This is a genomic window from Erythrobacter sp. A6_0, from assembly GCF_017744235.1.
Classification (GTDB): domain Bacteria; phylum Pseudomonadota; class Alphaproteobacteria; order Sphingomonadales; family Sphingomonadaceae; genus Qipengyuania.
The window spans coordinates 114,504-229,846 of sequence record NZ_JAGHQR010000003.1; the positions used below are offsets into that span (position 1 = coordinate 114,504).

General features: G+C 65.1%; 99 protein-coding genes and 1 tRNA gene (2 of these 100 cut by a window edge). 55 read left to right on the forward strand and 45 right to left on the reverse strand.

The features are described 5' to 3' along the window. Positions 1-341, reverse strand: the start of a protein-coding gene (locus tag J7347_RS09435; RefSeq protein WP_209161825.1) for an isovaleryl-CoA dehydrogenase. It extends 829 nt beyond the left edge of the window; only the first 341 of its 1,170 coding nucleotides appear in the window; its start codon is at positions 339-341; its stop codon lies off the left edge, out of view. A 129-nt stretch (positions 342-470) separates the two neighbouring features. On the opposite strand from J7347_RS09435, the gene J7347_RS09440 reads away from it, so the two are divergent. From J7347_RS09440 to J7347_RS09455, 4 genes are read left to right on the forward strand one after another with little or no spacing between them, the layout of a single operon-like run. Continuing rightward, positions 471-2,009, forward strand: coding sequence for an HWE histidine kinase domain-containing protein (locus tag J7347_RS09440; protein ID WP_209161826.1), 1,539 nt, complete (start codon positions 471-473; stop codon positions 2,007-2,009). Beyond that, the gene (locus J7347_RS09445; protein ID WP_209161827.1) at positions 2,006-2,569 is read left to right on the forward strand and encodes a hypothetical protein; all 564 of its coding nucleotides are present in this window, start codon (positions 2,006-2,008) and stop codon (positions 2,567-2,569) included. Before J7347_RS09440 ends, J7347_RS09445 begins: the two co-directional genes overlap by 4 nt. Continuing rightward, positions 2,566-3,342 (forward strand): ATP-binding cassette domain-containing protein, encoded by a 777-nt coding sequence (locus J7347_RS09450; RefSeq protein ID WP_209161828.1) that lies wholly within the window; start codon positions 2,566-2,568, stop codon positions 3,340-3,342. Before J7347_RS09445 ends, J7347_RS09450 begins: the two co-directional genes overlap by 4 nt. Next, entirely contained in the window at positions 3,339-4,883 is a 1,545-nt protein-coding gene (locus J7347_RS09455) for an ABC transporter permease/substrate-binding protein (protein ID WP_209161829.1), read from the forward strand. The genes J7347_RS09450 and J7347_RS09455 overlap by 4 nt, the downstream gene beginning before the upstream one ends. Positions 4,884-4,886: 3 nt before the next feature. On the opposite strand, the gene J7347_RS09460 is transcribed toward J7347_RS09455, so the two are convergent. The 3 genes from J7347_RS09460 to lgt form a co-directional block, all read right to left on the reverse strand. Beyond that, the gene (locus tag J7347_RS09460; protein WP_067683734.1) at positions 4,887-5,306 is read right to left on the reverse strand and encodes a DUF2147 domain-containing protein; all 420 of its coding nucleotides are present in this window, start codon (positions 5,304-5,306) and stop codon (positions 4,887-4,889) included. A 45-nt stretch (positions 5,307-5,351) separates the two neighbouring features. Beyond that, a complete protein-coding gene (locus tag J7347_RS09465) occupies positions 5,352-6,386 on the reverse strand; it encodes an SAM-dependent methyltransferase (protein WP_245174018.1) in 1,035 nt (344 codons plus the stop codon). A gap of 88 nt (positions 6,387-6,474) precedes the next feature. Beyond that, positions 6,475-7,335 (reverse strand): prolipoprotein diacylglyceryl transferase, encoded by an 861-nt coding sequence (lgt, locus tag J7347_RS09470; protein WP_348521601.1) that lies wholly within the window; start codon positions 7,333-7,335, stop codon positions 6,475-6,477. A gap of 142 nt (positions 7,336-7,477) precedes the next feature. Here lgt and J7347_RS09475 point away from each other — a divergent pair, with 142 nt between their 5' ends. From J7347_RS09475 to J7347_RS09485, 3 genes are all read left to right on the forward strand, one after another. Next, positions 7,478-9,166, forward strand: coding sequence for a class I adenylate-forming enzyme family protein (locus tag J7347_RS09475; protein ID WP_209161831.1), 1,689 nt, complete (start codon positions 7,478-7,480; stop codon positions 9,164-9,166). Then, positions 9,163-11,922 carry a [protein-PII] uridylyltransferase gene (locus J7347_RS09480; RefSeq protein WP_209161832.1) on the forward strand — a complete coding sequence of 920 codons (2,760 nt, stop codon included), beginning with the start codon at positions 9,163-9,165 and terminating at the stop codon, positions 11,920-11,922. The genes J7347_RS09475 and J7347_RS09480 overlap by 4 nt, the downstream gene beginning before the upstream one ends. A gap of 141 nt (positions 11,923-12,063) precedes the next feature. Continuing rightward, on the forward strand, positions 12,064-14,733 hold the full coding sequence (locus tag J7347_RS09485) for a TonB-dependent receptor (RefSeq protein WP_245174020.1): 2,670 nt from the start codon (positions 12,064-12,066) through the stop codon (positions 14,731-14,733). 87 nt (positions 14,734-14,820) lie between these two features. Here the strand turns inward: J7347_RS09485 and J7347_RS09490 are convergent, their stop codons facing one another. Then, positions 14,821-15,492, reverse strand: a complete 672-nt coding sequence (locus J7347_RS09490; protein WP_209161834.1) for a YggS family pyridoxal phosphate-dependent enzyme — start codon at positions 15,490-15,492, stop codon at positions 14,821-14,823. Between the two features lie 21 nt (positions 15,493-15,513). On the opposite strand from J7347_RS09490, the gene J7347_RS09495 reads away from it, so the two are divergent. The 4 genes from J7347_RS09495 (at position 15,514) to J7347_RS09510 (ending at position 21,149) form a co-directional block, all read left to right on the forward strand. Further along, a complete protein-coding gene (locus tag J7347_RS09495; protein ID WP_209161835.1) occupies positions 15,514-16,077 on the forward strand; it encodes a thiamine phosphate synthase in 564 nt (187 codons plus the stop codon). Positions 16,078-16,159: 82 nt separating this feature from the next. Next, a complete protein-coding gene (locus J7347_RS09500; RefSeq protein ID WP_209161836.1) occupies positions 16,160-18,508 on the forward strand; it encodes a DNA translocase FtsK 4TM domain-containing protein in 2,349 nt (782 codons plus the stop codon). 44 nt (positions 18,509-18,552) lie between these two features. After that, a complete protein-coding gene (locus J7347_RS09505; RefSeq protein ID WP_209161837.1) occupies positions 18,553-18,984 on the forward strand; it encodes a hypothetical protein in 432 nt (143 codons plus the stop codon). Positions 18,985-19,160: 176 nt separating this feature from the next. Further along, positions 19,161-21,149: a S9 family peptidase gene (locus J7347_RS09510; RefSeq protein ID WP_209161838.1), complete on the forward strand. Its 1,989-nt coding sequence runs from the start codon at positions 19,161-19,163 to the stop codon at positions 21,147-21,149. Here J7347_RS09510 and J7347_RS09515 read toward each other — a convergent pair. Then, positions 21,146-21,982: a gamma-glutamyl-gamma-aminobutyrate hydrolase family protein gene (locus J7347_RS09515; protein WP_245173989.1), complete on the reverse strand. Its 837-nt coding sequence runs from the start codon at positions 21,980-21,982 to the stop codon at positions 21,146-21,148. The genes J7347_RS09510 and J7347_RS09515 overlap by 4 nt on opposite strands. 161 nt (positions 21,983-22,143) lie before the next feature. Here J7347_RS09515 and ald point away from each other — a divergent pair, with 161 nt between their 5' ends. Further along, positions 22,144-23,265 (forward strand): alanine dehydrogenase, encoded by a 1,122-nt coding sequence (gene ald, locus J7347_RS09520; protein WP_209161839.1) that lies wholly within the window; start codon positions 22,144-22,146, stop codon positions 23,263-23,265. On the opposite strand, the gene J7347_RS09525 is transcribed toward ald, so the two are convergent. Both J7347_RS09525 and J7347_RS09530 read right to left on the reverse strand, forming a co-directional pair. Then, complete coding sequence (locus J7347_RS09525) at positions 23,262-23,660, reverse strand: acyl-CoA thioesterase (protein ID WP_197465444.1); 399 nt, start codon at positions 23,658-23,660, stop codon at positions 23,262-23,264. The two genes, ald and J7347_RS09525, sit on opposite strands and share 4 nt — an antisense overlap. Continuing rightward, the gene (locus J7347_RS09530; RefSeq protein WP_209161840.1) at positions 23,657-25,840 is read right to left on the reverse strand and encodes a S9 family peptidase; all 2,184 of its coding nucleotides are present in this window, start codon (positions 25,838-25,840) and stop codon (positions 23,657-23,659) included. The genes J7347_RS09525 and J7347_RS09530 overlap by 4 nt, the downstream gene beginning before the upstream one ends. Positions 25,841-25,986: 146 nt before the next feature. On the opposite strand from J7347_RS09530, the gene J7347_RS09535 reads away from it, so the two are divergent. From J7347_RS09535 to J7347_RS09545, 3 genes are all read left to right on the forward strand, one after another. Beyond that, entirely contained in the window at positions 25,987-27,819 is a 1,833-nt protein-coding gene (locus J7347_RS09535; protein WP_209162085.1) for an aminopeptidase P family protein, read from the forward strand. 74 nt (positions 27,820-27,893) lie between these two features. Beyond that, on the forward strand, positions 27,894-28,286 hold the full coding sequence (locus J7347_RS09540) for a VOC family protein (RefSeq protein ID WP_209161841.1): 393 nt from the start codon (positions 27,894-27,896) through the stop codon (positions 28,284-28,286). A gap of 95 nt (positions 28,287-28,381) precedes the next feature. Beyond that, positions 28,382-28,999 carry a hypothetical protein gene (locus tag J7347_RS09545; protein WP_209161842.1) on the forward strand — a complete coding sequence of 206 codons (618 nt, stop codon included), beginning with the start codon at positions 28,382-28,384 and terminating at the stop codon, positions 28,997-28,999. 51 nt (positions 29,000-29,050) lie between these two features. On the opposite strand, the gene J7347_RS09550 is transcribed toward J7347_RS09545, so the two are convergent. After that, positions 29,051-30,577, reverse strand: a complete 1,527-nt coding sequence (locus tag J7347_RS09550; RefSeq protein WP_209161843.1) for a helicase HerA-like domain-containing protein — start codon at positions 30,575-30,577, stop codon at positions 29,051-29,053. Between the two features lie 78 nt (positions 30,578-30,655). On the opposite strand from J7347_RS09550, the gene pabB reads away from it, so the two are divergent. From pabB to J7347_RS09575, 5 genes are all read left to right on the forward strand, one after another. Continuing rightward, positions 30,656-32,497, forward strand: a complete 1,842-nt coding sequence (gene pabB / locus J7347_RS09555; RefSeq protein ID WP_209161844.1) for an aminodeoxychorismate synthase component I — start codon at positions 30,656-30,658, stop codon at positions 32,495-32,497. Then, a complete protein-coding gene (locus tag J7347_RS09560; RefSeq protein WP_209161845.1) occupies positions 32,494-33,165 on the forward strand; it encodes an RNA pseudouridine synthase in 672 nt (223 codons plus the stop codon). The genes pabB and J7347_RS09560 overlap by 4 nt, the downstream gene beginning before the upstream one ends. Further along, entirely contained in the window at positions 33,165-33,569 is a 405-nt protein-coding gene (gene arfB, locus J7347_RS09565; RefSeq protein WP_209161846.1) for an alternative ribosome rescue aminoacyl-tRNA hydrolase ArfB, read from the forward strand. Before J7347_RS09560 ends, arfB begins: the two co-directional genes overlap by 1 nt. A gap of 148 nt (positions 33,570-33,717) precedes the next feature. Beyond that, the gene (gene rpmG / locus J7347_RS09570) at positions 33,718-33,885 is read left to right on the forward strand and encodes a 50S ribosomal protein L33 (protein WP_067682697.1); all 168 of its coding nucleotides are present in this window, start codon (positions 33,718-33,720) and stop codon (positions 33,883-33,885) included. 74 nt (positions 33,886-33,959) lie between these two features. Further along, positions 33,960-34,619, forward strand: coding sequence for an outer membrane lipoprotein carrier protein LolA (locus J7347_RS09575; RefSeq protein ID WP_067682855.1), 660 nt, complete (start codon positions 33,960-33,962; stop codon positions 34,617-34,619). Positions 34,620-34,837: 218 nt separating this feature from the next. On the opposite strand, the gene J7347_RS09580 is transcribed toward J7347_RS09575, so the two are convergent. Beyond that, positions 34,838-36,271, reverse strand: a complete 1,434-nt coding sequence (locus J7347_RS09580; protein ID WP_067682700.1) for an alkaline phosphatase — start codon at positions 36,269-36,271, stop codon at positions 34,838-34,840. A 103-nt stretch (positions 36,272-36,374) separates the two neighbouring features. Between J7347_RS09580 and xth the strand changes: the two genes are divergently transcribed. Then, entirely contained in the window at positions 36,375-37,184 is an 810-nt protein-coding gene (gene xth, locus J7347_RS09585) for an exodeoxyribonuclease III (RefSeq protein ID WP_209161847.1), read from the forward strand. Next, positions 37,181-38,251 (forward strand): GTP cyclohydrolase II, encoded by a 1,071-nt coding sequence (gene ribA, locus J7347_RS09590; RefSeq protein WP_245174023.1) that lies wholly within the window; start codon positions 37,181-37,183, stop codon positions 38,249-38,251. The genes xth and ribA overlap by 4 nt, the downstream gene beginning before the upstream one ends. Positions 38,252-38,263: 12 nt before the next feature. Here the strand turns inward: ribA and J7347_RS09595 are convergent, their stop codons facing one another. Together J7347_RS09595 and recQ are read right to left on the reverse strand one after the other, a co-directional pair. After that, positions 38,264-39,199 (reverse strand): right-handed parallel beta-helix repeat-containing protein, encoded by a 936-nt coding sequence (locus tag J7347_RS09595; protein WP_209161849.1) that lies wholly within the window; start codon positions 39,197-39,199, stop codon positions 38,264-38,266. A 64-nt stretch (positions 39,200-39,263) separates the two neighbouring features. Then, the gene (gene recQ, locus J7347_RS09600) at positions 39,264-41,087 is read right to left on the reverse strand and encodes a DNA helicase RecQ (RefSeq protein ID WP_209161850.1); all 1,824 of its coding nucleotides are present in this window, start codon (positions 41,085-41,087) and stop codon (positions 39,264-39,266) included. A 155-nt stretch (positions 41,088-41,242) separates the two neighbouring features. On the opposite strand from recQ, the gene J7347_RS09605 reads away from it, so the two are divergent. The 5 genes from J7347_RS09605 to phhA are packed head-to-tail and all read left to right on the forward strand — an operon-like array spanning position 41,243 to position 44,927. Further along, positions 41,243-41,584, forward strand: a complete 342-nt coding sequence (locus J7347_RS09605) for a hypothetical protein (protein WP_209161851.1) — start codon at positions 41,243-41,245, stop codon at positions 41,582-41,584. Between the two features lie 4 nt (positions 41,585-41,588). Next, complete coding sequence (locus J7347_RS09610) at positions 41,589-41,867, forward strand: hypothetical protein (RefSeq protein ID WP_209161852.1); 279 nt, start codon at positions 41,589-41,591, stop codon at positions 41,865-41,867. Positions 41,868-41,869: 2 nt separating this feature from the next. Further along, positions 41,870-43,072, forward strand: a complete 1,203-nt coding sequence (locus tag J7347_RS09615; RefSeq protein WP_067682712.1) for an acyl-CoA dehydrogenase family protein — start codon at positions 41,870-41,872, stop codon at positions 43,070-43,072. Positions 43,073-43,086: 14 nt separating this feature from the next. Then, entirely contained in the window at positions 43,087-43,941 is an 855-nt protein-coding gene (locus J7347_RS09620; RefSeq protein ID WP_209161853.1) for a MaoC family dehydratase N-terminal domain-containing protein, read from the forward strand. 44 nt (positions 43,942-43,985) lie between these two features. Then, entirely contained in the window at positions 43,986-44,927 is a 942-nt protein-coding gene (gene phhA / locus J7347_RS09625; protein WP_245173990.1) for a phenylalanine 4-monooxygenase, read from the forward strand. A gap of 404 nt (positions 44,928-45,331) precedes the next feature. Here phhA and J7347_RS09630 read toward each other — a convergent pair whose 3' ends face one another. The 5 genes from J7347_RS09630 to J7347_RS09650 all read right to left on the reverse strand — a co-directional run bounded on the left by J7347_RS09630 (position 45,332) and on the right by J7347_RS09650 (position 51,125). After that, positions 45,332-45,574, reverse strand: a complete 243-nt coding sequence (locus J7347_RS09630; protein ID WP_067682720.1) for a hypothetical protein — start codon at positions 45,572-45,574, stop codon at positions 45,332-45,334. A gap of 75 nt (positions 45,575-45,649) precedes the next feature. Beyond that, the gene (locus J7347_RS09635) at positions 45,650-45,904 is read right to left on the reverse strand and encodes a GlsB/YeaQ/YmgE family stress response membrane protein (protein ID WP_067682722.1); all 255 of its coding nucleotides are present in this window, start codon (positions 45,902-45,904) and stop codon (positions 45,650-45,652) included. Between the two features lie 148 nt (positions 45,905-46,052). Then, positions 46,053-46,862 (reverse strand): undecaprenyl-diphosphate phosphatase, encoded by an 810-nt coding sequence (locus tag J7347_RS09640; RefSeq protein ID WP_067682724.1) that lies wholly within the window; start codon positions 46,860-46,862, stop codon positions 46,053-46,055. A gap of 76 nt (positions 46,863-46,938) precedes the next feature. Continuing rightward, positions 46,939-49,119 carry a M13 family metallopeptidase gene (locus J7347_RS09645; protein ID WP_209161854.1) on the reverse strand — a complete coding sequence of 727 codons (2,181 nt, stop codon included), beginning with the start codon at positions 49,117-49,119 and terminating at the stop codon, positions 46,939-46,941. A 158-nt stretch (positions 49,120-49,277) separates the two neighbouring features. Continuing rightward, entirely contained in the window at positions 49,278-51,125 is a 1,848-nt protein-coding gene (locus tag J7347_RS09650) for an ABC transporter transmembrane domain-containing protein (protein WP_245173991.1), read from the reverse strand. 165 nt (positions 51,126-51,290) lie between these two features. Between J7347_RS09650 and phaZ the strand changes: the two genes are divergently transcribed. Then, positions 51,291-52,511, forward strand: a complete 1,221-nt coding sequence (gene phaZ / locus J7347_RS09655) for a polyhydroxyalkanoate depolymerase (protein WP_209161855.1) — start codon at positions 51,291-51,293, stop codon at positions 52,509-52,511. 558 nt (positions 52,512-53,069) lie between these two features. Here phaZ and J7347_RS09660 read toward each other — a convergent pair. The 4 genes from J7347_RS09660 to J7347_RS09675 form a co-directional block, all read right to left on the reverse strand. Beyond that, entirely contained in the window at positions 53,070-54,248 is a 1,179-nt protein-coding gene (locus J7347_RS09660; protein ID WP_067682738.1) for an acetyl-CoA C-acyltransferase, read from the reverse strand. A gap of 118 nt (positions 54,249-54,366) precedes the next feature. Further along, the gene (locus J7347_RS09665; RefSeq protein ID WP_209161856.1) at positions 54,367-54,816 is read right to left on the reverse strand and encodes a MaoC family dehydratase; all 450 of its coding nucleotides are present in this window, start codon (positions 54,814-54,816) and stop codon (positions 54,367-54,369) included. Positions 54,817-54,913: 97 nt separating this feature from the next. Further along, complete coding sequence (locus J7347_RS09670) at positions 54,914-56,320, reverse strand: putative O-glycosylation ligase, exosortase A system-associated (protein WP_209161857.1); 1,407 nt, start codon at positions 56,318-56,320, stop codon at positions 54,914-54,916. Continuing rightward, positions 56,317-56,496, reverse strand: coding sequence for a hypothetical protein (locus tag J7347_RS09675; RefSeq protein ID WP_067682747.1), 180 nt, complete (start codon positions 56,494-56,496; stop codon positions 56,317-56,319). The genes J7347_RS09670 and J7347_RS09675 overlap by 4 nt, the downstream gene beginning before the upstream one ends. Positions 56,497-56,584: 88 nt before the next feature. On the opposite strand from J7347_RS09675, the gene J7347_RS09680 reads away from it, so the two are divergent. The 5 genes from J7347_RS09680 (at position 56,585) to J7347_RS09700 (ending at position 65,763) form a co-directional block, all read left to right on the forward strand. Next, the gene (locus J7347_RS09680; protein ID WP_209161858.1) at positions 56,585-57,814 is read left to right on the forward strand and encodes a TIGR04063 family PEP-CTERM/XrtA system glycosyltransferase; all 1,230 of its coding nucleotides are present in this window, start codon (positions 56,585-56,587) and stop codon (positions 57,812-57,814) included. Positions 57,815-57,833: 19 nt separating this feature from the next. After that, positions 57,834-58,958, forward strand: coding sequence for a hypothetical protein (locus tag J7347_RS09685; protein ID WP_209161859.1), 1,125 nt, complete (start codon positions 57,834-57,836; stop codon positions 58,956-58,958). A 230-nt stretch (positions 58,959-59,188) separates the two neighbouring features. Then, positions 59,189-63,835: a glutamate synthase large subunit gene (gltB, locus tag J7347_RS09690; RefSeq protein ID WP_209162088.1), complete on the forward strand. Its 4,647-nt coding sequence runs from the start codon at positions 59,189-59,191 to the stop codon at positions 63,833-63,835. Then, the gene (locus J7347_RS09695) at positions 63,835-65,271 is read left to right on the forward strand and encodes a glutamate synthase subunit beta (RefSeq protein ID WP_209161860.1); all 1,437 of its coding nucleotides are present in this window, start codon (positions 63,835-63,837) and stop codon (positions 65,269-65,271) included. Before gltB ends, J7347_RS09695 begins: the two co-directional genes overlap by 1 nt. A gap of 108 nt (positions 65,272-65,379) precedes the next feature. Continuing rightward, complete coding sequence (locus J7347_RS09700; RefSeq protein ID WP_209161861.1) at positions 65,380-65,763, forward strand: hypothetical protein; 384 nt, start codon at positions 65,380-65,382, stop codon at positions 65,761-65,763. Here the strand turns inward: J7347_RS09700 and J7347_RS09705 are convergent, their stop codons facing one another. Next, positions 65,764-66,444 (reverse strand): uracil-DNA glycosylase, encoded by a 681-nt coding sequence (locus tag J7347_RS09705; protein ID WP_209161862.1) that lies wholly within the window; start codon positions 66,442-66,444, stop codon positions 65,764-65,766. Positions 66,445-66,523: 79 nt separating this feature from the next. On the opposite strand from J7347_RS09705, the gene J7347_RS09710 reads away from it, so the two are divergent. From J7347_RS09710 to J7347_RS09720, 3 genes are read left to right on the forward strand one after another with little or no spacing between them, the layout of a single operon-like run. Next, positions 66,524-67,147, forward strand: a complete 624-nt coding sequence (locus J7347_RS09710; RefSeq protein ID WP_209161863.1) for a ribonuclease D — start codon at positions 66,524-66,526, stop codon at positions 67,145-67,147. Positions 67,148-67,154: 7 nt separating this feature from the next. Then, a complete protein-coding gene (locus tag J7347_RS09715) occupies positions 67,155-67,835 on the forward strand; it encodes an LPS export ABC transporter periplasmic protein LptC (RefSeq protein WP_209161864.1) in 681 nt (226 codons plus the stop codon). A 2-nt stretch (positions 67,836-67,837) separates the two neighbouring features. Further along, a complete protein-coding gene (locus tag J7347_RS09720) occupies positions 67,838-68,413 on the forward strand; it encodes an LptA/OstA family protein (RefSeq protein ID WP_209161865.1) in 576 nt (191 codons plus the stop codon). A gap of 4 nt (positions 68,414-68,417) precedes the next feature. Here J7347_RS09720 and J7347_RS09725 read toward each other — a convergent pair whose 3' ends face one another. Genes J7347_RS09725 through J7347_RS09740 form a run of 4 tightly spaced genes read right to left on the reverse strand, consistent with a single transcriptional unit; the run spans position 68,418 to position 72,976 of the window. Beyond that, positions 68,418-69,455 carry a DNA polymerase III subunit delta gene (locus tag J7347_RS09725; protein ID WP_209161866.1) on the reverse strand — a complete coding sequence of 346 codons (1,038 nt, stop codon included), beginning with the start codon at positions 69,453-69,455 and terminating at the stop codon, positions 68,418-68,420. Further along, positions 69,452-69,955, reverse strand: a complete 504-nt coding sequence (gene lptE / locus J7347_RS09730) for an LPS assembly lipoprotein LptE (RefSeq protein ID WP_209161867.1) — start codon at positions 69,953-69,955, stop codon at positions 69,452-69,454. The genes J7347_RS09725 and lptE overlap by 4 nt, the downstream gene beginning before the upstream one ends. Further along, a complete protein-coding gene (leuS, locus tag J7347_RS09735; protein ID WP_209161868.1) occupies positions 69,955-72,495 on the reverse strand; it encodes a leucine--tRNA ligase in 2,541 nt (846 codons plus the stop codon). Before leuS ends, lptE begins: the two co-directional genes overlap by 1 nt. Positions 72,496-72,523: 28 nt before the next feature. Continuing rightward, entirely contained in the window at positions 72,524-72,976 is a 453-nt protein-coding gene (locus tag J7347_RS09740; protein ID WP_209161869.1) for a DUF3576 domain-containing protein, read from the reverse strand. 435 nt (positions 72,977-73,411) lie between these two features. Between J7347_RS09740 and J7347_RS09745 the strand changes: the two genes are divergently transcribed. Beyond that, positions 73,412-74,194 carry a hypothetical protein gene (locus J7347_RS09745; protein ID WP_082851441.1) on the forward strand — a complete coding sequence of 261 codons (783 nt, stop codon included), beginning with the start codon at positions 73,412-73,414 and terminating at the stop codon, positions 74,192-74,194. Positions 74,195-74,367: 173 nt separating this feature from the next. Further along, complete coding sequence (gene phbB / locus J7347_RS09750) at positions 74,368-75,090, forward strand: acetoacetyl-CoA reductase (protein ID WP_209161870.1); 723 nt, start codon at positions 74,368-74,370, stop codon at positions 75,088-75,090. Between the two features lie 131 nt (positions 75,091-75,221). Here phbB and J7347_RS09755 read toward each other — a convergent pair whose 3' ends face one another. Further along, a complete protein-coding gene (locus tag J7347_RS09755) occupies positions 75,222-76,202 on the reverse strand; it encodes an endonuclease/exonuclease/phosphatase family protein (RefSeq protein WP_209161871.1) in 981 nt (326 codons plus the stop codon). Positions 76,203-76,381: 179 nt separating this feature from the next. On the opposite strand from J7347_RS09755, the gene fumC reads away from it, so the two are divergent. Then, entirely contained in the window at positions 76,382-77,779 is a 1,398-nt protein-coding gene (gene fumC / locus J7347_RS09760) for a class II fumarate hydratase (protein WP_209161872.1), read from the forward strand. Here the strand turns inward: fumC and J7347_RS09765 are convergent, their stop codons facing one another. Then, positions 77,780-78,529 (reverse strand): DUF4019 domain-containing protein, encoded by a 750-nt coding sequence (locus tag J7347_RS09765; RefSeq protein WP_209161873.1) that lies wholly within the window; start codon positions 78,527-78,529, stop codon positions 77,780-77,782. Between the two features lie 86 nt (positions 78,530-78,615). On the opposite strand from J7347_RS09765, the gene J7347_RS09770 reads away from it, so the two are divergent. Beyond that, on the forward strand, positions 78,616-78,900 hold the full coding sequence (locus J7347_RS09770) for a ribbon-helix-helix domain-containing protein (RefSeq protein ID WP_209161874.1): 285 nt from the start codon (positions 78,616-78,618) through the stop codon (positions 78,898-78,900). Further along, positions 78,897-79,679, forward strand: a complete 783-nt coding sequence (locus tag J7347_RS09775; protein WP_209161875.1) for an alpha/beta fold hydrolase — start codon at positions 78,897-78,899, stop codon at positions 79,677-79,679. Before J7347_RS09770 ends, J7347_RS09775 begins: the two co-directional genes overlap by 4 nt. Positions 79,680-79,737: 58 nt before the next feature. Here the strand turns inward: J7347_RS09775 and J7347_RS09780 are convergent, their stop codons facing one another. The 9 genes from J7347_RS09780 to J7347_RS09820 form a co-directional block, all read right to left on the reverse strand. Beyond that, complete coding sequence (locus J7347_RS09780; RefSeq protein ID WP_067682793.1) at positions 79,738-79,965, reverse strand: hypothetical protein; 228 nt, start codon at positions 79,963-79,965, stop codon at positions 79,738-79,740. Positions 79,966-80,034: 69 nt separating this feature from the next. Further along, positions 80,035-81,318: a UDP-N-acetylglucosamine 1-carboxyvinyltransferase gene (murA, locus tag J7347_RS09785; protein WP_209161876.1), complete on the reverse strand. Its 1,284-nt coding sequence runs from the start codon at positions 81,316-81,318 to the stop codon at positions 80,035-80,037. Positions 81,319-81,435: 117 nt separating this feature from the next. Further along, on the reverse strand, positions 81,436-83,223 hold the full coding sequence (locus J7347_RS09790) for a flotillin domain-containing protein (protein WP_209161877.1): 1,788 nt from the start codon (positions 83,221-83,223) through the stop codon (positions 81,436-81,438). A gap of 19 nt (positions 83,224-83,242) precedes the next feature. Continuing rightward, positions 83,243-83,887 carry a YqiJ family protein gene (locus tag J7347_RS09795; RefSeq protein WP_209161878.1) on the reverse strand — a complete coding sequence of 215 codons (645 nt, stop codon included), beginning with the start codon at positions 83,885-83,887 and terminating at the stop codon, positions 83,243-83,245. Between the two features lie 171 nt (positions 83,888-84,058). Beyond that, positions 84,059-85,597 (reverse strand): acyl-CoA synthetase, encoded by a 1,539-nt coding sequence (locus J7347_RS09800; RefSeq protein ID WP_209161879.1) that lies wholly within the window; start codon positions 85,595-85,597, stop codon positions 84,059-84,061. A gap of 213 nt (positions 85,598-85,810) precedes the next feature. After that, the gene (locus J7347_RS09805; RefSeq protein ID WP_209161880.1) at positions 85,811-86,500 is read right to left on the reverse strand and encodes a M23 family metallopeptidase; all 690 of its coding nucleotides are present in this window, start codon (positions 86,498-86,500) and stop codon (positions 85,811-85,813) included. A gap of 135 nt (positions 86,501-86,635) precedes the next feature. Next, positions 86,636-87,448, reverse strand: a complete 813-nt coding sequence (locus J7347_RS09810) for a ferritin-like domain-containing protein (RefSeq protein ID WP_209161881.1) — start codon at positions 87,446-87,448, stop codon at positions 86,636-86,638. Further along, entirely contained in the window at positions 87,445-87,921 is a 477-nt protein-coding gene (locus J7347_RS09815; RefSeq protein ID WP_209161882.1) for a peroxiredoxin, read from the reverse strand. Before J7347_RS09815 ends, J7347_RS09810 begins: the two co-directional genes overlap by 4 nt. Then, complete coding sequence (locus J7347_RS09820) at positions 87,918-90,677, reverse strand: bifunctional [glutamine synthetase] adenylyltransferase/[glutamine synthetase]-adenylyl-L-tyrosine phosphorylase (RefSeq protein WP_280635708.1); 2,760 nt, start codon at positions 90,675-90,677, stop codon at positions 87,918-87,920. Before J7347_RS09820 ends, J7347_RS09815 begins: the two co-directional genes overlap by 4 nt. Before the next feature lie 47 nt (positions 90,678-90,724). Here J7347_RS09820 and J7347_RS09825 point away from each other — a divergent pair, with 47 nt between their 5' ends. Further along, positions 90,725-91,723 (forward strand): agmatine deiminase family protein, encoded by a 999-nt coding sequence (locus tag J7347_RS09825; RefSeq protein WP_245173992.1) that lies wholly within the window; start codon positions 90,725-90,727, stop codon positions 91,721-91,723. A gap of 33 nt (positions 91,724-91,756) precedes the next feature. Further along, on the forward strand, positions 91,757-91,885 hold the full coding sequence (locus J7347_RS13445) for a hypothetical protein (protein WP_280635702.1): 129 nt from the start codon (positions 91,757-91,759) through the stop codon (positions 91,883-91,885). A 15-nt stretch (positions 91,886-91,900) separates the two neighbouring features. Here J7347_RS13445 and J7347_RS09830 read toward each other — a convergent pair whose 3' ends face one another. From J7347_RS09830 to J7347_RS09840, 3 genes are all read right to left on the reverse strand, one after another. Then, entirely contained in the window at positions 91,901-92,641 is a 741-nt protein-coding gene (locus J7347_RS09830) for a sulfite exporter TauE/SafE family protein (protein WP_209161884.1), read from the reverse strand. A gap of 24 nt (positions 92,642-92,665) precedes the next feature. Further along, positions 92,666-94,675: a threonine--tRNA ligase gene (gene thrS / locus J7347_RS09835; protein WP_209161885.1), complete on the reverse strand. Its 2,010-nt coding sequence runs from the start codon at positions 94,673-94,675 to the stop codon at positions 92,666-92,668. 259 nt (positions 94,676-94,934) lie between these two features. Further along, positions 94,935-96,590, reverse strand: a complete 1,656-nt coding sequence (locus J7347_RS09840) for an alkaline phosphatase D family protein (protein WP_209161886.1) — start codon at positions 96,588-96,590, stop codon at positions 94,935-94,937. Between the two features lie 150 nt (positions 96,591-96,740). Between J7347_RS09840 and J7347_RS09845 the strand changes: the two genes are divergently transcribed. The 7 genes from J7347_RS09845 (at position 96,741) to J7347_RS09875 (ending at position 107,752) form a co-directional block, all read left to right on the forward strand. Then, a complete protein-coding gene (locus J7347_RS09845) occupies positions 96,741-97,862 on the forward strand; it encodes a YjgN family protein (protein WP_209161887.1) in 1,122 nt (373 codons plus the stop codon). A 15-nt stretch (positions 97,863-97,877) separates the two neighbouring features. Next, positions 97,878-98,951 (forward strand): M48 family metallopeptidase, encoded by a 1,074-nt coding sequence (locus J7347_RS09850; protein WP_209161888.1) that lies wholly within the window; start codon positions 97,878-97,880, stop codon positions 98,949-98,951. A gap of 40 nt (positions 98,952-98,991) precedes the next feature. Then, positions 98,992-99,759, forward strand: coding sequence for an alpha/beta hydrolase (locus tag J7347_RS09855; protein ID WP_209161889.1), 768 nt, complete (start codon positions 98,992-98,994; stop codon positions 99,757-99,759). Beyond that, complete coding sequence (locus J7347_RS09860; protein ID WP_209161890.1) at positions 99,756-100,622, forward strand: tetratricopeptide repeat protein; 867 nt, start codon at positions 99,756-99,758, stop codon at positions 100,620-100,622. The genes J7347_RS09855 and J7347_RS09860 overlap by 4 nt, the downstream gene beginning before the upstream one ends. Further along, entirely contained in the window at positions 100,619-101,635 is a 1,017-nt protein-coding gene (locus J7347_RS09865; RefSeq protein ID WP_209161891.1) for an LLM class flavin-dependent oxidoreductase, read from the forward strand. Before J7347_RS09860 ends, J7347_RS09865 begins: the two co-directional genes overlap by 4 nt. Positions 101,636-101,727: 92 nt before the next feature. Beyond that, positions 101,728-106,482, forward strand: a complete 4,755-nt coding sequence (locus J7347_RS09870; protein WP_209161892.1) for an NAD-glutamate dehydrogenase domain-containing protein — start codon at positions 101,728-101,730, stop codon at positions 106,480-106,482. A gap of 43 nt (positions 106,483-106,525) precedes the next feature. After that, positions 106,526-107,752 carry an FAD-dependent oxidoreductase gene (locus tag J7347_RS09875; protein ID WP_209161893.1) on the forward strand — a complete coding sequence of 409 codons (1,227 nt, stop codon included), beginning with the start codon at positions 106,526-106,528 and terminating at the stop codon, positions 107,750-107,752. Here the strand turns inward: J7347_RS09875 and queG are convergent. Continuing rightward, a complete protein-coding gene (gene queG, locus J7347_RS09880; RefSeq protein WP_348521602.1) occupies positions 107,736-108,809 on the reverse strand; it encodes a tRNA epoxyqueuosine(34) reductase QueG in 1,074 nt (357 codons plus the stop codon). The two genes, J7347_RS09875 and queG, sit on opposite strands and share 17 nt — an antisense overlap. 23 nt (positions 108,810-108,832) lie before the next feature. Here queG and J7347_RS09885 point away from each other — a divergent pair, with 23 nt between their 5' ends. The 4 genes from J7347_RS09885 (at position 108,833) to msrB (ending at position 113,016) form a co-directional block, all read left to right on the forward strand. Next, complete coding sequence (locus J7347_RS09885; protein ID WP_209161894.1) at positions 108,833-109,804, forward strand: ATP-binding cassette domain-containing protein; 972 nt, start codon at positions 108,833-108,835, stop codon at positions 109,802-109,804. Then, a complete protein-coding gene (locus tag J7347_RS09890; protein ID WP_209161895.1) occupies positions 109,801-110,997 on the forward strand; it encodes an ABC transporter permease in 1,197 nt (398 codons plus the stop codon). Before J7347_RS09885 ends, J7347_RS09890 begins: the two co-directional genes overlap by 4 nt. A 119-nt stretch (positions 110,998-111,116) precedes the next feature. Further along, positions 111,117-112,454, forward strand: coding sequence for a cytochrome P450 (locus tag J7347_RS09895; RefSeq protein ID WP_209161896.1), 1,338 nt, complete (start codon positions 111,117-111,119; stop codon positions 112,452-112,454). Between the two features lie 61 nt (positions 112,455-112,515). Beyond that, entirely contained in the window at positions 112,516-113,016 is a 501-nt protein-coding gene (gene msrB / locus J7347_RS09900) for a peptide-methionine (R)-S-oxide reductase MsrB (protein ID WP_209161897.1), read from the forward strand. Between the two features lie 11 nt (positions 113,017-113,027). Here msrB and J7347_RS09905 read toward each other — a convergent pair whose 3' ends face one another. The 4 genes from J7347_RS09905 to J7347_RS09920 all read right to left on the reverse strand — a co-directional run bounded on the left by J7347_RS09905 (position 113,028) and on the right by J7347_RS09920 (position 114,748). Beyond that, on the reverse strand, positions 113,028-113,654 hold the full coding sequence (locus tag J7347_RS09905; protein ID WP_209161898.1) for a PilZ domain-containing protein: 627 nt from the start codon (positions 113,652-113,654) through the stop codon (positions 113,028-113,030). 141 nt (positions 113,655-113,795) lie between these two features. Then, positions 113,796-113,880 (reverse strand) — tRNA-Leu (locus J7347_RS09910). Between the two features lie 59 nt (positions 113,881-113,939). Beyond that, positions 113,940-114,224 (reverse strand): integration host factor subunit beta, encoded by a 285-nt coding sequence (locus tag J7347_RS09915; protein ID WP_067683068.1) that lies wholly within the window; start codon positions 114,222-114,224, stop codon positions 113,940-113,942. Positions 114,225-114,406: 182 nt separating this feature from the next. After that, positions 114,407-114,748, reverse strand: a complete 342-nt coding sequence (locus J7347_RS09920) for a GntR family transcriptional regulator (RefSeq protein ID WP_209161899.1) — start codon at positions 114,746-114,748, stop codon at positions 114,407-114,409. A 265-nt stretch (positions 114,749-115,013) separates the two neighbouring features. Here J7347_RS09920 and J7347_RS09925 point away from each other — a divergent pair, with 265 nt between their 5' ends. Then, positions 115,014-115,343, forward strand: the 5' portion of a protein-coding gene (locus tag J7347_RS09925) for a peptide MFS transporter (protein ID WP_209161900.1). It continues 1,542 nt past the right edge of the window; only the first 330 of its 1,872 coding nucleotides appear in the window; the start codon lies at positions 115,014-115,016; its stop codon lies beyond the right edge, outside the window.

Sequence of the window (115,343 nt, forward strand, 5' to 3'; positions counted from 1 at the left end):
TTCTGCTCCTCATTACCCCAGCGTGCGATCTGGTTGATGCAGAGATTGGAATGGGCGCCGTAGCTCAATCCGACAGACGCGCTCGCCCGGCTGACTTCCTCCACCGCAATGACGTGTTCGAGATAGCCGAGGCCGAGGCCGCCATCTTCCTCGCTCACCGTGATCCCGTGCAGGCCCAACTCGCCCATCGCGGTCCACAGATCCTCACGCGGGAACCAGTCCTCGCGATCGACCTTTTCGGCCAGCGGCGCGATCTGCTCGTCCGCGAAGCGCGCGACGGTGTCGCGGATCATTTCGCCGCTCTCGCCGAGCTGGAAATCGAAATCTGGGGTGGCGCGCATCATCTGCTCCTGAGCGTGAGTTCGTCCGGCGGATCGCGTCCGCCGCCTTGGCCACAGCCCGTAGCCGAGCCGTGCATGGCGGGCAAACCCCTTGCGAAGTCACCGTCTTAGTCTAAGTCGGCAATCACCATGAAGCTCAGCCGTTTTCCCCTTTGGCCGGCCCATCAGGCAGCCGATCCCGCCTCCAACGATGAAGGGCTGCGCAATCGCGTCATCGCGGCCTATGGCGCCGATGCGGTTCAGGACGACCGTGAACTGGCGCAGATCGTCGAATTTGCGGCACGTTTGTGCGAAGTCCCGATCGCCATGGTCACGCTGGTGGAAAAGGATCGCCAGCGCTTTCTGGCACGCAAGGGCTTTCCGGGGCTTGAGACGCCTCGCTCCACCAGCCTGTGCGCGCATACGATGGAAGGCCAGGGGCCACTGGTTGTGCCCGATGCGAGCGAGGATGCGCGCTTCGCCGAGATGGAGCTGGTGAAGACCGACGATGGCGTTCGCTTCTATGCCGGGCAACCGCTTGTTTCCAGCGAGGGGGTGCCGCTGGGTGCGCTGTGCGTGATCGACCGGGAAGCGCGACCCGAAGGTTTGAATGCATTGCAGCGCGAAGGGCTTGAAGTCCTCGGCCGCGCGGTGATGCGCCGCCTGACAGCGGAGCGTGACGCCGCCTTTGCCAAAAACCGGATCGAAGTCAGCGAGTTGCGCACGCGCCAGCTCGCGGAAAACCTGCCTGTCTATGCCTGGGCCGCGAATGCCGAGGGCGAGATCGAATACGCCAATCCCGCGCTTTACGAATTTCTGGGCGTCGACGATCTCTCCGATTTCGATTCCGCCGCGCTGGTGCATCCCGACGACATCGAAGAGCTGAGAGCCGCTCGCACAGTCTCGCGCGCGAGCAAGAAACGCTGGGAGGCCAAGGCGCGCCTGAAGCGAAACGACGGTGTCTATCGCTGGATGATCCTGCGCGCCTGGCCCTTCGTCGTCGGTGACGAAGATCCCCAGACCTGGTTCGGTGCCGCCGTCGATATCGACGATCTGCAGAGCGTGTCCGATTCGCGCGACCTACTTGCGCGCGAGCTTTCGCACCGGATCAAGAACATCTTCGCCGTGATCAGCGGGCTGATATCGCTGCAGGGTCGCAAGCATCCGGGGGCCGAGGATTTCGTCAGGGAATTGTCGGACACGATCCGCACGCTGGGCAAGGCGCACGATTTCGTCCGCCCCCATGCCGGGCGGACCGAAAATACGCTGAACGGGCTGCTGGCCGAACTGCTGGCGCCCTATGGCCGGATCGACGGCAAGCGAATCGGGATCATCGGAAGCGGGTGTGCGATCGGCGAAAAATCGGCAACGCCGCTGGCTCTCATCTTCCATGAATTGGCGACCAATTCGGCCAAATACGGCGCGCTTTCGCATGCCGACGGCCATCTCGCGGTCGAGATCATCGACGAAGGTTCGCAAGTGGTCGTGGCTTGGCGCGAGACTGGCCTGCCGGAAAGCGACGAGGCGGGAGCGCAAGGCGCGCCCGACACGACCGAACGCGAAGGCTTCGGTTCGCGCCTGCTGCGCACCGCCGTGGAAGGGCAGCTGCAAGGCAAATTCACACGGCGAATCGTGGACGGCATGCTCGAAGTCGATCTGGAACTGCCATGCGACAAGCTGCAAGCGTGACTGCGCGCACCCTGATCGCAGTCCTTGCGGGGATGGCACTGCTTGCGGCGTGTTCGCCCGACACGCCGGAAAACGAAGTCGCGGCTGGAAACGCGCTCGAGGCCGCCGAGGGCGGGGCGGCGGAGCAGGAAAGCGCTACGGCCGGTTTGAACGGTGAGGACGTGCCTGCCGATTTCGCGCGTACAGCCTGGCGGGTCGAAGATGAAGATGGGGCGCGATACACCACGTTTCTGGACGATGGCGGCCGTTATCGCGATCTTCGCAATGGCGATCCGTGGCATTCGGGCAGCTGGGAAGTCGATGGGGATGACAGGCTCTGTCTCTCTCCCGACACGGATGACGAGGCGCGAAGCGATGGCGCTTCCGAAGCCGCGCAGGAAACGAACGACGGGCCGCGCACCTGCTGGAGCCCACGCGGCATGGACGGCGATGGCGGCATGATCGTCCAGGCCAGCAGCGGCAAGCGCGTGCGCCTGCAGCAGGTCGATTACCGTGCGCCCGAAGCCGAAAGCGGCGAGGCGGTCAGCGACACCGGTTCGGACGCCTCCGCACCGGCATGAGCGCGGGCGACAGTGCCCTCCAATTCGACTCGGTCGCCCGCCACTACGGCGATCTGCGCGCGGTGGACGAGGTCTCGATCGCCATTCCCCACGGCCAGTTCGTCGCGCTCGTCGGCGCATCGGGCTCGGGCAAATCGACGCTGCTCAAGACCGCCAATCGCCTGACCATCCCCAATACCGGACGTGTGCTGATCGACGGTGAGGACGCCGCGAGTCTGCCCGTCAGCGCCTTGCGGCGCCGGATCGGCTATGTGTTTCAGGGGATCGGCCTGTTCCCACATATGAATGTCGCTGAAAACATCGCCATCGGCCCGCGACTGGCGGGCGAGCGGTTGAGCGAGGCACGGATTGCCGAATTGCTCGGCCTCGTGGAACTCGATCCCACGATGGCCGCGCGCATGCCCGATGCCCTGTCCGGCGGCCAGCGCCAGCGCGTCGGCGTGGCGCGGGCTCTGGCGGACGAGCCGCGTCTGCTGCTGATGGACGAACCGTTCGGCGCGCTCGATCCGATTACGCGCGACGCACTCGGAGACAGAGTGCGCGCTTTGCACGACGATCTCGGTCTCACCACGGTCATGGTCACGCACGACATGGCCGAAGCGTTGTTACTGGCCGATCGCGTGCTGGTGATGGAGCAGGGACGGATCGTCGCCGACGAAACGCCGCTGGCTTTGCTCGAAGGCGCGGGCGGCGAGATCGCGCAAGGCCTGGTCGCGGTCCCGCGCGAACAGGCGCGGCGCCTGGCCGCATTGCCGGGGAGCGGAGAGGTGTGACCGGTTTCTGGGACACGCTGTTCGGATTGGGCGACAAGCTCGCCGCCCATATCCTTCTCGCGGCAAGCGCCATCGCGCTGGGGATCGCAATCGCGCTGCCGCTGGCCGTCTGGGCCAGCCGGTCGCGCGCCGTCGCACGCCTGGCGCTCGGCTTTGCGAGCCTGGTGCAGACGATTCCCGCCCTCGCTCTGTTGGCGCTGTTCTTCCCGATCCTGTTGAGCCTGCGCGCCGTGTTCGGCGACGATCTGCCGACGCTCGGCTTCCTGCCTGCCCTGCTCGCGCTCACGCTCTATGCCCTGCTGCCGATCCTGCGCAACGCAGTCACCGCGCAGACCAATCTCGACCCCGAAGTGCTGGAGGCGGCCGACGGCGTTGGGATGAGCGCATGGCAGAGGCTGCGCTTGGTCGAAGCGCCGCTGGCCGCCCCGTTCATCATGGCGGGCATCCGCACCGCCGCGGTCTGGACCATCGGCGCCGCAACGCTCAGCACCACGATCGGCCAACCCAGCCTTGGCGACCCGATTTTCGCCGGATTGCAGACGCAGAACTGGGTGCTGGTTCTTGCGGGCTGTTTCGCCAGCGCGGCCTTGGCATTGACCGCCGATCTCCTGCTCGGCCTGATCGAGCGCGGCTTCGCCTTGCGCAAACGCGCGCTGTGGCTGGGCGGGATGATCGCCGTCCTGCTCGGCGTGGGCGCTGCCGGTTTAGCCCAGTACGCGCCCTGGCGCGGCAATGCGGACGACAGGATAGTGATCGGCGCGAAGAGCTTTTCCGAACAATACATCCTCTCCCGCCTGATCGGCCAGAGGCTGGAAAATGCGGGATACCGCGTCGAATATCGCGATGGGCTCGGCTCGGCGGTGGTCCACCGCGCGGTGACGACGGGCGCGATCGACATCAGCGTGGATTACACCGGCACCCTGTGGGCGAACGAGCTGAAGCGCGAAGACAATCCGGGGCGCGAGGCGATGTATGAAGCGATCGTCGAGTGGAAAGAGCGCACGAGCGATGCCCGGATTTTCGGGCGGCTCGGATTCGAAAACGCCTATGCCTTCGCCATGCGGAGCGATCGCGCCCGCGCTCTGGGCGTCTCCTCGCTGACCGATCTTTCCGGCGTGGCGGGGCGTCTCACCGTGGGCGGCGATCCCGAATTCTTCGAGCGGCCCGAATGGATCGCCGTGCGCGATATCTACGGGATGCGCTTTGCGGAGACGCGCAATTTCTCGCCCACCTTCATGTACGATGCGCTGCAATCGGGCGAGGCGGACGTGATCAGCGCCTATACCTCGGATGGCCGCATCGCGGCGGATCGCCTGACCGTGCTGGAAGACCCCGAAGAAGCGCTGCCGAGTTACGACGCGCTGATCGTGTTGAGCCCGAAAGCGAGCCGGGACGAACGATTGCGCGCCGCGCTCGAGCCGTTGCTGGGCGCGATCGACGTGGCCGAAATGCGCGCGGCGAATTATGCGGTCGACCGTACCGAGGACAAGCGGACGCCCGAACAGGCGGCGGCGGAACTGGCCGACGCCATCGGGCTTTGAGGCTCAGTTCGCGCGGGTCCAGTTCTGAGTCTGGCAGAACGGGCCGAGGCACCCCTTAACCTCAAGCTTGGAGGCGGACGTGCGCCGGATCACCGAACGGTAATCCTTGCCGGACTTGGGATCATAAATACGTCCGCGCCACAGATCGCCATCCTCGCTGAACGAAGTCAGCACGGGCGTGCCGAGCAGCTTGCGGCTGCGCTTCGACTTGTCGGGATTGTTGACGTCGCGCTGATTCACGCCCTGGGGCGGGGCGACCAAAAATTTGCTGATCTTCCCACAAAGATTGGCTCCGCACGGCGCGATGGTGATCACGGCGTCGCGATCTTCGGTGATCCAGCGCCCGGTGATCGGATCGGCTGCCGAAGCGGGAGCGGCCAGAGCCATGGCGGCTCCGGCAAGAGCGAGTGCAGCGTGTTTCATCGAAATCTCCTTTGGTGGTCGAACCAACCAGATGGCGGATCGTTTCTAGACGGGCCCGAATCCTGCGCCTGCGGGCCATCCCCCGCCGCCAAGTGCCATCACCTTGAACAGTTCGCCCATTTCCTCGGCGTGAACGAGACGGTGAAGATCGCGGGCGACCGCCTCGCCGCCTCCCTTGTCTTGGAGGGCCTGCGCCCGCGCCTCGATCCCCAGCGCGCGCAGCCAGTTTCCCTGTGTCGTCGCCGACAGCCATTCGGCTCCGCCCGCCTGCGCGACCCCGGCAAGCGTGGCGAAATCGACCAGCGCGGTGAGATCGGCGATGCCGGGAAATTCCAGCGGATCAGCCTTGCGATGGCCCTTCACGGCCTGAAGCGTCGATCCGTAGCGCGGGGCCAGAAACCCGTAATCGATGAACAGCGCCGCGCCGCCCTGCCGCGCGGTTCGCCGTGCGACCTCGTCCATCACCGCCGCCGCGCCGGGATTGGTTTCGAGTATGGTGCCGATCTCCGCCTGTCGCCGGTCTTGCGGGACGGCATCGTCCATCGGGTTCGGCCCCGCCGAGAAGACGAACGCGTCATCCTCGTCCAGCGCCACCATTCGCTCACGCCAGCCGCTTTCGGTGCGGACCAGTTGGCGCACCGGCAGCGCGTCGAGAAATTCGTTGGCGACGAGCAGTATGGGCGCATCTTCGGGCACGCTTGCCAGATCGTCATGGAACTGAGCGCCGGGCACCGCCGCCGCCTGCTTGGCGCGCAGGACGGGCGAACCTTCCACGAGATGCACGCGCGGCGCGAGCCCGTGGCGTTGCATCACTCGCAGCGCGTCGCTCGCCAGCGTGCCGCGTCCGGGGCCAAGCTCGACATAGAGGACATCCTGCGGCCTTCCCGCACGCGTCCACAGATCGGCGCACCACAGGGCGATCATCTCGCCGAACATCTGGCTGATATCGGGCGCGGTGACGAAATCGCCCCCTCTAGCCGAACCGCCATCCGAATGTCCGCCCGGATCGGGCGCGCCGAGGGGATCGCGGCTCGCATAATAGCGCGCATTGCTCTCGCCCATGAAGCGCGCCACCGGCATCGGGCCATAGGCGCGGATCAGGCGCCGGAAGCGCGCAGCCAGATCGTCGCTCTCGGCTTCGCTCGCCTTCACTCCCTACGTCCGCCGCTTACGCCGCTTTCGCTTCGCCCGGCGCGGGGGATTTAGGCGTGCGTGTCAGGCTGTAGGCGATGACGGCAAGGCCGATCGCGATCATCGGAAGGGTCAGCCACTGCCCCCGGCTGAGACCGGTTTCCGCCACGACATAGGCCAGATGCGCATCGGGCTCGCGGAAGAATTCGTTGACGAAGCGCGCGATCGAAATGCCGACCGTGAACACGCCGACGAGGAAGCCGGGACGATAGCGGGCGCGGGTATACCAGAACAGCGGCAGCAGGATCGCGATCATCAACGCGCCTTCGAGCGCCGCCTGATAGAGCTGGCTCGGGTGCCGCGCGAGGCCGAGCGGATCGGACGGGAACACCATCGCCCAGCTCACATCGGCGGGGCGGCCATACAATTCGCCGTTCACGAAATTGGCGAGCCGGCCGAACATCATCCCGAACGGCACGTTAACCGCGATATAATCGCACACGCGCAGCCAGTTCAGCCCGCCGCGCCAGGCGACCCAGGCGATCGCGATCAGCACGCCGATCACACCGCCATGGAAGCTCATCCCCCCGGTCCACAATTTGAACAAAGCGAGGCTGCCGAACAGGTCCGGCTGGTAGAACGCGGCATAGCCCAGCCGCCCGCCCAGGATGATCCCCAGCGTGCAGTAGAAAAACAGATCGTCCACATGGCGCTGCGCCATCGGCGCGCCCGGGCTCTTCACCATCTTCGACAAATGCCAATATCCCAAAAGGATACCGGCGAGATACGCCAGGCTGTACCAGCGCAGCGTGAAGAATCCGAGATCGATCCCGGGCGTGAGGCCGAGCTCCGCCCACTGGATCGGGTCCGCGCCCGCATTCGCGAGTAGTGACAGCACAGGGTTATCCCTTATAGGTGGTCCGAAAGCCGCCGCTTGCGACCTCGTCGGGGGCGGCTTTTGGCACAGCCGGGCGATGCGCGAAAGCCCGCACACCGGCTGATACGCCTTTGGAGAATTCAAGAGAGGATAGCCGCACCTTATGCAGACCGATCTCGACCGCGACATCAACCGCGTCACCGATGCCGTGACCGCCGATGGACAGATGTTCGCCCTGAAGACCGTGACACGCCGCGGGGTCGACATGCCCGCCTTCGTCAACGCGCCGCCCAGCCTGGCGCATTATTTCGCCCATTTCTGCAATCAGAACAAGGAGGCGCTGTTCCTGGTGGACGGCGATCAGCGTCTGACCTTCGGCGAGGCTTACGCCGCCGCCGGCAAAGTGGCGGATGGTTTGGCGACGCGGCACGGCGTCAAGAAAGGCGATAGGGTCGGCATCGCGGCGCGCAATTCGGCCCAATGGGCGATCGCCTATATGGGCACGATCATGGCTGGCGGCTGCGCCACGCTGTTGAACGGTTGGTGGACGGGCGAGGAACTCGCCTACGGAATCGGCCTGTGCGAATGTTCGCTGGTCCTGGCCGATGCGCCGCGCGCAGCCCGGCTCGACGGGATCGAGCACGGCGCCACTATCGTGGTGTTCGACCATGACGAGGCGGGCCTTGCCCCGATCACGGGCGATGGCGACACCGCCATGCGTATGCTCGGCGAGCTGGGGCCGGACGATCTTGCCACCATCCTCTATACGTCGGGATCGACGGGCAATCCCAAGGGCGCCTATTCGGATCATCTCGGCGTCGTGTCCGGCACGATGAACTATATCTGCCAGACCGCGATGATCCTCCAGCTTCTGACCGAGCGGGGCGAGGCGCCGACCGTGCAGCCGAGCGCGCTGGTCAGCGTGCCGCTGTTCCATGTCACGGGTGAAATTCCGGTCTTCCTCCAGTCGATCGCGATCGGGCGCAAGCTGGTGCTGATGCCGAAATGGGATGCGGGCGAGGCGCTGCGTCTTCTGGACGAGGAAAAGGTCACCTACTTCGTCGGCGTTCCGCTGATGAGCTACGAGATGGCGACGCATCCCGATCGCGACCAGTTCGACCTGTCGCAATGCAAGAGCTTTGCGGCAGGCGGCGCGCCGCGCCCGGTCGAACACGTGAACAAGATCAAGGAATCGTTCCCCAACGGTTTCCCGCTGCTGGGATACGGGCTTACCGAAACGAATGCGATCGGCGCGGGCAATCTCAACGAGAATTACCTCGCCAAGCCCGGCTCCACCGGCATGGCCTCGCGCCCGCTGGTCGATATGGCGATTCTGGACGATGCGGGCAAAGCCCTGCCTCAGGGCGAAGTGGGCGAAATCTCGATCCGCTCGACCGCGAACTTCCTCGGCTATTGGAAGGACGAGGAAGCCACCAAGGCGGCCTATACCGACGATGCCTATTTCCGCACCGGCGATCTCGGTTATCTCGACCCGGAAGGCTATCTCTATATCGTCGACCGCAAGAAGGACATCATCATCCGCGGGGGCGAGAACATCGCCTGCATCGAAGTGGAAGACGCGATCTATGCGCATCCTTCCGTGGCGGAATGCTCCGTCTTCGGTCTGCCGGACGAGCGGATGGGCGAGGTGCCCGCGGCGGTCTATCTGACCCAGCCGGGCGAAAGCCTGTCGCCGGACGATCTCAAATCCTACCTCGCCGAGCATATCGCGCACTTCAAGATCCCCGAGAAATTGTGGCAGGCCGAAGAACAGCTGCCGCGCCTCGGCACGCAGAAGGTCGACAAGCGGGCGGTGAAGGCGCTGTACGCGAAGGATAGCGCCGCGGCGTGAATCGCTCCCCCGTTCCGAACCAGCGCGCGATCATCGACCGGCGGCAGCTCGCCGGACGGATCGCCGCGCTGGTGGCGGAGGAAGGCGAAAAGGCGCGCCCGGCCATCGTTGCGGCTCTGCGCGAGGCACTCGATCGCGGGCGGGCGGAGCTTGTGCGCAGGCTGGAGAAAAACCCGTCGGCGGGCCATGCCTGCACGCGCGGCTATGCTTTCCTGACCGATCAATTGGTGCGCGTGCTCTACGATCACGTGACCGCCGATCTCTATCCCGCTCCCAATCGCAGCAGCGCCGAACGGCTCGCGATCCTGGCGGTCGGCGGATACGGTCGCGCCGAAATGGCGCCGCATTCGGATGTCGACATCGCCTTCCTGACGCCCCAGCGCCACACCGCCTGGTGCGAGCAGGTGATCGAGGCGATGCTGTATCTGATGTGGGATCTCGGCCTCAAGGTCGGCCATTCCAGCCGCACGCTGGACGATGCGATCCGGCTGGCGCGCGAGGATCTGACGATCCGCACCAGCCTGCTCGAGGCCCGCTACGTCTGGGGAGACGAGGTGCTCTACGACGAGGCGGCGCGCCGGTTCTGGAGCGAGGTCGCGCGCGGGACCGAGCGGCAATTCGTGGTCGAGAAGCTTGCGGAAAGGAACGCCCGCCACAAGCGGATGGGCGACAGCCGCTATGTCGTCGAACCCAATATCAAGGACGGCAAGGGCGGCTTGCGCGATCTGCAGACGCTCTACTGGATCGGCAAATACACCCACCAGGTCAGGAGCGCGAAGGAACTGATCGATGTGGGGCTGCTGACAACGGCGGAATACAAAGGCTTCCGCCGCGCGGAGCGATTCCTGCTGGCGGTGCGCTGTCATCTGCACCAGATCACCGGGCGGGCAGAGGATCGGCTGACCTTCGACTTCCAGCGGCAGATCGCCGAGCGGATGAATTTCGCCGATCGGCCGGGCAAAAGCTCGGTCGAACGGTTCATGCAATTCTATTTCCTTCAGGCGAAGCGGGTCGGCAGCCTGACGGGCGTGTTCCTCGCCCAGCTGGACGAAGAATTCGCCCAAAAGAGCGCCAAGCGCGGCTTTTTCGCCGGGTTCCGCAGCCGTCCGCGCGAATTGAAGGGCTATGTCGTCCATGGCGGCAAGATCGCCGCGCCGTCCGACGAATGGTTCCGCAAGGATCCGGTGCGCCTGATCGAAGTGTTCCAGCTGGCCGAGGCGGAGGAGCTGGAAGTCCACCCGCGCACCATGCGACAGGCCGCGCGCGATGCGAAGCTGATCGATCACACTGTGCGCGAGGACGCACGCGCCAACGCGCTGTTCCTCGATTTGCTGGCGGGTCGCAACGATCCTGCAAGCGTGCTGCGATGGATGAACGAGGCTGGCGTGATGGGCCGCTTCGTGCCGGACTTCGGCCGCGTCAACGCGCAGATGCAATTCAACATGTATCACCACTACACGGTGGACGAACACACCATCCGCGCGATCGGATTGCTATCGCGGATCGAGAAGGGCGAATTGAAGGACGATCATCCGCGCGCCACGCGGCTGATCCACAAGGTCGCCAGCCGCCGGGCCGCTTATGTCGCGGTGCTGCTGCACGATATCGCCAAGGGTCGGAAGGGCGACCATTCGATCCTGGGCGCGGAAGTGGCGCGCGAATTGTGCCCGCGGTTCGGCCTCAACGAAAACGAGACCGAGCTGGTCGCCTGGCTGGTGCTCCATCACCTGTTGATGAGTCACACCGCGCAGAAGCGCGACCTGACCGATCCCAAGACGGTGGAGGATTTCGTCGCCACGGTGCAGGGGCTGGAACGGCTGCGCCATCTCGCCATCCTGACCGCCGTGGACATCCGCGCCGTGGGGCCGGGAACCTGGAACAGCTGGAAGGGCCAGCTGCTGGGCGAGTTGTTCGACCTATCGCAGGAGCGCTTGAGGCTCGGCCATGCGCGGCATGGGCGGCACGAGCGCGTTACGGCCAAGCGCGCCGAGGTTTCCGAACGGCTGGGCGCGCGCAGCGATCTCGTCGCCAGCGTCGGCGAGCGGTTGGACGATGCCTACTGGATCGCCGAACCGGCCGATATCGCCGCAATCAATCTGGTCCATTACCACGCCGCGCGCGAGGCCGATCACGCGCTCTCGATCCATTGCGAATTCTACGAGGAGCGCGGCGCCACGCTGGTGACAGTGATCGCCGCGGACCATCCCGGCCTGTTCTATCGCATCGCGGGCGGCATCCACCTGGCGGGCGGGAATATCATCGACGCGCGCATCCATACCTCGCGCGATGGCTGGGCGGTCGACAATTTCCTGGTTCAGGATCCTCACGGCCGCCCCTTCATGGAAGAGGGCCAGCTCGAACGGTTGAAGAAATCGATCGCCGATGCGCTCGCCAACCGGATCGACCTGGAACCGCGCCTGGCGCAACGCCCGCTGCCCCACAGCCGATCCAAGGCGTTCGACGTCGATCCGCGCATCGTGTTCGACAACACGGCCTCGAACCGGTTCACCGTGATCGAAGTCAATGCGCGGGATCGCTCGGCGCTTTTGAACCGCCTCAGCCGGGCGCTGTTCGAAGAAGGGCTGGTGGTGCAGTCGGCGCATATCACCGCCTATGGAGAGCGCGCGGCCGATACCTTCTACGTTACCGACGTAACCGGCTCGAAAATAACCGGCGAAGCCCGCCTCGCCCGGATCGAGGCCGCCCTGCTCGAAGCGGCAAGTGATGCATTACAGGCACGGTTGGAGGACGCGTGAACGGCGCCCGTCGATAGATTGTTGCAAGTTTGCCGTGCATAGCTATGCAATCGTGTCATAACCATAAAACTCAGGAGAGAGTGCATGAAATCCCAGTTCGCGTCGTTACGCGTGCTCGCCCTGCTTGGGGCCGGTGCGGCCATGATCCCGCAAGCCGCCTATGCTCAGGACCAGTCTCCCGACGGTCAACTCGAAAACGCCGATGTTGAAGACAACAACGTTATCATCGTGACGGCACAGGGCCGTGCGCAGGTTCTGGCCGACGTTCCCGTGGCCGTTTCCGCCGTTTCGGGTGAGACGCTGCAGAATTCTGGCACCAGCGACATTCGCGAACTGAACCAGGTCGCCCCCTCGCTGCTCGTTTCCTCCACGGGTAACGAAGCGAACGGATCGGCCCGTATCCGCGGCATCGGAACGGTCGGCGACAATCCCGGTCTCGAAAGCTCGGTCGCGGTGTTCGTCGATGGGGTCTATCGTTCGCGTTCGGGTAGCGCGCTGTCCGAACTCGGCCCGCTCGACCGGGTCGAAATCCTGCGCGGCCCGCAGGGCACGCTCGGCGGCCGCAACGCATCTGCCGGTCTTATCAGCATCTACACCGCGCCGCCGGAATTCGAATTCTCCGGCTACGGTGCCTTCACCTACGGAAATTACGACGCGATCAAGGTCGAAGGCGGGGTGAACGCACCGCTTAGCGAAACCATCGCGGCGCGGATCGACGGGGTCTATTTCGAGCGTGACGGCTTCTACAACGATGTCGTCAACAACGTGAAGATCAACGATCGCGACCGCTATCTGGTGCGCGGCCAGTTGCTGTTCGAACCGACCGAGAACCTGACCTTCCGCCTGGTCGGCGATTACTCCAAGAAGGAAGAGGCGTGCTGCGCCGCGACCTTCGTGCAGCCCGATTTCGCACCGCTGGCCCGCGTATCGCCGGGGCTCAATTCCTTCGCTCGCCCGGTCGGCGGGTCGCCCGCGCTGACCAGCACCGGCAACCCGATCGTCAACATCCTGCTCGGCCTCGGCCAGAATCCCAACGCGCTGACCCAGTCGACCTTCAACCGCGATATCTACATCACGCCCGGTCGCAGCTATGACGGCGAGACCGAGGATTACGGGGTTTCCGGCGAACTTAACTGGGATTTCGGCAATGTCACGCTGACCTCGATCACCGGCTATCGCGAATATTCGAACTTCCAGGGCTCGGACACCGACTACACGCAGGTCGACCTGCTCTATCGCGCGCCCAACGAATTCGGCGGCGCGCGCGCGTTCGAAACCTTTACCCAGGAACTGCGCCTGTCCGGTTCGGTCTTCAACGACCGGCTCGAATGGCTGGTCGGCGGCTATTACGCCAATGAAGACCTGACGGTTAAGGACAATCTGCGGTTCGGCACCCAATACGGCACCTTCGCCAACTGCCGCATCGCTCTGGCGATCAACCCGGCGCTCGCCAACCCCGGTGCCGCCAATTGCTTCGGCCCCAATATCGCGGCGCTGACGCTCGCGAATGGCGGTGCTGGCGCCTTCGGCCCGGCGACGCCGCTGATCGTGGGTGCGATCAACAATCTCGCCCAGGTCCGCGATCGCGGTTCGACCGGCGACCAGTACAATCAGAACAGCGAAAACTTCGCGCTGTTCACGCACAACATCTTCCACATCACCGACAATATCGATCTGACGCTTGGCCTTCGTTACACCAACGAAACCAAGACGCTGGACGCCACGTTCGGCAACGACAACGTGTTCTGCCCGGCCAACCGTGCCCTGCTGCGTCCGCTGCTTACCAATCCGGCGCTCGGCGGCCTGGCGGGTGGCCTGCTGGCGCTGTCCTGCCAGGGCAATTCGACGTCCGAATTGAACGGCGTTTCCATCTCGGACGAGCGGGACGAGGACGAATTCACCGGCACGGCGATCCTGAGCTGGAAGCCGACCCCCGACTTGATGACCTACGCGTCCTATTCGCGCGGGTACAAGGCGGGCGGCTTCAACCTCGACCGTTCGGCACTGTCGAACCCGGTGGCGTTCAACGCCGCCGCGATCAATCCGTCGGTGCTGCAGTTCGCGGAAGAGACCGTGAATGCCTACGAAGTCGGCGCGAAGTACTCGACCCGCGAATTCGGGCTGAGCCTCGCGGCGTTCCGCCAGGAATTCACGAATTTCCAGCTGAACACCTTCAACGGTTCGGTCTTCCTGGTGCAGAACGTCAATTCCTGTGACGACAATCTGGGCGGTGCCGATCAGGATGCCAGCGCCGCGACCGGCGCCTGCAATCCCGACGCGGTGGCCCCGGGCGTGATCGCGCAGGGCGTGGAAGTGGAAGCGACGGTCAATCCGATCCGCGATCTGGGCTTCACCTTCGGCTTCACCTATTCCGACACCAGCTATGAAGACAATCTGATCGGGAACGACAGCGGCGTGCCGCTCGATCCGGCGCTGCGTCTGCTGCCGGGCGACAATCTGTCGAACGCGCCGCAGATCGTGGCGACCTCGTCCGTCACCTGGACGCCGCCGCTCGGCGAGAGCGGGATGAAGGGCCTGGTCTTCTTCAACGTCCGCATGACCAGCGATTACAACACCGGTTCAGACCTGCTCTACGGCAAGGAACAGGACGGGTATGCGATCGTGAACGGCCGTATCGGCCTTACCAACATCGCCGATCGCTTCGCGGTGGAAGGCTGGGTGCAGAACCTGTTCGACGTCGATTACACGCAGGTCGCGTTCAACACGCCCTTCGTGGCACCGCAACAGACCTTCTCGGCCTATCTCGCCGAGCCCCGGACCTACGGGATCACGGTGCGCGGCAAGTTCTGACCGGTTTACCGATTGGAGAGGAGAGGGGCGTCCCGCGAGGGGCGCCCTTTTTCGTATCCGACCGATTGCCTTGGGAACGGTGGGACGTCAGTCCCGCGGGCCGAACAGCGCCGTGCCCACGCGCACATGCGTCGCGCCAAGCATGATCGCAGTCTCGTAATCCCCGCTCATCCCCATGCTGAGATCGGGGAGGCCATGATCCAACGCCAGCTTGCCGAGCAGGGCGAAGAAGGGCGCGGGTTCGATATTGGCGGGCGGCAGGCACATCAGGCCGCGCACCGGAATATCGGCGTCGCGCGCCTGGTCGAGCAGGCCGGACAGTTCAGCGACCGGGCAACCGCCCTTCTGCATCTCGTCGCCCACATCGACCTGGACGAAGCAGGGCACGCGCCGACCGGTCTTGTCGAACGCCTTGGCGAGCGCCTTGACCAGGCTCGGCCGGTCGAGCGCGTGGATGCAATCGAACAAAGCCACCGCATCCTCCGCCTTGTTCGACTGGAGCTGGCCGATCAGATGCAGTTCCGTGTCGGGAAACCGTTCGCGCAAGCCCGGCCATTTCGCCTGCGCTTCCTGCACCCGGTTTTCACCGAACGCGCGCTGCCCCTGTTCGAGCAGCGGTTCGATCTCCTCGGCAGCGCGGGTCTTGCTGACCGCGATCAAAGTCACCTCGTCGGGCTCGCGGCGGGCGATCTTGCAGCTATGGGCGATCGCTTCGCGAACATGGGCGAGTGGGGTTGAAACGGGGGCGCGTTCGGACATGGGGCGCGCTATAGCGGTTGCGTGACACAGTGCCAGCCTTCCGCCGATCTGCCTTGCCTCTGGCTCCTGTCCGATGCGCGCAACGATGCGCAGCTCGAAGACGCGCTCGACCGCCTGCCGCCGGGATCGGGCTTCGTGTACCGGCACTATAACCTCGCCCCCACAGAGCGCGCCGCGCGGTTCATAAATCTGGCGGAGCACGCGAGAGAGCGCGGTCATCGCATCGTCCTGTCGGGCACTTCGGCGCAGGCGGAAGAATACGGCGCGGACGGAATCTACGGCGCCACCGACCGGATCGGCCCGCCTCGCCCCGGCCTTCTGCGGCTCGCCACCGCGCATGATGCAGGCGAACTGGCCGCAGCTGAGCGCGCGCGGGCCGATGGCGTGTTCCTGTCGCCGGTCTTCCCCACGCGCTCGCATCCGGGCGGCGCATCGCTGGGGCGCGAGACATTTCTCGCCCTCGCCCGGTCCACCACTCTCCCCGTGATCGCTCTGGGCGGAATGACGGTTCATCGCGCCGCCGCGCTCGACTGGCCGCGCTGGGCCGCCATCGACGGTCTGACCCGTCTGCCGAACAGCGCTTGACCTCGGACTCCTGCCCCACTCATAACAGTACCGAGCCGCATAGGGGTCGCCCTAGTACGAGACAGGGCGGGAAGGATCTTTCATGGCAAGCCAGGCAATGACGGTAACCGACTGGAAGGCCGCCTTCCGGCGCTCGCTCCGGCGTGCAGGCCAGATCGCGGGTGCCGCCGTGCTGAGCCTCGGCACGCTGTTCCTGGCCCTGTCGCTCGCGAGCTATGCGCAGACCGATCCCAGCCAGTCCACCGCCGCCGCCGATAGCGATATCGCCAACTGGATGGGATCGAGCGGCGCCTGGGCGGCGGAACGCGCGCTGTATTATTTCGGCCTCACCGCCGTGCTGTTGCTGCCACTGCTCTATATTTCAGCCCGCCGGTTGTGGCGCGGGATCGAGACCGACAGTTCCGCCGATGAAGGCCGCTGGTGGCGGCCCTTCGCCATGCTGCTGGCCGCCATGGTCCTACTCGCCACCGTGCTCGCGCTGGTATTCGAAGGCAGCGCCAACGGGCTTCCGGCCGGGTTCGGCGGGCTCGCGGGCCTGCTGGGCGCGGGCGGGATCGAGGCCGTGGCAGGGCGCTTCCCCGAAGGCGCGTCGGGCTGGATCATCGCGCTCGCCGGAATCGTCGCATTGTTCGGCGGAGCGGCGCTGGTCACGCGCGTCTTCGCGATCGACTGGGTGCAATTCCTGACCCTGCCCGAATTCCTGCGCCGCGCCCCGCGCATCGCGGACAAGCTCGCCGACAGCGAGATCCTCCCCCTCCCCCGCCGCAAGGAACGCCGCGCGCGGGCCGAAGAAGCCGCCGAACCGCTTGCGGAAGAACCCGCGACGCCGCGCCGCGCGCCCGAGATCTCCGACCCCACCTCCGCGCCGCGCCGGGCGGAACCGACCGCCAAGCCCCGCCAGCGCGACATGTTTGCCGAATACGATCTGCCCAGCCTCGACCTGCTCGCCGATCCGGGTGAACAGAAGGTCGCGAAGCTCGACAAGATGGCGCTGGAGCGGAACGCCCGCCTGCTCGAAAACGTGCTCGACGATTTCAACGTCAAGGGCGAGATCGTGGCGGTGCGCGCCGGCCCGGTCGTGACCATGTACGAGCTGGAACCCGCGCCGGGCATCAAGGCCAGCCGCGTGGTGGGCCTCGCCGAAGATATCGCCCGCAACATGTCCGCGATCAGCGCGCGCGTTTCCCCGATCCCGGGCAAGACCGTGATCGGCATCGAACTGCCGAACGCGGACCGCCAGACTGTCGCATTCAAGGAACTGGCCGAATCGGAAGATTTCGCGGAGGCCAAGGGCAATCTCCCGATGATCCTGGGCAAGGATATCGCGGGCGAACCGATCATCGCCGATCTCGCCGCCATGCCCCATCTTCTCGTCGCGGGCACGACCGGGTCGGGCAAGTCGGTGGGGCTGAACTGTATCCTGCTGTCGCTGCTCTACCGCTTCACGCCGACCGAGTGCCGCCTGATCCTGATCGATCCCAAGGTGCTGGAGCTCAAGAGCTACGACGATATCCCGCACCTCCTCTCCCCCGTCGTGACCGAACCGCACAAATCGGTGCGTGCTTTGAAATGGGCGGTGGGCGAGATGGAGAAACGCTATCGCATGATGTCGAGCGTCAATTCGCGCAACATCCATTCGTTCAACGAAAAGGTGAAGGCCTCGATCGCCAAGGGCGCGCCGCTTGGCCGACGCGTCCAGACCGGCTTCGATCCCGAAACCGGCGAGGAGATCTACGAGGAAGAACAGCTCGATTACGAAGTCCTGCCCCAGATCGTGCTGATCGTGGACGAACTGGCCGATCTGATGGTGACCGTCGGCAAGGAGATCGAGGTTCTGATCCAGCGCCTCAGCCAGAAGAGCCGCGCGGCGGGCATCCACCTCATCATGGCGACGCAGCGCCCCTCGGTCGACGTCATCACCGGCGTCATCAAAGCGAACCTACCGACCCGGATCAGCTTCAAGGTCACCAGCCGGATCGATTCGCGCACCATCCTCGGCGAGCAGGGATCCGAGCAGCTGCTGGGCAAGGGCGATATGCTCTACAAGCCCAATACCGGTGCGATGGTGCGTGTGCATGGGCCCTTCGTGTCCGACGAGGAGGTCGAGGCGGTGGCCGATCACTGGCGCGGCCAGGGCACGCCCGACTATGTCGATGCCGTCACGGAAGAGCCGGAGGAAGGCGGCGGCTTCGGCTTCGACGACGAGCTGACGGCGAGCGACGATCCCGAAGAGCGCAAATATCGCCAGGCCTGCCAGATCGTATTCGAGAACCAGAAGGCGAGCGGATCGTGGCTCCAGCGCCAGATGGGCGTGGGCTACAACACGGCGGCGAAATGGATCGAGCGGATGGAAAGCGAAGGCCTCGTCAGCGCATCCGACCATGTCGGCCGCCGCGAAATCTTCCGCGATCGCGACGGTAATCCGATCTAGGCGCGCGGCGCGGATCGAAGCGCCCGAACGGGGAGAGGCCTGAAATGCAGGATGCCGCGCGGATGCCGATCCTGGCCGGAGCAATCCTGTTCCTGCTGGGCCTGATCGAGGGTGCGCTGGTCCAGTCCTTCCTCAATCCGCGCATGGCGCTGTCGGCGCATCTAACCGCCGTTCAGAGCGGCATGGCACTGATGATCTTCGGCCTGGTCTGGCGCTGGGTCGCGCTTCCCTCGCTCTGGTCCGCCATGGCGCGCTGGAGCGTGGCGGCGGGCATCTACTCCCTCTGGTTCGGCCTCACCCTGTCGGCTGCGACTGGTGCGGGCGACAGCCTGCCGATCGCGGGGGCCGGTTACGATGCCGGCCCGCTCGCGCAGACGATGGTCTCGGTTCTTGTGCTCGGCGGAAGTGCCGGAATGACGGTGGGATGGTCGCTCTTCGTGGTCGGACTGGTGCGAGGCTTCCGCACGGAGCGATGAAAGCGCCTTTCGATCGAAAGGCTTTCACCGCAGGTTCGGTTGTGTATTATCTGGGCAATACAGGTGTATCGTCCAGATAAGGGGAACCTCACATGACCATGCTTCGTAAAGCCAGCCTAACCGCTCTTGCCGCCGGGCTGTTGTCCGGTACGCCCGCTCTAAGCCAGGACCCTTCGATGACATCACCCGCCGCGACCGCCCCTGCCGGGCAGGATCTGTCCGCCTATCCGCTGATCGCGCGCGAGGCGCTGTTCGGCAATCCGACGCGCGCTTCCGCACAGATCAGCCCGGACGGTGCGTATCTGACATGGCTCGCGCCGAAGGACGGGGTGCTGAACATCTGGCTCGCGCCGGCCGACGATCCCGATCAAGCGCGCGCCATCACCGGCTCCACCGACCGGCCGATCCGCCAGTATTTCTGGGCGCCGGACGGCAAGAGCGTGCTATACGTTCAGGACAAGGGCGGGGACGAGAACTTCCTGCTCTACGGCGTGAACGTGGAAACGGGCGCGGAAACCACGCTGACTCCGTTCGAGGATACGCGCGTCCAGATCATCGGCGCATCGACCACGATCAAGGACGCCATTCTGGTCAGCCTCAACAATCGCGATCCGCGCTTTCATGACGTCTATCGTCTCGATCTCAGCTCGGGAGAGCTGACCAAGCTGATCGAGAACGAAGGCTATGCCGGCTTCATGGCCGACGACAATCTCGACGTGCGGGTGGCGCTGCGCCCCAACCAGACCGGCGGCATGGATGTCTTCAAGGTCGAAGACAATGTGATCGCGGCGGAGCCCTTCAGCTCCACCGACATGGAAGATTCGCTGACGACATCGCCCGCCGGTTTCACCACCGACGGCAAGACCATGTACTGGTACGACAGCCGCGGGCGGAACACCGCCGCGCTCGTCGCCATGGATGTCGCCACGGGTGAGACCCGCGTTATCGCAGAGGACGAGCGCGCCGATATCGGCGGTTCGATCCGCGATCAGGATACCGGCGAGATCGAGGCCTATTCGGTCAATTACCTCAAGACCGAATGGACCGCGACCGATCCCGACATCAAGGCCGCGCTCGATTTCCTCGATGCCAATCTGGAAGGGCAATACGGCATCCAGTCGCGCACCGACGACGATCGCAAATGGATCGTGGGCAACGACCCGGTCGTGGAGCCGAGCGCAGCCTATCTCTACGATCGCGACGCCGGGACACTGGCGCGGCTCTATGTCGGGCGTCCCGAACTGGAAGACGCCCCTTTGCAGCCGATGCACACGCTAGAACTGACGAGCCGCGACGGGCTGACGCTGCCGAGCTACCTCACTCTGCCGCCGGGCAGCGACAGCGATGCAGACGGTGTGCCCGACAGCCCGGTGCCGATGGTGCTGCTGGTCCATGGCGGACCCTGGGCGCGCGACGGCTATGGCTACAATGCCACCCACCAATGGCTCGCCAATCGCGGCTATGCGGTGATGAGCGTCAATTTCCGTGGCTCGACCGGATTCGGCAAGAATTTCATCAATGCCGGTAATCTCGAATGGTCGAAAAAGATGCATGACGATCTGATCGACGCGGTCGAATGGGCGGTGAACGAGGGCATCGCGCCGCGCGATCAAGTGGCGATCATGGGCGGGTCCTATGGCGGCTATGCCACGCTGGTGGGCCTCACCTTCACGCCCGAAACCTTTGCCTGCGGCGTGGACATCGTCGGGCCGTCGAATCTCGAAACGCTGCTGTCGACCATTCCGCCTTATTGGGCCCCGCTGATCTCGCAATTCCATGACCGGATGGGCAATCCCAACACGGAGGAAGGGCTGGCGCTGATCAAGGAAGCCTCCCCCCTCTACAAGGCGGACCGAATCACCAAACCGCTGCTGATCGGCCAGGGCGCGAACGATCCGCGCGTCAATCAGGCGGAAAGCGACCAGATCGTGGCGGCCATGGAAGAGCGCGGCATTCCGGTGACCTATGTCGTCTATCCCGACGAAGGGCATGGGTTTGCCAAGCCCGCCAACAACATCGCCTTCAACGCCGTGACCGAGAATTTCCTCGCCTCGTGCTTGGGCGGTAGGGCCGAGCCGATCGGCGATACGCTGGGCGCCTCGACCGCAGAGATCGTGACCGGGGCCGAGTTCGTCGACGGGCTGGAGGCCCAACCGGGCGGCTAGGCGCGCCGATCGAGCGAGGGGATGGCGGCGAGGAAATTCGCGATTTCCAGCCGCCGCCTCTCTTCGATCGCCAGCTCACCGTCCACGCCGAGCCGCCATTGCAGCGCGCGGCTTTCCGGCTCGCAATCAAGCGCATCGTAGAGATCGGCCTGCTCCTCGACCTCGCCCTCCCTCCGCGCGAGATCCGCTTTCACCAGCGCATCGCTTTCGCGGCGCAGAGCGGCAGCGATTTCGGCCAGGCTCAGTTCGGGATGATACTGCACGCCCCAGAAGATGCCCCGATCGTGGCGGATTTCGGCGGCCTGTACCCGCGTGATCGCATTGCCCGCCAGCACCAGCGCGTTGTCGGGCAGGCGCTCGACCTCGTCGGCATGGAGCGCGGACGCATCCCATACGGCGGGACGCCCGGCGAGCAGCGGATGATCGCGCCCCTGCGCGGTCCTGGTGATCCGACGCGAAATTCCCGCCTCGAACCGTTCGGGCATCCGACGCACCTTTCCGCCCGCCGCCGCGACCGCGACCTGCAATCCCGCGCAGGACCCGAAAGAAGGCGTCCCGCTGGCGAACACGGCCCGCATGAAGGCGAGCTGACGATCGACTACCGGACTGTCCTCGTAAACATGCAGCGGCGATCCCGTGATGAAGACCGCATCGTACGCCGCGATGTCCTTGGCCGAGAGCGGGAGCGCGCCATCGTCGGAGGGGCGCACCAGATCGACCGTGCAGCCGGGCCGCATCTGCTTCAGCGTCGCGCGATAGGTTTCGCCGGAACTCTTGCCGGTATCGGCGCGGCGTTCCTGCCGGTCGGCAGGCGTGCCGCTTTCGGCGATCAAAAATGTGAGTTGGGGGATGAAAGCATTCCTCGGATTTTCGCTGCGCTCCCTAACTGGGGACGCGTGAACGCGGTGCAACCGTAGCGGCAGTGGCGTTCGGGCGACTCCGCTTGCCGCCAAACGGTTGCAGTTGTAACGGACGGGCCGAGAAGGAGAATCCCATGCGCGTCGGTTGCCCCAAGGAAATCAAGAATCACGAATACCGTGTCGGCCTGACGCCCGAAAGCGCCTACGAGCTGACCAACCAGGGCAACGAAGTCTGGATCGAGAGCGGTGCGGGCCTCGGCATCGACGCGACGGACGAGCAGTATATGGCCGCCGGTGCCAAGATCGTCGACGGGCCGGACCCGATCTTCGACGAGTGCGAGATGGTGGTGAAGGTAAAAGAGCCGCAGGCCGAAGAGCGCAAGAAACTGCGCCAGGGCCAGATCCTCTACACCTATCTCCACCTCGCCCCCGATCCCGATCAGACGCGCGACCTGCTCGATAGCGGCGTGACCGCGATCGCCTACGAGACGGTCACCGGCCCGCGCGGGCAATTGCCGCTGCTAAAGCCGATGAGCCAGGTGGCCGGGCGCATGAGCGTGCAGGCGGGTGCCGCCGCGCTGGAAAAGGCGCATGGCGGGCGCGGCGTCCTCTTGGGCGGGGTTCCGGGCGTGATGCCGGGCAAGGTCGTGGTGATCGGCGGCGGCGTGGTCGGCTTCAATGCCGCGCAGATGGCGGTGGGCCTCGGCGCCAATGTCACCATTCTCGACCGCGATCCCGAAGTGCTCGAAAAGGTCGGCACGCATTTCGAAGCGCGGGCCAGCACGCGGTTTTCCAATGCGGCGAACCTGCTCGACGCGGTCAGCAGCGCTGACCTCGTCATCGGCGCGGTCCTCATCCCCGGCGCGGCCGCACCCAAGCTGGTGACGCGCAATATGCTCAAGCGCATGCAGAAGGGCTCGGTCCTAGTCGACGTGGCGATCGATCAGGGGGGCTGCTTCGAAACCAGCCGCGCGACGACGCATGCCGATCCGACCTATGTGGTGGAGGATGTGGTCCATTACTGCGTCGCCAACATGCCCGGCGCCGTGGCCCGCACCAGCACCTATGCGCTCAACAACGTCACTCTGCCCCATGCGCTCAGGATCGCCAAGCTGGGGTGGAAAGAAGCGCTGAAGGCCGATCCGCATCTGGCGGAAGGCCTCAACGTGCATGAAGGCAAGGTGACCTACGAAGCGGTCGCGACCGAACTCGGCCACGAATATCGCAGCGCGGCGGAAGTACTCGGAATAGCCTAATCCGTGCGAAAGGGTGCGAGCACTTCGGCGCGCACCCGCAGCGGGCGCAAGGTCTCGCGGTCGAGCATCGCCCAGGTCGTGGCGGCGGAGACGAGCACGCGCCCGTTCGCGCCCTTAAAGTCCACGCGTCGCAACGATTTCGCGCCTTTCGGTTCGCCTTCGATCCAGGTCTCGCCCGTCACGCTTTCGCCCGGACCGATATTGCCGCGATAGTCGATCTCGTGCCGCACCACGAGCCACACCACGGCTTCCCGGTCCTTGGCCCGCGCCACGGCGTCCCAGTGCTGGGTCGCCATGTCCTGCACCCACTGGACCCAGACCGCATTGTTGACGTGGCCCATCACGTCGATGTGGTCGGGTCCGGCAGTGAACGTGCGAGTGAAGCGCAAGACTATTCCGCCCCGCCATTCTGCCACAGGATGAAGGCGACTTCCTCGGCCATTTCGCGGATCGATTCGAACCGGCCCGACTTGCCGCCATGGCCCGCGCCCATATTGGTCTTGAGCAGCAGCGTGTTATCGTCGGTCTTGTATTCGCGCAATTTGGCGACCCATTTGGCCGGTTCCCAATAGGTCACGCGCGGATCGTTGAGGCCCGCGGTCACCAGCATGGGCGGATAGTCCTGCGCGGTGACCTGATCATAGGGACTGTAGCTCAGCATATAGGCAAAGGCCTGCTTGCTCTCGATGGGATTGCCCCATTCGGGCCATTCGCCCGGCGTCAGCGGCAGATCCTTGTCGAGCATGGTCGAAAGCACATCGACGAAGGGCACATGCGCCACCACGGCGCCCCACAGATCGGGATCGGTGTTGGCGACCACGCCCATCAGCTCGCCGCCTGCGGAGCCGCCCGAAATGCTGATCTTGCCCGGCGCGGTATAGCCTTCCGCCACCAACCCCTTCGCCACGTCGACGAAATCGGTAAAGGTGTTGGTCCGCTCGTTCAGCTTGCCGCCGAGATACCAGTTGCGGCCCAAATCGTCCCCGCCGCGAATATGCGCGATGGCATAGGCATAACCGCGATCGACGAGGCTGAGGCGCGTGGTCGAAAAGCCGGGCGGGATCGCATAGCCGTAAGCGCCATAGGCATAGAGATGCAGCGGGCCGGGCTCAGCGGGGCGATCCTTCCGGCGCACCACGCTGACCGGCACCATCGCCCCGTCGCGCGCACGGATCGTCAGCCGCTCGGTCACATAAAGATCGGGATCATAGCCGCTCGGGATTTCCTGCTGCTTCAAGAGTTCGAGCTCGGCAGTATCGACCACGTAATCGTAGACCGAATTGGGCGTCACCATGCTGGTATAGGAGAGGCGCAGCCGGTCGGTATCGTATTCGGGATTGTCCGAAAGCCCGGCGGAAAAGCTCGGCTCCATGAACGCGATCGGCTTGACCAGTGCGGGTTCGACGTAAGAGCGCAGCTGGATCTGGTCGAGGCCTTCCAGCCGCCCTTCGGTGACGAAGAAGTCCTTAAACAGGTCGAAACCGGTCAGATAGAATTCGTCCGATCCCGCGATCAGCGTGGTCCATTCGCCCGGATTGTCGAGCGGCGCGGTTGCGAGGCGGAAATTGACGTGTTCGTCATTGGTGTGGACCCACACCGTATCGCCGCGCACATCGACATCGTATTCGACGCCCTTCTTGCGCGGTTTGACGAGGATCTGCTCGCCGGTCGGATCGGCGGCGGAGACGAGGCGGACCTCGCTCGTCTCGTTATCGCCCGTCGCGATGACCAGCCAGTCTTCCTGCGCGGTCAGCCCGGTGCCGACGCGGAAGCCCTCATCTTCCTCGTGATAGATCTCGACATCGCTTTCGACCGGCTGGCCGATGACGTGGAGGCGCGCATTGTCCACGCGCCATTCCTTGGTCGCGAGCCCGTAGACGAGGCCGCGATCGCCCATCACCCAGGTGAGGCCGGACAGCGTGCCGGGGATCTCGTCGGGCAATGTTTCGCCCGTTTCGAGATCCTTGATCCGCGCGGTGAAACGCTCCGATCCGTCCGTGTCGGTCGAGTAGGCGAGATAGCGCCCGTTCTTCGAGACCGCGAAGCTGCCGAGGCGGAAATATTCGACCCCATCGGCCAGCGCGTTTTCATCGAGGATCAGCTGCGTATCCCCGCCCGCCACCGGCTTGCGGTAGTATTTGCGATACTCCGCACCTTCTTCGAATTCCGACCAGTAGAGCCAGTCGCCATCCTTTTGCGGCACGGTGGAATCGTCTTCCTTGATCCGCGCCTTCATCTCTTCGAACAGCGTGTCGACCAGCGGCTGATGCGGCTTCATCTGCGCTTCGAACCAGGCGTTCTCCGCCTTGACGTGATCGAGAATGTCCTCGTCGTCGATAGTCGGATAGCTCGCATCGCGCAGCCAGTGATAGGGATCGGAAATCGTGATCCCGTGATGGCTGTAGGAATAGTCGCGCTTCTCGGCGACGGGGGGCGCAGTCGGTTCGGATGTGGAAGCGGGCACGGAACTCTCTTGATTGGCGGCGGATTGGGCGGCGAGCGGAGCGGATAGCGCCAGGCTCGATACGGAAAGGCCGAAAACGGAAAACGCGACCAGTAGACGCTTGGACGACATGGATGAACCCCTCGGATAGCGGCGCAGAGGTGGAAAGCGGCCCCGCAATGCCCTACACTGAAGCCAATGATTATGCGGCTGCGCCCCACGCCGCAAGCCGCGCCTGCCCCTTTGGGCCGCGCGAACCGACGAAAGGATACACCGCCATGCTGATGAACGCCCACGAAGCCCGCCTGACCGATCTGCGCAAGGAATTGCAGCGCCGGGGCCTGTCGGGCTTCGTCGTCCCGATTTCCGACGAGCATATGAGCGAATATGTCGGCTCCTATGCGGAGCGGCTGAAATGGCTCACCGGCTTCAAGGGAAGCGTCGGCAGCGCGGCGGTGCTGGCGGGCGATTACAGCGGCAAGGGCGCGGCCATGTTCACCGACGGGCGCTACACCGTGCAGGTGCGCGAACAGGTTTCGGGCGAGCTCTACGATTACGAGGACGTGCCCGCTACCGGCCCCGCCCAGTGGATCGCCAAACACGCGCCTAAGGGCGCGAAGATCGGCTACGACGCCTGGCTGCACGGTATCGAATGGGCCGAAGCGGCCGAAAAGGTGCTGGCGAGGAAGGGCATCGATCTGGTCCCGGTCGACGGCAATCCGGTCGATGCGATCTGGAACGACCGGCCCGAACCCTCCCCCGCGCTCGCCGAGCCGCATGACGAGACGCTGGCCGGCCGTTCGAGCGCCGACAAGCGCGCCGAGATCGCCGACTGGCTGAAAGAGGAGGGATACGACGCGACGATCATCACCGCGCTCGATTCGGTGGCCTGGCTGCTCAACATCCGGGGCGGCGATATCGCTCATACGCCCGTCGCGCTTTCCTACGTGATCGCGCGCGCCGACGGGACGGCGGACCTCTTCATCGCGAAGGACAAGATCTCGCCCGGGCTGACCCAACATCTGGGCAATGCCGTGACGGTGCGCGACCGCGCGGATTTCGAACCGGCGCTGGCCGAACTTTCGGGCAAGACCGTCGCCGTCGATCCCGAGCGTGCGGTGGCGGGCATCTTCCACGCTCTGAAGGAAGCGGGGGCCACGATCGGCCGCGCCACCGATCCGGCCGTCCTGCCGAAGGCGATCAAGAACCCGACCGAACAGCAGGGCCATCGCGACGCCCAGGCGCGCGACGGAGCGGCGATGGTGCGCTTCCTGCGCTGGATCACCGAGGAAGCGCCCAAGGGTGGAATCGACGAACTGACTGCCGCCGCCAAGCTGCGCGAATTCCGCGGCCTCAGCCCGGACCTCAAGGATACGAGCTTCGACACGATCAGCGCCGCCGCGGGCCACGCCGCGCTGCCGCATTACAAGGTCGATGAGGAAAGCAACATCACGATCCCGCCCGCCAGCATCTTCCTGTGCGATTCCGGCGGCCAGTATCGAGACGGGACGACCGACATCACGCGCACGGTCTGGATCGGAACGCCGGACGGTTCGGCAAGGCCGACGCCGGAAATGATCGACCGCAACACCCGCGTCCTCAAGGGTTATATCGAGCTCGAACTGGCGCGTTTCCCGGTGGGGACGAATGGCGGCCAGCTCGACACTCTTGCGCGCATGCATCTGTGGCAGGCAGGCGTCGATTACGGCCACGGAACCGGCCACGGGGTCGGCAGCTTCCTCGCCGTGCACGAAGGGCCGCAGCGCATCTCGAAATCGGGCGGTGCCTTCCCCGGCACCGGAACCCCGCTTGCAGCAGGGATGATCCTTTCGAACGAGCCGGGCTATTACAAGCCGGGCGAATTCGGCATCCGCATCGAGAATCTGATCCTGACCGTCCCGGTCGAGATCGAGGGGGCCGAGGGCGACTGGCTGGGTTTCGAGACGCTGACCTTCGTGCCGCTCGACCGACGACTGATCGACACGGACATGCTCACGCCGCGCGAGCGGAATTGGGTCGACGGATACCACGCCCAGGTCCGCGCGCTGCTGGCGCCGCAACTGGACGGGGACGACCTCGCCTGGCTGGAGGCGGAAACCGCGCCGCTCTGATCGGGCTTGCCCTGCGCGTGCGTTCCTGTAATGTTCTCAAAGGCGGTCGCGAGTCACTTTGAGGGAGAAGCACTATGCTGGGTTACGTGACTGTCGGCACCAACGATCTGGAGCGCGCGGCGGCATTCTATGACGCCATCGCCAAGGAAATGGGCGTCGGGCGGATGATGGAGTTTCCGACCTTCATCGCCTGGGGCGAAATGGACGGCGCGCCGGGGATTGCCGCGACGAAACCCTTCGATGGCGAAGCGGCGACGGTCGGCAATGGCATGATGGTGGCGCTGGAAGCCAAGGACACGGCGCAGGTCCATCGCCTGCACCAAATCGCGCTCGAAAACGGCGGCGGTGACGAAGGCGCCCCGGGCCCGCGCGGGGATGCGGACGAGAACGGGATGGTGTTCTACGCCAGCTATTTCCGCGATCCCGACGGCAACAAGCTGAACGCCTTCACCATGGCGAAAGCTTAGGCGGCATAGCCTCTGCGAATGGGCGGGGCCGCTCTGGCGCCACCCGGCCTATCCGCCGGATCGATTTCCCGGCGCCGATTGCAGGAGCGCGTCCGATGAAACCTACGATACTCACCCTGTCCCTCTCCGCCGTGGCACTCGCCGGTGGCGGTGTCGCCATCGCCCAGGAGCGGGCTGCCGAGCGAGCGCAAGCGCCGCGAGATGCAGAGCATACGATCACTCTTGCCGCCATGCAGCAACGCGGCGAGCGGATTTTCGCGCGAATGGACGCGAATGGCGATGGCGAAGTCTCACGCGCCGAAATGCAGTCCGCCCGCGAAGCGCGGCTCGAACGACGCCAGGAACGGCGTGAAGCGCGACGGAATGCTCGCCAGGCGTCAGGGAAGACCGATCGCTTCGCCATGCTCGATTTGGATGGCAGTGGCGGCCTGTCGCAGGAGGAAATGGCCACCGCGCGGGCGCAGCGCGGGGATCGAACCGGCACCGAAACGGCTACGCGACCGGCCCGCAGGGCCGCGATGCGCATGGGTAAGGCGCGCACAATGCTGCGCGCTGCCGATGCCGACGGCAATCGCGCCGTGACCCGCGCCGAATTCGACGCCGCCCTCATGCAGCGCTTTAGCCGTCTGGACGCCGACAATGACGGGACAGTGACTGCTGCCGAACGCAAGGCAGCTCGCGAAAGCATGCGCCAGCGCCGCTCGCAGGGCTGACGATAAAGCGCTGACTACCGTGAGCGGGCGGCTCTGTGAAGCTCGCCCGTTCTAGCGCATCAAGCCGCCGATGATGTTGCGCACGAAGGCGGTCGCGCCGGTGCGGATCGGGTCGGCGCTGGATTTCTTGCCCAGCACGCTCGCCACCACGACCGAGGAGAGCGAGCCCGCCGCCGCAGTCGCCGCGGCCTTGCCTGCCCTGCCCCAGAGCGAGGTCGACTTGCGCTCCCGCTTCGCGACCTCCTTGCGTCCCTTCTCTTCCACCTCTGCCGCCGTCGCGGCGGCATCGGCGGCCTTTTGCGCCAGCACCTCCTCCGCGCTCTCGCGGTCGACCGCCTCGTCATATTTTCCGTCGAGCGGGCTCACCGAATTGACGATCGCGCGCTCCTTCGCCGTGACCGGCGCGAGCCTCGAATGGGGCGGCGCGATCAGCGTGCGCTGGACCACGGTGGGCGCGCCGTCCGCATCGAGTGTGGAGACCAGCGCCTCGCCCACTTTCAATTCGGTAATCGCCTGTTCGACATCGAGATCGCGATTGATCCGGAACGTTTCCGCCGCGGCCCTGATCGCCCGCTTGTCGCGCGGCGTGAACGCCCTCAGCGCATGCTGGACACGATTGCCGAGCTGGCCCGCGATCTTTTCGGGAATGTCGATCGGGTTCTGCGTCACGAAATAGACGCCCACCCCTTTCGACCGGATCAGGCGCACGACCTGTTCGATCGCGTCTTCCAGCGCGGGCGGCGCATCGTCGAACAGGAGATGCGCCTCGTCGAAGAAGAAGACGAGCACGGGTTTCTCTGGATCACCCACCTCGGGCAGCGCCTCAAACAATTCGGCCAGCAGCCAGAACAGGAAGGTGGCGTAAAGCTTGGGGCTGCGCATCAATCTGTCGGCGGCGAGCACATTGATCGTCCCGCGCCCCTGTTCGTCCACGCCAAGGAAATCGGCGATCTCCAGCGCGGGTTCGCCGAAAAATTGGTCCGCCCCCTGCGCCTCGAAGCTCAGAAGTTGGCGCTGGATCGCGCCGACGCTGGCCTTGGTGACATTGCCATAGCGCGCGGACAAGTCCTTCGCGTTTGCTGCCGTATGCGCCAGCATGGCCTGGAGATCGCCCAGGTCGAGCAGCAGCAGGCCCTGTTCGTCGGCATGCCGAAACACGATCTGCAACACGCCTTCCTGCGTGTCGTTGAGATCAAGCAGGCGCGCGAGCAGCAATGGCCCCATCTCGCTCACCGTGGTGCGGATCGGGAAGCCCTGCTCGCCGAACAGATCCCAGAACACCGCCGCATTGTCGCGATATTGGAGCGGACCGATCCCCAGTTCCTCGGCGCGCGCCTCCAGCTTGTCGGCATGTTTGAATTGCGGGCTGCCCGCCATCGATATGCCGGACAGATCGCCCTTCACATCGGCGAGGAAGACCGGCACGCCGCGCGTGGAGAAGCTTTCGGCAAGGCCCTGCAACGTCACGGTCTTGCCTGTGCCGGTGGCACCCGCGATCAGGCCGTGGCGATTGGCGCGGTCGAGGCGCAGCACCTGGCGCGATCCATCGCCGCCCAGTCCGAGGAAGATATCGTCCATGACACGAAGGTTTCGCCGCGCGCCGCGCGCGGGTCAAGCGTCTCGACAGGACAGCGCACCTTGCTAAAGGACAGCGCGATGACTGCGCGCCCACCCATGGTCCTGCTCGACTCCATGACGAGAGGGGGCGTGCAAGCCGATCCCGTGGCAGACGCGCTGCTTTACGAAAGCCCCCACCGGGTCTTCGTCGCGCGCACACCCGACATGGTCGAAAATGCGTTGGTGGAGGCGGATGCCGCGCGGATCGCTACCGGAAAATCGCTGGCGGGCTATATCGCGTACGAAGCGGGCCTTGCGCTCGAACCGCGCCTGGCGCCACTTGCCGCCGCGCGCAGCGGAGGCGCCGGACCGCTCGTCTGGCTCGGCCTGTTCGACGATCCGCGCCGTATCCCGGCGGGCGAGGTCGCCGGTTTTCTGGCCGAGCGCGCCGATGAAAAAGGCGATGCAGGCCGCGCCGGCATCGGTCCGCTCGACCCGCAGATTTCTCCGGGCGCCTACGAACAGGCCTTCGCCGACCTGCAAGACGCGATCCGGGCGGGCGATATCTATCAGGCCAACCTCACCTTCCCCTTGGCGGGCGGGTTCACCGGCGATCCGCTGGCGCTTTACGCCGCGCTGCGCCCGGCGGCCCAGGCGGCTTATGGCGGGCTGGTGTTCGATGGCGCGCACTGGCTGCTCAGCCTCTCGCCCGAGCTCTTCGTCGCTCTGAAAGACACGGAGGCGCGAACCAAGCCGATGAAGGGCACGCGCCCACGTGGATCGGACGCGGACAGCGATGCCGCGCTGCGCGACGAATTGGCGGAGTCCGAAAAGGACAAGGCCGAGAATCTGATGATCGTCGATCTTTTGCGGAACGACCTCGCCCGGGTGGCGGAACCGGGCAGCGTGAGCGTCGACAAGGCCTTCGCCATCGAAACCTATCCCACCGTGCACCAGATGGTGAGCACGGTGCGCGCTCGGCTTGCCCCGGAAAAGGGCGCGATGGATCTCGTGCGCGCGCTCTTCCCCTGCGGATCGATCACCGGCGCGCCCAAAATCCGCGCGATGGAATTGATCGACGCGGTCGAGCGCGATGCGCGCGGACCCTATTGCGGCGCGATCGGACGGATCGATGCAGACGGAAACGCGGCCTTCAACGTCGCGATCCGGACTCTGCGCCTGACAGAGATCGAGAATGGGCGCGGCAAGGCAGTGCTGGGCGTGGGCGGCGCAATCGTGGCAGATAGCGACAGCCAGGTCGAATGGCGCGAGGCAGTGCTGAAAGGCGGATTCGCCCGCGCCTCTTCGCCAGAGCTGACCGCGCCGAATTTCGACCTTATCGAAACCATGCTGTTCACGCCCGACAGGGGCGTTGCGCTGCTCGAACTTCATCTCGAACGCGCGAAGGAAAGCGCGCGCGTGCTGGGCCTGTCCTTCGACCGGCACGAGGCGAGAAATCAGATCCAGGCGCTCACCTTCGATCTCGACGCGCCGCACAAGGTGCGCCTTCGGATCGCGCGCGGCGGAGCGATCGCGCTGGAGGCGGGGCCGGTGCCGCATCAGCCGGAGCACCCGGCGCGCTGTATCCTGCTGCCTCTACCCGTCGATCCGGGCGATTGGCGGCTGCGCCACAAGACATCCGATCGCGGCTTTTACGAGGATGCCCGCATGGTCGCGCTCGACATGGGCGCGGACGAAGCGCTGTTCCTGCGCGATGACGGCCAGGTGACCGAAGGCTCTATCGCCAACCTGTTCGTGGAGCGGGACGGTATCCTGCTGACCCCGCCGCTCTCGCTCGGCCTGCTGCCCGGCGTATTGCGACGCTCGCTGATCGAACAGGGCCGGGCGAAGGAAGCCGAACTGACTGTGGCGGACCTCGCTGGCGGGTTCTGGCTCGGCAATGCGGTGCGCGGATTATGGCGAGCGGAATTGACCGAATGACACAGATGCGAATCCTCTACGAAGACGGCGAAGCGCTCGTCATAGACAAGCCCGCCGGGCTTCCGATCGAGCGCCCCCGCCGCGGCGGCAAAAGCCTCGACGATCATCTCGACGGGCTGAAGCTCGGCTTCCAGCGCCTGCCGCTGCCCGTCCACCGGCTCGATACCGACACCAGCGGCTGCCTCCTCCTCGCGCGCAATCCCAAGGCGCACAAGCGCTTCGCCCGCGCTTTCGAGGAGCGGTTGGTCCAGAAACGCTATCTGGGCGTGCTTGCCGGCATCCCGAATGGCGAGGAAGGGACGATCGAATTGTCGCTTTCCAAGATCAGCAGCGCGGAGAAGGGCTGGCGGATGATCGCGGCGAAGAAGGGCAAGCCGTCGGTCACGCACTGGCGGGTGCTCACCGTGCAGGACGGGCGCGCTCTGATCGAATTCCGGCCGGAAACCGGACGCACGCACCAGATCCGTATTCACTGCGAGGCGGGCCTCGGCCTGCCGCTGCTCGGCGATCCGGTCTACGGGAACGGCGCGACCAAGGGTGACGCGCCGCGCACCATGCTCCACGCAGCGGGGCTGACGGTCTTGCGCGAAGGCAAGACTCCGATCGAAGCGGTCGCGCCGCTTCCGGCGGATTTCGCCGCGCTCGGATTTGCCGATACGGCCGCATAATGGGCAAGATCGCCGATCGCGCGCTGGAGATCGCGGAGGAGAAATTCATCGCCTCCTCCGGCCCCGGTGGGCAGAACGTCAACAAGGTGGCGACGGCGGTGCAATTGCGAGTCGATGTGTTCCGCATCGGCCTGCCGCCCGAAGCGTTCGAGCGTTTGAAGGACATCGCCGGCAGCAAGCTGACCAAGAACGGCGAGATCGTCCTGACGGCCAACGAATATCGCACGCAGGACCAGAACCGCGAAGCCGCGCGCGAACGGCTCACCATGCTGCTGCGCGAGGCGCTGACACCGCCCAAGCGCCGTGCCAAGAGCCGGGTCAACCGGGTAGGCAAGGTGAAACGCCTGAAAGCCAAGAAGGAACGCGGCGCGGTCAAGGCCAAGCGCGGCAAGGTGGATTGGTAGCAGGACCGCCGGTTCGCACCCGCCCGCTTGACTTTTCCCCGGGAATCACCCAATGGCCCCGGCCTGACCGGCGGCGTTGCGGCGTCGCCCTTTGTTTTTGGCCTGTCGGAAAATCCGGCGGCCCCATCGAAAGCTTTAGGAACACGCCATGGCGAAGCCTGCCACCGTCAAGATCAAGCTCGTCTCGACCGCCGATACGGGCTTCTATTACGTGACGAAGAAGAACCCGCGCAACATCACGGAAAAGATGACCTTCCGCAAATACGATCCCGTCGCGCGCAAGCACGTCGAATTCAAGGAAGCGAAGATCAAGTAAGCGCGTATTTCGATGAACGGGGGGAACGCCTCCAGTTCAGTGGTGGTTCAATGCTCCGACCCTATCAACGGAGCATGACCCAAGTGCATTCGAAAACGAAACAGCTTGCCGCCGCCCTGACGCTTGCCGTCGGCGCCGCGGTTCCTCTCGCCATGATCGCCGCTCCGGCCCCCGCAGTCGCGGCGGCCGGCGATCTCGACAAGGCGGTGGCCGCCCTGCGCGGCATATCGACCATGAAGGCGAACTTCACGCAGACCGACCGGTCCGGCCAGACCATGGCAGGCCAGCTGACGCTGAAGCGGCCCGGCAAGATCCGCTTCGATTACGGCAAGAGCGCGCCGATGCTCGTCGTCTCGAACGGCAAGAGCCTCTATCTGGTCGATTACGACGTCAAACAGGTCGAACGCTGGCCGATCAGCAGTTCGCCGCTTGGTGCCTTGCTCGATCCCAGTCGTGACGTGAAGCGGTATGGCAAGCTGGTTCCGACCAGCCATTCGGGTGTCGTCAGCGTCGAGGTCCGCGATCCCAAGCGGCCTGAATTCGGCGTCATCACGCTGATCTTCCAGCGCGACGCGGCCTCGCCCGGCGGCTTGAAGCTGACGCACTGGGTTGCGCTCGATGCGCAGAACAACCGCACCACCGTTCGGCTGAGCAATCACCGCTACGGCATGTCGGTGGCGGACAGCGCATTCACCTTTTCCGACCCGCGCAAATCGTCCCGTCGGCCCCGGTAAACGGATGGGCGATGGACCGGCCTTCCGGTGCGTCCACCGGATGGCGAATGTTCATCCTTCAGCAAGCCCGACAGGCCTAAAACTTAATTCACAGGACGGATGAAGACGGGTTCCCCCCTGTTGCCCAGATCTTCACAGATGTCCGTTCTGTCCAAGCGTGACGAACGCAAGAAGGAACCCTCGTGCCAATGCCCCCGGCACGAGGGTTTTTTGTTGGATTATTCCCAGCCGAACGCTTTGCGGATGATGTCGTAGATCCGGTTCTGTTCGATCACGCCGCGTGCGCGCTCGGCACCGGGGCCCTGGGCGTAGAGGGCGACATCCTCGCCGCCATGGGTTTCCGATCCCATCGGCACGAGCGCCTGCTGGCGGGCCATCACGCCCGTTTCGGGAACGCCACGCTCGCCCTTCACCGCACCGGGACCATTGGCGTAGCCGAGCGTGGTGTAGGGCTTGCCGTCCGATGCCAGCGAGGGGCCATCGCCCGTATCGCCATCCTCCCCGCCGCCTTCGGGCGGGTGGACGAGGCCGAGGATGTCGTTCCCGCGCCGGGGATAGCCCGCAATGGTGAAGACGTGGCTGTGATCGGCAGTCACCATGATCAGCGTTTCTTCCGGATCGGTGTTGTCGATCGCGTATTGGATCGCACGCGCGAATTCGACCGCCTCTTCAAGCGCATAGCCCGCCTGGCCCGCATGGTGGCCGTGATCGATTCGCCCGCCTTCGACCATCAGGTAATACCCCTGCGGATCGGACCGGAGCCGTGCGATCGCCGTGGCGGTCAGATCGGTCAGGGTCGGCTCGGTCGTATCCGGCTTGCGATCGACCATGTAGGTCATGTGGCTTGGCGAAAAGAGGCCGAGCACGGGGCGGTTCGCGGGCGCGGCGGCCAGTTCGTCCGCCGTGCGCACATAGCTGCCGCCGGTGCGCGCCGCCCAGTCGCGCGGCAGGTCGCCATCTGCCGCCATGCGCTGGCCGCTTCCGTCCGCGCCGAAGAACGCTGCGCGCCCGCCGCCCAGCGCCAGATCGAAATCGCTCTCGACCAATTGCAGCGCGATATCGCGGCACATCTGGCCGCGTTGGCCTTCGGGAATGCCGATATCGGCTTCCCAATTGCGATCGACGCTGCGGGCATAGACCGAAGCGGGCGTCGCATGGGTGATCCGCGCGGTGCTGACGATCCCGAGTGCGAGTCCCCGCCGCTTCACTTCTTCGCCCAGCAGCGGCAGTTCATGCCCCCGCCCGCTGGCGCAATCGCCGGTGATGGCTTCCGGCCCCATGCCGAGCATGCCGATCTTGGTCTTCACGCCCGAATGCATCGCCGTGGCGGTGCCCGCGCTATCGGGGGTCTGCGCGTTGGTGTTGTAAGTCTTTACCAGCGCGACATTCTCGAAATTTTCGAACGGGAGCACATGCTCCTCGCCCGATTTGCCGAGCTTCTGCCCTGCGTAGATGCGCGCGGCGGTGATCGTGGAAATCCCCATCCCGTCACCGATGAAGAGAATGACGTTCTTTGCCTTGGCCTCCGTCTGCGCCGGAGCCACCGGAGAGGCCGACGCGACGGGAGCCGTCGACCCTTGCGTGGTGGCGCACGCCCCCAGAGCCAACGTGAAAACGCAAGCGGCCAGCGCGGTTTTGCGGCGAAACGCCATCCTCAATCTCCTCACACCTGTATGGCTTCGCCCTAGGTGACATTCGCGTGTGGCGAAACGGTGAAACTTGCCCCCCGCGCGGCGTATGCCTAAGTCGCGCCCCATGGCCTCCCCGAACCTCTCCGTCGCGACCTGGAACATCAACTCGGTGCGCCTGCGCATGCCGATCGTCGAACGGTTCCTGACCGAGCAGGCACCCGACGTGCTCTGCCTGCAGGAGATCAAATGCCAGGAGGACCAGTTCCCCTACGAAGCGTTCCGCGCCCTCGGTTACGAGCATTTCGCCGTGCACGGCCAGAAGGGCTACCACGGCGTCGCCACAGTGGCGAAAGTGCCGATCCGCGATTTTTCCAAGCATGACTGGCAGGACAATGGCGAAGCGCGCCATATTGGGGTGGAACTGACCGATCCCGCACATCAGGGGATGATCGTCGAAAACGTCTACGTGCCTGCGGGCGGCGACATTCCCGATCGCGAGCAGAATGTGAAATTCGGCCAGAAGCTCGACTTCTTCGAGCGGATGACGCGCTGGGCCGATACGGTCGACCGCCCCACGCTGATCGTGGGCGATTTCAACGTCGCCCCGCTCGAAAGCGACGTCTGGAGCCACAAGCAATTGCTGAAGGTGGTCAGCCACACGCCCGTAGAGGTCGAGACGCTGCAACGCTTCATGGACGCACATGGCTGGGCCGATATCGGGCGCCAGCATATCGCCGCGCCGGAACGCTATTACAGCTGGTGGAGCTATCGTTCCAAGGACTGGAAGGTGAACGATCGCGGGCGCCGGCTCGACCATATGTGGGCGAGCCCCGAATTGGCCGCGCAGAGCGTGGGCCATCACGTCCACGAAAACGCTCGCGATTGGGAAAAGCCGAGCGATCACGTGCCCCTCGTCACGGAATTCGCGCTCTGAGCGAGGCCGCCCCTTCTCCGCGTCGCGCGGCGCAGGGCGTCGATGCGCTGCGCCATGGCTGGCCGATCCATCTGGACGGCGGGCCGGTCCTGCAGCCGATCGAGACCTGTTACGACGATGCGATCGCGTCCGAAACGCTGCTGATTTCCGCCAGCCGCGCCGGTACTCTGAAACTCGCCAATCAGCGCGACGCGGCCATTCCCGGCGAGCCGGTGCTGCTGCGCGGGGCCGAGCGGTTCTCGCGTGATGCCGCGCTGGCGGTGGCGGATCCCGCGCTCGATCTGGCGCGGCCGATGAAGGGGCCGTTCAAGGCGCTGCCGCATGATGATTGGGCGGACCAGGCGCGCGCCGCGCTGGACCTGGCGCGGATCGCAGGCATCCTTCCCGCCTTTCTGGTCGCTCCCGAAGGGGCGGAGCCACCGGTCGCGCTGACGCTGGCCGATGCGCGCGCCTATGCCGATCCGGCCAACCTCATCGTCGCTTCTCGCGCGCGCCTGCCCGTCGAAGCGTTCGAGAATGCGGAGATCGTCGCCTTTCGCAGCCCCGCCGATACGCGGGAGCATGTCGCGCTGATCTTGGGCCAGCGACGATCCGACACGCCGCCGCTGGTGCGCCTGCATTCGGAGTGCCTGACCGGCGACGTCCTCGGCAGCCTCAAATGCGATTGCGGCCCACAACTGGACGCCGCGCTCCATGCGATGGCGGACGAGACGAAGAGTGAGGGCTGGGGCGTATTGCTCTATATGCGGCAGGAAGGGCGCGGGATCGGCCTCGTCAACAAACTGCGCGCCTATGCCCTGCAGGATCAGGGGCACGATACGGTCGATGCCAACACGCGCTTGGGCCTGCCCGACGAAGCGCGTGATTTCCCGACCGCTGCGCGCATCCTCGACCTGCTGCGGGTGCCGAGCATCCGGCTGATGACGAACAATCCCGCAAAGGTCGCGGCGCTGGAAGCCGAGGGCGTGACGGTTACCGAACGCGTTCCCCACGCCCTGCCCGACAATCCGCATAACGCCCACTACCTCGCCACCAAACGCGACCGGGCTGGGCATTTGCTGCCGTAGGGAAGCCGAAGCCTACCGCCGTTCGAACGGCTTCAGGCCGGCGCCCAGTTCGTTATTTCCGATGTCAAGCCGGTCGCCCGTCCAGTCGGCGACGAAGGCCGGGCTGCGGCTGAGACCGGGAGCGAGGCGCGCGTCGTTGTCCGCAATGACCAGCCCGTCGGATGAATAATTCGCCTGTTCCGCGCCCACCGCGATGAAGGCGGACCAGTTCTCCTTGTCGCGCCCTTGGACGAACCAGTTGCGCACGATCCGGCCATTGCCGCCATTGGGCAGGTCGATCATGTAATTGGTGCCGCGCCCATTCGCATCGTCGAAGCTGGAATCCTCCACGATCGTGCGCGCCGCGCGGCTCTTCACGTAATGCCCGCCCGTGCCCGCTTCGAAACGGCTGCGCGTGACGGCAGTCTCGCCGATCTCGCCGGTATAGATCGAATGCGCGCAGCCCCCATCGCCCTCGCAGGTGCCGAGGCGGGTGAAGGTCGATTTGTCGATGCGCAGGCGGATGTCCGGATCGTGCGCGGTGAGGATGCCCTGCTCGCTGTCGCGGAACCAGCTTTGCGTGACGGCCAGCTCTCCGCTTTCGAGGCGAATGCCTGCCCCGTTGCGATCGGGCACGGCGATGTCGGAGAAGACCAGGCCGATCACCGTCGCACTGTCGCCGCCGAGCACGAGCGCGCCCTTGCCCTCGCAGGCGACCCCCGAAAGCGCGGATTTGCCCGGCTGCGATGCGCGGTAGGTTATCCGGCCGGCGCGCTGGACTGCACATTCGTTATAGGTGCCGGGCGCGAACACGACCGTCCCCTCGCCCCCGCCGATCGCATCGACCGCGCCCTGTAGCGAGGCGTAGCCACGCCCTGTCTCGGCAACGGTAAAAGGCGCGCTTTGCTGAGCGGCGAGCGGGAGGGTGGTGGCCGCGAGCGCAGCGACGAGGAGAGAGCGCGTTTTCATGGGCGCGATCCTAGCGCACTCCCCCTTACCGGCACCATAATTTCGGCAGGCGTATCAGTTCGCGTCAGTTCGCGAGAATGCAGCGCAGGAAACGATCTCCATACGCTTCCAGCTTCTTGGCGCCCACGCCGCCGATCTGGCCGAGCCGCGCAAGCGTGTCGGGCCGGGCCAGCGCCATTTCGCGCAGGGTGGAATCGTGGAAGATGACATAGGGCGGCACGCCCGCTTCCTCGGCCAGTTCCTTGCGCAGGGCCCGCAGCGCTTCGAACAGGGGATTGCCGACCGGATTGGGCGTGCCATCGCCGCCGCGCCGGCCCGAGCGGCGTTCGCGCTTCGGCGGCACCACGATCGCCACCTCGCGCTCCCCCTTAAGGATTTCGCGCGCGCCCGCGCCCAGCGCCAGCCCGCCGTGATCGTTTGCAACGAGGTGGCCATGGGCCTGCAAGGCGCGTGCAACCGGCTTCAGGAGCACCGCCTCCTCGCCGGAGACGATCCCGAACACCGACAGGTTGTCGTGCCCGCGCTGGCGGATGCGATCGTCGGGCGATCCGGTGAGCACTTTCGTCAGATGCCCCATCCCGAAGCTCTGTCCGGTGCGATACACGGCGGACAGGAGCTTGCGCGCCAGTTCGGTCGCATCGGTGACGCCGGGCGCGTCGAGGCAATTGTCGCAATTGCCGCATTTTTCGGGCGGGTCCTCGCCGAAATGCCGCAGCAGGATCGCGCGGCGGCATTGCGCGGTTTCGACGAGGCCTGCGAGCGCGTCGAGGCGCTGGCGTTCCGCCGGGCGGCGATCCTCCGGCACTTCCTCCAGCCGGGCACGCGCGGTGGCGAAATCGCTCGCCCCCCACAGCATCACCGCGCCCGCCGGATCGCCGTCACGCCCCGCGCGGCCGGTTTCCTGGTAATAGGCCTCGATCGACTTCGGCACGCCGACATGGGCCACGAAGCGCACGTCGGGCTTGTCGATTCCCATTCCGAACGCGATCGTGGCGACGATCACCATATCCTCGCTGGCGACGAAGCGCGCCTGATTGTCCGCGCGCTCCTCCGCCGGAAGCCCGGCGTGATAGGGCAGGACGGGGCGTCCGGTCGCGCTGGCGAGCTTTTCGGCGATATCCTCCACCTTGCGGCGCGTGGGCGCATAGACGATGCCGGGGCCGGGGCGATCCTGCATGATAGCGGCGATCTGGCGCACTGGATTGTCGCGCGGGGTAATCGCATATCGGATATTGGGCCGGTCGAACCCGGCGAGAACGAGCCCGTCTTCCGGAATGCCGAGCTGCGCCATCACGTCCGCGCGGGTTTGCCGGTCGGCAGTGGCGGTCAGCGCCAGGCGCGGGACATCCGGAAACGCGTCCATCATCGGGCGCAGCATGCGATAGTCGGGGCGGAAATCGTGGCCCCATTCGCTAACGCAATGCGCCTCATCCACGGCGAACAGAGACAGCGGCGCCGCGCTCAACAGCTCGCGGAAATGCGGCTGGCTGGCGCGTTCGGGCGCGACATAGAGCAGGTCCAGCTCGCCCGCGCGGAACGCGTCCTGCGTCTCGCGCCAGTCGGCATCGGCGCTGGTGAGCGTGGCGGCGCGGATCCCGTTGGCGCGCGCGCTGCGCAATTGATCGTGCATCAGCGCGATCAGCGGGCTGACGACCACGCAGGTGCCGCGCAGCATGGTGGCGGGCAATTGATAGGTCAAAGACTTGCCCGCGCCCGTGGGCATCACTGCCAGCGTCGATCGGCCCGCCAGCACGCGTTCGACCACCGCAGACTGTTTCCCGCGAAAATCGTCGAATCCGAAGGTGCGGCGCAGTTCGGCGCGCGCTTCGTCGAGCTTCCTGTCCAGCGCATCCGTGCTGGGGCGATCCGGGGCGAGAAGGTCGTCCATCGGCCCCGCCCTGCCAGAGATCGCCGCACGCGCGAAGGGCCGAGCGGGTCTTTTCGGCCATTTTCCCCTTGCCCCCGCTGCGCCGGGAGGGCTTAACCCCAGACAGCCCTGGTATCGCGGCGCATCGCCCGATGCCCGATTTTTTGGAGACAGAAATGAAGTTCCGCACGCCCGCCCGCAAATACGCTCTGGTCGCCGCCGTCATCGCCGCCCCGCTCGCGCTTGCCGCCTGCAGCGATTCGGACGATGCGGCTTATGAAACCGATACCGAAACGGTCGAGATCGAAGCCAACGAAGCGCTCGAGAACGTCGATGCCATGCCGGTCGAGGACCCCCAAGCCTCCATGCCCGATCCCGTGGTCCCCAGCACAACTCAGACCGTCGATCCCGAAGCTGCCGCCGCCGCCGAGGCTGCGCGTCAGCAGACCCTGCAGGATGAAGGCGACGATGCCGCCGCCACCGCCGCTGCGGCGATGGATGCGATGAACGAGGAGTAAGTCGATGCGCGCCGCGCTCGCCCTCCTTGCGATCGGGACGGTTCCCGTCACCGCCTGCAGCCCGTCGGACAACGATCCGGGCCCCGGCGGCGTGACGGTGGGCGAAGCGCGCGCGCTCGACGAAGCGGCGGAAATGATAGAGCAGCGCCGCATTCCCGCCGACGTGCTGGCCGAAAAGGAGCTGGCAAGCGAAAGCGCGGCCAGCGAAGCCACGGCGGGGGAAAATGCGGCAGGCGCAACCGCTGGAAACGAACCGAATACGGGCCAGAATACGGGAGAATAAGAATGAACGCACCGGCCACCAAGCCCGCCCCCGCCCGCAATCCGGGCATGGATGCGGACACCTTCGCCCAGTTCCACGAACAGCTCGAACGCTATGTGCGCGAACGGCTGATCCCGGCGGAAAAGGACGTGATCGAAAACGATCGCGTGCCCGACGATATTCTCGATGAAATGAAGGACATGGGCCTGTTCGGCCTCTCCGTGCCCGAAGATCACGGCGGCGCCGGGCTGAACATGACGCAATACGCCAAGATCGTGAAGACGATGAGCTATGCCGCGCCCGCCTTCCGCTCGATCTTCTCGATCAATATCGGGATGTTCAATTCCGCCTTGAAGAATGGCGGGACCGAGGCGCAGCAGAACGAATGGTGGCCGCGCATCGCGGGCGGGGAAATCGCCTGCTTCGGCCTAACCGAGCCCGGCTCGGGGTCCGATTCGGCGGCGATGGCGACCACGGCGAAGCCCGATCCCGACGGGAATGGCTGGATCCTCAACGGATCGAAACGCTACATCACCAATGCGCCCCATGCCGATGTCGCCCTCATCATGGCGCGCACCGAAAAGGATGCGCTGCCCAAGAACGCGCATGTCAGCGCCTTCATCGTGCCCATGGACACGCCCGGCGTTTCCGTGGGCAGCCCGGACAAGAAGATGGGCCAGGCCGGATCGCATATCGCCGACGTGATGCTCGACGACGTGCATGTTCCGGGCGATGCGCTGCTTGGCGGAGAGACCGGCCAGGGCTTCCGCTTCGCCATGATGAGCCTCGACAATGGGCGCATCTCGGTGGGCGCGGCCAGCACCGGCTATGCGCGCCGCGCGCTCGATTCCGCGCTTCGTTATGCCAATGAACGCAAGGCGTTTGGCGAGCCGATCGCGAATTTCCAGCTGATCCAGCAGATGCTCGCCGAAAGCGAGACGGAGATCTACGCCGCCGAATGCATGATGGCGGACGTGACCGCGCGCGCCGATGCGGGCGAAAGCACGATCAAGCAGGCCGCCGCCTTCAAGGTGTTCGCATCCGAAATGTGCGGCCGCGTGGTCGATCGGGTGGTGCAGATCTATGGCGGTGCGGGCTATCTGGCGGAATACGATGCCGAACGCTTCTTCCGCGACGCGCGCATCTATCGCATCTACGAAGGCACCACCCAGATCCTGCAATTGCAGATCGCCAAGCATATGCTGCGCGAATACGCGGCATTGTGAGGCGCGACTGAGCGGTGGAGAATTTCGCCGACTGGATCGGGCGCGAGCAACGATCCGCCGATCGATTGGACCCGGCGCTCGCGGAGCGCTGGTGTGCCACCTTCGATCGCGATGCACCTTTGGGCGAGGCGATGCCGCAGGGGATCCATTTTTGCCTCTGCACGCCCGAGGCGCGCACGGCGCAATTGGGCGAGGATGGGCACCCCGCGCGCGACGACAGCCCGGCGAGCTTCCTTCCCCCCATTCCGCTCCCGCGCCGGATGTGGGCGGGCAGCGCGATCCGCTTTCATGCGCCGCTGGCAGTGGGCGCAAAGGTGGAGCGCGTGAGCCGCATCGCCTCCATCACCGATAAATCCGGCAGTCGCGGCCAAATGGTGTTCGTCGAGGTCGAGCATGAAACCGCAGCGGACGGCGAGCTGGCGGTCAGCGAGACGCAGACGCTGGTCTACCTCGAAGCGCTGGCTAGCGACGCGCCGCTTTCGCCGCCCGAATCTGGCTCCGACAGCTTCGATCCGGGCGATTGGGACGCGCACCGCCCAATGCGGCCCGATCCGCGCCTGCTGTTCCGCTATTCCGCGCTCACCTTCAACACGCACCGCATCCATTACGACGCGCCTTATGCGCGCGATGTCGAGCGGTATCGCGGCCTGGTGGTGCACGGCCCGCTGACCGCCAGCCTGCTGTTGCAGCTTGCCGCCGAACGATACGGCGAGAACCGGTTGGCGAGTTTCCGCTTTCGTGGGCTCAGCCCGGCAATCGCCGGCGAGCCGCTGCATCTGGTCATGCGCGCGGAAGGCGGTGCCATCGAACTGGCGGCCTTCGCTCAGGATGGGCGGCAGATCACGCAGGCGAGTGCCGAGATCGCCTGACGCAGGATTTGGCATTCGCCGCGTAAACGCTTACATCGTGCGGCATGGCTACACTTGCTGAACCCCCGCAGGATTTCACCTCGCTTCCCGAAATGCCCGAAGGGGTGTTTACCGCGCCGCTGAAGCGGCCCGAGCATCTGGGTGAGGACTGGCTGGAACCCAAGCAGACCGAATACGATTCAGACAACGATGCGATCTGGAACGATCTGTTCGCGCGCCAGATGGAGGTGTTGCCGGGCCGCGCGGCGAGCGCGTTCATGCAGGGTCTTGAAAAGCTCGACCTCGGTCGGGGCGGCGTGCCCGATTTCGGCGATCTGAGCGCGGAACTGGACACGCTGACGGGGTGGAGCGTGGTGCCGGTCCCGATGCTGATTCCGGATCACATCTTCTTCTGGCATCTGGCCAATCGGCGCTTCCCTGCGGGCAATTTCATCCGCACGCGCGAGACGTTCGATTATATTCAGGAACCCGACGTCTTCCATGACGTGTTCGGCCATGTCCCGATGCTCACCGATCCGATCTTCGCCGATTACATGCAGGAATATGGCAAGGCCGGCTGGAAGGCGATGCGCCACAACCGGTTGAAGGCGCTGGGCTCGCTGTATTGGTATACGGTCGAATTCGGCCTGTTGCAGGAAGCGCCCGGCGATATCCGCGCCTATGGGGCGGGCATCCTCTCGGGGCCGACCGAAGTGATTTACGCGGTGGAGGCCGAGAGCCCCAATCGCATCATGCTCAACGTCGATCGCGTCATGCGCACCGACTATGTGATCGACGATCTGCAGCCGACCTATTTCGTGATCGACAGCTTCGAGGATCTCTACCACCAGACGGTGGAGCGCGATTTCGACCGGTTGTACCGCAATCTCGATCCCGGCTTCACCTACGCCAACACCGCCGTGATCGACGTGGACGACGTGCTGCATCAGGGCACGCTGGAATACACGCTGAGAGGCGGACGAGGGAGCGGCGCGAAGGCTGTTTGATTTAGATATTGTCTTTCGAAGCCACCTCCGTGGCTTCTTCCTCGGTGCTGTTCCTCCCGTCGGTCGGGCACCTGCGGGGCGGGCGCTTGCCCTTGCGGTCCGCTGGTCGCGGACCGGGCCATTCCCGACCTACAGGCTTGGTGGCCGAGCTCGGACCCGAAAGGGTCCGCAAGCGCGACTGCGCGCCCGCAGCGCCGTCAGGCGCGAGGAAATCGCGAGCGCGGACGCGCTTGCGGAAAACAAAAACGCTCGGACCCGAAAGGGTCCGCAAGGGCGACCGCCCGCCCGCAGCGCCGTCAGGCGCGAGGACATCGCGCGCCGGATGGCGTGCGGAAAACAAAACGCAAAACAAAGAAGGCTCCGGATCGCTCCGGAGCCTTTCTCGTCATTTCGGAAAACCGGACTTACGGGGTGTCCATATCGTCGGCGGTTTCTTCCATCTGCTCTTCCATGGCATCGGTCTGGTCGTCCATGGCATCGGCCTGCTCATCGGTGATCTCACCCGAGGCTTCCATGTCGTTGACCATCGCGTCGCGATTGTCTTCCATGGTTTCGGCCTGATCTTCCATGGCGTTTTCCTGCGGGCTGTCGCAGGCGGCGACGCTCAGACCGAGCGCGGCGATGGATGCAATAGCAATCTTTTTCATTTCTCTTCCCCTTGTTGATGGAGCCATCGGCCTAGCGGCCTGAGCTCCGTTTGGTAAGCTTCGAAGGATAATTTTCTACCCGGCGACGCGCTGTCGCGCCACATCCGCGATACCGATCGCTACGACCGCGCCGATCACGGCCCACAACAGATCGTAGGCGCCGATCCCGGCGAGAAGGTTGGCATTGCCGAGCACGGCGCTTGCCACGAGCGCGCCGACGATGCCGGCACCCGCCATTGTAAGAATCGCGCCGCGATCTTCGCGTCTCAACAAGATGGAGCCGAGCCAGCCGAGAACGGCACCGACGACGACCAGAATGATGAGACCCATGACAGGTAATCCGAGTTGCTTATGGGTAGCTCAAGCGCCGCTGAACGGATCGGTTCCCGATTACGGCAGGATTTTGGCGGCAAAGCCGCTTTCATTTCCGGACTGTGGCGAAAAGACCACTCCTCGCACCGCCATTTTTGCCCCCGGATCAGGCGATCCCGAAAAACCACACTGCAACCAGACCAAGCGCGATACGATACCATGCAAAGGGCGAGAAGCCGTGCTTGGACACGTATGCGACGAAAGCGCGGATAACTGCCAGCGCCACCAGGAAGGCGGCGAGGAAGCCCAGCGCGATTTCACTCCACCCGATCGCCGCCTCGCCTGCCAAAAGGGCCGGTTCGTCGAGGATCTTGACCGTAGCTGCGCCCAGCATGGTCGGCACGGCGAGGAAGAAGCTGAATTCTGCAGCCGTCTTGCGTCCCACACCCATGGCCAGAGCGCCCATAATGGTCGCTGCCGAGCGGCTGGTACCGGGCACCATCGCGAGGCACTGGACGAGGCCGATCGTGAGGCAGGATTTCCACGAAAGGGCTGCCACCCCGTGATCGGGGCGGGCGGGAATGATCTTTTCCAGTACCAGGATCGCAATCCCGCCCACGATCAGCGCTCCTGCCACCACCAACGGACTTTCCAGCATCACATCGATTGCATCTTTCGCGAGCAGACCGATCACTGCGGCGGGCAGAAATCCCAGGAGAATATTGCGCACGAAACGCACCGACTGCGCTTCTCCCCGAAGAAGGCCGGTGCCCATCGACCAGAACAGCGACCAATAGCTCACCACGACCGCCAGGATCGCGCCAAGCTGGATCACGATGTTGAATTGCCGCCACTGAGCCGGATCGTAACCGAAAAACCCCTGCGCCAGAATCAGATGCCCGGTCGATGAAACGGGCAGGAACTCGGTCAGACCTTCGAGGATGCCGAGCAGGATAGCGGTAAGGGTGGTGGACATTAATGCCCCCAAGACAAAAGGGGGCGGCAAGTCAAGCGACCTGCCGCCCCCTTGGGACTCGAAATGACGTTGGCGATCAGAAGATCGTGATGCGCTGTTCGGGCGGCAGATACATTTCGTCTTCCGGAGTCACGTTGAAGGCATCGTACCACGCGTCCATATTGCGCACGACGCCGTTGACGCGGAATTCTTCGGGGCTGTGCGGATCGGTGCGCAGGCGCTGGCGGGCCGCATCCTCGCGCTGCTGTGAACGCCAAACCTGCGCCCAGGCGAGGAAGAAGCGCTGATCTCCGGTCAAGCCGTCGATCACCTTGTCCTCTTCACCGTTCAGATGCAGCTTGTAGGCGCGATAGGCGAGCGCCAAGCCGCCGAGATCGCCGATATTCTCGCCCAACGTCAGACGCCCGTTCAAGCAGGTTTCCCCATCGTCGAGCGGGCAGAACGAATTATACTGTTCGACCAGCGCATTGCCGCGCGCATCGAAGGCTTCGCGATCGGCATCGGTCCACCAATTGCGCAGCATGCCCGTGCCGTCGGACTTCGAACCCTGATCGTCGAAACCATGGCCGATCTCGTGCCCGATCACGCCGCCGATCCCGCCGTAATTCACCGCCGGATCGGCCGTGATGCCGAAGAACGGCTGCTGCAGGATGCCCGCCGGAAACACGATCTCGTTCTTGGTCGGATTGTAATAGGCGTTCACTGTCTGCGGCAGCATGCCCCATTCGGTGCGATCGATCGGCCCGCCGAGCTTGGATAGCATATCGTCATACTGCCACTGCGCCGCCGCCATGCGGTTGGCGAGCGGGCCATCGGCGTCGATAGCCAGCGTGTCGTAGGTCTCCAGCTCGTCGCGATAGCCGATCTTGGGATCGAAGGCATCGAGCTTGGCCATGGCTTCCTTTTTGGTCGCCGGGCTCATCCACTCGATATCGTCGATGCTCTGGGCGACCGCCTTGCGCAAATTCGCGACCAGATCGACCATCGCGGCCTTGTTTTCAGCCGGGAAATACCGCTCGACATAGGACGCGCCGACCAGCTCGCCGAGCAGGCCTTCGGTCTCGTCGATCGAACGCTTCCAGCGCGGGCGCTGTTCGGGCGTGCCGTTCAGCGTGGTGCCGTAAAAAGCGAACTGCGCGTCATCGAGCGCACTCGGAAGAACCGCCGCGTTCGAATTGAGGAAGCCCTTGACCGTCCATGCCTGCAGGACGTCCAGCGGAGTCGCCTGGACGAGCGCCATCATCGCGGGCGTGCCGCCACCGATCTTGGCAAGCGTCGCTTCGTCGAGGCCGAGTTCCTGCGCACGCGCATCGCTGGGCGGCAGGTCGGAAACGATGAAGCGATCCGTGTCGGCGAAGCCCGATGTGGTCAGCATCGCGTCGATCGGGAAATCGCCTGCCATGCTGCGCAATTCGGCAGGCGTCAGTGCGTTGTAGGTCAGATCCCGATTGCGGCGCGTGGCGCGATCCCAGGTGACAGTGCGCGCGATCTGGTCTTCGAAATCATAGACCTGCTGCGCCATCGCGGCGGCGTTCTGATATCCGGCCTGTTCGTACAGGAAGGTCAGATAGTCGCGATATTTGGCCTGGATAGCCTGGCCCTTCTCGCTGGTGTCGAGATAATAGTCGCGGTCGGGAAGGCCGAGCCCGCCCGAACCGAGATAGACCGAATAGCGCGTCGGCTCCTTGGCATCGACCGAGACATAGCCGCCGAGCGGGCTGGAATAGCCGGGCTTGGACCACAACGTCACCAATTCTGCCAGGTCGTCCGTCCCGCGGATCGCGTCGAGATAGGGCTGCGCCGGGGCGAGGCCTGCGGCATCGATGGCGGCCCGGTCGTTATAGGCGTTATAGGCGGCGACGATGCGGCGCTCGTCTGCCGACAGGCTGGCGGCATCGCGCGCGACCAGCTCATCGACGAGAGTCTTCACGTCGCTGGTCGATTTCTCGCGCAGCAGGTTGAACGCGCCGAAGCGGCTGTATTCCGGCGGCAGCGGATTGGCATCGAGCCATTTCTGGTTGGCGTAGGCGAAGAAGTCGTCACCTGGATCGATCGAGGGCGACAGGGTTTCCGGATCGAAGCCCCAGGTGCCGAAGCTCATGGTCGGCGTCGCGACGGCGGCACTGGATGCCTCGCCGTCTTCGACGTGGAAGGCTTCATGAACGCCCTCCATCTCATGCGCGTCCTGCGCGGCGGCGGGCACGGCGAGGGTCAGTGCAAGGACACTGGCCCCGGCGGAAAGAATATGGCGGATCATAAAGGCGACTCCCAAGAATGCGGACGAAATGTCCCGAAGGTCACCCGAACGGGTGAAGCGCCCCCGGTGCGACCCGTCAACGCCGTTCGTCGGAACGTAAGCTAGCTTGATAGAATGGCGCGGCTGAAAGCGGCCTGAACCGCCGGTTGCGCCGCCGATCAGGCGCTTTCCAGCCCGAACTGGAGCGAGGCGAGCCGGGCATAGAGCCCTTCGCCGGCGGAAAGCTGCGCATGCGTGCCCTGTTCCACGATCGCGCCGTCTTCCATCACCACGATCCGGTCCGCCGCGCGCACGGTGGCGAGGCGGTGGGCGATGACGAGCGTGGTGCGCTCTTTCATCAGGCGCTCCAGCGCGTCCTGCACCAACCGTTCGCTTTCCGCATCGAGCGCGCTGGTCGCCTCGTCCAAGAGCAGGATCGGCGCATCGCGCAACAAGGCACGCGCGATGGCGAGCCTTTGCTGCTGCCCACCCGACAGGCGTGTACCGTTTTCGCCCAGATACGTGTCGAGGCCGTTTGGCAATCGTTCGAGGAATTCGGCCGCATTGGCCGCACGCGCCGCGTCCCAGATCTGATCGTCGCTTGCCGCCCAGTTTCCGTAGCGCAGATTGTCGCGCGCATCGGCGCTGAACAGCACGCCGTCCTGCGGCACCATGGCGATCCGGTCGCGGATATCGGCGGGATCGGCGCTGGTCAGCGCAATCCCGTCGATCCGCACCGTGCCCGCCTGCGGATCGTAGAACCGCTCGGCCAGTTGGAAGATGGTCGATTTGCCCGCCCCGGATGGCCCGACGATGGCGACGGTTTCGCCCGGTTCGACTTCGAGGCTGAAATCCTTGAGCGCGGCGACGTCGGGCCGGGTCGGATAGCGGAAAGTGACGTTGCGGAACGACAGGCTGCCGCGCGGGGGCACGGGCAGCGGTTGCGGGCGCGCGGGCGGCGCGATGTCCGGCGTTTCCTCCAGCAATTCGCCCAGCCGGCTCGCCGCGCCCGCGCCGCGCAGCAGATCGCCATAAACCTCGGTCAGCGCGCCGAACGCGCCCGCGACCAGCCCGGCGGTAAGGACGAAGGCGGCGATGGTGCCGCCGGTGATCGTCCCTTCGCTCACCGCCGTGGCCCCGCGCCAGACCAGCAGCGTTATGCCTCCGAACACGAACAGGATCACGATCGCGGTCATCGCCGCGCGGATCGCGATGCGCCGCCGCGCCACGCCGAATGTGCGCTCCACCGCCGCCTGGAAGCGATCCGCCTCGCGCGTTTCCTGGTTGAAGCCCTGTACGATCTTCATCGCCGAGAGCACTTCGGTCACCATCGCGCCGATATCGGCCACTCGGTCCTGGCTGGTGCGGCTCACTTTGCGAAGACGGCGCCCGAAATAGGTGATCGGCACCACGATGGCGGGAATGATGAGGACGAGCCCTACGGTCAGGCCGGGGACGAGATAGAACAGATAGATCGTACCGCCGATCGCCATCAGCAGATTGCGCAGCGCCACGGAGACGGTGGTGCCCACAACCTGTTCGATCAGCGCGGTATCGCTGGTCATGCGGCTGGAGATTTCCTTCGGCGAGTTCTCCTCGTAAAAGGCGGGCGCGAGGCGCAGCAGGTTGCGATGGACGCGCAGTCGGATGTCCGCGACCACCCGCTCGCCCAGCCAGCTGACGAAATAGAACCTCATCGCCGTGCCCGCCGCGAGCACGGCCACGATCATCAGCAGATAGCGGAACCAGCGCCCGATATCCTGCGTATCCCCGCCGCCCGCGAAACCGCGATCGATCACCATCTTGAAGCCGGCGGGGATCGCCAGCGTGGCCGCCGCCGTGATTACCAGAGCAAGGCCCGCCAGCGCCAGATAGCCGGGATAGTTCGCAACCGCGGCATAAACGATGCGCAGCGGCTTGAGCGATCGCGCCTCGCCATTTTTGCCCGCGCTCTCGCCCCTGTCTTCGCTACGCGCACGACGGCCGAAACGGCGTTTGCGGGGCATTTCTCGCAGGGGTTCGTCCATGGGATTCCACCTAGGGCCCCACGCGGCGAAAATCCACTCGCCAAGGATAGCTTAACCCGCCTTTTGCGCATTGTGCGTTGCACACAAGGCATTCCATCGCCACGTTGCGCCTTTAAGAGATACGCGCCACCCAGAACGAAAACAGGCGCCCGCAGGGGAATCGCAATGCTGTACCAAGCCTACGAACTGCAACGCAGCTGGCTCTCGAGCGCCAGCGCCTGGGCCTCCATCGGCTCGGAGATGCTGAACAATCCGGCGCTGCCGATGGGCTATTTCGGCATGGGTCCGATGGCGGCGAGCGCGCTGGAAGTGTTCGCCCACGCCACCGCCACCTATGGCAAGCCCGCCTGGAACATCGAAACGGTCAAGGTCGATGGGAAAGCCCGCCCGGTCGAAGAAGCGACCGTCGTCAATCGTCCCTTCGGCGATCTGAAGCGCTTTCGCCGCGAAGGATTGCCGGAGGATGCGCCCAAGCTGCTGGTGGTCGCACCGATGAGCGGGCATTACGCCACCCTGCTGCGCGGCACGGTCGAACGGATGATCGAGAATTGCGAGGTCTATGTCACCGACTGGGCCGATGCGAAGACGGTGCCCTTGTCCGAAGGCCAGTTCGATCTCGACGATTATATCGACTACGTGATCGGCTTCCTCGAACATATCGGGCCGGACGCGCATGCGATGGCAGTGTGCCAGCCTTCCGTCCCGGTCTTCGCCGCCGTCGCGATCATGAACCGGGACGATCACTCCTGCACGCCCAGGACGCTCACCATGATGGGCGGGCCGATCGATACGCGCTGTTCGCCGACCACGGTCAACGATCTGGCCATGGAGCGGCCGATCGAGTGGTTCCGCCACAACGTCATCGCCACCGTGCCGATGCAGTATCGCGGCAGCGGGCGGCGCGTCTATCCCGGCTTCCTCCAGCTGGCGAGCTTCATGTCCATGAACCTCGGCAATCACATGCAAAGCCATTACGAGATGTTCAAGCATCTGACCGAAGGCGACGAGGCGAGCGCGCAGGCGACCAAGGATTTCTACGACGAATATCGCAGCGTCTGCGACATGACGGCGGAATTCTACCTTCAGACCGTAATCGAGGTGTTCCAGACCCACTCGCTGCCCAACGGCACTTACGAACACCGTGGCCGCCGTATCGATCTGGGCGACATCACCAAGACCGCCCTCCTCGCCATCGAAGGCGAGCGCGACGATATCTCCGGCCTAGGCCAGACCCGCGCCGCGCTGGAACTGACGCCGAATTTGGACGTGTCCAAGAAGCGCTACTACATGGCCGAGGGCGCCGGGCATTACGGCATCTTCAACGGCAGCAAATGGCGCGGAAAGATCGCTCCGGTCGTGGAGGAGTTTATCGCCGAGCATGGGTGAGGTCGTCGCGGCTTAAATAGCTGCTTCCGACCCATTTGGGACATCAGTGATCGACTTCCTGATAGCTAATTCTGACCCCCGAACTCTGTTCCGCCTGTTTGAACAGGCGTGACTTAGCTGCGTAGCGAATCAACAAGTGGTCAGACGTCAGCCATCTTTGCTCAGCCCAAGGGCCACCCCAATCACCAACTGCGGCTGCTCCATGGTCGTCATCGGCCCGGAAGATATTCCCGCTGCCGGACGGCTGCTCACCCTTCGTGACTATTGAGACTTGTGTCGAGAACCCGGTGGTCGCGCCGCAATCCCGCTGGAAAATGATGGCGCTGTGCAAGCCATCGGGGGCATCGGCCCTGCTAATCTGCGTGTTCGAACAAGTGTCAGAGCAGCCACCGAGCGCAATCCCAATCGCCGCTAGAATGCCGTATCGAAACATAGTGAGCACGCTAATCTACGCGGACCAATCGTCAATGGCAGGTTTCAACCCGTTGGCTGACCAAATTAAAAGGGCGGCCCGGGTCACCCCGAGCCGCCCTTTTTGCGTAGCGCTGATCCGCTAGATCAGAAAATCTCGAACAGGCCCGCTGCGCCCATGCCGCCGCCGACGCACATGGTGACGACGCCGTATTTGGCGCCCATGCGCTTGCCTTCGAGCAGGACGTGGCCGGTGCAGCGCGCGCCGGTCATGCCGTAGGGGTGGCCGATCGAGATCGAGCCGCCATTGACGTTCAGCTTGTCGTTATCGATCCCGAGCTTGTCGCGGCAGTAGAGTACCTGCACGGCAAAAGCTTCGTTCAGCTCCCAGATGCCGATATCGTCGACCTTGAGGTCGAATCGTTCGAGCAGCTTGGGGATCGCGAAGACGGGGCCGATGCCCATCTCGTCGGGCTCGGTGCCCGCGACCGCCATGCCGACATAGCGGCCGAGCGGCGTGAGGCCCTTCTTTTCCGCGACCTTGGCTTCCATCAGCACGCTGGCGCTGGAGCCGTCAGATAGCTGGCTGGCATTGCCTGCCGTGATCGTGGTGCCTTCGCCCATCACCGGCTTCAGGCTGTTGAGGCCTTCGAGCGTGGTCTGCGGGCGGTTGCCTTCGTCCTTGTCGATGGTGATCGCGACGTCCGAAATCTCGCCGGTTTCCTTGTCCTGCACCTTGTGGGTCGTGGAGACGGGGACGATCTCGTCATCGAACTTACCTGCTTCCTGCGCGGCGGCGACACGCTGCTGCGACTGGAGGGCGTATTCGTCCTGCTGGTCGCGGCTGATGCCGTAACGCTGAGCGACCGTTTCGGCGGTCTGGAGCATCGGCATGTAGATCGCGCCGTGCATCTGCATCAGTTCGGGATCGGGCATGACGCGCATTTCTTTGGTCTGGACGAGCGAAATGCTCTCCTGACCACCGGCGGCGACCACATCCATCCGGTCGGTGATGATTTGCTTGGCCGCCGTGGCGATGCTCATCAGGCCGCTGGAACACTGACGGTCGATCGTCATGCCGCTGGTGCCGATCGGGCACCCGGCACGCAGCGCGACCTGGCGGGCGAGGTTGCCGGCCTGCGCACCCTGCTGGAGAGCGGCGCCCCACAACACGTCGTCGACTTCGCCGGCGTCGATTCCGGCGCGCTCGATCGCGGGCTTCAGGGAATAGGAGCCGAGCGTGGCCCCCTTGGTGTCGTTGAACCCGCCCTTATAGGCGCGGCCGATGGCGGTGCGGGCGGTGGAGACGATTACTGCGTCACGCATTGTAAGAACCTTTCGTCATCCCAGCGCAGGCTGGGATCTTGATCGATAATGTCCGACCTGATCGGTTGCCGGGCGGACAGTGATCCCAGCTTTCGCCGGGATGACGGGATATTTCAGATCAGACGAAATACATCGTCATCCATTCGCAGATCAAAGCGGGCTTCTCCTCGCCTTCGATCTCGATGGTGATCTCGACCGTCTGCTGCCACTGGCCGGCGCGCTTTTCGGTCATTTCGAGCAGCTTCCAGTGGCCGCGAATGCGCTTGCCCGAACGGACCGGGTTGATGAAGCGCGTCTTGTTGCCGCCGTAATTCACGGCCATCTTGATCCCGTCCACGCGCGGCACGTCGCTGTTCGCGGTGAGGTAGGGGATCATCGACAGGGTCAGGAAGCCATGCGCGATGGTGCCGCCGAACGGCGTCATCTTGGCGGCTTCTTCGTTGACGTGGATGAACTGGTGGTCACCGGTCGCTTCGGCGAACTGGTTGATGCGCTCCTGCGTCATCTCGACCCATTCGCTGGTGCCCAGTTGTTCTCCGGTCTTGTCTGCCACTTCCTGCGGGGTCATCGGCCTCTCCTTGTGATGATGCGGCGCGAAAGATCACGCCTGTCACCGGGTCTCATGGCGCAAGGAAAAGCATGGCGCAACCGCCCCGCGCGTGCCGTTACGGCATGGCAGTTTCGCGGACCGGCTTGGAAGAGGAGGTGCGCGCGCCACGCCTCTTGCGCCGAGTCCTGCTGCGCTCTGAGCTATCATCGGAAGCCAGCGATTCGCGTTTCGCGCAATAGGTCCACAAAGCGATCTGGAGGCCGAGGAACAGGAACACGACCGGCTGATAGCCGATCCCCTGGAACGCCGCGCCGACGAGGTAGACGATATGCGCGTTCTGGAGCCCGGCGGCGAGAGGGCCGATCCATCGCTCTTCCGGGCCGTCACGCGTGCGATAGCGGCGGCGCAAACGCTCCATCTGCCACAGGCCGGTCAATTGCAGCATGATCCAGGCGATGAAGCCGGGATAGCCCTGCTCCCCCAGAAGCTCGAAATAGGACGAGTGGTAGGCGCGGCCCTTGTCCTCCACCTCGACATATTCGACCGATACCGAACTGCCTTCCTCCGTGCGTTCGGGCATGATGTATTTGAAGCTGTTGCCCCGATAGGCGTCGAACCCGCCGCCGAAGGGATTTTCGCTCACATAGTCGATCGTCCATTCCCACACTGCCACGCGAGTCGAGGCGGACTGGTCGCCGCCATGCTCGGTGATGGTCGACATCCGCTCCCAATAGCTGGCGGGCAGGAAGGGCAGCGCCACGAGGCCGAGTGCTGCGGCGCCCGCGATATAGGCGATACGGTTCTTCACTGTGCGCAGCAGCAGCACGCCCAGCACCGCGATGCAGAGGAGGCCGGTGCGCGCCTCCGTCCCAACCGGGATCAGCAGGCAGGCGAAAATCAGGCAGACGCCGAACAGCTTCACGCGCCAATCGGGCGGAAAGACGCGCCCATATTTCATCAGCCAGGCGATCAGCGGCGTCATCCCGATCGCCACCGTGGCGAGCGTGGAGCTTTCGTAGATGTTGGAGTTGTCGTTGACGAAGAAATAGAGGCTCCCATACCCGCCCCCTCCCAGCGCGGTCTTCATCCCCGCGCTGATGACGATCGCGCCCACGGTCAGCACGATGGTCAGGATCACCGCCTCGATCCGGGTGCGCGTGGTCAAGGTGAAGGGCAGGAAGATCGCGAAGACCAGAGCCTTCCACACCCATTCCCACTTGGTCGCGGCCTCGACGGGGAAATCGGCGGTCTGAGTCGTCGCGAAGCAATAGATCAGCAGGAACACCATCAATCCCTGGCGATAATGGAAGCGCGTCTCGTTTTTGGGATCGGTCAGCAACCACCCTGCAAAGGCGGCGCAAAACGCGATGAGGGAGATCGGCAGCGCGGGCGTCAGCGTCCAGCCGATCTTCTGCGGCGCCAGAATGTCGATATAGATATAAGCGAGCACCCACAGGAACGGGCGCGCGATTCCGAGGGCGAGGAACGCCATCACGAAAGCGAAGAGCGCGAGATCGATCACGGCGCGCGGTCCGCCCGCAATGTCTTGCGGCGCTGCTCGCGCAGTTTGCGCGCGGACAGCTTCTCCGCCTCGTCCTCCAGCGCCGCATCGGTGTCGACATCGCTGCGCCGCGCCAGCCTGATCAGCGCGATCAGCAGCAGTCCGTGGCAAAGGGCGAGGGCGAAATAGTCGATCAAGCGAAAGCGGTCCCGATAATGCGATGGCAGCTGTTACGCGGATGCGGTTGACGCCGCGTTAAGCCTGTTGTGCAAGAGATATACCGCAATGACCCGCATCCTGCACATTCTCGATCATTCGCTGCCGATCCATTCGGGCTACACTTTCCGCACGCGCGCCATCCTGAAGGCGCAGCGGGCGGCGGGGATGGAGGTGCGGGGCATTACCGGGCCGCTCTATCACGAAGGCGAGACGGGCACGGCAGAGCATGACGGGCTCACGTTCGACCGCGTCCCCGGCCCCGTATCCGGGCCGCCAGGCATCAGGGAATGGCGCGCGATCTCAACATTGCGGCAGGGGGTCGAGCGCGTGATCGCGGATTGGCAGCCCGATATCCTCCACGCCCATTCGCCTGCCCTGTGCGGCATGGCGGGGCTGAGAGCGGCGCGTGCCGCCGGCCTGCCCTTCGTTTATGAAATCCGTGCCTTCTGGGAAGATGCGGCGGTCGGCAATCTGACCGGACGCGAGGGATCGGTGAAATATCGCCTCACCCGCGCGATCGAAAATCGCGTCGTCGCAGGCGCGGATGCGGTCTTCACGATCTGCGAAGGGCTGCGCCGCGATCTGGTCGCGCGCGGGCACGATGCGGATAAGATCGCCCTATCGCCCAATGGCGTCGACCTCAACCTGTTCGGCGAACCGCCCCCGCGCGACGAGACGCTGGCCCGCGAGCTCGATCTGGGCGAAGGGCCGGTCATCGGCTTCATCGGCAGCTTCTACGATTACGAAGGGCTGGACGATCTGATCGCCGCCATGCCGATCCTGCGCGAACGCCATCCCGGTGCGCGCCTGCTTCTCGTCGGCGGCGGGCCGATGGAGGATCGATTGCGCGCCCAGGCCGCGGCCAGTCCGGCGCATGAGGCCATTCTCTTCACCGGGCGCGTCCCGCATTCCGAGGTCGAGCGGTATTATTCGCTTATCGACGTGCTCGCCTATCCGCGCAAGAAATCGCGCCTCACCGATCTCGTCACGCCTCTGAAGCCGCTCGAAGCCATGGCGCAGCGAAGGATCGTCGCCGCGAGCGATGTCGGCGGGCACCGCGAACTGATCGCGGACGGGCGCACCGGCGTGCTGTTCGCGCCCGACGATCCCGCCGCCTGCGCGCAAGCGCTCGCCGATCTGATCGACCGCCGCGAAAGCTGGGACACGATGCGCGATGCGGGCCGCGCCCATGTTGCGGCGCGGCACGACTGGGCGCGCAATGTCGAAAATTATCGAGCCGTTTACCAACGTCTGGTAGGCGATCCGCCGGAAAACGGCGCCCGGCGCGCCGCCTGACAGGAACGAGCGCCCTTACATGACTTCTTCAACCTCCCGCCCCATCAGCAGCCATCCGGCCTTCCCGGTCGTCGTGGCGCTGTGGTTTGCGGCCCTGCTCGGCGGGGGGACATTCGTGCTGCCCGCATCGATCTTCGAGAATGCCGCGAGCGCGACTGGCCTCGCTGACATCGTTCCAGCCGCGCAACCTCCGCTCGGCGATACCGCGCGGCTTGCGATCACCGTCGCTGCTGCAATTCTGGGCGCGCTGATCGGCTTGTTCGTCGCCTGGCAGGTGCGCCGCGCGACGCGATCCGAGCAGGAATCTCCAGTGACCGACACGCTCGCGCGACAATCGACGGGTCGGGATGCGCCCGATCCGGACGCCGCTGCCGCCAGCGAGGATTCCGCCACGGACGATGCCACCGCCTGGCAGGCCTGGCGCGAGCAGATGACGGACGAAGAGGATGCTCTGGATACTGCGGATACGCACGATCCCGCCGACGCTCTGGAACGCGATCCCGCACCCTATGTCGATCGAACTGCCCATGAAGCGCAGGACGACGAACCGTTCGGAGACACCGGCTTCGATGCCGCATCGGCGGCGCGCACGCTCGACGAGGATCCGCAGCGGGCCGAGGCCGACCGCCTCGTTGCAGGTCTGGCAAGGCTCAGGCAAGTGGACGACGAGGCGCGCGTTTCGGACGAAGCCCCCTCCATCGAGCCGATGGAAGACCCGGACGGGGAGGACCTCGCGCCTTTATCCTTCCGCGACGAACACGACGACAATGACGGCGGCGCTATCTTCGACTCCTCCTTCGTCTCGGCAGGCCCAACTGCTGCTGGCGATGGGCCGGACGACGAAGCCGAACCGGACGAGGAAACCGAAGAGAAAATTCAGCCCCCCACGCTCGCAGTGCCGGCCGAACCACTCGAAGTCCTCTCGCTTCCCGAACTCGTTGCACGGCTCGAACTTGCGCTGGAAGCGCGCCGGGATGGCGATAACGAGACCGTACCGCGCGACGACGATGCAGGTTTTTCCCCGCGGCGCGAAGCCGGGTACGATGATGCCGAAAAGGCTCCGTCCGAAAGCGGTGAGACCGATTCCCAAGCCATGCTGCGCGCCGCGCTCGCCAGGCTGGATCAGGTGGAACGCACGTCCTGATCACGCGTGAGGTAACAAACGCGCTGTCCAGCTTTTACCTCGCGAAATAATCCTACTCCTCTCGCAGTTGCAAAAACGTCTCCCGAACGTCACAAGGGCGGTTCACGACATTTAAGCAGCGCTGCCGTTTGGGGGCTGCTCGAACGGTCGAGACGCGAGGTCGTGCTGCTGCGCCGCTTCGCGCCCGATCGGGAAGAAGGACGCGAGTGACGCACACGATGACGACCGACATGCTCCCGCCGCCCGCCGCCGGGCTCTACGATCCGCGTAACGAACACGATGCCTGCGGCGTCGGCATGGTGGCGCATATCGCGGGCGGGAAAAGCCATTCGATCGTCACGCGCGCGCTGGAAATCCTCGCCAATCTCGACCATCGCGGCGCCGTGGGGGCGGATCCGCTGTTGGGCGACGGCGCGGGAATCCTGCTGCAATTGCCCGATCCCCTGTTCCGCCGCTGGGCCGAGGATGAAGGCGTCGATCTGCCGATGCCGGGGCAGTATGCGGTGGCGCAATGCTTCCTGCCGCAGGACGAAGAAGCGGCCCGCTTCGTCGCCGAACAGCTGGAAAAGTTCGTCGCCAAGGAAGGCCAGCGCGTGCTCGGCTGGCGCGATGTGCCGACCACGCTCGACGGGCTGGGCCAGGCGGTCATCGATTCGATGCCGGTGATGCGGCAATGCATTGTCGCGCGCGGCGAAACCTGCGCGGATCAGGACGCCTTCGAACGCAAGCTGATCGTGATCCGCAAGCAGACGCTCAATCCGCTGGCGAAGCTGGCTGAAAAACACGACCTGCCGGATCTTCCCAAGGCCTATATTCCGAGCTTTTCCAGCCGCACCATCGTCTACAAGGGCCTGTTGCTGGCGAACCAGGTTGGCAGCTTCTACGACGATCTGCGCGACGAGGCCTGCACATCCGCCTTCGGCCTGGTGCACCAGCGCTTCTCCACCAACACCTTCCCCAGCTGGCGGCTCGCCCACCCCTATCGCTTCACCGCTCACAACGGCGAGATCAACACGGTTCGCGGCAATGTGAACTGGATGAATGCGCGCCGCCGCACGATGGAGAGCGACCTTCTCGGCGTCGATCTCGACAAGATGTGGCCGCTGATCCCGCATGGCCAGTCGGACACGGCCTGTCTCGACAATGCGCTCGAACTGCTGCTGGCAGGCGGCTACAGCCTCGCCCATGCGATGATGATGCTGATCCCGGAAGCCTGGGCCAAGAACGACCTGATGGAGCCGGGCCGCCGCGCCTTCTACGAATACCATTCCGCGCTGATGGAGCCTTGGGATGGGCCCGCCGCCGTCTGCTTCACCGACGGTCGCCAGATCGGCGCCACGCTCGACCGCAACGGGCTGCGCCCCGCGCGCTATTGCGTGACGCAGGACGGCCACGTCATCCTCGCGAGCGAGAGCGGCGTGCTCCCGGTCGAAGAAGAGGAGATCGTCCGCAAATGGCGACTCCAGCCGGGCAAGATGCTGCTGATCGATCTCGAACAGGGCCGCATCATCGAGGATGACGAGCTGAAGACGCAGCTCGCCGCCGAACATCCTTACGAGGAATGGCTCGATCGCGCGCAGTACAAGCTGGAAGACCTCTCGCATATCGAGCCCGAATTGTCGGAAATTCCGGGCGTGAAAACCTCGCTGCTCCAACGCCAGCAGGCCTTCGGCTACACGCAGGAGGATCTCTCCCGCTTCCTCGAACCGATGGCGGCGAATGGCGAAGATCCGGTCGGGTCGATGGGCACCGACACGCCGATCGCGGTGCTGAGTGCGCGCCCCCGCCTGCTTTACGATTATTTCAAACAGAACTTCGCCCAGGTCACCAATCCGCCGATCGATCCGATCCGCGAGGAATTGGTGATGAGCCTGATGTCGATGATCGGCCCGCGCCCCAACCTGCTCGGGCGCGAGGCGGGATCGCACAAGCGCCTCGAAATCGCGCAGCCGATCCTGACGAACGAGGATCTGGCCAAGATCCGCTCGGTCGAAGTCGCGCTCGATGGCGCCTTCCGAACCGCGACCATCGACACGACCTGGGATGCCAGCACCGGGGCCGATGGCCTCGCCATGGCGATCAAGGAGATGTGCTGGGCCGCGACCGAAGCGGTGTTGCAGGACCACACGATCCTGATCCTGTCGGACCGCGAACAGGGGCCGGACCGGATCCCGATGCCTGCCCTGCTGGCGACCTCTGCCGTGCACCACCAGCTGGTGCGCCAGGGCCTGCGCATGCAGACCGGCCTGGTGGTCGAGACCGGCGAAGCGCGCGAAGTGCATCATTTCTGTGCGCTCGCGGGCTACGGCGCGGAAGCGATCAATCCTTACGTCGCTTTCGAGACGCTTGAGAATCTGCGCGCCACCAAGCTGCCGCAGCTCGATGCGAAAAAGGTCGAGGCGAATTTCGTCATGGCCGTCGGCAAGGGCATTTTGAAGGTCATGTCCAAGATGGGCATCTCGACCTACCAGTCCTATTGCGGCGCGCAGATCTTCGACGCGGTCGGCCTCGCGCAGGATTTCGTCGACGATTTCTTCACCGGCACCGCCACCACGATCGGCGGCGCGGGGCTTGCCGAAATCGCGGAAGAAGCGGTCCTGCGCCATGGCCAGGCCTATGGCGACAGCCCGCTATACGAAGGCATGCTGGATGTCGGCGGCATCTACCAGTATCGCCTGCGCGGCGAGGATCACGCCTGGACGCCCGAATCCGTCGCCAATCTCCAGCACGCGGTACGGGGTGACAAGCCCGACAATTACGCCGCCTATGCCAAGGCGATCAACGAACAGTCCGAACGCCTGCTGACCATTCGCGGGCTGATGGAGCTGAAACCGGCGGACCAGCCGATCCCCCTGGACGAGGTCGAACCCGCCGCCGAGATCGTCAAGCGCTTCAGCACCGGGGCGATGAGCTACGGCTCCATCAGTCGCGAGGCGCACACCACGCTCGCCATCGCGATGAACCGCATCGGCGGCCGCTCGAACACCGGTGAAGGGGGCGAGGAGCCCGATCGCTTCACCGCGATGGACAATGGCGATTCGATGCGCAGCCGGATCAAGCAGGTCGCCAGCGGCCGCTTCGGCGTCACCACCGAATATCTCGTCAATTCGGACGATATCCAGATCAAGATGGCGCAGGGTGCCAAGCCCGGCGAAGGCGGGCAATTGCCCGGCCACAAGGTCGACAAGGTGATCGGCAAGGTCCGCCATGCAACCCCCGGCGTCGCCTTGATCTCGCCGCCGCCGCACCACGACATCTATTCGATCGAGGATTTGGCCCAGCTGATCCACGACCTCAAAAACGTGCAGCCCAAGGCGCGCATTTCGGTCAAGCTCGTCAGCGAAGTCGGCGTCGGCACGGTCGCTGCGGGCGTGTCGAAGTGCAAGGCCGACCATGTCACGATCTCGGGTTACGAGGGCGGCACGGGTGCGAGCCCGCTGACCTCGCTGACCCATGCGGGCTCCCCGTGGGAGATCGGCCTCGCCGAAACGCAGCAGACGCTGATGCTCAACGATCTGCGCAGCCGCATCGCGGTGCAGGTCGATGGCGGGCTCCGCACCGGGCGCGACGTCGCCATCGGGGCGCTGCTGGGCGCGGACGAGTTCGGCTTCGCCACCGCCCCGCTGATCGCGGCGGGCTGCATCATGATGCGCAAATGCCACCTCAACACCTGTCCGGTGGGCGTGGCGACGCAGGATCCCGAACTGCGCAAGCGCTTCACCGGCACGCCCGAACACGTCATCAACTACTTCTTCTTCGTCGCCGAGGAATTGCGGGCAATCATGGCCGAGATGGGCTTCCGGACTGTCGAGGAGATGGTGGGCCGCGTGGATCGGCTCGATACGGCGCGCGTCCATCGCCACTGGAAGGCACGCGGGATCGACCTATCGCGCCTGCTCGCCCAGCCCAAGGTCGCCCAGGGCGTGCCCTTGCGCCACACGCTGACGCAGGATCACGGCCTCGGCGCCGCGCTCGACAACGATCTGATTGAAGCCTGCCGGGACGCGATCGAGAACCGCACGCCGGTCACGCTCGAACGGCCGATTCGCAACGTCAACCGGACGACCGGCGCCATGCTGTCGGGCCGGATCGCGGAAGCGCACGGCCATGCGGGCCTGCCGCCCGAAACCGTCCGCATCGCGTTTACCGGCGTTGCCGGGCAAAGCTTCGGCGCATGGCTGGCCCACGGCGTCACGCTCGATCTGACGGGCGATGCCAACGACTATGTCGGCAAGGGATTGTCGGGGGGCCGCATCGCGGTGCGTCCGCCCGAAACCGCGCCCCGCACGGCGGACGAGAACATCATCGTCGGCAACACCGTCCTTTACGGCGCGATCGCGGGCGAGGCCTATTTCGCCGGTGTCGCGGGTGAGCGCTTCGCAGTCCGGAATTCGGGCGCGGTCGCAGTCGTCGAAGGCACGGGCGACCATCCGTGCGAATATATGACAGGCGGCGTGGTCTGCGTGCTCGGCAAAACGGGCCGCAATTTCGGCGCGGGGATGAGCGGCGGTATCGCCTATGTCTACGATCCCGACGGCACGTTCGAACAGCGCGTCAATCCGGCGCAGGTGGATGTCTTCGCCGTATCGAAGGACGAAGCCGAAGGCGCCGAAAAGAGCTGGGGCAAGCCGCAGCAACGCGGCCTCTCGGTCGAGAATAACGGGATGGGCGATCCGCTCTACCACGATGCCGAGCGGCTGCGCGTGCTGGTGGAGCGGCACCAATTGCACACCGGATCCAGACTGGCAAAGAGCCTGCTGGAAGATTGGGATGCGGCGCTTTCCAAGTTCAAGAAAGTGATGCCGCGCGATTATGCCAGGGCCCTGAAGGCGCTGGAAGACGAACGCGAACAGGCTGCGATGGAGGCGGCGGAATAATGGGCAAGGAAACCGGCTTCCTCGAATACGAGCGCGAGGAGCGCACCTATGCCGATCCGCAGGAGCGGCTGACGCATTACAAGGAATTCACGATTCCGCATTCCGAAGGCGCGCTCAAAAAGCAGGCGGCCCGGTGCATGAATTGCGGCATTCCGTATTGTCACAACGGCTGTCCGGTGAACAACATCATCCCGGACTGGAATCACCTAGTCTATGAAGACGACTGGAAGAACGCGCTCGCCGTCCTCCATTCCACCAACAATTTCCCCGAATTCACCGGCCGCATCTGCCCCGCCCCGTGCGAGGCGGCCTGCACGCTCAACATCGTGGACGAGCCGGTGACGATCAAGTCGATCGAATGCGCCATCGTGGATCGCGGCTGGAAGGAAGGCTGGGTCGAACCGCAAGTGCCGGAAAAACAGACCGGCAAGTCGGTCGCGGTGGTGGGTAGCGGCCCGGCGGGCCTCGCCTGCGCGCAACAGCTGGCCCGCGCGGGCCACGCAGTGACGGTGTTCGAGAAGAGCGACCGGATCGGCGGATTGCTGCGCTACGGCATTCCCGACTTCAAGATGGAGAAGCACCTCATCAACCGCCGCGCCGTGCAGATGGAGGCCGAAGGCGTCCAGTTCCGCACCAGCGCCGAAGTGGGCGTGGAGGTCAGCTTCCAGGCGCTGCGCGACAATTTCGACGCGGTGGTGCTTTCGGGCGGAGCGGAAGAGCCCCGGCGGCTCGACATTCCCGGCGCGGAATTGTCGGGCGTGCGGCTGGCGATGGAATTCCTCACCCAGCAGAACAAGCGCAATGCGGGCGACGATGAAGTGCGCGCCGCGCCGCGCGGGACGCTGTCGGCCAAGGGCAAGCACGTGATCGTGATCGGCGGCGGCGATACGGGAAGCGACTGTGTCGGTACGTCCAACCGCCAGGGCGCGGCGAGCGTTACCCAGCTCGAAATCATGCCCAAGCCTCCTGAAAAGGAGGACAAGGCGATGACCTGGCCGCACTGGCCGCTCAAGCTGCGCACCTCGTCCAGCCACGAGGAAGGCGCGGAACGCGACTGGGCGGTGCTGACCAAGCGCGTGGTGGGCGAGAATGGCGATGTCACGGGCCTGGAATGCGTGCGGATCGAATGGGACGGCCGCTCCTTCGAGGAAGTACCGGGAAGCGAATTCACGCTGAAGGCGGACCTCATCCTCCTCGCCATGGGCTTTACCGGCCCGAAGCGCCGCGGCCTGCTCGACCGGGCGGGCGTGGAATTGTGCGAACGCGGCAATGTGAAGGCCGATACCGATCGCTACGCCACCAGCGAAGACGGCGTCTATGCCTGCGGCGATATGCGCCGGGGCCAGAGCCTCGTCGTCTGGGCCATCCGCGAAGGCCGCCAATGCGCCCGCGCTGTGGACGAAGCGCTGATGGGAGTGACGGAACTTCCGCGGTAGTTGGCGTGATCGCCGTCAAAAAGTGTCCGAAACCGATGTGGCGAGCGCATAGACTCCTAGTCGCGTTGCGATTGTGTACTGTATTTGCAGTAGAACAGGAGAACCACGATGCTTTCGCTTCTCGCCGCTGCCGCCGTATCTGCCTCCTCGCCCTTCTCCGCCACTTTCGACAAGGTCGAAGCCGATTACCGGCGGCCTTCCTATGAGGAGTGGAATTTCGAGATCGCCAACACGTCTGCAGAGGAACAGACGCTCCGCATCTGTCCGTCCGATATCGATCGGATAGCGCTCGACCCTGCGCGCACGACGCACCATGCCTTCGCCGTGGCGTTCGAAGACGATAGCTGGCGCTTCGGATGTATCGAGAAGCGCCTCCAGGCAGGGGACGCCGTGTCGCTGCGGGCGTATACGCGGCCCTATGGCACGCCCGGTTCCGGTCGCACGCTGGTGCTCCGCGACGCCAGCGGGGCCGTGATACCCGCTACGAGCTGATTACACCCGCCAATCCACCGCGCCGCGTCCGCTTTCTTCCAGAAACGCGTTCGCACGGCTGAAGGGGCGTGAACCGAAAAAGCCGCGCCGCGCGGAGAGCGGGCTGGGATGGGGGCTTGCGATCACGAAATGGCGCGGAGCCGCGATTTCGGGAATCGTCGTCAGTTTCTTCTGGGCGTGCGCGCCCCACAGGATGAAGACGCTCGGCTCTTCGCGCGCCGCAACTGCCGCCACACAGGCGTCGGTAATCGCTTCCCAGCCGCGCCCCGCATGGCTGCCCGCCTGTCCCGCCTCCACGGTCAGCGAGGTGTTGAGCAGCAGCACGCCCTGCTGCGCCCATGCAGTCAGATCTCCATGCGCGGGGGGCGCGATGCCGAGGTCGCTTTCCAGTTCCTTGTAGATATTTCGCAGGCTCGGCGGGATTTTCTCGCCCTCGGGCACGGAAAAGCTCAGGCCCATCGCCTGGCCCGGCCCGTGATAGGGATCCTGCCCCAGGATCACGATCTTCACCCGGTCGAGCGGTGTCAGGTCGAGCGCACGCAGGCGCATGCCGCGCGGGGGATAGACGGTCTTTCCCGCCTCTTCCTCGGCCCGCAACCATCCGCCCAGAATGCGCGCCTCCTCGCTCGCCAGAACGGGATCGAGTGCGGGCCGCCAGCTTGCGGGAACGGTATCGGACATGGTTCTGCCGATACGCCCCATGCGCCGCCCTATCCAGCGCCCCTTTCCCTCAATCCCCGATGCGCCTAAGGCCTGAGGCATGGCCGTATATTTTCACGAAGAAGACTTGCCCGCAGGCGTTCTTGCGGATGGACCGATCGCCGTCGATACCGAGACGATGGGGCTGATAACCCCGCGCGATCGCCTGTGCGTGGTGCAGATCAGCGATGGCGGCGGGGACGAGCATCTCGTCCGCTTCAATCCCGACAGCGAGTACGAGGCGCCCAATCTGGCCGCCGTGCTGGGTGATCCGGACCGATTGAAGCTCTACCACTTCGCGCGCTTCGATCTCGCCGCGATCGAACATTATCTCGGGGTCACTGCCGCGCCTGTGTTCTGCACGAAGATCGCCAGCAAGCTGGTGCGGACCTATACCGATCGCCACGGCCTCAAGAACCTCGTCGAGGAATTGCTGGGCGAGAACCTGTCCAAGCATCAGCAGAGCTCGGACTGGGGCGGCCCTGTCCTCAGCGATGCGCAGCGCGATTACGCCGCGTCCGACGTGCGCTATCTCCACCGGCTGAAGGACGAGCTGGAAAAGCGGCTGAAGCGCGAAGGACGCATGGAGCTGGCGCAGGCCTGCTTCGACTTCCTGCCCGCGCGTGCGCGCCTCGACCTTGCCGGGTGGCCCGATCACGACATATTCAGCCACGCCTCCGCATAGGCATGCGATGGCGAGCATAGAAGCCACGGGCAAGCGGCGGATCGAAACCGAACAGGCGGCCGAGCGACGCAGCCGCCGCCAGCGTTTCGCCGCGCCCGGCGGACGGCATGACCGGTTGGTCAGCTTCCTTGCCAAGGCTCTACCCATGGGTGTTGGCGTGGTGGCGGCTTTGATGGTGGTAACGCCGCTGAGCCCGCGGGGCGAAATCAGCTTCCTGCTCGATCGCAACAAGGTCGCCGTGATCGACGAGCGGCTGCGCGTCGACAATGCGCTTTATCGCGGCCAGGACGATACGGGCCGCCCCTTCTCGCTGACGGCGGGCGAGGCGGTGCAGCGATCGAGCCTGGAGGGGATCGTGCGGATGGACGATATGCGCGCGCGCATCCTTCTGAGCGAAGGGCCCGCCCAATTGCTGGCACCCGGCGGGGCCTACGATATCGAGGCCGCCGCGATGCGCGTGCCGGGTGCCGTGCGGATGACGGCGGCGGACGGCTATTCGATGCTGCTGCGCGACGTGCTCATCAGCCTGACCAGCAAGACCGTGGTGGGAACCGGCGGTGTGTCCGGCGCCATTCCGGCCGGGACATTTTCCGCCGACCAGCTCGAAGCCGATCTCGACGCGCGCACCGTCGCGCTCGAAGGGGATGCCCGGCTGCGCATGATACCCGGCCGATTGAGGATGCCGTGACGATGACGACCAAGACCACTTCGCTCTCCACGACTGCCGCCCGCTGGGCGCTGGGCGGTTTCGCCGCCACGATCGCACTGATGGCGGGCATCCAGACGAACGCGCAGGCCATCGCAGGCCACAATTCCAACGCGCCGGTCGATTTCGCCGCCAACCGGATCGAGTTGCAGGACCGGGCAGACCGCGTCGTCCTGTCGGGCAATGTGGTGATCGAGCAGGCCGGACTGCGGCTGACCGCGGCGCGCACGCTGGTGAATTATTCCGACGCAGGCTCGCTCAGCATTCAGCGGATCATGGCGACCGGCGGCGTGGTGGTGACGCGCGGCAATGAGCGCGCAAGGGGCGATACCGCAGTCTACGATTTCAACCGCCGGATCATCACCATGGCCGGAAACGTCCGCCTCAATCGCGGCAGCGACACGCTGAACGGCGGAAGACTGGTGATCGACTTGAGGAGCGGCGTGTCGAGCGTCGACGGATCGGCCAGCGGCTCTTCCAGCGTGAGCGGTGCGGACGGGACGACCACGACCAATTCGGGCGGACGCGTGACGGGGACCTTCTCGGTCCCTGATAATTGAGGCCTCAGCGCCGCCCTCGGCGCGCCATTCCTGCCAGCGCCTGCGACAGCAGCAGTTCCGCCGCCTGACTGTTCGCCAGAAGCTCGCGGTGCAATTCCACCAGCCGCGTCGTCAGCCTGTCCAGCCGCGCGCCCCGCCAATAGGCGAGCTGGGTGCGGATATCGCGTTCTTCTTTGAAGAAGATGCCGAGCGAGGCCTTCTCGCCCCGGTTTAGTTCGTCGAGATTCTGGCGCGGGCCGAGGCGCGCGGCGATCTTGGCGAGCTGCGCCGCGCGGCGTTCGAAGGCGAGCAGCAGGCCGACGGGATTGAGCGACACTTCGCGCATCCGCTTCAGCTCGCCCGCCAGTTTCGCCTGTTCGCCCGACAGAACCGCGTTGACGAGCGGCATGAACCCGTCCTCCTCGCTGCTCGCGCCGATCGCGTCCAGATCCTCCGCGCTCGCCTGGCGCGGAGCCTGCGGCGCGGCGTCGAGATAGAGGGCGATCTTGGTCACTTCCGACTGCGCCAGCCGCACGTCGAGGGCAGCGGCGCGCGCGATCCGCTGGGCCAGCGGGCCCGACAGCGTCACGCCCGCCGCATCGCCCATCGCGCGGACCTGATCGGTGACGCTTTCCAGATTGGGGGGATAGAACATCGCCACCACCGCATCCTTGCGCTTTTCCAGCAGCTTGGCGGTGCGCGACTTGTCGGTTGCGGAGGTCGCGACGACGACGACCGGGCAGGCCTCGCCCGCGCCCATATCGCCCGTTTCGGTCAGAAGCTTGAGCGCGTCATGCGCCTCGTCCCCGGTGACGCGCGCATAGATATGGCGGGTGTCTCCGAACAGCGAGTTGGAACGCGCCTCGTCCCCTAGCAGCGCGGGATCAGCACGCAATTGCGCGCCCGCCATTTCGACTCGCTCGCCGGCCTCCGGCAGCATTCCGATCAAGGCCTGGGCCGCCGCCGAAGCGCCCGCCTCGTCCTGTCCGCAGAAAAAGAAGATACCGGCTGTGCGCGCCGCACCCGGTGCCTTGGCGGCGAAATCCTTCTGAGTGAGCTTCACTCGCCCGCTCGCGTGGTTCCTTCGCGCAATCGCAGGGCGACGCGCGTGACGATCCGGTCCGCGACCTCGCGCGAGAGGTTTTCGAGCGCGGTCTGTTCCGCTGCGATCACGGCATATTCGCTCGACACCACGTCGATCCCCGCGTCGCTGCCCGCCGTCGCGTCGAGCAGGATTTCTCCGCTGGCGATATCGACCAATTGGTAACGTGCCCGCAGAGTCCGACGCTCGCGCGAAACCGTGTCGTCGCCCAGAATTCCGAGACCTTCGAGCTGGTCGTCCAGCCGCACATCGAGGCGATAGCGTGCCGCCGCATCGCCCGCCGCGCCAAACCTATCGACCAGTTCGTTGCGCACCAGCCAGCCTGCACGACCGGGGATCGCGGGAACCTCCACTGCCGACAGACCGCGTGCCACCGCGCCATTGCCCCCACCCGCATACATCGGCTGGAGCCCGCATGCGGACAGAGCCACCAAAGCAAAAGAGGCGAAAAGCGCGCGCATCAGGTGACGATATTCACCAGTCTGTCGGGCACCACAATCACTTTGCGGATCGCGGCGCCATCGATCGAGCGCTGGACCTTCTCGCTCGCCAGCGCCAGCTTTTCGAGATCGTCCTTCGATGCGCCCTTGGGCGCGGTCAGCGTGTCGCGCAATTTGCCCATGTGCTGGACCGCGATGGTGACTTCGTCCTCGACCAGCAGAGCGGGATCGACCGTGGGCCAGGCGGCATCGGCGACGAGGCCGCTTTCGCCCAGCGTCGCCCACGCCTCTTCCGCCAGATGCGGCATCATCGGCGCGACCAGTTGCACCAGCGTGCGGATCGCGGCGCTGCGACTGGCGGACGGCGCAGCCTTTTCCACCGCGCCGGTCAATTCGTAAATCCGCGCCACCGCCTTGTTGAAGCCGAGCGATTCGATGTCCGATGCCACCGCCGCGATCGTCTGGTGCGTCTTGCGGTCCAGCGGCTTGTCCGCGCCACTCGCTGCCGCGTCGAACTGACCGAATAGGCGCCACAGGCGGTGGACGAAGCGCGAGCAGCCTTCGATCCCCGCTTCCGACCATGGAAGATCGCGTTCGGGCGGGCTGTCGCTGAGCATGAACCAGCGCACCGCATCCGCGCCGTAGCGATCGACGATCGTATCGGGATCGACGACGTTCTTCTTCGACTTCGACATCTTGATGACGCGGCCGATCGCAAGCGGCGATCCGTCGGCCTTCAATGTCGCGGTGTCGGTACGGCGCTCAACCTCGTCGGGCGCGAAATAGAGGACGCGCCCCTTCTCGTCCGCGCGCTCGTAGGTCTCGTGCGTCACCATCCCCTGCGTGAACAGCGAAGCGAACGGCTCGGTCACGTCGATCAGGCCGATGCGATTGAGCGCGCGCGTCCAGAAGCGGGCGTAGAGCAGGTGCAGGATCGCATGCTCGATCCCGCCGATATATTGTTCGACCGGCAGCCATTTCGCGATCTCGTCGCGGTCGAACGGCTTGTCCGTGGGCTGACTGGCGAAGCGCAGGAAATACCAGCTCGAATCGACGAAAGTGTCGAGCGTGTCGGTCTCGCGCACCGCCTTGCCGCCGCATTCGGGGCAATCGACATGCTTCCAGCTTTCGTGCCGTTTGAGCGGATTGCCGGGCGTCTGGAAATCGACATCGTCGGGCAGAACGATCGGCAGGCTGGACTTGGGCGCCGGAACGACGCCGCATGCGTCGCAATGGATGAAGGGGATCGGCGTCCCCCAATAGCGCTGGCGCGAAACGCCCCAATCGCGCAGGCGCCAGACGGTCTTGCCCTCGCCGCAACCCTGTTGCTCGATCCGCGCGATGATCTCGCGCTTGGCGTCCTCGACGCTCATCCCGTCGAGGAAGTCGGAATTGACGATCACGCCCTCTCCGCTTTCCGCCTCGCCCTCGAACGGCTTGTCTGCCTCGTCCGCGCTCGCCGCGACGACGCGCGGGATCGGGAGATCGTATTTGGTGGCGAATTCGAAGTCACGCTGGTCGTGGCCGGGCACGCCCATCACCGCGCCGGTGCCGTATCCCATCAGCACGAAATTCGCGATATAGACGGGCAGGTCCGCGCCGGTGAACGGGTGTTTCGCGGTGAGGCCCGTATCGAAGCCGAGCTTTTCCGCCGTCTCCAGCTCCGCCGCAGTCGTCCCGCCCTTCTTGCACAGAGCGATGAAATCGCGCGCCGCGTCTGTGTCGAGCGCCTGGGCCACCGGGTGATCGGCGGCGACGGCGACGAAGCTCGCGCCGAAGATAGTATCAGGTCGGGTCGAATAGACCGCCAGCCTGCCACCGTCCGAAAGGTCGAAACTGAATTCCAGCCCCTGCGACTTGCCGATCCAGTTTTCCTGCATCAGCCGCACCTTGTCGGGCCAGTTTTCGAGACCCTCCAGCCCTTCGAGCAATTCCTCGGCGAAGTCGGTGATCTTCAGGAACCACTGCGACAATTTACGCTTCTCGACCTCGGCGCCAGAGCGCCAGCCCTTGCCGTCGATGACCTGCTCGTTGGCGAGCACGGTCATATCGACCGGGTCCCAATTGACCTCGCTCTCTTTGCGATAGACGAGGCCCGCTTCGTACAGGTCGAGGAACAGCGCCTGTTCGTGGCCGTAATAGTCCGGCTCGCAGGTCGCCAGTTCCCTGGACCAGTCGAGGGCGAAGCCAAGGCGCTTCAGCTGCGCCTTCATGTGTTCGATATTGTCGCGGGTCCAGCCGCCGGGATGGACGCCCTTTTCCATCGCGGCGTTTTCTGCCGGCATGCCGAACGCGTCCCAGCCCATCGGGTGGAGAACCTCGTGCCCGGTCGCCTTCTTGTAGCGCGCGAGCACGTCGCCCATCGTGTAATTGCGGACATGGCCGATATGAATGCGCCCGCTGGGATAGGGGAACATTTCGAGCACGTAGCTCTTCGGCTTGTCGCTATCGCTGTCGGCGCGGAAGGTCTGTGCCTCGTCCCACGCCGCCTGCCACTTGGTATCAGCCTGCGCGGGATCGAAGGGCGCCGTATGCCCCTGCCCGGTGCCCGTATCGTTCATCGCGTGCCCCTGGTACTGGTGCGAGATTCTAGCCGGCGATCGTCTGGCGGCGGAATTCGCGCGCCTTCGTCAGGATGATGTCTTCCAGCTTCTGGACCGTGGCGGCCTGAACCGGCGCATCGACCCAGCTATTGCCCTGTGCGACCTGGCGGCTGGCGGCGACGCGCAGCGCATCGGCGCGCAGATCGGTGTCGAGGATGGTGACGGTCATCTTGACCCGCTCGCCGGGATTGGACGGATTGGCATACCAGTCGGTCACGATCACGCCGCCCGCGCTGTCCGCCTGGAGCAGCGGCGCGAAGCTCACCGTTTCGAGCGCGGCGCGCCACAGATAGCTGTTCACCCCGATGGTGTTGACCTGCGCCGCGGCGAGATCGGCGACCGGACGATCGCGTCCGCCGCAGGCGGCGAGCGCCGCGGTGGTGCCCAGCAGCAGAGCGGCGCGGGCGAGAATGCGGGGAGATGCGGAGAGACGGGTCATGCTGATCCTTGGTCTGTCGGTCGGACGCTTTTGAGACCCGGGCTCTATAGCCGGGGTGGCGAGGGGAGCAAGCTTTGGGGCGCACGCATCGTTGAGCGCAGGCATGCTTTCATGACCCGTATCGCCGTGAACCGATTGTGAATTTCGCTGCCCGGCAACTTCCGAACGACTCGCAATTCCTATCCGTTTTCCGGCACCGGTCCGCTGCAACCTGTTGAACCCACGCAACACCTTGGGCGCCATGTAGCTGCCGTTAAAGGATTCGGCTGGCGGTGTGCGACGGGGCTTCCTATCCAACGAGTCGCAAAGGATTGCCGGGCAAGGGTTTTTAAGGAACCGTTCAGCCCTCCCGGCGTCTAAGCCAATGGTGCCTGAAATTTCGCCGATGGCGGATCGAATTCGGGTAACGGGGCCATCGGGGTGGAGAGAAGAACCGTGACGAGCAAGCGGCATGGCAGCACCGGCAAGGGACGTTTCGGTCCCGCTGTGCTCGTGGCCGCAGGACTCGGTCTCGCGCTCCCCGCCGCTGCCGCGCTCGCCGTCGGCCAGGCGTCTGTCGCGCACAGCGCGTCCCTCTCCGACGAATCGCTCGAATTCCTGCCTTTCACGCCCGCACGACTCGATCCGGGTCTGGTTCGCGAAGTCGCGTCCACCATCGGTGTCGATGCTTTGCGGTTCACGCCCGCCGCCCGCCCGGCTCGCAAGGATCGCACTCTGACCGTGGCAGTGCGCGTCGACGATGCGACCGCCCGCGCCATTTCGGTGCGCAAGCCGCTGGAGCGCGTGAGCGAGGCGGGCATCGGTATGGGCAGCGGCATCGGATCCGTCGCGGTAGAACCTACTCGCTACAATCTCGGCATTGCGCGCGGGTATCAGGGCTTCGCTCAGCCGAAGCCGGTCGATCTGCCTGTCGGCGTTCGCGACCTGACCATGCCCGATCTCGAGCGGTTCTCGCTTGAATCCGGCGGCAAGGACAAGCCCGACCGCTTCCAGCCGCGCGTTGCGCTCGAATCGGCGCAGCCCAGCGGCCCGGTGCCGCGCGCATCGGGATCGCGCAGCGGGCGGAGCGTCGATGTGGGCGGTGCCTATCGGGTGGTCGGCAATCTCAACGTGACCGCAGGCGTCCGCCTTTCGCAGGAAAGCGACCGCCTCACTCCGCTGACCGACGGTGTCGAAGACAGCCAGGCGGTTTACGTCGGTACGCAGCTGCGTTTCTGACCTGACGCTTCTTGCGTCCGGTCCGCGATTTGGGCCGCTAATTTTTCGAAATACGTATTTATCCGGCTCCGCGCGACAATCCCGGTTGTGACGTGCGCGCGCCTGCGCCTAAGGTCTTCCTGACGCTACGGAAATGCAAGGCCGACGGCCTCGTACAGCAAGGGAGAGCGCGAATGGGAAGAGTGGCCATTGTAACGGGCGGAACGCGCGGCATCGGCAAGGCGATCTGCGAGCATCTTCGCGAGGACGGCTTCACCGTCGTCGCCAATTACGCAGGCAATTCAGAAGCCGCGCAACGCTTTACCGACGAGACCGGGATCAAGGCCTATCGCTTCGACGTGGGCGATCACGAGGCGGTGATCGAAGGCTGCAAACAGATCGAAAGCGAGGTCGGCCCGATCGACGCGGTGGTCAACAATGCTGGCATCACGCGCGACGGCACGCTGCTGCGCATGACGTATGAAGACTGGCAGGATGTCATGCGCATCAATCTGGGCGGCTGCTTCAACCTCGCCAAGGCGACTTTCGAGGGCATGAAGGAGCGCGGCTGGGGCCGGATCGTCAATATCGGATCGATCAACGGCCAGGCCGGGCAATACGGCCAGGTGAACTACGCCGCGGCGAAGTCCGGCATTCACGGCTTCACCAAGGCGCTCGCGCAGGAAGGCGCGCGCTACAAGATCACCGTCAACGCGATCGCGCCCGGCTATATCGACACAGACATGGTCGCCGCCGTGCCCGAACCGGTGCTGGAAAAGATCGTCGCCAAGATCCCGGTCGGCCGCCTCGGCCAAGCGAGCGAAATCGCGCGCGGCGTGAGCTTCCTGTGCAGCGAGGAAGCGGGCTTCGTCACCGGATCGACCATGAGCATAAACGGCGGCCAGCATATGTATTGACGATGGCAGGCGAGCAGGCCCGCCCTGCTCGCCGCTGGCGCCACCGGCGCCAGCCATCGGCTCGGCCAGCCGGTCGGCGGGCCTGGCCCGTCGAGCCGGTCTGACGTCAGGGCGGCGGCTTCGCCGTCGCCCTATCGCTCCGTGGTCCCCGGACCGCCCCCCGCCCGCTCCGGCATGTCCGAATCGGGCGCCATCGGATCGACGCAGACTCGCGCCATGAGCGGCAAATGATCCGATCCGACATCCTCGCCGATCTCCAGCCGCTTCACCTTCACGCCGTCCTTCACCATGATCTGGTCGAGCGGCCATCCCAGCCAGGCGTAATCCGCCGGAAAGCTTGCAAAGCTGCCGCGCCCCGCACGCGGGTCGAGGAAATTGCCTTCCTCGCGAAACCGTTCGGTCGTGCGCGACCAGGGAACATCGTTGAAATCGCCGATCGCCAGCACATTGCCGATCCCGTCGGGCGTCTTCGCGCCGGCGCGGGCGATATTGGCATCGCGCTGCTGGGTGTTCTCACCGGGACGCGGCGGGCGTGGATGCAGGCCGACCAGTTCGAAGCGCGCTCCATCTCCCATCCGCAACGTTGCATAGAGCGTCGGCGTGTTGCTGGAGGTGTTCGCCACCATCCGCGCCCGCTCGACCTCCAGATTGGTAGCGAAGATCATCCCGTAGGTGTTCTCAAGCGGCCGGGCCAGGCGATAGCCATAGCGCGCCAGCTGCGGTTCGAGCGCACGCAGCCAGTCGCCATTCGTTTCCATCAGCAACAGGATATCGGGCCGGGTTCGCTCGATCAGCGAGGCGGTGCGCGCATAGTCCTCGTTCGACTGAAGGACATTGAAAGAAAGAACCTCGGCGCAACTCATCCCGCTCACCTCGTCCGGCAGCGGCACCTGCGTGGAGGCAAGCGCCGTATAGGGCCACATACGCGCCAGATTGATGACTGCGCTGGCTGCGAACAGTCCCACCGCAATCCATTTGCCCCGCCCGGCGAACAGCGCGGCCAGCACGCCCAGAAGGGCCGCAAGATAGATCGCAGGCTCGCGCACGAAGTCGAGCATGCGCACGATTCCGCGATTGGTCGGCCACAAGGATACCAGCGCGAGCGCCAGCATGATTGCGGCGAACCCGATGGCGATTTTCGCTCCGGTATCGATCTTACGGATGTCTGCGTCCCCCTAATGACTAGGGCTCCCTAACGAGACACGCCCGAACGGTCCATCGCCGTGAATTCAGGACCGTCCGGGCGCACGCGTCGTTGGTGTCATGAATCACGACGAAAAGGATCGCCCGAATGACCGAGACCCGCACCGAAACCGACAGCATGGGCGCAATCGAAGTGCCTGCCGAGCGCCTGTGGGGCGCGCAGACGCAGCGCAGCCTTCAGAACTTCGCGATCGGCGAAGAAAAGATGCCCGCCGAAATCGTTCACGCGCTCGGCATCGTCAAACAGGCGGCGGCGCGGACCAATCGCAAGCTCGGCGTGCTGGATGCCGTGCTCGCCAACGCTATCGAGGATGCGGCGGAGGCCGTCGCGGCAGGCGAACTGGACGCGGAGTTTCCGCTCTCCGTCTGGCAGACCGGATCGGGCACGCAGTCGAACATGAACGCCAACGAGGTGATCGCGAATGTCGCCAGCGAGGCGCTGGACGGCACACGCGGTGACAAGGCGCCGGTCCATCCCAACGATCACGTCAATATGGGCCAGTCCTCCAACGACACCTTCCCCACCGCACTCCACATCGCGGCGGCACGGATGGTCGATGCAAAATTGCTGCCCGCACTGCGCGCCCTCCATTCCGATCTCGCCGGGAAGGCGAGCAAGTGGGATGATATCGTCAAGATCGGACGCACCCACACGCAGGACGCGACGCCGCTGACTCTGGGCCAGGAATTTTCAGGCTATGCCGCGCTGGTCGAAGACGGAATCGCGCGGATCGAGCTGGCTCTGCCGGGCATCCATCGCCTCGCCCAGGGCGGTACGGCTGTGGGCACCGGCCTCAACGCGACGAAGGGCTTTGCGGAAGGGATCGCACAGGAGATCGCAGAGCTGACCGAGCTTTCTTTCGAAACCGCGCCCAACAAATTCGCCGCGCTTTCGGGGCAGGACGCGCTGCTGTTCCTGCACGGCGCGATCGAGGCGGTGGCGATGAGCCTCTACAAGATCGCCAACGACATCCGCCTGTTGGGCTCCGGCCCGCGTTCGGGTCTTGGCGAGCTGGCCCTGCCCGCCAACGAGCCGGGCAGTTCGATCATGCCGGGCAAGGTCAATCCCACCCAGGCCGAAGCGCTGACGCAGGTCTGCGTGCAGGTCCACGGCAATCAGGCGACGCTGTCTTTCGCCGCCAGCCAGGGGCAATTCGAACTCAACACCTATCGCCCGCTGATGGCCCATGTGTTCCTGCAGAGCGTGCGCCTGCTCGCCGATGCGAGCGACAGCTTCACGCGCAATCTGCTCGCCGGGCTCGAACCGCGCGAGGAGAATATCGCGCGCGGAGTCGAAAATTCGCTGATGCTGGTGACGGCGCTGGCGCCCGAGATCGGCTACGATGCGGCAGCGAAGATCGCCAAGACCGCGCACGAAGCCGACCAGACCCTGCGCGAAGCGGCGATCGCCAGCGGCAAGGTCGGCGAAGAGGAATACGACCGGATCGTCCGGCCCGAAACGATGCTCGGGCCGGACCGCGACTGATCACTCGATAATGTAAGAGACCACACGCCATGCGCCGCCTTCGCGCTCCAGCGTGACCGTCTCGACCGCGTCGGGCTTGCCGCTGTAGTCGGTGCGGAATGTGACCACACGATAGCCGTTCGGCGGCGCGTAGACCTCCTGATAGCCCGTCGCTTCGCGTGAGGAGACGGCACCGAGCGGGACGCGGACCTGATCGGACGCATCGCTCCATATTTTGAGTGTGTTTCGGCTGCGGAACTGCGACCCGGTCGCCGCGTAACTCGCTTCCCAGTCATAGGCATCGACATCGGCGAGAAATTCGCGCGCCGCGGCTTCGGTCGCGTGGTCGAGGGCGACCTTCTCCGCAGAGCTGTCTGGAGGGGTTGTGTCATGGGTGATGTCTGACCCGGCGAGGGCAAGGGCGGCGAGAGCGATGAAAGCTGACATGGCGAATAGGCCTCCGATTATGCGTCGGCGTCCGGGGCGGGCGCCGTTCGATGCATCGGCTCCTGCTCCCGCCCCGCCTGCCGATGCATCCCCCAAACTCTCGCCTGCAAGAAATTCGGGGCCTTCGTCGGCGAGCAGAAGCCGCGCGGCTTCCTTGCTGCTGGTGACGCCCAGCTTGCGCCGCGCATCGCGGAGCCGCCCGTTCACCGTGTGCACCGAGAGGTCGAGCGCGCGGGCCGAGGATTTCGCATCGTGCCCGCGCAGGATAAGCCGCAGCGTCTCCTTCTCCTTCGGCGTCAGCGCATCGGTCGCATCCTCGCTCATCGGTTCGGGATAGGCCCGCGCGGGCAGGCGCCGCCACCCCAAAAAATTGGTATGTGCGCCATGCCACCACCGGGTAGGATGGGGCGATGGACATTCCCTATCATCCGCCCGTCAAGCGATCGCTGGCGATCCACGGGCACCGCACCTCGATCAGCCTCGAGCCGGTATTCTGGGACCTGCTGAAGCGCGCGGCGCAGGAGGAGGGCTTGGCTCTCGCCGCTCTGGTCGCGCGCATCGATGCCGAGCGGATCCAGGCCGAAACCCCGCCGGGCCTTGCGGGCGCGCTGCGCGTTTGGCTGGTGGCGCGGATCATCGCCGGTTCATCGAGCGAAACGGATTTCAGCGGTGCGATGGGGGAGATCGAAGAATGAGGGTTCCAGTTGCTGTCTTGTTAGCGAGTGCCGCGCTCGCACTGTCCGGATGCGCGGGGACGATCCGCGACCGCATCTATCAACCCGCCGCCCTTGCCGAGACGGCAGTGCAATTCGCAGGCGAGGCACCGCAGGACGTGAACGCGAGCACGGCCGACGGGCTGGATCTCGCAGGCTATTACTGGCCCGCCAAGGCAGGCAACGACACGCTGGTCGTTTACTTCCACGGCAACGGCTACAATCAGCTCGTCGGCGCCGCGCGGGCAGAGCCGCTCAGGAAAGGCGGGCATGGTGTGCTCGTCGCCTCCTATCGCGGCTATGGCGACAATCCCGGCGCGCCGTCCGAGGACGGCCTGTTCGCCGATGCGGAGGCCTGGATGGCGAAAGCGCGCGAACTGGCTCCCGGTGCCGATATCTATCTGTTCGGCCATTCGCTCGGCGGGGCGGTGGCGCTGGAAATGGCGGCGCGGCACGAGGTCGCGGGCGTGGCGACGCTCGGGACGTTCGCGCGGCTGGCGGATCAAGCGCCGAGCATCGCGCGCGGAATCCTGCCCGACCGGTACGACAATGTCGCGGCGATCCGGCGCGTCAGCGTTCCGGTCCTCCTCCTGCACGGGACCGAGGACCGAGTCGTCGCGCTCGCCGCTGGTGAGGAACTGGCGGAGGCTGCTTCCAACGCCACTCTCGTGCGCTTGACCGGCGCAGGCCATCAGGTCGATCTGGCGAAGATTGCGGATCGCATCTGGCAGGCATGGGAAAACGGGCTTCCCGAAAGCTGATACGAAAAGGGCGACGCCGCAGCGCCGCCCGATATTTCGTCGAAATGACGTCGAACCGTCAGTATTTCGCGGTCGCGTCGCTCGCCGGATAGGTTTCGTCGAGCGCTTCGTCGGTCCGGCTCATCGCGTCGCCGGGCGTGCGCGTTGCGGCGGAGCCGGCGTCGCGGAATGCGCCGTCGGGCTGGCCGCTGGCAAAGGCCACGCCGTTATTGTCGGCACGGTTCTTTTCGTAATATTTGTAGCCGGCGTAACCGGCTGCACCAAGTGCTGCGAGCTTGAGAAGCATGGGAAATCCCTTTCGTTTCGTGTCGCCATAATAACGGGCCAACGAGCAAAAAGGTCCTGACCTTAAACGCTATTCGTCGCCGACCCGTTCGATATCCGCGCCGACAAGCGAGAGTTTCTCCTCCAGCCGCTCGTATCCCCGGTCGAGGTGATAGATCCGGCGCACCGTCGTCTCACCCTCGGCAGCCAGAGCGGCGATGATCAGGCTCATCGATGCGCGCAGATCGGTCGCCATCACTTCGGCCCCCGTTAACCGGTCGACGCCGCGTACGATCGCGGTGCGGCCCTCGGTCTCGATATCCGCACCCATCCGCGTCAGTTCGGGAACGTGCATGTAGCGGTTCTCGAAAATCGTTTCCTTGAGGACGCTGGTCCCTTCCGCCTTGCACAGCAGGCTCATCAACTGCGCCTGCATATCGGTGGCAAGGCCCGGATAGGGCGCGGTCGAAAGGTTGGTGGCCTTGAGCGGCCCGTCCGCCGATACGCGGATGCCGCCCTTCACCTCTTCGACCTCGACACCGATATTGCGCAGCGCATGCAGTGTCGCCTGCATCTCGCTGGCATTGGCACCGTCCAGCGTCACGTCGCCGCCGGTGATCGCGGCGGCGCAGGCATAGGAGCCTGCCTCGATCCGGTCGGCCATCACCTTGTAGGTCGCGCCGTTCAGCTTCTTCACGCCGTGGATCGTCAGATCGGATGTGCCGATCCCTTCGATCTCCGCGCCCATCGCGACGAGAAGATTGCAGAGGTCCACGATCTCCGGCTCGCGCGCGGCGTTGAACAGGCGGCTGGTCCCGTTTGCCAGCACCGCCGCCATCAGCGCGTTCTCCGTCGCGCCGACCGAGACGACGGGGAAATCGTAATCCCCACCCGGCAGGCCGCCATCGGGTGCGGACGCCTTCACATAGCCTGCCGCCAGTTCGATATGCGCGCCGAACGCTTCCAGCGCCTTCAGATGCAGGTCGATCGGGCGGTTGCCGATCGCGCAGCCGCCGGGCAGCGAAACGGTCGCCTCGCCCGTGCGGCCCAGCAGCGGCCCCAGCACCAGGATCGAGGCGCGCATCTTGCGCACCAACTCGTAGGGCGCGACATTCGACGTGATCCGCATCGCTTCCAGCGTGACCACGCGCCCGAATTCTTCCGGGCGTTTGCCGGGAATCGTGTGGCTGACGCCGAATTGCGTCATCAGGTGCTGGAACCCGTCGATATCGGCGAGCCGCGGCAGATTGCGCAGCGTCACCGGCTCTTCGGTCAAAAGCGCGCAGGGCAGCAGCGTGAGGGCGGAATTCTTGGCGCCGGAAATCGGCATGGTGCCGGCAAGGCGATTGCCGCCGCGAATAATGAGCTTGTCCATGATGGAGCGTTTACCGCATTCGCCTGCGCAGGCAAGGCGCGGCCGATAAGAGGGGCGGGCAGCAAAGGCCGGGAAGCGCGACCGAAATCGCGCTCCCCTCTGCCCTTGTTGACGAGGTCAGGCGTCGGCGGGCTCGCGATCCTCGCCTTCCGACTTACCGGCCTTTTCCGCTTGCCCGTCCGATCCATTGGCGCGCTGGCTGGCGACCAGAGCCTTCGCATCCTTTGGCGCGGCGTGGCCGCTCGCCTGCGGTGCAGATTCCGCCTCTTCATCCTCGTCGAAAGCCGCACCCTTGACGAGGCCGGACAGGTTCGAGCCGTCGAGGCCCAGTTCCTTCATCAACCCGTCGAGAACAGGCGCCTGCGCCCGATAGGCCAGAGCGGCGCTGACTGCGTCGGTGGCAAGATTGCCGCTTCCGCCGCCATTGTTCGCGCCCGCAGAGCCCTTTCCGCCGCCATTCGTCAGCCCGTCGACCTGGACGATCTTGATCGAATCGATCGCTTCCATCGGCTTGGCGCTTTCGCGGATGACGTCGGGCAGGACTTTGAGCAGCGCCAGCTTGGTCTGCAGGCTGATCTGCTCCATCGAGAGGATGTTGGCGGCCTCGTTGATGGCGCGCTGGCCCGCAGCTTCCACTTCGAAGCGCACGCGCGCGGCTTCGGCGCGCAGCTTTTCGGCTTCGGCCTCGCCCTCGGCTTCGCGGCGCGCGGCCTCGGCGCGGTTCTGGGCCGCATCCTTTTCCGCCTCGGCATCGACGCGGATCTTGATCGCATCGCGTTCGGCCTGCTTCGAGGCTTCGATCAGCTCGATGCGCTTCTGACGCTCGGCGATTTCGGTCTCGCGGCTGGTAGCGACCTGTTCTTCCGCGGCGACGGCCTTGGCACGTGCCTCGTCCGCATCGGCCTTGGCCTGGCTTTCCTCGCGGCTCTTGTTCTGGACCGCGATCTGCTGTTCCTGTCGTGCGATTTCGAGCGCGCGCTGCTGGTCGATGCGGGCTTCCTCGACCAGGCGGTCGGCCTCGATCTGCTGGGCGTCGACCTGCTTCTTGGCCTCGATCCGCGCCGCATCGGCTTCGCGCGTACGCTCGGCCTGGGTGCGGGCGATTTCGGAACTCTGGGCGGCGCGGCGCACTTCGACTTCGCGCTCTTGCTCGAGCCGGGCATATTCGGTGTCGCGGCTGATCTCGAAGCTCTTTTGCGCAGCCTCCAGGTTCTTGGTCTCCATCTGGACGCGCGTGTCCTGCTCGATGTCGTTGCGCAGCTTCTTGCGCGCCTCGATCTGCTCGGTCAGCTTGGTGAGACCTTCGGCGTCGAAGGCGTTGTTGGCGTTGAAGTGTTCGATCGAGGTCTGGTCGAGGCCGGTCAGCGAGACCGATTCCAGTTCCAGGCCGTTCATGGCGAGATCGTTGGAGCTGACCTGCTGCACTTTCTGGACGAAATCGGCGCGCTGTTCGTGCAGCTCGTTCATGGTCATGCCCGCCGCGACCGAACGCAGCGCATCGACGAATTTGCCCTCGACCAGATCCTTGAGCATTTCGGGCTGCATGGTGCGCTGGCCGAGCGTCTGCGCGGCCATGGCGATCGCTTCGCTATCGGGCTTCACGCGGACATAGAATTCGGCCTTCACGTCGATCCGCAGGCGATCGAGCGTGATCAGCGCCTCGCCATCGCGGCGCACCACGCTGAGGACCAGCGTGTTCATGTTGACCGGCATGGTTTCGTGGAACACCGGCAGGACCAGCGCACCGCCGTTCATCACCACTTTCTCGCCGCCCACGCCGGTGCGCACGAAGGCGATTTCCTTCGAGGCGCGGCGATACATTTTGAGCAGGAACGTGATCACGATCAGCGCGAAGATCACTCCTCCGACCAGCATTACCAAGGACGTTCCGAACAGGTCTTCCATCAATACCCCCTAACAATAATCAGTTTGGCGACAGGCGGCGCTCGGCCAGCGCGGTCGCGTAGAATTGGTCCTTTTCGCGGCGCACCAGCAGGACTTCGTCCCCCGCATGCAGCGCGCTGGTTTCCTCGTGCGGCTCCACCATCACGTAATGGGCCTGGCCGTGAATATCGCGCACGCGGGCACGCGCGGGCGAACCGGTGCGCGCGACGCCATCGGTGATCGTGGCGCGGCGGCCGATCAGGCTTGCCGTGCTGACGGCGGTGGTGTGGTCCTTGGGCAGGACCGCGCCCAGCGGGCGGGCGAGCATGCCCGTTACCGGCACCGCCGCAGCCCCCGCGATCACTGCCGCGAGCCATGAATAGAGCGGCGCGCCGGTAAGGCTTGTCGCCAATTCCTGCACGCTGAGGCCGATCCCTGCAAACATCAGCAGGAACAGCGCGAGCCAGATCGTCAACGGCACGCGCCCCACCCCGAGCAGAGTGAGCAGCCCTTCCACCATTCCCGGCTGGAGCGAAGCATCGGCATCCGCCCCGATATCGGGATCGACATCCAGATCGGCGCCCACACCCCAATCGCCGAGACCCAGCACTTGGACGAGCGCCAGCAGCACCATCAGGCCCATCGCAATGGCGAAAGGCAGGTTGTGCGGTTCGAGCAAAGTCATGATTCCCCCCTCTCGCTTATGCGCAGGAACGCCCGCTTCCACCAGATGGGAAAGCGCGGCGGCCTGCTGTGTTACCCATGTGGATCACCTAGCAGAAAACCCCCGCAATCCGTAGGATTATGCGACGAATGGAGTCCGATTTTAGAGCCAAAACGGCGCTATTTCAGGAGTTCAGCCGTCGGCCTCGATCCGGGCGGCAAATTCGTCGCGCAGCTCGCGCTTGTAGAGCTTGCCATTGGCTTCGCGCGGCAGTTCGCTGCGGAATTCGAACAGGCGCGGCATCTTGATGCGGCTCAATTCCGGTTCGAGATAGGCGCGCAATTCCGCCTCCAGCGCCTCGCCCGCCTGTCCCATATCAAGCGGCTGCACCACGGCGACGACCTTTTCGCCCAGATCCGGATCGGGCGCGCCGATCACGGCGGCGTCCATCACCTTGGGATGGCTGACAAGCAGGTTCTCGACCTCCTGCGGATAGACGTTCACCCCGCCGGTGATGATCATGTGGCTCTTGCGATCGGTCAGGTAGAGATAACCCTCCGCATCGACATGGCCGATATCGCCCAGCGTCATCCAGCCCTTCGGATGCATGGCCTCCACCGTCTTGGCGGGATCGTTGTGATAGGTCGGCAGAACCGCGTTCTCGAAATAGATCAGCCCGTCCTCGCCCGGCGGCAATTCCGCGCCATCGGGTCCGCAGATATGGAGCGTACCGAAGATCGCCTTGCCGACCGTGCCGGGCCGCTCCAGCCATTCCTGCGCCTTCACCAGCGTCATCCCGATCCCTTCGGACCCGGCGTAATATTCGTTCACGACCGGGCCCCACCATTCGATCATCGCCTGCTTGACCGGGACCGGACAGGGCGCAGCGGCGTGGAGCGCGCGTTGATGGCTCGACAGGTCGTATCCTTCGCGCTGCGAGGGATCGAGCTTCAGCATGCGGACGAAATGCGTCGGAACCCATTGGCTGTCGGTGACGCCGTAACGCTCGATCGCCTGAAGCGCGGTTTCGGGATCGAATTTCTCCATCACCACCACCGTGCCGCCCAGCCTGTGCGCAGTGGTGCACCAGCCGAGCGGCGCGGCGTGATAGAGCGGGGCGGGCGAGAGATAGACCATCGATCCGTCCGCCGGCATCCCCGCGCCCATCACCGCAAGGCCGACGAGGGGAACCGCCGCCTGTATATCGTCGCTGTCGGGCGCACGCGGGCGCACGCCCTTGGGCCGTCCCGTCGTGCCGCTGGAATAAAGCATGTACTGGCCGGGCACGGGATCGGAGAGCGGAGCGTCGGGCTGATCGGCCAGCGCCTTTGCGAGGTCTTCCTCTCCTTCGCCGTCCAGCACCAGGAATTCGCATTCGGGGCATAGCGCGCGCAGGGCCTCGATCCGATCCGCGAAATATGTCGAAGTCACCAGCAGCTTCGCATCGCAATCGCGCAGGATATAGGCGATTTCGGGCGCGGTCAGCCGGGTGGAGATCGGCACCATCATGGCCCCCGAACGCTGCGATCCCCAGACCAGCTGGAGATTGAGCGCATTGTTCTCCATCAGCAGGCCGAAATGGCCGCCCGCCCCGATGCCGCGCGATCGCAGCAAATGGGCGAAGCGATTGGCGGTTTCGTCCAGCTGGCGATAGCTGACGGTCTCACCGCTGGCCGCCATGATGATGGCCGGATGGTCCGGGCGCGCCTGCGCGTGCGCGATGGGGTGCATGTCTCTCTCCCGCAGGATCGTCCCTCGTTTACCGAGGTTTACGATCTGGTTGCAGGACGAAACCTATAGCATGGACCTGCGCGGGCAAGGGAAAATGCCGTCCGCGGAGGCGCTTACGGACCTGCACAAGCAAAAGGCGGCCCCGGACAATTCCGGAGCCGCCTTTTGCTGCGGCCACTCTCCGATTCGAAGAGCGCCGTTCGCTATCGAAGCTTACTCTGCCGAGAGCAGGGCCAGCGCATGGTCGCGGTGATCGTCCGACGGAACCATGTAGGGCGACGGATCGACTGCGACGCCATCGACGCGGACTTCGTAGTGGAGGTGCGGGCCGGTGGAGCGGCCGGTCGAACCGACATAGCCGATCAGATCACCCTTCTTCACCTTGTCGCCAGCCGAAACGACCATGTCCGACAGGTGGGCGAAGCGCGTCTGCAGCGAAGCGCCGTGTTCGATCGAGATGTACTTGCCATAGCTCGAGAACCAGTCGGCCTTGCTCACGAAGCCATCGGCAGTGGCATAGACCGGCGTGCCGGTGGGCGCGGCCAGGTCGACACCCTTGTGACCGCGACGACCGCCGAGCACCGGGTGGTTGCGCATGCCGTATCCGCTGGAAAGGCGGGCATCGGTCAGCGGCATGGCGGAGGGAACCGAAACGGAGGTGGTGGCGACACCGGCCGAAACCTTGTCCATCCGTTCCCAGCTGGCGAAGAGCTGTTCGAACTGGCGATCGCCGTCCGAGGTCGTGACCGGGGCACCTGCCGAATTGCCGGCGGGCATGTCGACTGCGGGAACCATCGCGGCGGAAGCGGCGCTTTCTGCGGCGGCGGGTGCGGCGGCCATCATGGTGACGGCACCCAGCCCAAGAGCGAGCGTCCGCAGAGCGTTGTTGAAAAGCTTCGTCATATGTGACCCGTCCATATTGCGAAGGTCCGATCCCCCGGACCCGACCGACCCCCAAATCCCTCAGGTTATCGATCTATTTTCATCACCGCCGGAACCCCCCGACGTCTTGTGCATTATGGGGTGGCGGAGAGAAGTTTACGAAGCAAGTAGACCGTAGAACTCTCGCGACAAACCGGCTGATCGACGCGCTGAGTCGTTGAATGGCGGTTTGATTGCCCCTGAAAAATGGCTTTCGACCAATTTTCGCCACAATTCCGGCGGGTTTTCGCCGCGCGCCGTCGCCACCCGCGAAAAGTGCTTGGTACCGAAGGCAACGTGCCGAATTTCATCGTCAAGGATGCGCTGCAGGATCGCCGCGCCGCGCGAATCACCCGATGACGCCACGCGGTCACGAGTCGCAGGCGTGACGTCGAGGCCTCGCGCCTCCAGCACCATCGGCACGACGGCCAGCCGCGCACCGACATCGCCCGCCGTATCCTGCGCAGCCTGCCACAACCCGTCATGGGCGGGCAGCGCGCCGTATCGCGAGCCATGCGTGCCGAGCTTGCGGTCGAGCAGAGCGAAATGCATCGCCTCGTCCGCCGCGACACCGAGAAAGTCGGATGCGAATTCCTCCCCCATCGTGCCGCCGAAACGCCCGACGATGTCGAGCGCCAGATCGATGGCGACGAATTCGATATGGGCGAGCGCATGCCACAGCGCGATCCGGCCACGCTCCGACCCGCCCTTGCCGCGTTTCGGCATTTGCGACGGGGGCAACAGCTCAAGATCGTCGGGCCAGGCGGGACGATCGGGCATGGCCGCCGCATCTGTGTCCCCCAGATCGAAGCGCAACCGCCCCAACCGCCAGTCGCGCGCCACCTGCCGCGCGGCGAAGACCTTCCCGCTCGCCTCTCCGGTCAGCAATGCCTTGCGGATCGCGTGCGAGAGGCCGGGTTTCTCGCTCACGCTTCGCGAGCCGCGGCCAGCACCTCTTCGGCGTGGCCCTTCACCTTCACTTTCGGCCAGACGCGCAGGATGCGGCCCTCTTCGTCCAGCAGATAAGTGGTGCGGACCATGCCCATGAAGGTCTTTCCGTACATCTGCTTCTCGGTCCAGACGCCGAGCGCGTCGGACAGGCCGCCGTCCTGCGCATCGGTGGCGAGATCGACGGTGAGATCGTGCTTCGCGATGAAATTGCGGTGCTTCTGCGCGGAATCCTTGCTCACGCCCAGCAGAGCGACGCCCGCCGCGTCGAAATCGGGCCGCAGCGCGGAGAAATCCTTCGCTTCGGTGGTGCAGCCGGGCGTGTTGTCCTTGGGGTAGAAGAACAGGACGAGTTTGCGGCCCTTGAAGTCGGACGGCTTGACCTCGCTGCCGTCGATCGCTTCGAGCGCGATGTCGGGCAGAGTGTCGCCCGGTCCGTAAGTCGTGTCGGTCATGCTATCTCCAGTTCGGTTTCGAAGGTGCGCGCCCAATTGCGCGCGACGCAGCGCCGCGCCCGATCGAGCGCGTCGAGCAGAGCGGGAAAGTCTTCGGTCCTGACCAGCCGCGCCAGGACGTTCCGCGCCTCTTCGCCCGGCGGCTGCTGGTCGGGCGCAAGCAGGCGCGCACCCACGAGCAGGCGGGTGAGGAACAGATGCGCCTCGCGCAGATCCTCTTCCACCCGACCCGCACGCGCCAGTTCGGCGATGGCCGCAGTGAGGTCGGGTGTGAGCGCGATCCGGTCGCGCAATTGCAGGAAATGGACGAGGAATTCGAGATCGACCAGCCCGCCGCGCAGCAGCTTGGCATCGAGCGGGCCCTTGGCCTGCTTGTGCGCCGCCATCTCGCTGCGCATGCCCAGAACGTCTTCGCGCAATTGGGCGGGATCGCGTTCCACCATGGCGATCTCGCGCACGATCCCCTCGATCCGCTCACGCGCCGCGTCCGATCCGGCGACCACGCGGCTGCGCATCAGCGCCATGTGCTCCCAGGTCCAGGCATCTTCGCGCTGATAGCGGGCGAAGGCATCGATCCCCACCGCCAGCGGCCCCTGCGCGCCCTGCGGTCGCAGTCTCGTATCGACCTCGTACAGAGCACCTTCGGCGGTCGGCACGCTGAGCGCGGCGCTGACGCGTTGCGCGAGCCGGTTAAAATACAGCGTTCGGCCAAGCGGACGGCCCCCGTCCGATTCCTCGCCCGAAGCGCTATCGCCGGTGAAGAGATAGACGATGTCGAGATCGGACGCATGCGTCAGCGCGCCCCCGCCCAACCGGCCCAATCCCAGCACGGCCAACCCGCCATCGGCAAAGCGCCCATGCTTGGCCGCGAATTCTTCCTCCGCCGCATCCAGCGCGACGTTCAGCGCAGCCTCCGCCACGCGCGACAGGGCGCTGGCCACATCGAGCGGGTCCTGCCGCGCTTCGATCAATTGCATGCCCAGCGCAAAGCGTTGCTCGCCCGTTACGACCCGGATGCGATCGAGCTTGCGTTCGTAATCGTCGCCCCGCTCACCCCGCGCCATTCTTTCGGCGAGAGCTCCGACATCGCCGGGAAGATCGAAGGCGGATCGGTCGATCAGCGCATCGAGCAGTTCGGGCCGCCGCGCCAATTCGTCGGCGAGCGGAGGGGCAAGCGTGAGGCAGGAGACCAGCAGCTGGAAAAGGCCGGGCCGCGCTTCCAGCAGGCGGAACAGATTGATCGCGCTCGGCAGCCGCTCCAGCAACGATTCGAAGCGGGCCAGCGCATGGTCGGGCGCCTCGCTCGCGGCAACGGCTTCGATCAGGTCGGGCAGGATCGCCTCGAAGGCTCCGATCGCCGCCGTACTGCGCAGCGCGCGATAGCGTCCATCGCTCCACCGCTCGATCCGCTGCGAGATGGCGTCCGCATCCTCGAAGCCGAGCTTTTCGAGCCGCCCCGGCGCGGCGGGGGAAGCAGGCGTGCTGCCATCCTCCGCGATCAGATCGCCGAACAATTCGGCGACCGGAGCGCAGGTCCGCGCCACCAGATCGACCAGCGCCGCACCATCCTCCAGCCCGTGCAGCCGCGCGACATTGTCGAGCGCCTCGCCTTCGGGAAGGCTGTGCGTCTGGCGATCCGCGACCATCTGCAACCGGTGCTCAATCGTGCGCAGCATGTCGTACGCTTCGCCCAGAATGCGCGCGGTATCGGGTGCGATATGCGCGGTCGCCGCCAGCGCATCGAGCGCCGCGCGCGTGCCGCGCGAGCGAAGCGAAGCGTCGCGCCCGCCATGGATCAATTGATGCGTCTGGGCGAAGAATTCGATCTCGCGAATGCCGCCGCGCCCCAGCTTCAGATTGAAGCCCGGCCCGGCCTGCTTCGGCCCCGCATGGCTGTCGCGGATGCGCGCCGTCAGCCGCCGGATTTCGTCGATGGCGCCGAAATCGAGGCTGCGCCGCCATACGAAGGGTCGGATCGTATCGAGGAACACTTCCCCCGCCGCAATGTCCCCTGCCGCCGCGCGCGCCCGGATGAAAGCGGCGCGCTCCCACGCAAGGGCCGAGCTTTCGTAATGCGTCGTCGCCGCGCCGATCGGGATCGCCAGCGGGCTGACTTCGGAAGCCGGGCGCAGGCGCAGATCGACACGGAAGACATAACCTTCGGGCGTGGTCTCGGACAGGATCCGCACCGTCTCGCGGGCATAGCGCTGCGCCGCTTCGCCCGGCTCGTCGCGCTCGCGGCGGGGCAGCGTTTCGGGATCGTAGATCAGGATCGGATCGATGTCCGAGCTGTAATTGAGCTCGCCCGCCCCATGTTTGCCAAGCGCCAGGCCGATCATCCCGTCGGGCTCCGCCCCCGGCACCCGGCGCGCGATCGATGCGGCGATCGCGGCGTGGAGCGCACGGTCGGCAAAGGTCGAAAGCTCGCGCATCACACGATCGAGATCGAGCCCGCCCGCGAGGTCTCCGATAGCCAGCGCAGTTGCCAGCGCCAGCCGCTCGCACCTGAGGGCGACGCCGGTATCCTCGAGCGCCTCGCCCGCCGCCTTGGCCTTGAGCAACGCCGCTTCGATATCGCCCGCCTCCAGCAGCGATTCCAGATCCGGCAGGCGCTCCAGCGCGCGCGACAGGAAGGGCGAATGCGCATGCGCCCGTGCGAGCGCTCCGGGCCAGTCGGGGGACGATGAGGATACGGCGGCCATCGCCCCGCCGCATGCCCGCCGCGCGCTTGCCCCGCAAGGTGCGAGGTGCGACAGGGCGCGCTTCGATCAGCCCCCTTTCCGCCCCTCACCCGGAGACCGCCATGACTCAGACCACGCCTACAATGCCTCCCGAATGGGCAAAGCAGGACTGGCTCTGGATCGGCTTTCCCCACGATGCGGAGGAATGGCCTGACGTCCTGGGCCGCGCGCAGGACCAGATCGCAGGCTTCGCCAATGCTGTCGCGGAAAGCGGGCAGGAAGTCCGCCTATTGGTGCGCGACGCCGCCAATGAGGCGTGCGCGCGGCAACTCGTCAGCGGCGCGGTGACGCTGGAGCGGCGCGATTATGGCGATGTCTGGCTGCGCGACACCGGCCCGCTGGTGCTGAGCGACGGCGATAGGCGCGTGGCGCGGCGCTTCCAGTTCAACGGCTGGGGCGGCAAATATCTGATGGATGGCGATCAGACGATCGGCGCGGAACTGGCCGGGGATGCAGGCCTGCCGCTCGAAACCGCCGACTGGATCCTGGAAGGCGGCGCGATCGATGGGGACGGGACCGGCCTCGTCGTGACGACCGAGCAATGCCTGCTCAATCCCAACCGCAATCCCGATCTCTCGCGTGAGGAGATCGAGGCGCGGCTGAAGCGCGATCTCGGCTTCACGCGCGTGCTGTGGCTGGGCGACGGGCTGATCAACGACCATACCGACGGGCATGTCGACAATCTGGCGCGCTTCGTGGCGCCGAACCGGATCGCTCTGCCGCAGGCGACCGGCAAGGACGATCCAAATGCAGACATTTACGCGGATGCCGCGCGCAGGATCGAAGCGGCGGGAGTCGATCTGGTCCGTATCCCCTCGCCCGGCCTCGTGACGTCGGGCGATCATGTCGAACCCGCGAGCTACGCCAATTTCGCCATCACGTCGGACCTCGTCGTGGTGCCGACCTTCGGCAGTCTGCACGACGAAGAAGGCGTGGCGGCGATCGGCGATCTCTTCCCCGATCGGGCCACGATCGGCTTGCCCGGCGATGCGGTACTGGCGGGCGGCGGCGGTTTCCACTGCGCCAGCCAGCAGATGCCGGCGTCAGATTGGCGCGCTTAAGATTTTCTTAGCATCCTCGCGCGACAAAGGAGCATGGCCAAAGCTATCGCTCTCGTCCGCACCCATGTCGCCACGCCGCGCCCCGCCGATATTCTGCGGTCGCTGATGGTCGGAGCCTGCGGCCTCGCGCTGGCCTTTGCCGGGCCGATCCTGCCTTTCTGACAGAAGCCGTAACGGCTAACCGATCGCCTTGACCAGCGCCGCCACCGCCGCGGCGCCCAGCACAATGCCGACGCAGATCCGCCATGTCCGGTCCGCTATTCGGCCCGAGAGCCGGTCACCGAGATAATTACCGAGTAACACCGCCGGAAACAGTAGGGCGGCGAGCAGCGCCAGATTCAGCTCAAGAACACCGATAGCCGCTCCGCTGGCAAGCCCCACGCTCGACGCACAAGTGAAGATCAGCAACATCGAGGCCTTGGCCGTCTCGCGCGGAATGTCGCGTCCGACATAATAGGGCACGACCGGCGGGCCCGGCATGCCGGCATAGCCTGTCATCAATCCGCTCAGAATGCCCACGCCGCCCGTCGTCGCCGGATGGTGATCCATCGCGCCGCGCCGCGGCAGCAGGATCGCGACGAAAGCCGACAGCGCGATAAAGGCAATGACGACCCGCGCGATCGAAGGAGACGTCAGGCTCAGCGCATACAGGCCAACCGGAGTCGTCACTGCGACCAGCGCGATGATGATCCAGGCCGTTTTCTCCGCATTGCGCAGCAGCCGGCGGATCTCCGACAGGCCGATGAAGACCGAAAGGAAATTGGTCAGCAACACGGCATGCACGGGCGAGAGCGCGAGCGCGAGAATCGGGACGATCAGGATCGCCATCCCGAACCCCGTCAACCCCCGCACGAAAGCCGATCCGAACGCGGCGATCAGCGCGGCGACGATCTGAACAGCAGTGAATTGATCGAACATGCCGCAAGCCCCGTTCTGAAACTCCTATTTCAGATCGGGCGGAGTCGCTGCGTCCTTCAGCATGGCGATCGCTTCGTCCAAGGGCATCACCTTCTGCTGCTGTTCGCCGAGCGTGCGGATGGCGACGGTGCCTTCCTCCGCCTCGCGATTGCCGACCACAAGCAGATGCGGAACCTTGGCGTGCGAATGTTCGCGCACCTTGTAATTGATCTTCTCGTTGCGAAGGTCGCTTTCGACGCGGATACCCGCCGCCTCCAGCTTCGCCACGGCTTCCTTCGCATATTCGTCCGCATCCGAAACGATGGTTGCGACCACGGCCTGGACCGGGGCGAGCCAGACGGGGAGGCGCCCGGCGAAGTGCTCGATCAGGATCCCGATGAAGCGTTCATACGATCCGAAGATCGCGCGGTGCAGCATGACGGGGCGATGCTTCTCGCCATCTTCGCCGACATAGCTTGCGTCCAGCCGATCGGGCAGCACGCGGTCGCCCTGGATCGTGCCGACCTGCCAGGTGCGGCCGATTGCATCGGTCAGGTGCCATTCGAGCTTGGGCGCATAGAACGCGCCTTCGCCGGGCAGTTCTTCCCAACCGTACTCCGCGTTCGCCATGCCCGCTTCGGCCACGGCGTCGCGCAATTCCTGTTCAGCCTTGTCCCAATCGGCCTCGCTCCCGAACCGCTTTTCGGGGCGCAGCGCCAGCTTGACGTGATAGCTGAAGCCGAAATCCTTGTAGACCGCATCGGCCAGCGCGCAGAACTTGCGCACTTCTTCGACCACCTGCTCCTCGGTGCAGAAGATATGCGCATCGTCCTGCGTGAACTGGCGCACGCGCATCAGGCCGTGGAGCGCGCCATGCGGTTCGTTGCGGTGGCAGCAACCCATTTCGCCGAGGCGGATCGGCAGATCGCGATAGCTGGTGATCCCCTGTTTGAAGACGAGGACGTGCGCCGGGCAGTTCATCGGCTTGATCGCCATCCAGTCGGCGTCCTTCGCCACCGTGGGGTGCGATCCCGCGCCGCTATCGTCGACTTCGGGCACCATGTCGGGCACCGCGAACATGTTCTCGGCATATTTGCCCCAGTGGCCGGACTGCTCCCACTGGCGCACGTCCATCAGCTGCGGCGTCTTGATCTCGCGATAGCCGCCATTGTCCATCTTGCGGCGCATATAGGCTTCGAGCTCGCGCCAGATGCGATAGCCCTTGGGATGCCAGAAGACCGAGCCGTGCGCCTCTTCCTGAAGATGGAACAGGTCCATCTCGCGGCCCAGCTTGCGGTGGTCGCGCTTGGCGGCTTCCTCCAGCCGCGTGAGATGGGCCTTCAACTGCTTCTTGTTGAGCCAGCCGGTGCCGTAGATGCGCGTGAGCTGGGCATTCGACTGGTCGCCGCGCCAATATGCGCCCGCGACGCGCATCAGCTTGAAGGCGTCGGGGTCGAGCTTGCCGGTCGATGCGAGATGGGGGCCGCGGCACATGTCGAGCCAGTCCTCGCCGCTCCAATAGACCGTCAGCTCCTCGTTCTCGGGCAGTTCCTTCGCCCATTCGGCCTTGAAGACCTCGCCTTCGCTCTCCCATTTCTCGATCAGCTGTTCGCGGCTCCAGACCTCGCGCTTCAGCGGCTTGTCGGCGCGGATGATGCGGCGCATCTCTTCCTCGATCGCGGGCAGATCGTCCATCGAGAACGGATCGCGGCTTTCAGGCGCCTTGACGTCGTAATAGAACCCGTCGTCGGTCGAAGGGCCGAAGGTGATCTGCGTGCCGGGATAGAGCGACTGGACCGCTTCGGCGAGGACGTGGGCGTAATCGTGGCGCGCGAGTTCGAGCGCGTCTTCCTCGTCGCGGCTCGTCACCAGCGCCAGTTCGGCATCGCCATCGAAGGGGCGGTTGATGTCGCGCAATTCTCCATCCACGCGCGCCGCGATCGCCGCCTTGGCGAGGCCGGGGCCGATCGCAGCGGCGACATCCGCCGGAGTCGATCCGGCTTCCATTTCGCGCACGGACCCATCGGGCAGGCTGATCTTGAGCAGTTCCGTCATCGTCGTATTCCCTCGCTGCCGGGCGCCATGCCAGAGCGGCGCGCCCGGTCAAGCCGCGGCGTATCGAGGAGAACCGATCGGGAAGGACGCCGCGCCACCCGACCGGGATCATGGCCGGGCGGCACGCGCGAGGTCAGCCCTAGTGCGCGCGGCCCGGCATGGTGGTAGTCGAAAAAGTGGCGCCGATATGCGTCATGGGCAGCGAAATAGCCTTTCCTTGCGCGCTTCTCAACCGTTCCGATCCGCTTGCTGTGTCGTTCTAAGCCGGTTGCAGCCGTTTCTGGCCCGCCAGCGCCGTCATGCGGCGCGTACCGACGACACCGCTGCCCCGCTGGCGCGCGCCCATCAAGCGATATTCGCTCGTCGCGCTGCCCGGCGTCAGTTCCACCGCCATGTAACCGCGATGCGAAGCGTCCATCCATTGCAGCTCGGGATTGAAGCCCACCGTTTCGCGCTCTAGCTCCGCAGTCGGCACGTAAGTGACGTAATTCTCGAGCCCCGGCGAAGTCACCGACTGGCCGCCGAATTCGACGCCGACCCGCGCCCCGTCCTGCGCAAGATCGAAGGCCCAGGCATTGTGCGTGTCGCCCGCGAGGCTGACGAGATTCGCGTCCGCTTCAAGCGCGGCGCGCAGCACCCGTTCGCGCGCGGCGGGATACCCGTCCCACGCATCGAGATTGAGCGGCAGTTCGCTCCGCGAAGCCATCGCGCCCGCCTCGACATAGCGGCGCGTGCGCTCGGCCATATCGGAGGGAAGATTTTCAGCGAGGCGCGGCGCGGTGGCGAGCTTGCCCATCAGCACCTGCTGCACCAGCACCTGCCACGGCTTGCCCTCTCGCACCGACCGCATCAGTCCTTCCGCCAACCACGCCTGCTGACGCGCACCGAGCATTTCGCGCGCGGGATCGGCATAGACGCCGTCGCGAAACGCCGCGAGCGCCGCCGATGCGGTTTCGGGCGTCGCCTTGCCCGACAGGATCGAGGCATAATCGAACTGTTCCGAGCGCGCTTCGAGCCGGGTTTCCAGCCGGAATAGCGTGGCTAGATCGCCGATCTCGTAAGCCGTCCACGGCTCGTCCGACACCGGCATCCATTCGCGATACGCGCGCATCGCCGCGGCCTTGCGCACGTCCCACGGCCCTTCGGTTTCGGGTTGGTGGTTCTGCGCCCCGCCCTTCCAGCTATCGTTCGCGCTTTCGTGATCGTCCCAGCCGGAAATCATCGGATAGACCTGATGCAGCCGCCTCAGATCGGGATCGCTGCGATACTGGGCATAGCGCGCGCGGTAGTCCGCCAGCGCCACTATCTCGCGCGCCGGATCGGGCTGGCGCGCGGCGAAATCGGGATTGTCGTAGGTGCCCGGCCCGTATTCGTAGAAATAATCGCCCAGATGCAGCGCGCAGTCGAACTCGTTCGCATCGGCGGCATGCGCATAGGCGTTGAACCAGCCGAACCCCATATTGGAGCAGGAAAACACCGCCATGCGGAAGCGCGACGTAGGCCCTGCGGGAAGCGTGCGCGTGCGCCCTTCGTCCGACTCGGTCCCGTCGGGCGCGGTGAAGCGGTAATAATACCATCTGCCCGGCTCGAGTCCGCTCACCTGCGCCTTGCAGCAGAAATCGCGGGTCGGCGACGCGGTCGCTTGGCCCTCGGCTACGACCCGGCGATTGGCATCAGCCTCCATCACGCGCCAGCGCAGGGGCGTATCCTGCCCGGCGGCATAGCGCGTCCACAGCAAGACCCGGTCCGCACCCGGCTCGCCACTGGCGACGCCGTGGGTGAATCCGCGCTGCCCGGAAAATTGCGCGGAAAGCGGGGCCGAGAGAGCGCCTGCGCCCAGCAGGCCGCCCTTTAACAGGCTGCGCCGGTCGAGCGCGGGAAGCATGGCGGCGGCGGGCGGTTCGGTCGGGAACATTGGCGGTAATCTCCTCGGCCATCACGACTGCACTCGGCCCGTTACGGGATCAAGACGGATCGAGACGTACCCGTTCCGAACCTACCGCATTGACATGCCGTCCGCCGCCTTCGACACCGGAGCGCAGGAGATCGAACAGGGCGCGGGACGATGGACGACACGATAGACAATAGCGGTTCCGGCCATGATGGCGGCGCCGCAGACGATCCGAACAGCGCGTTCGGTTTCGACGGCACCTGGCAGGAATTCGCGCCAATCGCCTTCAGCAATTTGCTGCTGACGATCGTTACGCTGGGGATCTATCGCTTTTGGGCGACCGCGCGCGAGCGGCGCTACCTCTGGTCGCGCAGCCGCTTCGTGGACGAGCGGCTGGAATGGGCGGGCACGGGGCTGGAGCTGTTCGTGGGCTTCCTGATCGTGCTGGTCCTGTTCGGCCTTCCCTATTTCATCGTCAGTTTCGGAGCACAGGCCCTCATCGCGCGCGGATACGAAATGTTGGGTCTGGCTCTGCTGGTAGGGTCGGTCCTCGCCATCTTCTATCTCGCCGGCGTCGCCCGCTTCCGCGCCTTGCGCTATCGCCTCTCCCGCACGCGCTGGCGCGGCATTCGCGGGGGGAGCGACGATAACGGCTTCCTGTTCGGCCTGTCCTATATGTGGAAGAATGCGGTCGGCTGGGTTCCCGCCGGCCTGCTGATCCCATGGTCGATGACGAGCCTGTGGAACGAGCGCTGGAACCAGATGAGCTTCGGCCCCCATCGTTTCGAAGCGCGCGCGGAATCGAATGCGGTCTTCGTGCGCTTCCTTTTGTTCTATCTCGCCCCCATCGTTCTGGTCGTCGGAGGAGGGATCCTCGCCGCCATGGGAATGCTCGCCGGGCGCGGCATCGGCGGCGAAGACGGTATGATCGTCGGCGGAGTTATCGGAGCGATCGGCTTCGTCCTGATTATCTATCTCGGCCTCGGCCTGATCGCGGTCGCCTTCTACGCCGCCTTCTATCGCGAAGTCGTCGGCAAGACGCGTTGGCACGATCTCGATTTCAGCTTCGACGCGCGTACCAAGGACTGGATCAAGCTGTTGGTCGGCGATGTCGTTCTGGTCGTCATCACGCTGGGAATCGGTCTGATCTTCCTCACCTATCGCCACTGGAAATTCTTCATGACGCATCTGGAGGCGCGGGGCGAAATCCTGCTCGACGATCTAACCCAGTCGACCACCGCCACCGCACGCCATGGCGAAGGCCTGCTCGACGCCTTCGACATCGGCGCGATCTAGGCCTGTCGCAAACCGATGACCGACGAGAGCTTCGAGGTTGCAGCGAGCTGGTATGACGGTACCAGCGCGATCCGGCACGAGGGGGCCGCGCGTTGGGATCGGGACGAATTGCTGCTCGTCCAGAACTCGGGAGCGACGGTCGCCATACCGCTCGACGATCTCGTCTATGGCGAGAAACTGCCCGGCGCGACCGTCTATCGCCGCAAGAGCACGCCCGATTTCCGCCTGCGCTTGCCCCGCGATCTGCCACCGGGCTTCGCAGCGCACCTTCCCGCCCATGCCGAATACGGCGCCTGGGTCGATCGGATCGGACTGGGCAAGGCGGCGATGGCATTTGCCGCGGCGAGCGCAGTTGCGGTCGCGCTGTTCCTGACAGCGCCCGACTGGCTCGGCCCGCGCATTCCCACGAGCTGGGAGCGCAATCTGGGAGAGGCGATGGTCGGCGATTTCGGCGGGAGATTGTGCTCGACGCCGGCAGGCGATGCCGCGCTGGCCAAGCTGCTCGGTCGGGTCGATCCGGGCGACCCGAAGGTGAGGTCAGGCGTTGCCAATATCGACATGGTCAACGCCGTCGCCCTGCCCGGGGCGCAGGTCCTGCTGTTCGACGGTCTGGTCCAACAGGCCGAAAGCCCCGAGGAACTGGCGGGCGTGCTCGGCCACGAGGTCGGCCATGTACGCGAACGGCACGTGATGACGGCGCTGCTGAGGCAGTTCGGCCTCTCGATCCTGCTGTCGGGCGCGAATTCCGGAATTGGCGATACTGCGTTCGGCCTCGCGCAGATGGGCTATTCGCGCGATGCCGAAAGAGAGGCGGACGAATATGCGCGTGCCCGTATGGCGGAAAGCGACATTTCGCCGCTCGGCGCGGCAGGCTTTTTCGAGCGGATGGCCGAAAAATACGGCGACAACGACGATTCGCTGTTCGGCTGGGTCGCCAGCCATCCTTCGGCAGGCGAGCGCGCCCGTCTCTATCGCGCCGCAGCCGATAAGGACGAGGACTTTCCCCCGGTGCTGAGCGATGCCGAATTTAAAGCGCTCAAATCCATGTGCGAAGACGATCCGGACGTGGAGGAGTTCGAGTTCTTCTAACGGCTTGCATTGCGTTGCCCGCGTGCCGAGATGGGTGGGCATGAACGCGCTGACCGAATATTTTCAAGGGCAGGGGGGCCGACGGATCGCCTACCGCCATATTCCCGGCACCGGCCCCGCCCTCGTCTTCCTGCCCGGCTATATGTCCGACATGGCGGGCAACAAGGCGACCGCTTTGATCGACTGGGCGCGCGAAAGCGGGCGAGAATGCCTTCTGCTCGATTATTCGGGCTGCGGCGAGAGCGACGGCGCATTCGCCGATGGCACGCTGTCGCGTTGGCGGGACGAGGTCGTCGCACTGGTGACGGACCGGATCGAGGGCGATGTAATCCTCATCGGATCGTCGATGGGCGGCTGGCTGATGCTGCTGGTGGCGGAAGCGCTCGGTGGCCGCGTGGCCGGTCTTGTCGGCATCGCCGCCGCGCCGGACTTCACCGATTGGGGCTTCGATGCCGACCAGAAAGCGCAGCTGTCGCGCGGGGAGGCGGTGTTCGAGGACAATCCCTACGGCCCCGATCCCACCCCGACCTATCCGCAATTCTTCGCCGATGGCGAGCGATCGAAAAAGCTCGACGGGCCGATTGCGCTATCAATGCCCGTGCGCCTCATCCACGGGCAGCGCGATAGCGACGTGCCCTATGCCATCTCGCTCCGCCTCGCCGAAAAGCTGCGTTCGGACGACATACAGGTGGTGCTGGTCAAGGATGGCGATCACCGCCTCTCGCGCCCGCAGGATATCGCCCTGTTGCTGCGCGTGGTGGGTGACCTCGCCGCCGCCTCTCCCGCCGAACGGACTCAGACGCCATGATCACCTCGATCCTTTCCCTCATGCTCGCCCAGGTCGGGCCGAACCCCTCCCTCGCGGAGCCGATCACGCCGCCCGAAGTGGCCGAACAGCGCCGCCGATCCGCCGAACGCGAGCGGCAGGAAGCGGCACCCGCCGCCACGCCCTCGCGCCTGTCGGAATGCCTCGCCAGCGCCGGACAGGATTCCGAAGCAGGTGAAGCCTTCGCGCGCGCGTGGCTTGAAACCGCCGCAGCCGACGAGCGAGCCCCGGCCTTCCACTGCCTCGGCCTGTCGCTGGTCCGGCAGGAACGGTTCGACGATGCGCGCACCGCTTTCGAAGATGCGCGCGAGGCGGCTCCCGCCACCAATCCCGCCTATCGCGCTCGCCTTTCGGGCATGAGCGGCCACGCGGCGCTGGCACAGGGCCAGGCGGAAGCGGCCATCCCCGCCTTCGAACGCGCCATCGTCGATGCGGACAGCGCCGCCGCCCCCTCGCTGACCGCCGGGCTCAACACTGATCTCGCCCGCGCGCTGGTCGCCGCCAACCGGGCATCCGATGCCGTCGCCGCTCTCGGCGCGGCGCGCGACGCTGATCCGGCGAACCCGCAGGCCTGGCTGCTATCGGCCACTCTGGCGCGCCGGCTCGAACGGCTGGGCGAAGCGCAGCGCCATATCGAATACGCCGCCACGCTCGCCCCGCGCGATCCTGCAGTCGGCCTCGAAGCGGGCGTCATCGCCGCGATGGCCGGGCGCGAGGAGCAGGCACGCGCCAGCTTCCAGTCGGTGATCGAAGTCGCTCCCGAAAGCGTGGAAGCGAACCGGGCACGCACCTATCTTACCCGCCTCGACGGCGGAACGCAGCAGATGGAGCCGCGCGGACGATGACCGATTTTTCCATTCTCGACCTCGTCCCCGTGCGCGAAGGCGGCACGGTCGCCGAAGCGCTCGCCGCAGCGACCGATCTCGCCGTCACGGCGGAGCAGGCGGGCTGCAAGCGGTTCTGGGTGGCCGAACACCATGCGATGGAAGGCATCGCCGGTGGTGCGACCTCGGTCGTGCTCGCCCATATCGCCAGCGCCACCAGCACGATCCGCATCGGATCGGGCGGGATCATGCTGCCCAACCACACGCCCTTCCAGATTGCCGAGCAGTTCGGCACGCTCGCCGCGCTGTATCCGGGCAGAGTCGATCTCGGCCTGGGCCGTGCGCCGGGGGCGGGGCCTGAGCTGCAGCGCGCGCTACGCAAGGATCTGCACCGCGCCGCCGAGATGTTTCCGCAGGACGTGGTCGAATTGCGCGCCTATCTGAGCGCCGAGGACGAGACGGCGATCCGCGCCACGCCCGGCCATTCCTCCGATGTCGAGATGTGGATGCTGGGATCGAGCCTGTTCGGCGCGCAACTGGCCGCTCGACTCGGCCTGCCCTATGCCTTCGCCAGCCATTTCGCGCCCGACCATCTCGACGGCGCACTCGAAATCTATCGGCGAACCTTCGAACCCAGCGAAGAGCTCGCCAAGCCGCATGTCATGGTCGCGATGAACCTGTTCTGCGCCGACACTACCGAGGAGGCGGAGACGCTGGCGAGTTCGCAGCTGCAATCCTTCGTCCGTCTGCGCACCGGAAAACCGGGCAAGCTGCCGCCGCCAATTCCGAATTATCGCGCCTCGCTGGACCCGCGTGCCCGCGCCATCGTCGATCATGTCGGCCAGGCGAGCGCCATCGGGACGCCCAAGGAAGTGGCGCGTCAGGTCCAGGCTTTCATCGCGCGCACCGGCGCCGACGAGGTGGTGTTCGGCGGCGCTACCTTCGACCCGCAGGCCCGCACCCGTTCGCTGTCCCTCGCAATGGATGCACTGACCGCCCGATCCACGCCCGACACGCTTGCGGCTCACGCTTGAGAGGCCTAGGGGCCGCTACGTAAACCCGCGCTGGAGAGAGCGCGTCAGGAGAGACCGGGCCGCCCTTTCCGGCGCGCCCGCCGAGAGGTTCTATGGGTTCCAAGCAAGCCGCCCCGAAACAGACCGACGGGCAGGCGCCCGCCATCGATTCCAAGCTGGTCGAAAAGCTTGCCGAACGCATGCGTGGTTCGCTGCTCCCGGGCGACGATCCGATGGACAAGGACCGACTGCACGAAGCCGCGCGGTTCGTCCTCGAAGCCGGAGCGGCGCGGGACATGAACCGCTCCGCCATCGCGCTGGAGTCCCTCAGCGAAGAGCGGCGCTTCATGCGCATCGCCATCGTCAATGACGATATGCCATTCCTGGTCGACTCCACCGCCGCCGCCATCGCCGCGAGCGGTCTGTCGATCGACCGGCTGGTCCATCCGGTGGTGCCGGTCGTGCGGGGCAGCGACCGCAGCCTCGAGACCATTCTCGATAGCGATCCCGACGACGCCTTCTACGAATCGATGATCTACATCGAAACTTCGCGCGTCGATGCCCGTCAGCGCCGCGAACTTCTGGCGAGCCTTAAGGAAACGCTGGGCGATGTGCGCGCGGCGGTTCAGGACTGGCCCAAATTGCAAAGCGCGATGCTGGCCGATGCGGACGCGATCGAAGCGTTCGGGGAGGAAGGCGAACAGGGCGCGGAAATGCTGCGCTGGCTCAACCAGGGCATGCTCACCCAACTCGGCCATATGGTCCGCACGAAAGAGGGCGAGACCACCGAAGCGCTCGGCATCGTGCGCAAGAGCGCTCAGGATCTGCTCGCCGAAAATTCCTACGATCGCGCCTTCGCCTGGTTCGAGGATGCGAAGAACACGCGCGTTCCGCTGATCATCAAGGCCAATCGCGTCGCCAACGTCCATCGCCGCGTGCCGCTCGACCTGTTCATCGTCCCGCGCTGGGAGGGCGAGGGCAAGGGGCGCAAGGTCGCCGCGCTTTCCATCCATGCCGGGGTCTGGACCAGCGCCGCGCTCGCCGCGCCGCCGCGTTCGGTGCCGCGCCTGAAGGATCTGCTCGCCTCGATCGCAGCGCGGCTCGATTTCGATTATAACGGCCATGCCGGCAAGGCATTGGTCCATGCGCTGACCACGCTGCCGCACGATCTCCTGGTGGGTTTCGCCGAACGGGACGTTGAACGCATCGCCACCAATATGATGGCGCTGGTTGATCGTCCGCGCCCGCGCCTCGCGCTGGTCGAAGCGCCCCTTTCGCGCCATCTGTTCGCCTTCGTCTGGTTGCCGCGCGACATGCTGGCGACGCAGGTTCGCCTCGAAATCCAGGCCCTGCTCGAACAGGGTGCGGATGCCCGCATGCTCGACTGGAGCCTTGAGGTCGAAGGCGGCAATCTCGCCATGCTGCGCTTCGTCCTCGATATTCGCGACGGCGAGGGAGAGATCGACGCCAAGGCGCTCGACGATCAATTGCAAACCATGCTGCGCGGCTGGACCGAAGCGGTCGAGACCGAATTGGCGAAGGAATTCGAAGGTAGCCGTGCCGCGGCCATCGCGCTGCGCTGGGCCGAATCGTTTCCGACCCCCTATCGCGGGCGCTTCGGTGCGTCGGAAGCCGCGCTCGATATCGCACGGCTACGCGCTTTGGGCACGCATGCCGAGGGCCAAAGCGAGCATGGCGAAACGCGCCAGCGCGGCGCCCGCCTTTATCGGGGGCAGAGCGGCGATCCCGAAACCCTGCGCCTCAAGCTCTATCAGGCCGAAGGCAGCCTGCCTTTGTCCGACGCGGTTCCCGCGCTGGAAAATTTCGGCTTTCACGTCCAGTCGGAGATGCCGACCGTTCTCGACGATGGCCGCCTGGGCACGGTCCACGATTTCGCGCTGCGCCTGAATCCGGGTATCGAGGCCGAAACGCTGGTCGATCGTGCCGAAGCGATCGAGGAAGCGATCGCTGCCGTTCTGAACGGCGAAGCGGAAAACGACTGCTTCAATCGCCTTGTCGCCGAAACCGGACTGACCGCGCGCGAAGCGAACTGGCTGCGGGCCTTCTATCGCTATCTGCGCCAGACCGGCATGGGATTCACGATCTTCACCGTCGTCGATGCGCTGAGCGGTGCCCGCGACGTGACCCGCGCGCTGATCGCGCTGTTCACCGCGCGCCACGATCCCGAATTCGGGTCCAACCGGGACGATGCCATCGCGGATGCCGAAGCCGCCATCAAGCGCGGACTCGCCAAGGTTCACGCGATCAACGACGACCGCCTGCTGCGCCTCTATCGCGCGTTGATCGACGCGATCCTGCGCACCAATGCCTTCGCTCCGGCGGCGGGCGAGGCACTGGCGTTCAAGATCGATTCCAAGCTCGTCCCCAATCTGCCCAAACCGATCCCCTGGCGCGAAATCTTCGTTTATTCGCGCCGGGTCGAAGGCATTCACCTGCGCGCGGGCGCGGTGGCGCGCGGAGGCCTGCGCTGGTCCGATCGGCGCGACGACTTCCGCACCGAGATCCTCGGCCTGATGAAGGCTCAGCGCGTCAAGAACGCGGTCATCGTGCCCACCGGCGCGAAGGGCGGCTTCTATCCCAAGCAATTGCCCGATCCCGTGCTCGACCGCGATGGCTGGGCGGCGGAAGGCCAGAGCAGCTACGAAGTCTTCATCCGCACGCTGCTGTCGGTCACCGACAATATCGTCGACGACGAAGTCGTGCATCCCGACAGCGTCCGGATCCTCGACGGCGACGATCCCTATTTCGTCGTCGCCGCAGACAAGGGCACGGCGCGCTTCTCCGATGTCGCCAACGGCATCGCTCAGAGCCGCGACTTCTGGCTCGACGATGCGTTCGCCAGCGGCGGCTCCAACGGATACGACCACAAGGCGATGGGCATCACCGCCAAGGGCGCATGGGTATCCGTCCAGCGGCATTTCCGCGAAATGGGCGTCGACGTGCAGAGCGAGCCGATCGAGGTCGTCGGATGTGGCGACATGTCGGGCGACGTGTTCGGCAACGGCATGCTCCTGTCGAAAGCGATCAAGCTGGTCGCAGCTTTCGACCATCGCCATATCTTCATCGATCCCGATCCCGATCCCAAGGCAAGCTTCACGGAGCGCCAGCGCCTGTTCGCCCTGCCGCGATCGAGCTGGGAGGATTACGACGACAAGCTGATCTCGCGCGGAGGCGGCGTATTCCGGCGCGACGCCAAGAGCGTGACCCTGTCCAAGACGGCGCAAAAGGCGCTGGGCCTCAGCGAAGCGACGCACGAGCCCGACGCGGTCATCTCCGCGATCCTGAAGGCGCAGGTCGATCTGATCTGGTTCGGCGGCATCGGCACTTACATCAAGGCCGAACGCGAGAACAACGTGCAGGTCGGCGATCCCGCCAACGATGCGGTGCGCGTGGATGCGGGCGATGTCCGCGCCAAGGTCATCGGCGAAGGCGCCAATCTGGGCGTGACGCAGGCGGGCCGGATCGAATTCGCGCTGGACGGTGGGCGCATCAACACCGACTTCATCGACAATTCGGCCGGCGTCGATTGTTCGGATAACGAGGTCAACATCAAGATCGCGCTGGCCGCGGCGCAGCGGGCGGGCAAATTGTCCGAGCCGAAGCGCAATGCCCTGCTCGAAACGATGACCGACGAAGTCGCCGAGCTGGTGCTGGAAGACAACCGGATGCAGGCGCTCGCCCTCTCGATCGCGGAAATCGGCGGTTCGCGCGCGGCCGAAGCGCAATTACGCCTGATCGAAAAGCTGGAGGAAGGCGGCAATCTTGACCGGCGGACCGAAGGCCTCGCCGATGATGAGACGCTTGGGCGCCGCGCAAGCGACGGCCTGGGCCTGACTCGCCCCGAGCTCGCCGTGCTCCTGTCTTCGACCAAACTCGCCCTTCAGGACTCGATCGAAAAGAGCCCGCTCAGCCAGGACGAAACGCTCGAACCGTTGCTCCTTTCGGCATTCCCCGAGCCGATGCAGACCAAATACCGCGAGGAAATCCTCAGCCATCGTCTGCGCCGCGAATTGGTGGCGACCAAGCTCGCCAACCGGATCGTCAATCGCATGGGTCTCGTCCATCCGTTCGAGCTCGCCGAAGAGGAAGGCGCCACGCTCGACCAGGTGGCTGCGGCCTTCATGGTCGCATCGCGGCTGTTCGACATGGAAGCGCTCTGGGCCGAGATCGACACGGCCGACATGCCCGAGGCCGCGCGGCTTCAGCTGTTCGACCAGGCGGCGCGCGGTCTGCGCATCCAGATGGCCGACCTGATCGGCGCAGGCGTCGGCAGCGGCGATTTCGGAACCGTGCTCGAAGAACTGAGCCCAGGCGTCCAACGCCTGAGCGAAGAGACCGACAATCTGCTGGCAGAAGAAACCCGCCAGCAATCGGGCAAGCTGATCGGCGAAATGGCCGCGATCGGCGCGCCCGCCCCTCTGGCGGCACGCGTGGCGCATCTGTTCGAGATGGACGGCTCGGTCGGCCTTGCCAAGCTGTCGCGCGATCAGGAGATCGAGACCTGCTCGCTGACCCGCGCCTTTACCGAGCTGGGCGCTGCCCTCGGCCTCGACTGGGCGCAGGCGACCTCGGCGATGATGGATCCCTCGGATGTGTGGGAACGCCTGCTCGTCGCCGGGCTCGCGCGCGATTTCCAGCAGATGCGGATCGACTTCCTGCGCCGCCTGTCGCGTCGCAAGGGCGCCAAGGACGACATGCCGGCGATGATCGAGAAATGGACGGGCGAGAACGAGGTGGCGGTGCGCCAGTTCCGCACCATGGTGAACCGCGCCCACGCGCAAAACCCGGTCGCTCCGGCTGCGCTGGCCCAGATCGCCAGCATGGCCCGGAACCTGCTCGGTCGGTAGGCGCGGCTTGACCGCAGGCGCCCAAACGGCAATCCCCGCCGACATGGAGAGAGCCGATATCGTCATCGTGGGTTCGGGGCATGGCGGCGCACAGGCCGCCATCGCGCTGCGCCAGCAGGGGCACGAGGATTCGATCCTCATGCTCAGCCGCGATCGCACCCCGCCCTACGAGCGCCCGCCGCTGTCGAAGGAATATCTCGCCGGCGACAAGCCGCTTGAGCGTATCCTGATCCGTCCGCCCTCCTTCTGGGAGGACAAGGGCGTTGCGGTCGAACTGGGCGTCAACGTCTCCGAAGTCGATGCGATGGCGCGGGAAGTCGTTCTGGGTGACGGGCGACGGATCGGCTATCGCAAGCTTATCTGGGCTGGCGGGGGCGATCCGCGCCGCCTGTCATGTCCCGGGTCGGACCTTGCGGGCATTCATTCGGTGCGCCACCGCATGGACGTCGATGCCATTCGCGCCGATCTCGAAACCGGCGCGCGCCGCGCGGTAGTGGTCGGTGGGGGCTATATCGGGCTCGAGGCGGCAGCGATCCTGCGCAAGCTCGACTGCGAAGTCACGGTTCTCGAAGCGCAGCGCCGCGTGCTCAACCGCGTCGCGGGCGAGGAATTGAGCGGCTTCTACGAAGCGGAACACCGCCGCCAGGGCGTCGACCTGCGGCTGGAAACCGCAGTCGAACGGATCGAGGGCAAGGATGGGCGAGTTGCCGCCGTCATCACGGATGCGTGCGAAGCGATCGCCTGCGACATCGTGGTGGTCGGGATCGGCATCGTCCCCTCGGTCGGCCCGCTGATCGCCGCAGGCGCGGCGGGATCGAACGGCGTGGACGTCGACGGATATTGCCGCACCAGCGTGGACGATATCTACGCGATCGGCGACTGCGCGGCGCATGCCAATCCCTTCGCCGACAATGCGGTGATCCGCCTGGAATCGGTGCAGAATGCGCACGACATGGCGACCTGCACCGCGAAGGCGATCATGGGCGACAAGCAGCCTTACGAGGCCGTGCCCTGGTTCTGGTCGAACCAGTATGATCTCAAGCTCCAGACGGTCGGCCTCTCGCTCGATCATGACGAAGCGGTGCTGCGCGGCGATCCCGAAGCGCGCAGCTTTTCGGTCGTCTATCTGAAGGAAGGCCGCGTGATCGCGCTCGATTGCGTCAACCGGGTCAAGGATTACGTCCAGGGCAAGAAACTGATCGAAGCACGCGCCGAAATCGATCCGGAGCTGCTGGCGGACGGCGAGGTTCCGCTCAAGGAGCTTCTCTGAGCCGCGCGGCAGCCCAGTCCGCCGCATCCCGCACCACAGGATCGGGATCGCCGCGCAGATTTTCGACCTGCTTGAGCAGGTGCGGATTCGCACTGTTTCCCGCCGCATAGAGGCAGTTTCGCACGAACCGCTCTCGCCCGATCCGCTTGATCGGAGAGCCGGAGAAAAACTGTCGGAACCCCGCATCGTCGAAGGATAGAAATTCGGCGAGGCGGGGCGCGACCAGCTCTTCGCGCGGGGCGAGCTTCAGATGACGGTGCGCCGTATCGGCGAACTTGTTCCAGGGGCAGACCGCCAGGCAATCGTCGCAGCCATAGATGCGGTTGCCCAAAGCGGCGCGGAATTCTTCCGCCACCGGCCCCTTGTGCTCAATCGTCAGATAGGAAATGCAGCGCCGCGCATCCAATTGGTAAGGCGCGGGAAAAGCGTCGGTCGGGCAGGCGTCCTGACACTTGTGACACGATCCGCATAGGTCGCGGCCGGGCGCGTCGGGGGCGAGATCGAGTGTCGTGTAGATCGCGCCCAAAAACAGCCAGCTGCCGTGATTGCGGCTGACCAGATTGGTATGCTTGCCCTGCCAGCCGATCCCCGCCGCCTGCCCGAGCGGTTTTTCCATCACCGGCGCGGTGTCGACGAAGACCTTCAATTCGCTCTCCGGCTCGCGCGCGATCATCCAGCGGGCGAGCGCTTTCAGCGCCTTCTTCACGACGTCGTGATAATCGCGCCCCTGCGCATAGACGGAGATGCGCGCGGCTTCGGCATCGCTCTCCAGAGCCAGCGGATCGCCCCCGGGCGCGTAGCTCATGCCCAATGCGATCACGCTCCGCGCGTCGGGCCAGAGGCCTTGCGGGGAGGCGCGCTGCTGCTTCCTCGCTTCCATCCACTCCATCGAGCCATGGCGATCTTCGCCCAGCCATTGCTCCAGCCGCTCTCCATTCAGAGGATCGGTGGCCGCACTCGTAAATCCGCAGGCCGCGAAGCCGAGCGCCGTCGCTTCGGCGCGCAGATCCTCCTGAAAAGACGTGGCGTTAACCAATCTGCTGTTGCTCCGGTTCACGCGTGCCGGTTACCTGCACCCGGATGGCAACCCAAGCGCAAACTCCCCTAATCGAGACTTTGGCGATCGAAGCAAAAGGCCTCGTCAAGCGCTTCGACGATACGCTGGCAGTGGACGGCGTGGACCTCTCGGTGCCCGAGGGCGCGATCTACGGTATTCTCGGCCCCAACGGCGCCGGCAAGACGACGACCTTGCGAATGCTGCTGGGCATTATCGACCCGGACGAGGGTGTTCGGCGCGTCTTCGGCCATGACCGCCCGCACGATATCGCGCGCCTGATCGGCTACCTGCCCGAGGAGCGCGGCCTGTATCCGGCGATGAAATGCGACGAGGCGATCGCCTTCATGGGCGCGCTGCGGGGGCTGCCGCTGGACGAAGGCCGCAGGCGCGGGCGCGAATTGATGGAAGCGCACGGCCTCGGCCACGCGGTGGACCGCCAGATCCGCCAATTATCGAAGGGCATGGCGCAGACCGTCCAGCTGCTCGGCACGCTGGTCCATCGCCCGCGTCTGGTGGTGCTCGACGAGCCCTTCAGCGGCCTTGATGCGATCAATCAGGGCAAGCTGGAAGTGATGATACGCGAGCTCGCCGCCGACGGCGTGACGGTGATCTTTTCGACCCATGTCATCCACCATGCCGAGCGGTTGTGCGATGATGTCGCGATCATCGCAGGCGGCAAGGTGCCCTATGCCGGATCGGTCGATGCCGCGCGCGATCGCATTCCCGCGCAGGTGCGGCTGGAAACGCGCCGAGCCGAAGGCGCATGGCGCACCGCGCTCCCCGATGATGCACGGCACGATCCGAAGACGGATGGGAGCCATTTCTGGTATTTCCCCCTGCCTGCGGGCGGGATCGAGGCCCTGTTGAAACGCCTGATCGAAGGCGAAGCGGGCGTGCTGTCGCTCTCCATCGAGCGGGCCGGGCTGCACGATGCCTTCGTCGAAATCGCAGGCGCGGCAGCGGCGAAGGCGATGAAGGACGAGGTGCCGGCATGACCGCTTCGCGTCTTTCCCTGTGGCAGGCCGCCTGGGTGATCGCCCGGCGCGACATGCGGGCGATCCTGTTCAGCAAGGCCTTCCTCCTCTTCCTGCTCGGCCCGATCTTCTTCGGCGGAATAAGCCTCGGCGCAGGCATGCTCGGCGCGAAGGCGGCGGGCAGCGCGGAACCGGCCCGGCTTGCGGTGATCCTGTCGCCGCAGGAAACCGCCGATCTGCGCCGCGCCTATGCCGAACTCGCGCCACTGGTGGACCTGCCGATCGTCGAGGCGGTGCGCGCGAACGATACGGAGCCACGTGCGCTTCTGAAAGATCGCGACCGCAATTTCGGCGCGGTCCTGACCGGGTCGCTCGCCGCGCCGCGCCTTACCGGAACGCCGGACCAGATCGAGCGGTGGCGCGGCCGCGTCGCTCTGCTGGCTGCGCGTGCCATGCGTGACAGCGCGACTTATCCCAGCGTCGTGCTCGATCCCACCAGCAGCAGCGTCGCCAGCGCGCGCACCGCGCAGACCGGGACCGCCACGGCAGGGATTACGCTCCTGTTCCTGCTCACCATGCTGCTGGCCGGAATGGTGCTGTCCAATCTGGTCGAGGAAAAGGCCAACAAGATCATCGAAATCCTCGCCGCCGCGATTCCGATGGATGCCGTGTTCGTGGGCAAATTGTTCGCCATGCTCGGCGTCAGCTTCGTGGGTCTGGCGGTGTGGGGCGCGATTGCAGGCGTGGCCATCCTGCTCGGCGGGGCGGCGATCCCTGCGCTGGTTGCGCCCGCAATCGGCTGGCCCCTCTTCGTCGCGCTGTTCGTCGTCTATTTCGCGCTCGCCTATCTCCTGATCGGGTCGATCTTCCTCACCGTCGGCTCGATGGCGGCGACGGTGCGCGATGTGCAGACCCTGTCCATGCCCGCCACCATCGCGCAACTGGCGGTGTTCTTCCTGGCGACTTTCGCGATGACCGATATCGGATCGCCGATGGAGCTGTTCGCCTGCATCTTCCCGCTATCCTCGCCCTACGCGATGGTGGGCCGCGCGGCGCAATCGGCAGCACTGTGGCCCCATCTGCTCGCGCTGGTCTGGCAGGTCATGTGGGTCGCGATCTTCGTGCGGGTGGGCGCGCGCCTGTTCCGGCGCAAGGTGATGAAATCGGGGCCTGCCGGCCGCAAGCCGAAAAACAAGGGCGCGCCTGCCGTCTGACGCTGCGGGGACCGGATTGGGTTTTCAATCGCAACCCTGTTGACACCCATGTCAGTTGCGGCAGGATGCGAAGCCAGGACGAGCGACCGCCAAGGAGTCGCCGCCGACGGAGAGAGATCATGGCCACCGCCCCCATTCAGCGGCCGGAAGTCCGCCGCGAACCGAGCGCCTACGAAGCGCTCAAATCGCATTTCGATCAGCATCCCGAACAGCGTCTCAGCCATCCGCACAAATGGGATGTCAGCCGCAGCGACATCTACGCGGATAACACCTGGCATCCGATCTTCCGCGAAATGCGCGAGGCCGGGCCGCTGCATTACATACCCGAAAGCCCCTTCGGCCCCTATTGGGCGGTCGTCGGACACAAAGCGATCCAGCATATCGAGGCCCTGCCGGAGACGTTCTCCTCAAGCTGGGAGCATGGCGGGATCACCATTCTCAACCGTCTGAGCGAAGAGGAACTGGCCGAGGCAGGCGTCGATCGGCGCGAGCTGCCGATGTTCATCGCCATGGATCGGCCCGAGCACACCGGCCAGCGCCGCACCGTCGCGCCGAAATTCACCCCCAGCGCGATGACCGCGATGGAGTCCGAGATCCGCCAGCGCACCGGCGAAGTGCTGGACCGCCTGCCCCACGGCGAAACCTTCGACTGGGTCGATCATGTCTCGATCGAACTCACCACCGGCATGCTCGCCATTCTGTTCGGCTTCCCCTGGGAGGATCGCCGCCTGCTGACCTTCTGGTCGGACTGGTCGGGCGATACCGAGCTCGCTTCGGTGCGCGAACTGGACAAGATGCGCTGGGAAATCCTCCACGAAATGGGCGCCTATTTCCAGTCGCTCTGGGCCGAGCGGATGCAGGACCCCGAGCCGGGCGACGATCTCATCTCGATGATGATCCATTCCGAAGCGATGAATCAGATGCGGCCCGAGGAATTCATGGGCAATCTGGTGCTGCTGATCGTGGGCGGTAACGACACCACCCGCAATTCGATGAGCGGCTTCGTCTACCAGCTCGACAAGAACCCGGATGAGCGCCGGAAATTCGAGGAAGACCCGTCGGTCATTCCCAATGCGGTGCAGGAAATGCTGCGCCTGCAGACCCCGCTCGCGCATATGCGCCGCACCTGCACCGAGGATACCGAGGTGTTCGGCCAGACCATCAGGAAGGGCGACAAGGTCGTCCTGTGGTATCTCAGCGCCAATCGCGACGAAGACGTGTTCGAAAATCCCGACGCGCTCGACCTCACCCGCGACAATGCCCGGCGGCATATCGCCTTCGGTTACGGCATCCACCGCTGCGTCGGCGCGCGGCTGGCGGAACTGCAGCTCAAGATCCTGCTCGAAGAAATGCACAAGCGGCGCCTGCGCGTCGATGTGGTGGGCGATGTCGAGCGGGTGCGCGCCAATTTCGTCCATGGCTTCCGCAAGCTGGAAGTCCAGGTGTCGACGTTCTGATTGATCCGGGTTTTTCGGCGATCAAGCATGGGTTCAGGACCCTTCGTCTAAAGTGACGACCATGACCAAGACGAAAACCTACACCACGCATCGCCGCGGCCTGTTCGGCATTCTCGGGACCGGCGCGGCCACTGCCGTGCTCGCCGCCCATGGCAGCGATGCCCAGGCCAAGAGCTTCCCCGTCGCGCGCAGCGAGGCGGAATGGAAGAAGCGCCTGACGAAGGCCGAATTCACCGTCCTGCGCGAAGAAGGGACCGAACGGCCCTATTCCAGCCCGCTGAACGAGGAAAAGCGCAAGGGCGTCTATGCCTGCGCGGGCTGCGGCAACGCGGTCTATTCCTCGCGCACGAAGTTCGAAAGCGGGACGGGCTGGCCCAGTTTCTGGGATGCGATGCCCGGCGGCGTCGGCACCAGCCGCGATTTCAAGCTCGGCTATCCGCGCACCGAAGTCCATTGCGCCGATTGCGGCGGACATTTGGGCCATATCTTCAACGATGGCCCGAAACCGACCGGCAAGCGCCACTGCATCAACGGCGTGGCGATGGATTTCCGCCCCGCTTGATTGCGTCGGCCTTAGTCCGACAGCAGAACCGGGCTCTGGATCGATGCGGCCATGCGCGCGAAATCGGATAGCGAGAACGTGTTGTCGAACACCAGCCCATATTCGGGCGCGCGCCGCCAGCGGACCTTGGCGCGGATTTCGGGCAGATCGCCGCTGGTCAGTTTAACGGTCTGCGCGATCGCAAGGGGCACGTCGCAATCGATGCACGCGCCCTGTTGAGACAGGTTGCGCGTGATCGCCTGTCCGCGCCCGGTCAGGCAGGAAACCTCGATCGGCATTTCGATATTGAGGCGTAGCTGGCGCTTAGGATAATCGGGCGCTTCGCGGATCAGTTTTTCGACCGGAACGGGCGTCAGGAAGGTGAAGCTCCCCTCCCGCCCCTCGGACCGAACCTTTTGAAGCTCGAACGCATCGCCGTTCGGCAATTCCAGCGCCATACGGTCCCCGCTCGGCAAGCGGTGAAAGGTGCGCAGCGAAATCCCGGTCGCCGAAACGTCGCGAATCACGCAGACGAATTCTCCCGAACCGCAGATGAGCTTGGCCGAGCGAATCAGCGAGGTGTAGCGAGTCGCGCCGCGCTGATCGCGATTCGGCGTCTCGACCTCAGCCTTTTCAAAATTCGCTTCCGGATAGCCCATAGTGCCGCAAGTCCCTGTTTCTTAGCACCAAATCAGTCCACCGGATGCGGCCGACCACACCAACATCTTCTATAGAAGCCAGGTTAAAATGGAGTAAGCGGGACGGGCGCCCAACGGCGAAAATCGCTGCCGCTGGCGCAATGGTGCGGGTGGCGAGACTCGAACTCGCACGTCCAAAGGACAGGGGATTTTAAGTCCCCGGCGTCTACCATTCCGCCACACCCGCCATGGGTCACCGCCTAGCGCGCGGGCGCGATGGCCGCAATCTCGCGTATGGGCGCGCGCCTATTCTTCGTCGTTGAGGGCGCGGCGCATTTCCTTGCCGGGGCGGAAATAGGGCACGCGCTTGGCCGGAACGTCTACCGACTCGCCGGTACGCGGGTTGCGCCCGGTGCGCGCCGCGCGCTCGCGCGTCGAGAATGCGCCGAAACCGCGCAATTCCACGCGACCGCCTTCGGCCAAGCGTTGGGCGATCTCATCGAAGAATATATCGACGACCTGTTCGATCTCTTCGGATTTGAGGCCAGGATTGTCCTTGGCAAGCGTATTCAGCAATTCGGATCGTATCATCTAATGCTCCCGGCGTGCCAGGATGGCCCCACCCATGCCCGTAATTTTCGCGACCCATTGCAACACCGCGCCCGGATCTTTGCAAGCGACCCGCTCGGCGTTTCCCGCGCTGATACGCATTGCATACGCGATTTGCAATCGCCTGCGGCCTAGGATGACGCGTTGGCAGAGCTCGCGCTGTCTCAGGCTGGCGAAAGCAGATCCTCGGCGTCCAGGCCAAGCCGATCGATCCGTTCGCGGATCGCGGGCCATTCCTCTTCGACGAACTGGCGCCGCTCGGATGCCTTGAGCCGCTCGGTCGCGCCTTCGACCACATACATGCCCACGCCGCGCTGGACTTCGACGAGCCCATCCGTCTGAAATTGCTGATAGGCCTTGGCGACCGTCAGGGGATTGGCCCCCTGTTCCGCCGCCAGCGCGCGCACCGACGGAAGCATCGCGCCTTCGGCATAGCGCCCATCGAGGATCGCGGCGGCGATCTGGTCGCGCAGTTTGAGATAGACGGGTTGGGACTGGTTTTTCATCGCGGATTCCAATGGCGAGCGACCGAAGGCCGCCTCAGTGCCATAATACAGCGCGGCGCGCAAGGTTTCCGTACTTTACGCAATTTTGTACGCCGTGGGCATCCCTAACTCCGAAGGGAGTGCCTCAGGCCGATACGAAATCTGTTGCCGCTGTAACTAAGGCTTCACATGCGCGCCGAACCCGTTAGGTTGCGCGTTTCTTCGGGGAGGAGCGGTCGCGCAACGTCGCAGTGCGCTCCGAAAAAATTAGGGATACGGGATACTCATGGTCGAAGGTGCCTTTTTCACGTTCGGTTCCGCGTACGAGATGTGGGCCTTCCGCATCGCAGTGATTGCGCTGGTATCGTTTCTGATCGGCGGGATGGTCCTCGTCACCCGCCCGCAGCAAGAGGTCATCGGGCACCCCAAGGGCCTGTTCCTGCTGTTCATGGCCGAAATGTGGGAGCGCTTCTCCTATTACGGCATGCGCGCCCTGCTGATTTTCTACCTCGTCCAGCACTGGCTGTTCTCCGACAGCGAAGCTTCGGTGATCTACGGCGCCTACACCGCGCTGGTCTACATCGCCCCGGTCGTCGGCGGCTATCTGGCCGACCGC

Bases quoted from the DNA above. Each gene is read 5' to 3' on its own strand.
- J7347_RS09595 (WP_209161849.1), bottom strand. From the start codon at position 39,199: ATGAAAACGCGCTCTCTCCTCGTCGCTGCGCTCGCGGCCACCACCCTC.
- J7347_RS09875 (WP_209161893.1), top strand. From the start codon at position 106,526: ATGGAGAGAGCCGATATCGTCATCGTGGGTTCGGGGCATGGCGGCGCA.
- J7347_RS09700 (WP_209161861.1), top strand. From the start codon at position 65,380: ATGCTTTCGCTTCTCGCCGCTGCCGCCGTATCTGCCTCCTCGCCCTTC.
- phhA (WP_245173990.1), top strand. From the start codon at position 43,986: ATGGCTACACTTGCTGAACCCCCGCAGGATTTCACCTCGCTTCCCGAA.
- J7347_RS09895 (WP_209161896.1), top strand. From the start codon at position 111,117: ATGGCCACCGCCCCCATTCAGCGGCCGGAAGTCCGCCGCGAACCGAGC.
- J7347_RS09610 (WP_209161852.1), top strand. From the start codon at position 41,589: ATGCGCGCCGCGCTCGCCCTCCTTGCGATCGGGACGGTTCCCGTCACC.
- J7347_RS09535 (WP_209162085.1), top strand. From the start codon at position 25,987: ATGCTGATGAACGCCCACGAAGCCCGCCTGACCGATCTGCGCAAGGAA.
- J7347_RS09845 (WP_209161887.1), top strand. From the start codon at position 96,741: ATGGACGACACGATAGACAATAGCGGTTCCGGCCATGATGGCGGCGCC.
- J7347_RS09805 (WP_209161880.1), bottom strand. From the start codon at position 86,500: ATGACGAAGCTTTTCAACAACGCTCTGCGGACGCTCGCTCTTGGGCTG.
- J7347_RS09855 (WP_209161889.1), top strand. From the start codon at position 98,992: ATGAACGCGCTGACCGAATATTTTCAAGGGCAGGGGGGCCGACGGATC.
- J7347_RS09500 (WP_209161836.1), top strand. From the start codon at position 16,160: ATGGCAAGCCAGGCAATGACGGTAACCGACTGGAAGGCCGCCTTCCGG.
- J7347_RS09475 (WP_209161831.1), top strand. From the start codon at position 7,478: ATGCAGACCGATCTCGACCGCGACATCAACCGCGTCACCGATGCCGTG.
- J7347_RS09540 (WP_209161841.1), top strand. From the start codon at position 27,894: ATGCTGGGTTACGTGACTGTCGGCACCAACGATCTGGAGCGCGCGGCG.
- ald (WP_209161839.1), top strand. From the start codon at position 22,144: ATGCGCGTCGGTTGCCCCAAGGAAATCAAGAATCACGAATACCGTGTC.
- arfB (WP_209161846.1), top strand. From the start codon at position 33,165: ATGGGCAAGATCGCCGATCGCGCGCTGGAGATCGCGGAGGAGAAATTC.
- recQ (WP_209161850.1), bottom strand. From the start codon at position 41,087: ATGGACGACCTTCTCGCCCCGGATCGCCCCAGCACGGATGCGCTGGAC.
- J7347_RS09705 (WP_209161862.1), bottom strand. From the start codon at position 66,444: ATGTCCGATACCGTTCCCGCAAGCTGGCGGCCCGCACTCGATCCCGTT.
- J7347_RS09440 (WP_209161826.1), top strand. From the start codon at position 471: ATGAAGCTCAGCCGTTTTCCCCTTTGGCCGGCCCATCAGGCAGCCGAT.
- J7347_RS09450 (WP_209161828.1), top strand. From the start codon at position 2,566: ATGAGCGCGGGCGACAGTGCCCTCCAATTCGACTCGGTCGCCCGCCAC.
- J7347_RS09615 (WP_067682712.1), top strand. From the start codon at position 41,870: ATGAACGCACCGGCCACCAAGCCCGCCCCCGCCCGCAATCCGGGCATG.
- J7347_RS09905 (WP_209161898.1), bottom strand. From the start codon at position 113,654: ATGGGCTATCCGGAAGCGAATTTTGAAAAGGCTGAGGTCGAGACGCCG.
- rpmG (WP_067682697.1), top strand. From the start codon at position 33,718: ATGGCGAAGCCTGCCACCGTCAAGATCAAGCTCGTCTCGACCGCCGAT.
- thrS (WP_209161885.1), bottom strand. From the start codon at position 94,675: ATGACGGAACTGCTCAAGATCAGCCTGCCCGATGGGTCCGTGCGCGAA.
- J7347_RS09640 (WP_067682724.1), bottom strand. From the start codon at position 46,862: ATGTCCACCACCCTTACCGCTATCCTGCTCGGCATCCTCGAAGGTCTG.
- J7347_RS09865 (WP_209161891.1), top strand. From the start codon at position 100,619: ATGACCGATTTTTCCATTCTCGACCTCGTCCCCGTGCGCGAAGGCGGC.
- J7347_RS09580 (WP_067682700.1), bottom strand. From the start codon at position 36,271: ATGGCGTTTCGCCGCAAAACCGCGCTGGCCGCTTGCGTTTTCACGTTG.
- J7347_RS09780 (WP_067682793.1), bottom strand. From the start codon at position 79,965: ATGCTTCTCAAGCTCGCAGCACTTGGTGCAGCCGGTTACGCCGGCTAC.
- J7347_RS09635 (WP_067682722.1), bottom strand. From the start codon at position 45,904: ATGGGTCTCATCATTCTGGTCGTCGTCGGTGCCGTTCTCGGCTGGCTC.
- J7347_RS09530 (WP_209161840.1), bottom strand. From the start codon at position 25,840: ATGTCGTCCAAGCGTCTACTGGTCGCGTTTTCCGTTTTCGGCCTTTCC.
- J7347_RS09890 (WP_209161895.1), top strand. From the start codon at position 109,801: ATGACCGCTTCGCGTCTTTCCCTGTGGCAGGCCGCCTGGGTGATCGCC.
- J7347_RS09485 (WP_245174020.1), top strand. From the start codon at position 12,064: ATGATCCCGCAAGCCGCCTATGCTCAGGACCAGTCTCCCGACGGTCAA.
- J7347_RS09660 (WP_067682738.1), bottom strand. From the start codon at position 54,248: ATGCGTGACGCAGTAATCGTCTCCACCGCCCGCACCGCCATCGGCCGC.
- murA (WP_209161876.1), bottom strand. From the start codon at position 81,318: ATGGACAAGCTCATTATTCGCGGCGGCAATCGCCTTGCCGGCACCATG.
- J7347_RS09630 (WP_067682720.1), bottom strand. From the start codon at position 45,574: ATGAAAAAGATTGCTATTGCATCCATCGCCGCGCTCGGTCTGAGCGTC.
- J7347_RS09870 (WP_209161892.1), top strand. From the start codon at position 101,728: ATGGGTTCCAAGCAAGCCGCCCCGAAACAGACCGACGGGCAGGCGCCC.
- J7347_RS09920 (WP_209161899.1), bottom strand. From the start codon at position 114,748: ATGAAAAACCAGTCCCAACCCGTCTATCTCAAACTGCGCGACCAGATC.
- J7347_RS09755 (WP_209161871.1), bottom strand. From the start codon at position 76,202: ATGCTGGCGCTCGCGCTGGTATCCTTGTGGCCGACCAATCGCGGAATC.
- J7347_RS09840 (WP_209161886.1), bottom strand. From the start codon at position 96,590: ATGTTCCCGACCGAACCGCCCGCCGCCGCCATGCTTCCCGCGCTCGAC.
- phbB (WP_209161870.1), top strand. From the start codon at position 74,368: ATGGGAAGAGTGGCCATTGTAACGGGCGGAACGCGCGGCATCGGCAAG.
- J7347_RS09490 (WP_209161834.1), bottom strand. From the start codon at position 15,492: ATGTCCGAACGCGCCCCCGTTTCAACCCCACTCGCCCATGTTCGCGAA.
- J7347_RS09650 (WP_245173991.1), bottom strand. From the start codon at position 51,125: ATGGACGAACCCCTGCGAGAAATGCCCCGCAAACGCCGTTTCGGCCGT.
- J7347_RS09775 (WP_209161875.1), top strand. From the start codon at position 78,897: ATGAGGGTTCCAGTTGCTGTCTTGTTAGCGAGTGCCGCGCTCGCACTG.
- J7347_RS09505 (WP_209161837.1), top strand. From the start codon at position 18,553: ATGCAGGATGCCGCGCGGATGCCGATCCTGGCCGGAGCAATCCTGTTC.
- J7347_RS09915 (WP_067683068.1), bottom strand. From the start codon at position 114,224: ATGATACGATCCGAATTGCTGAATACGCTTGCCAAGGACAATCCTGGC.
- J7347_RS09765 (WP_209161873.1), bottom strand. From the start codon at position 78,529: ATGAGCGAGGATGCGACCGATGCGCTGACGCCGAAGGAGAAGGAGACG.
- J7347_RS09825 (WP_245173992.1), top strand. From the start codon at position 90,725: ATGACTCAGACCACGCCTACAATGCCTCCCGAATGGGCAAAGCAGGAC.
- phaZ (WP_209161855.1), top strand. From the start codon at position 51,291: ATGCTGTACCAAGCCTACGAACTGCAACGCAGCTGGCTCTCGAGCGCC.
- J7347_RS09790 (WP_209161877.1), bottom strand. From the start codon at position 83,223: ATGGAAGACCTGTTCGGAACGTCCTTGGTAATGCTGGTCGGAGGAGTG.
- J7347_RS09545 (WP_209161842.1), top strand. From the start codon at position 28,382: ATGAAACCTACGATACTCACCCTGTCCCTCTCCGCCGTGGCACTCGCC.
- J7347_RS09740 (WP_209161869.1), bottom strand. From the start codon at position 72,976: ATGACCCGTCTCTCCGCATCTCCCCGCATTCTCGCCCGCGCCGCTCTG.
- fumC (WP_209161872.1), top strand. From the start codon at position 76,382: ATGACCGAGACCCGCACCGAAACCGACAGCATGGGCGCAATCGAAGTG.
- J7347_RS09850 (WP_209161888.1), top strand. From the start codon at position 97,878: ATGACCGACGAGAGCTTCGAGGTTGCAGCGAGCTGGTATGACGGTACC.
- J7347_RS09830 (WP_209161884.1), bottom strand. From the start codon at position 92,641: ATGTTCGATCAATTCACTGCTGTTCAGATCGTCGCCGCGCTGATCGCC.
- J7347_RS09460 (WP_067683734.1), bottom strand. From the start codon at position 5,306: ATGAAACACGCTGCACTCGCTCTTGCCGGAGCCGCCATGGCTCTGGCC.
- J7347_RS13445 (WP_280635702.1), top strand. From the start codon at position 91,757: ATGGCCAAAGCTATCGCTCTCGTCCGCACCCATGTCGCCACGCCGCGC.
- J7347_RS09680 (WP_209161858.1), top strand. From the start codon at position 56,585: ATGACCCGCATCCTGCACATTCTCGATCATTCGCTGCCGATCCATTCG.
- pabB (WP_209161844.1), top strand. From the start codon at position 30,656: ATGACTGCGCGCCCACCCATGGTCCTGCTCGACTCCATGACGAGAGGG.
- lptE (WP_209161867.1), bottom strand. From the start codon at position 69,955: ATGCGCGCGCTTTTCGCCTCTTTTGCTTTGGTGGCTCTGTCCGCATGC.
- J7347_RS09715 (WP_209161864.1), top strand. From the start codon at position 67,155: ATGGCGAGCATAGAAGCCACGGGCAAGCGGCGGATCGAAACCGAACAG.
- J7347_RS09550 (WP_209161843.1), bottom strand. From the start codon at position 30,577: ATGGACGATATCTTCCTCGGACTGGGCGGCGATGGATCGCGCCAGGTG.
- J7347_RS09560 (WP_209161845.1), top strand. From the start codon at position 32,494: ATGACACAGATGCGAATCCTCTACGAAGACGGCGAAGCGCTCGTCATA.
- msrB (WP_209161897.1), top strand. From the start codon at position 112,516: ATGACCAAGACGAAAACCTACACCACGCATCGCCGCGGCCTGTTCGGC.
- gltB (WP_209162088.1), top strand. From the start codon at position 59,189: ATGCTCCCGCCGCCCGCCGCCGGGCTCTACGATCCGCGTAACGAACAC.
- J7347_RS09815 (WP_209161882.1), bottom strand. From the start codon at position 87,921: ATGACCGACACGACTTACGGACCGGGCGACACTCTGCCCGACATCGCG.
- J7347_RS09575 (WP_067682855.1), top strand. From the start codon at position 33,960: ATGACCCAAGTGCATTCGAAAACGAAACAGCTTGCCGCCGCCCTGACG.
- J7347_RS09800 (WP_209161879.1), bottom strand. From the start codon at position 85,597: ATGCACCCCATCGCGCACGCGCAGGCGCGCCCGGACCATCCGGCCATC.
- J7347_RS09860 (WP_209161890.1), top strand. From the start codon at position 99,756: ATGATCACCTCGATCCTTTCCCTCATGCTCGCCCAGGTCGGGCCGAAC.
- J7347_RS09695 (WP_209161860.1), top strand. From the start codon at position 63,835: ATGGGCAAGGAAACCGGCTTCCTCGAATACGAGCGCGAGGAGCGCACC.
- J7347_RS09795 (WP_209161878.1), bottom strand. From the start codon at position 83,887: ATGACTTTGCTCGAACCGCACAACCTGCCTTTCGCCATTGCGATGGGC.
- J7347_RS09885 (WP_209161894.1), top strand. From the start codon at position 108,833: ATGGCAACCCAAGCGCAAACTCCCCTAATCGAGACTTTGGCGATCGAA.
- leuS (WP_209161868.1), bottom strand. From the start codon at position 72,495: ATGAACGATACGGGCACCGGGCAGGGGCATACGGCGCCCTTCGATCCC.
- J7347_RS09510 (WP_209161838.1), top strand. From the start codon at position 19,161: ATGACATCACCCGCCGCGACCGCCCCTGCCGGGCAGGATCTGTCCGCC.
- xth (WP_209161847.1), top strand. From the start codon at position 36,375: ATGGCCTCCCCGAACCTCTCCGTCGCGACCTGGAACATCAACTCGGTG.
- J7347_RS09710 (WP_209161863.1), top strand. From the start codon at position 66,524: ATGGCCGTATATTTTCACGAAGAAGACTTGCCCGCAGGCGTTCTTGCG.
- J7347_RS09770 (WP_209161874.1), top strand. From the start codon at position 78,616: ATGGACATTCCCTATCATCCGCCCGTCAAGCGATCGCTGGCGATCCAC.
- J7347_RS09605 (WP_209161851.1), top strand. From the start codon at position 41,243: ATGAAGTTCCGCACGCCCGCCCGCAAATACGCTCTGGTCGCCGCCGTC.
- J7347_RS09645 (WP_209161854.1), bottom strand. From the start codon at position 49,119: ATGATCCGCCATATTCTTTCCGCCGGGGCCAGTGTCCTTGCACTGACC.
- J7347_RS09665 (WP_209161856.1), bottom strand. From the start codon at position 54,816: ATGACCCCGCAGGAAGTGGCAGACAAGACCGGAGAACAACTGGGCACC.
- J7347_RS09720 (WP_209161865.1), top strand. From the start codon at position 67,838: ATGACGACCAAGACCACTTCGCTCTCCACGACTGCCGCCCGCTGGGCG.
- J7347_RS09465 (WP_245174018.1), bottom strand. From the start codon at position 6,386: ATGCCGGTGGCGCGCTTCATGGGCGAGAGCAATGCGCGCTATTATGCG.
- J7347_RS09685 (WP_209161859.1), top strand. From the start codon at position 57,834: ATGACTTCTTCAACCTCCCGCCCCATCAGCAGCCATCCGGCCTTCCCG.